The 113410-nt window shown below is 64.2% G+C and carries 107 protein-coding genes, 1 tRNA gene and 3 pseudogenes (1 of these 111 cut by a window edge); 47 read left to right on the forward strand and 64 right to left on the reverse strand.

Annotated elements, in window-relative coordinates; genetic code table 11:
- The first annotated feature begins 123 nt into the window (after window positions 1–123).
- Window positions 124–672 (forward strand): hypothetical protein, encoded by a 549-nt coding sequence (locus tag ASE11_RS21270; RefSeq protein ID WP_056276498.1) that lies wholly within the window; start codon window positions 124–126, stop codon window positions 670–672.
- Window positions 673–745: 73 nt separating this feature from the next.
- Here ASE11_RS21270 and ASE11_RS26020 read toward each other — a convergent pair whose 3' ends face one another.
- The gene (locus tag ASE11_RS26020; RefSeq protein ID WP_156406446.1) at window positions 746–910 is read right to left on the reverse strand and encodes a hypothetical protein; all 165 of its coding nucleotides are present in this window, start codon (window positions 908–910) and stop codon (window positions 746–748) included.
- Window positions 911–1375: 465 nt separating this feature from the next.
- Between ASE11_RS26020 and ASE11_RS21275 the strand changes: the two are divergent.
- Window positions 1376–1621: pseudogene (locus ASE11_RS21275) on the forward strand (ParB/Srx family N-terminal domain-containing protein); the annotation flags it as partial.
- Window positions 1622–1772: 151 nt separating this feature from the next.
- On the opposite strand, the pseudogene ASE11_RS26785 reads toward ASE11_RS21275, so the two are convergent.
- A pseudogene (locus ASE11_RS26785) lies at window positions 1773–2044 on the reverse strand (hypothetical protein).
- On the opposite strand from ASE11_RS26785, the gene ASE11_RS26335 reads away from it, so the two are divergent.
- Window positions 1983–2126, forward strand: a complete 144-nt coding sequence (locus tag ASE11_RS26335; RefSeq protein ID WP_200959400.1) for a hypothetical protein — start codon at window positions 1983–1985, stop codon at window positions 2124–2126. The pseudogene ASE11_RS26785 and the gene ASE11_RS26335 sit on opposite strands and share 62 nt — an antisense overlap.
- A 153-nt stretch (window positions 2127–2279) precedes the next feature.
- Here the strand turns inward: ASE11_RS26335 and ASE11_RS21280 are convergent, their stop codons facing one another.
- Window positions 2280–3251: a relaxase/mobilization nuclease domain-containing protein gene (locus tag ASE11_RS21280; RefSeq protein ID WP_056276502.1), complete on the reverse strand. Its 972-nt coding sequence runs from the start codon at window positions 3249–3251 to the stop codon at window positions 2280–2282.
- 16 nt (window positions 3252–3267) lie between these two features.
- Window positions 3268–3843, reverse strand: coding sequence for a hypothetical protein (locus tag ASE11_RS21285; RefSeq protein ID WP_056276506.1), 576 nt, complete (start codon window positions 3841–3843; stop codon window positions 3268–3270).
- 338 nt (window positions 3844–4181) lie between these two features.
- Here ASE11_RS21285 and ASE11_RS21290 point away from each other — a divergent pair, with 338 nt between their 5' ends.
- On the forward strand, window positions 4182–5036 hold the full coding sequence (locus ASE11_RS21290) for a hypothetical protein (RefSeq protein WP_056276508.1): 855 nt from the start codon (window positions 4182–4184) through the stop codon (window positions 5034–5036).
- Here ASE11_RS21290 and ASE11_RS21295 read toward each other — a convergent pair.
- From ASE11_RS21295 to radC, 5 genes are all read right to left on the reverse strand, one after another.
- Complete coding sequence (locus tag ASE11_RS21295) at window positions 4996–5967, reverse strand: ParB/RepB/Spo0J family partition protein (protein WP_056276511.1); 972 nt, start codon at window positions 5965–5967, stop codon at window positions 4996–4998. The genes ASE11_RS21290 and ASE11_RS21295 overlap by 41 nt on opposite strands.
- Window positions 5948–6949 (reverse strand): ParA family protein, encoded by a 1002-nt coding sequence (locus ASE11_RS21300; protein WP_235501401.1) that lies wholly within the window; start codon window positions 6947–6949, stop codon window positions 5948–5950. Before ASE11_RS21300 ends, ASE11_RS21295 begins: the two co-directional genes overlap by 20 nt.
- Window positions 6950–7020: 71 nt before the next feature.
- A complete protein-coding gene (locus ASE11_RS21305; RefSeq protein ID WP_056276520.1) occupies window positions 7021–7881 on the reverse strand; it encodes a DUF932 domain-containing protein in 861 nt (286 codons plus the stop codon).
- 80 nt (window positions 7882–7961) lie between these two features.
- Complete coding sequence (locus ASE11_RS21310; protein WP_056276524.1) at window positions 7962–8357, reverse strand: single-stranded DNA-binding protein; 396 nt, start codon at window positions 8355–8357, stop codon at window positions 7962–7964.
- Between the two features lie 436 nt (window positions 8358–8793).
- On the reverse strand, window positions 8794–9330 hold the full coding sequence (gene radC, locus ASE11_RS21315) for a RadC family protein (RefSeq protein WP_056276527.1): 537 nt from the start codon (window positions 9328–9330) through the stop codon (window positions 8794–8796).
- 966 nt (window positions 9331–10296) lie between these two features.
- Here radC and ASE11_RS26175 point away from each other — a divergent pair.
- The 3 genes from ASE11_RS26175 (at window position 10297) to ASE11_RS21320 (ending at window position 12916) form a co-directional block, all read left to right on the forward strand.
- The gene (locus ASE11_RS26175) at window positions 10297–10539 is read left to right on the forward strand and encodes a hypothetical protein (RefSeq protein WP_162258080.1); all 243 of its coding nucleotides are present in this window, start codon (window positions 10297–10299) and stop codon (window positions 10537–10539) included.
- A gap of 83 nt (window positions 10540–10622) precedes the next feature.
- Window positions 10623–11111, forward strand: a complete 489-nt coding sequence (locus tag ASE11_RS26030) for a hypothetical protein (protein ID WP_156406449.1) — start codon at window positions 10623–10625, stop codon at window positions 11109–11111.
- A complete protein-coding gene (locus ASE11_RS21320; protein ID WP_056276530.1) occupies window positions 11087–12916 on the forward strand; it encodes an N-acetylglutaminylglutamine amidotransferase in 1830 nt (609 codons plus the stop codon). Before ASE11_RS26030 ends, ASE11_RS21320 begins: the two co-directional genes overlap by 25 nt.
- 189 nt (window positions 12917–13105) lie before the next feature.
- Here ASE11_RS21320 and ASE11_RS27160 read toward each other — a convergent pair.
- The 11 genes and pseudogenes from ASE11_RS27160 to gnd all read right to left on the reverse strand — a co-directional run.
- Window positions 13106–13357: pseudogene (locus tag ASE11_RS27160) on the reverse strand (phosphatase PAP2 family protein); the annotation flags it as partial.
- 18 nt (window positions 13358–13375) lie between these two features.
- Window positions 13376–13843, reverse strand: coding sequence for a hypothetical protein (locus ASE11_RS21325; protein WP_056276534.1), 468 nt, complete (start codon window positions 13841–13843; stop codon window positions 13376–13378).
- 6 nt (window positions 13844–13849) lie between these two features.
- Window positions 13850–16762: a cation-translocating P-type ATPase gene (locus ASE11_RS21330; RefSeq protein ID WP_082585924.1), complete on the reverse strand. Its 2913-nt coding sequence runs from the start codon at window positions 16760–16762 to the stop codon at window positions 13850–13852.
- Window positions 16759–17859, reverse strand: a complete 1101-nt coding sequence (locus tag ASE11_RS21335) for an acetate/propionate family kinase (RefSeq protein WP_056277287.1) — start codon at window positions 17857–17859, stop codon at window positions 16759–16761. Before ASE11_RS21335 ends, ASE11_RS21330 begins: the two co-directional genes overlap by 4 nt.
- The gene (locus ASE11_RS21340; RefSeq protein WP_056276535.1) at window positions 17856–20237 is read right to left on the reverse strand and encodes a phosphoketolase; all 2382 of its coding nucleotides are present in this window, start codon (window positions 20235–20237) and stop codon (window positions 17856–17858) included. Before ASE11_RS21340 ends, ASE11_RS21335 begins: the two co-directional genes overlap by 4 nt.
- Window positions 20230–21939: a phosphoglucomutase (alpha-D-glucose-1,6-bisphosphate-dependent) gene (gene pgm / locus ASE11_RS21345; protein ID WP_056276538.1), complete on the reverse strand. Its 1710-nt coding sequence runs from the start codon at window positions 21937–21939 to the stop codon at window positions 20230–20232. The genes ASE11_RS21340 and pgm overlap by 8 nt, the downstream gene beginning before the upstream one ends.
- A gap of 7 nt (window positions 21940–21946) precedes the next feature.
- Window positions 21947–24079, reverse strand: a complete 2133-nt coding sequence (tkt, locus tag ASE11_RS21350) for a transketolase (RefSeq protein ID WP_056277294.1) — start codon at window positions 24077–24079, stop codon at window positions 21947–21949.
- Window positions 24072–25019, reverse strand: a complete 948-nt coding sequence (locus ASE11_RS21355) for a 2-deoxy-5-keto-D-gluconate 6-phosphate aldolase domain-containing protein (protein ID WP_056276540.1) — start codon at window positions 25017–25019, stop codon at window positions 24072–24074. Before ASE11_RS21355 ends, tkt begins: the two co-directional genes overlap by 8 nt.
- On the reverse strand, window positions 25016–26122 hold the full coding sequence (gene tal, locus ASE11_RS21360) for a transaldolase (RefSeq protein WP_056276543.1): 1107 nt from the start codon (window positions 26120–26122) through the stop codon (window positions 25016–25018). Before tal ends, ASE11_RS21355 begins: the two co-directional genes overlap by 4 nt.
- The gene (locus tag ASE11_RS21365) at window positions 26119–26838 is read right to left on the reverse strand and encodes an HAD family hydrolase (protein WP_056276546.1); all 720 of its coding nucleotides are present in this window, start codon (window positions 26836–26838) and stop codon (window positions 26119–26121) included. The genes tal and ASE11_RS21365 overlap by 4 nt, the downstream gene beginning before the upstream one ends.
- Window positions 26835–27851: a phosphogluconate dehydrogenase (NAD(+)-dependent, decarboxylating) gene (gnd, locus tag ASE11_RS21370; protein WP_082585928.1), complete on the reverse strand. Its 1017-nt coding sequence runs from the start codon at window positions 27849–27851 to the stop codon at window positions 26835–26837. Before gnd ends, ASE11_RS21365 begins: the two co-directional genes overlap by 4 nt.
- Before the next feature lie 395 nt (window positions 27852–28246).
- On the opposite strand from gnd, the gene ASE11_RS21375 reads away from it, so the two are divergent.
- From ASE11_RS21375 to ASE11_RS21390, 4 genes are read left to right on the forward strand one after another with little or no spacing between them, the layout of a single operon-like run.
- Entirely contained in the window at window positions 28247–29638 is a 1392-nt protein-coding gene (locus ASE11_RS21375) for a glucoamylase family protein (RefSeq protein WP_082585929.1), read from the forward strand.
- Complete coding sequence (locus ASE11_RS21380; protein WP_056276552.1) at window positions 29635–30036, forward strand: hypothetical protein; 402 nt, start codon at window positions 29635–29637, stop codon at window positions 30034–30036. The genes ASE11_RS21375 and ASE11_RS21380 overlap by 4 nt, the downstream gene beginning before the upstream one ends.
- Window positions 30037–30050: 14 nt before the next feature.
- Window positions 30051–30407 (forward strand): heavy-metal-associated domain-containing protein, encoded by a 357-nt coding sequence (locus ASE11_RS25575; protein WP_082585930.1) that lies wholly within the window; start codon window positions 30051–30053, stop codon window positions 30405–30407.
- Window positions 30404–33160, forward strand: coding sequence for a heavy metal translocating P-type ATPase (locus tag ASE11_RS21390; protein WP_082585931.1), 2757 nt, complete (start codon window positions 30404–30406; stop codon window positions 33158–33160). The genes ASE11_RS25575 and ASE11_RS21390 overlap by 4 nt, the downstream gene beginning before the upstream one ends.
- A 493-nt stretch (window positions 33161–33653) precedes the next feature.
- Here ASE11_RS21390 and ASE11_RS21395 read toward each other — a convergent pair whose 3' ends face one another.
- From ASE11_RS21395 to ASE11_RS21410, 4 genes are all read right to left on the reverse strand, one after another.
- Complete coding sequence (locus ASE11_RS21395; RefSeq protein ID WP_056276555.1) at window positions 33654–36806, reverse strand: efflux RND transporter permease subunit; 3153 nt, start codon at window positions 36804–36806, stop codon at window positions 33654–33656.
- Window positions 36803–38416, reverse strand: a complete 1614-nt coding sequence (locus tag ASE11_RS21400; RefSeq protein WP_056276558.1) for an efflux RND transporter periplasmic adaptor subunit — start codon at window positions 38414–38416, stop codon at window positions 36803–36805. The genes ASE11_RS21395 and ASE11_RS21400 overlap by 4 nt, the downstream gene beginning before the upstream one ends.
- Complete coding sequence (locus ASE11_RS21405; protein ID WP_056276560.1) at window positions 38413–39678, reverse strand: TolC family protein; 1266 nt, start codon at window positions 39676–39678, stop codon at window positions 38413–38415. Before ASE11_RS21405 ends, ASE11_RS21400 begins: the two co-directional genes overlap by 4 nt.
- Window positions 39679–39770: 92 nt before the next feature.
- Window positions 39771–40133 carry a hypothetical protein gene (locus tag ASE11_RS21410; protein WP_056276562.1) on the reverse strand — a complete coding sequence of 121 codons (363 nt, stop codon included), beginning with the start codon at window positions 40131–40133 and terminating at the stop codon, window positions 39771–39773.
- 110 nt (window positions 40134–40243) lie between these two features.
- On the opposite strand from ASE11_RS21410, the gene ASE11_RS21415 reads away from it, so the two are divergent.
- On the forward strand, window positions 40244–40780 hold the full coding sequence (locus ASE11_RS21415) for a hypothetical protein (RefSeq protein ID WP_200959401.1): 537 nt from the start codon (window positions 40244–40246) through the stop codon (window positions 40778–40780).
- Here ASE11_RS21415 and ASE11_RS21420 read toward each other — a convergent pair.
- Window positions 40717–42150 carry a heavy metal sensor histidine kinase gene (locus ASE11_RS21420; RefSeq protein ID WP_321166272.1) on the reverse strand — a complete coding sequence of 478 codons (1434 nt, stop codon included), beginning with the start codon at window positions 42148–42150 and terminating at the stop codon, window positions 40717–40719. The genes ASE11_RS21415 and ASE11_RS21420 overlap by 64 nt on opposite strands.
- 11 nt (window positions 42151–42161) lie before the next feature.
- Window positions 42162–42845 (reverse strand): heavy metal response regulator transcription factor, encoded by a 684-nt coding sequence (locus ASE11_RS21425; RefSeq protein WP_056277296.1) that lies wholly within the window; start codon window positions 42843–42845, stop codon window positions 42162–42164.
- Between the two features lie 206 nt (window positions 42846–43051).
- On the opposite strand from ASE11_RS21425, the gene ASE11_RS21430 reads away from it, so the two are divergent.
- The 5 genes from ASE11_RS21430 to ASE11_RS21450 all read left to right on the forward strand — a co-directional run bounded on the left by ASE11_RS21430 (window position 43052) and on the right by ASE11_RS21450 (window position 47099).
- The gene (locus ASE11_RS21430; protein WP_056276572.1) at window positions 43052–44095 is read left to right on the forward strand and encodes a TolC family protein; all 1044 of its coding nucleotides are present in this window, start codon (window positions 43052–43054) and stop codon (window positions 44093–44095) included.
- An 18-nt stretch (window positions 44096–44113) separates the two neighbouring features.
- Window positions 44114–45502, forward strand: a complete 1389-nt coding sequence (locus tag ASE11_RS21435; protein WP_235501402.1) for a multicopper oxidase family protein — start codon at window positions 44114–44116, stop codon at window positions 45500–45502.
- A 63-nt stretch (window positions 45503–45565) separates the two neighbouring features.
- Complete coding sequence (locus ASE11_RS21440; RefSeq protein WP_056276575.1) at window positions 45566–46057, forward strand: plastocyanin/azurin family copper-binding protein; 492 nt, start codon at window positions 45566–45568, stop codon at window positions 46055–46057.
- A gap of 56 nt (window positions 46058–46113) precedes the next feature.
- A complete protein-coding gene (locus ASE11_RS21445; RefSeq protein ID WP_056276578.1) occupies window positions 46114–46476 on the forward strand; it encodes a copper-binding protein in 363 nt (120 codons plus the stop codon).
- A 212-nt stretch (window positions 46477–46688) separates the two neighbouring features.
- Window positions 46689–47099, forward strand: a complete 411-nt coding sequence (locus tag ASE11_RS21450; protein ID WP_235501403.1) for a DUF305 domain-containing protein — start codon at window positions 46689–46691, stop codon at window positions 47097–47099.
- Between the two features lie 120 nt (window positions 47100–47219).
- On the opposite strand, the gene ASE11_RS21455 is transcribed toward ASE11_RS21450, so the two are convergent.
- Window positions 47220–49055, reverse strand: a complete 1836-nt coding sequence (locus tag ASE11_RS21455) for a hypothetical protein (protein WP_235501404.1) — start codon at window positions 49053–49055, stop codon at window positions 47220–47222.
- 365 nt (window positions 49056–49420) lie between these two features.
- Here ASE11_RS21455 and ASE11_RS21460 point away from each other — a divergent pair, with 365 nt between their 5' ends.
- The 16 genes from ASE11_RS21460 (at window position 49421) to ASE11_RS21535 (ending at window position 63968) form a co-directional block, all read left to right on the forward strand.
- On the forward strand, window positions 49421–49864 hold the full coding sequence (locus tag ASE11_RS21460; RefSeq protein ID WP_056276580.1) for a hypothetical protein: 444 nt from the start codon (window positions 49421–49423) through the stop codon (window positions 49862–49864).
- Window positions 49865–50160: 296 nt separating this feature from the next.
- Window positions 50161–50436 (forward strand): DUF2933 domain-containing protein, encoded by a 276-nt coding sequence (locus tag ASE11_RS21465; protein ID WP_056276583.1) that lies wholly within the window; start codon window positions 50161–50163, stop codon window positions 50434–50436.
- On the forward strand, window positions 50433–51089 hold the full coding sequence (locus ASE11_RS21470; RefSeq protein ID WP_056276586.1) for a methyltransferase family protein: 657 nt from the start codon (window positions 50433–50435) through the stop codon (window positions 51087–51089). The genes ASE11_RS21465 and ASE11_RS21470 overlap by 4 nt, the downstream gene beginning before the upstream one ends.
- 26 nt (window positions 51090–51115) lie before the next feature.
- Window positions 51116–53578 carry a heavy metal translocating P-type ATPase gene (locus tag ASE11_RS21475; protein WP_056276589.1) on the forward strand — a complete coding sequence of 821 codons (2463 nt, stop codon included), beginning with the start codon at window positions 51116–51118 and terminating at the stop codon, window positions 53576–53578.
- Window positions 53575–54096 carry a hypothetical protein gene (locus ASE11_RS21480; RefSeq protein ID WP_235501405.1) on the forward strand — a complete coding sequence of 174 codons (522 nt, stop codon included), beginning with the start codon at window positions 53575–53577 and terminating at the stop codon, window positions 54094–54096. Before ASE11_RS21475 ends, ASE11_RS21480 begins: the two co-directional genes overlap by 4 nt.
- Complete coding sequence (locus tag ASE11_RS21485; RefSeq protein WP_235501406.1) at window positions 54097–54789, forward strand: DUF6629 family protein; 693 nt, start codon at window positions 54097–54099, stop codon at window positions 54787–54789.
- Window positions 54790–54921: 132 nt separating this feature from the next.
- Window positions 54922–55299, forward strand: coding sequence for a polyketide cyclase (locus ASE11_RS21490; RefSeq protein WP_156406450.1), 378 nt, complete (start codon window positions 54922–54924; stop codon window positions 55297–55299).
- A 19-nt stretch (window positions 55300–55318) separates the two neighbouring features.
- Window positions 55319–55963, forward strand: coding sequence for a LemA family protein (locus tag ASE11_RS21495; protein ID WP_056276595.1), 645 nt, complete (start codon window positions 55319–55321; stop codon window positions 55961–55963).
- An 86-nt stretch (window positions 55964–56049) separates the two neighbouring features.
- Entirely contained in the window at window positions 56050–56832 is a 783-nt protein-coding gene (locus tag ASE11_RS21500; RefSeq protein ID WP_082585933.1) for a TPM domain-containing protein, read from the forward strand.
- Window positions 56833–56834: 2 nt separating this feature from the next.
- Window positions 56835–57332, forward strand: coding sequence for a TPM domain-containing protein (locus ASE11_RS21505; protein WP_056276598.1), 498 nt, complete (start codon window positions 56835–56837; stop codon window positions 57330–57332).
- A gap of 73 nt (window positions 57333–57405) precedes the next feature.
- Complete coding sequence (locus ASE11_RS21510) at window positions 57406–58671, forward strand: MFS transporter (protein ID WP_156406451.1); 1266 nt, start codon at window positions 57406–57408, stop codon at window positions 58669–58671.
- A 55-nt stretch (window positions 58672–58726) separates the two neighbouring features.
- Window positions 58727–60193 carry an arginine-ornithine antiporter gene (gene arcD, locus ASE11_RS21515; RefSeq protein WP_056276604.1) on the forward strand — a complete coding sequence of 489 codons (1467 nt, stop codon included), beginning with the start codon at window positions 58727–58729 and terminating at the stop codon, window positions 60191–60193.
- 5 nt (window positions 60194–60198) lie between these two features.
- Window positions 60199–61449, forward strand: coding sequence for an arginine deiminase (locus ASE11_RS21520; protein ID WP_235501408.1), 1251 nt, complete (start codon window positions 60199–60201; stop codon window positions 61447–61449).
- 33 nt (window positions 61450–61482) lie between these two features.
- On the forward strand, window positions 61483–62481 hold the full coding sequence (gene argF / locus ASE11_RS21525; RefSeq protein ID WP_056276607.1) for an ornithine carbamoyltransferase: 999 nt from the start codon (window positions 61483–61485) through the stop codon (window positions 62479–62481).
- A gap of 10 nt (window positions 62482–62491) precedes the next feature.
- Window positions 62492–63451 carry a carbamate kinase gene (arcC, locus tag ASE11_RS21530; protein ID WP_056276609.1) on the forward strand — a complete coding sequence of 320 codons (960 nt, stop codon included), beginning with the start codon at window positions 62492–62494 and terminating at the stop codon, window positions 63449–63451.
- 232 nt (window positions 63452–63683) lie between these two features.
- Entirely contained in the window at window positions 63684–63968 is a 285-nt protein-coding gene (locus tag ASE11_RS21535; RefSeq protein WP_056276611.1) for a CopK family periplasmic copper-binding protein, read from the forward strand.
- A 218-nt stretch (window positions 63969–64186) separates the two neighbouring features.
- On the opposite strand, the gene ASE11_RS21540 is transcribed toward ASE11_RS21535, so the two are convergent.
- The 11 genes from ASE11_RS21540 to ASE11_RS21585 form a co-directional block, all read right to left on the reverse strand.
- On the reverse strand, window positions 64187–65473 hold the full coding sequence (locus ASE11_RS21540; protein ID WP_056276613.1) for an MgtC/SapB family protein: 1287 nt from the start codon (window positions 65471–65473) through the stop codon (window positions 64187–64189).
- A gap of 130 nt (window positions 65474–65603) precedes the next feature.
- Entirely contained in the window at window positions 65604–66731 is a 1128-nt protein-coding gene (locus ASE11_RS21545) for a cytochrome D1 domain-containing protein (protein WP_235501421.1), read from the reverse strand.
- Complete coding sequence (locus tag ASE11_RS21550; RefSeq protein ID WP_056276621.1) at window positions 66700–69030, reverse strand: heavy metal translocating P-type ATPase; 2331 nt, start codon at window positions 69028–69030, stop codon at window positions 66700–66702. Before ASE11_RS21550 ends, ASE11_RS21545 begins: the two co-directional genes overlap by 32 nt.
- Window positions 69031–69040: 10 nt before the next feature.
- Window positions 69041–69289 (reverse strand): DUF2933 domain-containing protein, encoded by a 249-nt coding sequence (locus tag ASE11_RS21555; RefSeq protein ID WP_056276622.1) that lies wholly within the window; start codon window positions 69287–69289, stop codon window positions 69041–69043.
- A 12-nt stretch (window positions 69290–69301) separates the two neighbouring features.
- Complete coding sequence (locus ASE11_RS21560; protein ID WP_056277309.1) at window positions 69302–69751, reverse strand: hypothetical protein; 450 nt, start codon at window positions 69749–69751, stop codon at window positions 69302–69304.
- Window positions 69752–69789: 38 nt separating this feature from the next.
- On the reverse strand, window positions 69790–70083 hold the full coding sequence (locus ASE11_RS25585; RefSeq protein WP_082585934.1) for a heavy-metal-associated domain-containing protein: 294 nt from the start codon (window positions 70081–70083) through the stop codon (window positions 69790–69792).
- A gap of 16 nt (window positions 70084–70099) precedes the next feature.
- The gene (locus tag ASE11_RS21565; RefSeq protein ID WP_056276625.1) at window positions 70100–71767 is read right to left on the reverse strand and encodes a multicopper oxidase family protein; all 1668 of its coding nucleotides are present in this window, start codon (window positions 71765–71767) and stop codon (window positions 70100–70102) included.
- Window positions 71768–71833: 66 nt separating this feature from the next.
- On the reverse strand, window positions 71834–72268 hold the full coding sequence (locus ASE11_RS21570; protein WP_056276627.1) for a hypothetical protein: 435 nt from the start codon (window positions 72266–72268) through the stop codon (window positions 71834–71836).
- A 129-nt stretch (window positions 72269–72397) separates the two neighbouring features.
- The gene (locus ASE11_RS21575; protein WP_056276629.1) at window positions 72398–72805 is read right to left on the reverse strand and encodes a hypothetical protein; all 408 of its coding nucleotides are present in this window, start codon (window positions 72803–72805) and stop codon (window positions 72398–72400) included.
- Window positions 72806–72990: 185 nt separating this feature from the next.
- Window positions 72991–73533 carry a Cu(I)-responsive transcriptional regulator gene (gene cueR / locus ASE11_RS21580; RefSeq protein ID WP_321166273.1) on the reverse strand — a complete coding sequence of 181 codons (543 nt, stop codon included), beginning with the start codon at window positions 73531–73533 and terminating at the stop codon, window positions 72991–72993.
- Between the two features lie 100 nt (window positions 73534–73633).
- On the reverse strand, window positions 73634–73825 hold the full coding sequence (locus ASE11_RS21585) for a heavy-metal-associated domain-containing protein (protein WP_056276632.1): 192 nt from the start codon (window positions 73823–73825) through the stop codon (window positions 73634–73636).
- Between the two features lie 138 nt (window positions 73826–73963).
- Here ASE11_RS21585 and ASE11_RS21590 point away from each other — a divergent pair, with 138 nt between their 5' ends.
- Entirely contained in the window at window positions 73964–76159 is a 2196-nt protein-coding gene (locus ASE11_RS21590) for a heavy metal translocating P-type ATPase (protein WP_082585935.1), read from the forward strand.
- Window positions 76160–76346: 187 nt separating this feature from the next.
- Here ASE11_RS21590 and ASE11_RS21595 read toward each other — a convergent pair.
- The 11 genes from ASE11_RS21595 to ASE11_RS21645 form a co-directional block, all read right to left on the reverse strand.
- Window positions 76347–76421 (reverse strand) — tRNA-Val (locus tag ASE11_RS21595).
- Between the two features lie 71 nt (window positions 76422–76492).
- Entirely contained in the window at window positions 76493–77200 is a 708-nt protein-coding gene (dnaQ, locus tag ASE11_RS21600; protein WP_200959402.1) for a DNA polymerase III subunit epsilon, read from the reverse strand.
- Window positions 77200–77538 (reverse strand): ISC system 2Fe-2S type ferredoxin, encoded by a 339-nt coding sequence (fdx, locus tag ASE11_RS21605; protein WP_056276635.1) that lies wholly within the window; start codon window positions 77536–77538, stop codon window positions 77200–77202. Before fdx ends, dnaQ begins: the two co-directional genes overlap by 1 nt.
- Before the next feature lie 5 nt (window positions 77539–77543).
- Window positions 77544–79415, reverse strand: a complete 1872-nt coding sequence (hscA, locus tag ASE11_RS21610; RefSeq protein ID WP_056276637.1) for a Fe-S protein assembly chaperone HscA — start codon at window positions 79413–79415, stop codon at window positions 77544–77546.
- A 31-nt stretch (window positions 79416–79446) separates the two neighbouring features.
- Window positions 79447–79965 carry a Fe-S protein assembly co-chaperone HscB gene (gene hscB, locus ASE11_RS21615; protein ID WP_056277314.1) on the reverse strand — a complete coding sequence of 173 codons (519 nt, stop codon included), beginning with the start codon at window positions 79963–79965 and terminating at the stop codon, window positions 79447–79449.
- A gap of 70 nt (window positions 79966–80035) precedes the next feature.
- A complete protein-coding gene (gene iscA / locus ASE11_RS21620; RefSeq protein WP_056276639.1) occupies window positions 80036–80359 on the reverse strand; it encodes an iron-sulfur cluster assembly protein IscA in 324 nt (107 codons plus the stop codon).
- A 12-nt stretch (window positions 80360–80371) separates the two neighbouring features.
- Window positions 80372–80758, reverse strand: a complete 387-nt coding sequence (gene iscU, locus ASE11_RS21625; RefSeq protein ID WP_056276642.1) for a Fe-S cluster assembly scaffold IscU — start codon at window positions 80756–80758, stop codon at window positions 80372–80374.
- A 12-nt stretch (window positions 80759–80770) separates the two neighbouring features.
- A complete protein-coding gene (locus ASE11_RS21630) occupies window positions 80771–81988 on the reverse strand; it encodes an IscS subfamily cysteine desulfurase (RefSeq protein ID WP_056276645.1) in 1218 nt (405 codons plus the stop codon).
- A gap of 109 nt (window positions 81989–82097) precedes the next feature.
- A complete protein-coding gene (gene iscR / locus ASE11_RS21635) occupies window positions 82098–82634 on the reverse strand; it encodes a Fe-S cluster assembly transcriptional regulator IscR (protein WP_056276648.1) in 537 nt (178 codons plus the stop codon).
- 365 nt (window positions 82635–82999) lie between these two features.
- Complete coding sequence (uvrB, locus tag ASE11_RS21640) at window positions 83000–85120, reverse strand: excinuclease ABC subunit UvrB (protein WP_082585936.1); 2121 nt, start codon at window positions 85118–85120, stop codon at window positions 83000–83002.
- A complete protein-coding gene (locus ASE11_RS21645; protein WP_056276651.1) occupies window positions 85074–85439 on the reverse strand; it encodes a DUF6172 family protein in 366 nt (121 codons plus the stop codon). The genes uvrB and ASE11_RS21645 overlap by 47 nt, the downstream gene beginning before the upstream one ends.
- Window positions 85440–85514: 75 nt before the next feature.
- Here ASE11_RS21645 and ASE11_RS21650 point away from each other — a divergent pair, with 75 nt between their 5' ends.
- The 5 genes from ASE11_RS21650 to ASE11_RS21670 all read left to right on the forward strand — a co-directional run bounded on the left by ASE11_RS21650 (window position 85515) and on the right by ASE11_RS21670 (window position 92584).
- Window positions 85515–86159, forward strand: a complete 645-nt coding sequence (locus tag ASE11_RS21650; protein ID WP_056276653.1) for a 3'-5' exonuclease — start codon at window positions 85515–85517, stop codon at window positions 86157–86159.
- 285 nt (window positions 86160–86444) lie between these two features.
- On the forward strand, window positions 86445–87788 hold the full coding sequence (locus ASE11_RS21655; RefSeq protein WP_056276656.1) for a VCBS domain-containing protein: 1344 nt from the start codon (window positions 86445–86447) through the stop codon (window positions 87786–87788).
- Window positions 87709–89787, forward strand: a complete 2079-nt coding sequence (locus ASE11_RS21660; RefSeq protein WP_235501424.1) for a type I secretion system permease/ATPase — start codon at window positions 87709–87711, stop codon at window positions 89785–89787. Before ASE11_RS21655 ends, ASE11_RS21660 begins: the two co-directional genes overlap by 80 nt.
- Window positions 89788–89789: 2 nt before the next feature.
- Complete coding sequence (locus ASE11_RS21665) at window positions 89790–91259, forward strand: HlyD family type I secretion periplasmic adaptor subunit (RefSeq protein WP_056276662.1); 1470 nt, start codon at window positions 89790–89792, stop codon at window positions 91257–91259.
- The gene (locus ASE11_RS21670; protein WP_056276665.1) at window positions 91259–92584 is read left to right on the forward strand and encodes a TolC family protein; all 1326 of its coding nucleotides are present in this window, start codon (window positions 91259–91261) and stop codon (window positions 92582–92584) included. The genes ASE11_RS21665 and ASE11_RS21670 overlap by 1 nt, the downstream gene beginning before the upstream one ends.
- A 9-nt stretch (window positions 92585–92593) precedes the next feature.
- Here the strand turns inward: ASE11_RS21670 and ASE11_RS21675 are convergent, their stop codons facing one another.
- Window positions 92594–92806 carry a DUF3820 family protein gene (locus ASE11_RS21675; RefSeq protein WP_056276668.1) on the reverse strand — a complete coding sequence of 71 codons (213 nt, stop codon included), beginning with the start codon at window positions 92804–92806 and terminating at the stop codon, window positions 92594–92596.
- 57 nt (window positions 92807–92863) lie between these two features.
- Between ASE11_RS21675 and ASE11_RS21680 the strand changes: the two genes are divergently transcribed.
- Window positions 92864–93457 carry a lysophospholipid acyltransferase family protein gene (locus ASE11_RS21680; protein WP_156406463.1) on the forward strand — a complete coding sequence of 198 codons (594 nt, stop codon included), beginning with the start codon at window positions 92864–92866 and terminating at the stop codon, window positions 93455–93457.
- Between the two features lies 1 nt (window position 93458).
- Here the strand turns inward: ASE11_RS21680 and ASE11_RS21685 are convergent, their stop codons facing one another.
- Window positions 93459–94649 (reverse strand): PLP-dependent aminotransferase family protein, encoded by a 1191-nt coding sequence (locus tag ASE11_RS21685; RefSeq protein ID WP_414842477.1) that lies wholly within the window; start codon window positions 94647–94649, stop codon window positions 93459–93461.
- A gap of 147 nt (window positions 94650–94796) precedes the next feature.
- Here ASE11_RS21685 and ASE11_RS21690 point away from each other — a divergent pair, with 147 nt between their 5' ends.
- The gene (locus ASE11_RS21690; protein ID WP_056276677.1) at window positions 94797–95819 is read left to right on the forward strand and encodes a hypothetical protein; all 1023 of its coding nucleotides are present in this window, start codon (window positions 94797–94799) and stop codon (window positions 95817–95819) included.
- A 40-nt stretch (window positions 95820–95859) separates the two neighbouring features.
- Window positions 95860–96078, forward strand: a complete 219-nt coding sequence (locus ASE11_RS21695; RefSeq protein ID WP_056276681.1) for a hypothetical protein — start codon at window positions 95860–95862, stop codon at window positions 96076–96078.
- Window positions 96079–96099: 21 nt separating this feature from the next.
- On the opposite strand, the gene ASE11_RS21700 is transcribed toward ASE11_RS21695, so the two are convergent.
- Complete coding sequence (locus ASE11_RS21700; RefSeq protein ID WP_056276685.1) at window positions 96100–96426, reverse strand: DUF2917 domain-containing protein; 327 nt, start codon at window positions 96424–96426, stop codon at window positions 96100–96102.
- A gap of 98 nt (window positions 96427–96524) precedes the next feature.
- Between ASE11_RS21700 and ASE11_RS21705 the strand changes: the two genes are divergently transcribed.
- Complete coding sequence (locus ASE11_RS21705) at window positions 96525–97451, forward strand: LysR substrate-binding domain-containing protein (protein ID WP_235501409.1); 927 nt, start codon at window positions 96525–96527, stop codon at window positions 97449–97451.
- Between the two features lie 30 nt (window positions 97452–97481).
- Entirely contained in the window at window positions 97482–98123 is a 642-nt protein-coding gene (nth, locus tag ASE11_RS21710; RefSeq protein WP_056276690.1) for an endonuclease III, read from the forward strand.
- Window positions 98124–98142: 19 nt separating this feature from the next.
- Here the strand turns inward: nth and ASE11_RS21715 are convergent, their stop codons facing one another.
- Together ASE11_RS21715 and ASE11_RS21720 are read right to left on the reverse strand one after the other, a co-directional pair.
- Window positions 98143–98502: a group I truncated hemoglobin gene (locus ASE11_RS21715; protein ID WP_056276693.1), complete on the reverse strand. Its 360-nt coding sequence runs from the start codon at window positions 98500–98502 to the stop codon at window positions 98143–98145.
- Between the two features lie 15 nt (window positions 98503–98517).
- On the reverse strand, window positions 98518–98721 hold the full coding sequence (locus ASE11_RS21720) for a hypothetical protein (RefSeq protein ID WP_156406452.1): 204 nt from the start codon (window positions 98719–98721) through the stop codon (window positions 98518–98520).
- Between the two features lie 132 nt (window positions 98722–98853).
- Between ASE11_RS21720 and ASE11_RS21725 the strand changes: the two genes are divergently transcribed.
- The 3 genes from ASE11_RS21725 to map all read left to right on the forward strand — a co-directional run bounded on the left by ASE11_RS21725 (window position 98854) and on the right by map (window position 103268).
- Window positions 98854–102051 (forward strand): AAA family ATPase, encoded by a 3198-nt coding sequence (locus ASE11_RS21725; protein ID WP_056276699.1) that lies wholly within the window; start codon window positions 98854–98856, stop codon window positions 102049–102051.
- Window positions 102052–102222: 171 nt separating this feature from the next.
- Entirely contained in the window at window positions 102223–102477 is a 255-nt protein-coding gene (locus tag ASE11_RS21730) for a ParD-like family protein (protein ID WP_056276702.1), read from the forward strand.
- Window positions 102477–103268, forward strand: a complete 792-nt coding sequence (gene map, locus ASE11_RS21735) for a type I methionyl aminopeptidase (RefSeq protein ID WP_082585939.1) — start codon at window positions 102477–102479, stop codon at window positions 103266–103268. Before ASE11_RS21730 ends, map begins: the two co-directional genes overlap by 1 nt.
- A gap of 13 nt (window positions 103269–103281) precedes the next feature.
- Here map and ASE11_RS21740 read toward each other — a convergent pair whose 3' ends face one another.
- The 10 genes in view from ASE11_RS21740 to bioB are tightly spaced (at most 10 nt apart) and all read right to left on the reverse strand, a layout consistent with a single transcriptional unit that may run on beyond the window.
- Window positions 103282–103836: a histidine phosphatase family protein gene (locus ASE11_RS21740; RefSeq protein ID WP_056276705.1), complete on the reverse strand. Its 555-nt coding sequence runs from the start codon at window positions 103834–103836 to the stop codon at window positions 103282–103284.
- Window positions 103833–104636, reverse strand: coding sequence for an adenosylcobinamide-GDP ribazoletransferase (locus ASE11_RS21745; RefSeq protein WP_056276708.1), 804 nt, complete (start codon window positions 104634–104636; stop codon window positions 103833–103835). Before ASE11_RS21745 ends, ASE11_RS21740 begins: the two co-directional genes overlap by 4 nt.
- 4 nt (window positions 104637–104640) lie before the next feature.
- Window positions 104641–105789 (reverse strand): nicotinate-nucleotide--dimethylbenzimidazole phosphoribosyltransferase, encoded by a 1149-nt coding sequence (cobT, locus tag ASE11_RS21750; protein ID WP_082585941.1) that lies wholly within the window; start codon window positions 105787–105789, stop codon window positions 104641–104643.
- Window positions 105786–107237 carry a cobyric acid synthase gene (locus ASE11_RS21755; RefSeq protein ID WP_056276711.1) on the reverse strand — a complete coding sequence of 484 codons (1452 nt, stop codon included), beginning with the start codon at window positions 107235–107237 and terminating at the stop codon, window positions 105786–105788. Before ASE11_RS21755 ends, cobT begins: the two co-directional genes overlap by 4 nt.
- Window positions 107234–108208 (reverse strand): aminotransferase class I/II-fold pyridoxal phosphate-dependent enzyme, encoded by a 975-nt coding sequence (locus ASE11_RS21760; protein WP_056276713.1) that lies wholly within the window; start codon window positions 108206–108208, stop codon window positions 107234–107236. Before ASE11_RS21760 ends, ASE11_RS21755 begins: the two co-directional genes overlap by 4 nt.
- Window positions 108205–109188, reverse strand: coding sequence for an adenosylcobinamide-phosphate synthase CbiB (gene cbiB, locus ASE11_RS21765; RefSeq protein ID WP_082585942.1), 984 nt, complete (start codon window positions 109186–109188; stop codon window positions 108205–108207). Before cbiB ends, ASE11_RS21760 begins: the two co-directional genes overlap by 4 nt.
- Complete coding sequence (locus ASE11_RS21770) at window positions 109185–110438, reverse strand: aminotransferase class I/II-fold pyridoxal phosphate-dependent enzyme (protein WP_056276719.1); 1254 nt, start codon at window positions 110436–110438, stop codon at window positions 109185–109187. Before ASE11_RS21770 ends, cbiB begins: the two co-directional genes overlap by 4 nt.
- Window positions 110439–110442: 4 nt before the next feature.
- The gene (gene bioD, locus ASE11_RS21775) at window positions 110443–111123 is read right to left on the reverse strand and encodes a dethiobiotin synthase (protein WP_056276721.1); all 681 of its coding nucleotides are present in this window, start codon (window positions 111121–111123) and stop codon (window positions 110443–110445) included.
- On the reverse strand, window positions 111113–112489 hold the full coding sequence (gene bioA / locus ASE11_RS21780) for an adenosylmethionine--8-amino-7-oxononanoate transaminase (protein ID WP_056276724.1): 1377 nt from the start codon (window positions 112487–112489) through the stop codon (window positions 111113–111115). Before bioA ends, bioD begins: the two co-directional genes overlap by 11 nt.
- A gap of 10 nt (window positions 112490–112499) precedes the next feature.
- On the reverse strand, window positions 112500–113410 hold the 3' portion of the coding sequence (gene bioB, locus ASE11_RS21785; protein ID WP_414842478.1) for a biotin synthase BioB. 85 nt of this gene lie beyond the right edge of the window; only the last 911 of its 996 coding nucleotides appear in the window; the start codon falls outside the window, past its right edge; the stop codon is at window positions 112500–112502.

The following is a 113410-nucleotide window of genomic DNA, read 5'->3' on the forward strand; positions in this document are numbered from 1 at the left end:
GCACGCATCGCCATCACACCCGAGTCGTCATAATCCGACCGTCCTGCCTGGGGGAATTTGGGGTGGCCAAGGGTGGGGGAATTTGACCTGGCCATCGGGGCATCCACCAAGTGGCGCTGAGCGATGAGCACGACTGCGGAATGGGCGTGGGCCATCGACTTGAAGCCCGAGGAGGCTAAGTTGTTTGGACTATTGCGATTCGATCCGTCTCGCGACCATGATGCGCTGTGTAAGTCCTGCGAGGCGGCGGGTGAGTTGGCGCGATCGCTGCTGGCACGAAAGGCCCTCCCCGCAATCCGGTTGCGCTACTTCACTGATCCGGAGCTCAACATCGGCTCCAGAAAATCCCGCAAAGAGGTCTTCGAGTTCAACGGGACTCGCGGCTATGACATCCTGAGCCACGGCAACTTCCTGCCGTACCTGCGCTACTTTGTCGAAGGCCCTGCCCTGCCTCACCAAGTAGCCGACGCGTTTCGCGCCCAGGTTCAGTCAATGGGATACGTCTCTGGAAGCGACATCGACACGCTCAAGCGCTTCGCACGCGATGCGGTTCGATCTCATCGTTTGTCAGCCGGGTCCGCCGCAGAAGAGTTCTTCAAGCTTGCGATTGAATGTGATATCGAGGTCTACATAGCCAGAATGGTCCGCGATGCAGTTCGAGGCGTGCGATAGCCGAACCCTATTGGCCTCGGCTATAAAGGATGATACGAATACATCTTCGGGGACAGGAGAATATGTGGGCAAATCACATGAAGCTAGCGCGTCGGCGACTGGCTATCTCTTTCAATGCCGCTATGCCTTGCTGGCCAGACTTCGCGCGACTTTCGACGCTCCACAGCTCGAAATCTAGATCGAGAAGTTTGATGACATCGCGTTCGAAGCTGATGGCAATGCAATCGAGCTGATTCAAACCAAACACCACATAGCCAAGCGCGGCAATCTGACCGACAGCAGCACCGACCTATGGAAAACTTTGCTGATCTGGTCGAAGCTGGTAGCAAAGAACCCCGACGCCTCCTTTCGAACCCGATATGTGCTGCTCACAACCAGTCAGGCCCCGGAGGGATCGGCAGCATCGTTTTTGCGGGTGCGTGATCGTGATGAGGCCGAAGCCGACAAGCGCCTCCTTCATACAGTTGCGTCGTCGAAGAGTAAGCATAACGCTGAGGCCTATGCTGCCTACAAAGCTCTGCCCAACGAACTCCGGCTGAGTCTTCTACGCGCAATCTACGTCCTTGACGGATCCCCAATATCATCGACGTGCGCGAAGAGATTGCGCGCGAACTTTATCGTGCAGCAGTACGGGACCAGATCGACAATTTTGTCGAACGCCTTGAAGGATGGTGGTTCGGGACGGTCATACGTGCCCTGAACGGCACGCAAGATGCTCAAGAGCGGCGGAACGTCGATTCCCGAACTGGCCGCGAGCATTGCCTGCGTCGGTTTGCTGCAAAACATCAACGTCGTGCGTGTCCCCGATGGCGAGCACGACGAAGTCGTGGCCGGTCCCCGTCGCCTTGCCGCGCTCAAGCTGCTGGTCAAGTGGCGCAAGCTCGTCAAGGACTTCGCGGAGCTCTGCTTGCTGGCGCCGGACGCGGCTGCGCGCACCGTGAGCTTGATGTAGAACTTGCAGCGCGAAGCCATGCACCCGGCCCAGAATGTATTGATGAGCTTCTTGGAGCTCGCCCGATTGGCTTAGCGGGTCTCTTACTTACGCAGATAAAGAGCCGCCGATTCGGGCGCTCAGTCTACGGCCGAGCGCCCGAGAGACCTTAAAGGGAGGCGTCCTTGATCTTCTTCAGGGGGCGAACCTTCACGCGCACGGTGGCGGGTTTGGCTGCGAATTCGCGCTCGACCTTGGTGAAGGGGTCGATGCCGCGGCGTTTCTTCTTGGCGGGGATCGCCTGCGCGGTGATCTTGAGCAGACCTGGCAGCGTGAACTCGCCCAGGCCATCTCAGCCAGGTGAACCTGGAGCGTGGTCTTGTTGAAGGCCGTCTTGATCGGCTTCAAGGGCGCCACGCTTGCAGTTGGCTTCTTGGCCACAGCGGCCTTGGGGGCTGCGGATGCCTTCTTCGCAGCGATGGTTTTCTTTGCAATTGCCATTGGTTTATCTACTTTCGATTGATGAAAATGCGCGAAGCGCGCGACACGATTGTAGAAACCTTGTATGTGCACGCGAAGTTCAACAGCCGCAGAGTCTGATCGCTGGATAGCCCTGAACTTCCCCTGCGCCACCAGCAACCATCTGCTACGCAGACGTGCGCACGTTGGAAGGACGCTAGCGGCGAATCTGCGGACTCGCCAAGGGTATCGAACGCTGCGAGTCCTCGCCAATTTCTTGCTTGCCTTTCTGAGGATTCCAAGACGAAGTCGCCTCCTGAATGAACAAGGCAATCGAACCAGCCAGCCTCACGTCCCTGGCATCGGATGACCCCGCAAGGGCTTGCTCGATGTGTAGCCAGCCCTTCAATGCGTCCGCCCTGCTGGTGCGCGTCTTGTCCCCTGAACTGGAAGTGGGTCGAGCTTTTCTCAATCGCCCATGCTCCTGGGCTTTCAGCCGCCAGAGGTCCGGGTGGCTCACGTTCCGGCCGCGGGTGGCCTGCCGCGTGGCTTCGGCCTCAACACCATAGCCGCGCAGCTTCTCGGCAAAGGTCTCGCGCCACCGCTGCAGATCGGCCTTGCGCGGGTTGAGTCGTCGGCCGTATTGAGACTCAGCCCGCACACTGACGTGCACATGCGGGTTGGCCTGGTGGTCGTGCAGCACCATCACGTACTTGTGGTCAGACAGCTCGGTCTGCGCGAACTCGCGAGCAGCCATCTGCACGATCAGCGGGTCGGTGCCGCGCGGCATGGACAGCATGATGTTGAAGGCCTCGCGCCGGTACCCGACGTCGTCGATCAGGCTGCCCCCGAACCGCCAGTCGTCGGCCAGTTCGTGCACCGCGCTTTTGCCACGGACGGTCTCGCCCTGCTCGTTCTCGATGTCGAGCCGACCGTTCTTGCTGATGTAGCGGAAGTGGGCCGCAATGGCCTGCATGCCCCGCCCTCCCCCCGTGACCTTGACCATGACCTGCGGCGCCCGGCGCACCACCGTGGCTTCGATGCGTTGGCGGATGGCGGCCGCCCGCTGTCGCATGGAACAAGTGTCCAGCCTAGGCTGGGGTTGGACCTTGACTATCCGGTTGCCCGGATAGAACAGGCGGTCGCCCCACTGAACGAGCACGCCATCGATGCTGGACGTCTGGGCCATTGTGTTCTCCTCGTAGTCAGCGGGTGGAACGGTGCTGGGTTTCGGCGGTGTGCCTGCGCGGGCGCAGATCGGCCAGCAAACCCGCGACCTGGGCGAGATGTCGCCGGACATCGACATCGAGCGCGTCGAGCATGTCGCGGTACACCATCGCCTGCGGCACGTTGCCCAAAGTCAGGAAGCGCGTAAGAACGTGTACGTTGCGGCTGAGGCTGGACAGGTGGGCGTTGGACGCTGTGAGAACGGCGAGCTGATCGGTTCGGCTGGTACCGGATGTCAGCGCGGGAATGCCAGCGACGAGACCGGCCAGGTAGGCGCCGCGTGAAAGACCCGATGAACGAGCGCCAGCAGCCAGCTGCTCTGCTTCAGAAGTTGTCAATCTGATTGACAACTTGACGATGAGTCCTCCAGGTGTTGAGCCGTTCCCAGAGGAAAAGAACTGCGGTGGGGACAACTCATCCAGCCCCAGGTCGCGGGCCACGGCCCGCCGGACCAGCACCGACACACTCACCCGTTGGGCCGTCGCACGAGCGACCAGCGCGGCTTTCAAACCGCGCATATCGACCGTCACGAAGTCCGGGTTTTGTGCGTTCATGTGCCTACCGAAGGTTGAAGACGTGAGCAAAGCGAGGCGTTTGTGAAACTGGCGGCCGGCCGCCTATCCTGCACTCATCTATGAACTTATGGTCGTTGAGGATCGGTAGATACGAGTCGCTGGATTCGGTCGAAAATCCAGCAAAACGCATGCGGCGCTGATGGCGGCCAGGTTGTCAATCAGATTGACATCCGACCAGGCGAAGAGCGTCTGCATGCAACTTGATCCACACGGGAGGAACCCAGTTGAACAACGAATCACGGCCTCGCGGATTGGACCGGACTCCAGAGAGAGACGAGGTACTGCGCCGAATCGGTCGAAATGTCGTGAATTTCCAGATGGTTGAAGCCATGCTCAAGCACATGAATGCCAATGCTTCGGTGCACGGGCCAGCAAGCCAGCTGGAAGAGCGCATGGAAGCGCAGAGAACTGCGGTACACCGGAAAACCATGGGTGAACTGGCCGGAAAGATGGTGACCCACGTACTGCAAGCGCCACCGGAACACCAGACGCCCGATGAGATCACGGAGCCCTGGATTGGCTTTCACTTCACCGTTGAGACCGATACGCAGTTCATAGACCAGCACGACCAAGAGATGCGCGTCTTGGTCGATGCTCGCAACGATCTGATCCATCACTTTCTGCCACGCTGGCACTCTGCGGTAGACGGTGACGCGGAAACGGCGCTGGCGTACTTGGATGCCCAGCGGGACGAGACCTTTCGCATGATGGACAGGCTCAAGGGCTGGGTGAAGGCGCTTGACGAAGGCCGGCGACAGATAGCTACCTTCTGGGCCTCCCCCGAGAGCGTGCGGCAGATGGAACTGGGTTTTCTGCAGAGCAGTCACCTTGTGGCGATGCTCGGTGAAATTGCCCTGAAAACCGCACGGCCACACGGCTGGGCATATCTCACCACAGCGCTGAACCTGATCCGTCGCGAGGCACCCGACGAACTCATCGACCTGCAGAAACGGTATGGGCACCAGAACCTCAAGGGTATTCTGTTGGCGGCCGAGTACTTCGACGTGCTGGAGGAGGCACTACCCAATGGGGGCATTCGAACGGTTTTCAGGATCAACGATCGGTACACGCTGCACCTTGGCCAGGATGTCGCAAGCGAGCCGAAATCGGTTGCGAAGGCCTTGCCCTCTGTCAATCAGATTGACAACTCACGTCCCGTACCAGGCCAATGAGAGTGAGGCGGCTGGTCTCCACCGTTTCCTTCTGACCGCCATTCAACGGGGTCACATAGAGCTGTCCGGCTTGCGGCGGAGCTAGCAAGGTGTTCACGACCACTTCGACACCACCCATGCTGGCCAGTAGCCTCAGCGGTGCTTGACGGGGAGCGCGAGTGACAGGTTCCGCAGGTGGAGCAAAGACTTCCAGAATCTTCTCGGTCTGATCCTGGGCTACGCCCTCACCCAGGCTGACTTCCATGGATTCGATCAGTGTCGAGGTGCCGCGCCGCACACTGCCAGACCCCTCCGCCAGATCGGCTCGGAGCGTCATCACGCGATCTCGGGTGATGACGCTGCGATCAGACGCCCAGGCCTCGACGTATTGAGGGTGTTCGTTGGCCAGTTTGCGCAGCTCGTAGAGTTCATTCAGTCCCCGGCAGCGTCCCTCCCGGTACGCCGACATCAACCAGTCGGGTGGATCGATCAATGCGGTCGCCAGGGTCACGTACTGTCGGCTCTTACAAATAGTCCTCGCAATGTCGGCCTGCGACTCGCCCCGGTTGAGCGCCCGCTGCACGAACAGCGCGATCTCAAGCGGAGTCAGCCCTTTGCGTTGTTCGTTCTCGATGAACTGGTCCACGCTGTTGGCCGTGTTGTCCAAGAAGGCCGGGATCTCAGGTATCCCTGCGAGCTTGGACGCCCGAAGGCGCCGCGCCCCGAAGTTGAGCATCCATCGGCCGGGCTGTGTGGGGTGCGTGCGCACGGACACTGGCTGGCGCACGCCGCGCGCCTTGATGGTCTCGGCGAGTTCGGCAAGGGACTCGTCGTTGAACTCCTGCCGGGGTTGGTCCGGATCTTCATCAATGGCACCGAGCGGGATCTGCATCGGAGTGCCGCTCTCCCGTGCCGCTGGCAGCAGATCCAGGTCATCCAGCGACAGGGCCATGGTCCGCTCCGTTGATGGTTGTGGCAATGGCTGTCGCATCCGCCGGACTCAGCGACAGCACCGTATTGGCGATGAAGGTCAGTCCAGGCTCGATCTCGCGCCAGGCGTCGCGGGCTGCGGTTTTCTTCATCTCCCACAGGGCGAGCCCTTCGGCCTGCGCTTCGGCCACTGCTGAACGGCGCGGCATTGACGCGATGTCGCCTGGCTTCGGTCCAAAGAAAATCAGCAGGGGATTGAATTGCTGGATCAGCTGCATGAAGTTCTCTTTCTGCAGCGGCGTGGCCTCCACCATCGTTGGGTACAAACCGATCAGGTGCAGCTTCGGATTGAGCACCGCCTTGATCTTGCGCACGCCGACCCGCGGGTGGTTGAGCAGCGCGGACACGCCGCTGATGGCTTCCTGATTGAGCTGGATCGGCGAAAGCACGAAGTCAGCCGAGACCAGCGCTGCGATGACGCGGATGTCGGGGTTGGGATTGGTGTCCACGATGCAGACGTCGAAGCGAGTATCCATGGCCGCCAGACAGACACGGAAGTTGCTGGCAAAGGTGTTGTGTAGCGTGGGCTGGCGTTCCAGATCCGAGAGGTCCCGATCAGCAGCCGCCAGCACAAAGTCGCCACTCGGTATCGCTGGGTTGCTATGCGCAAGCAAACAGCTGGCCGGGACTTCGGCCACAGCGGTGCGCTGGCACTTTCGCAGGGGATTGGAGAAGTTGCCCTGGTGGTCCAGGTCGATGGCCAGCACGCGCAGGCCGAGTCTTCGGTAGTGGTGAGCCAGCAAGGTGGCAACGGCGGATTTGCCGACGCCTCCCTTCTGGTTGGCGAGCACAAGGGTCTTCATGAGGAGTCCTCCGGCACGATCAACAAGGAAGGTCCGAGGCGGAGGAAGGTTCCCGGGCGCCGCACTCGATGCGCCAGCGGCCGGGATCGCGCGAGCCGGCGCCAGCCGACGAGCGCGTTTCAGAAAGTCGCGCGCACGCACCGCCCGATGATGGGAGCGGTGCGATACATGGCAGGCGCTGGATTCGGCTGGGAATCCAGCGCATTGATCGTTCAGGCCTTGAGCTTGCGCATCTCCTCGGCCAGCACCCACAGCGCGCGGTTCAGGCTCACGCTGCGGTCGATGCTGGCCACCGGGCGCGTGTGCAGACGGCGGCCCTTGGCTCCCCTGCCCAGCTGGCCGCCTCTCAATGCGTTCTCCTGCACGCGCTGGAAGGTGGTCCACAAGCTGGCGCCGAAGTCTTCGGGGCGGCGGGCCTCGATCAGTTGGTCCGCGGTCACCGGTGCCGGTGGTTCGCCCTCCCCTCGCTCGCCGTAGCGCAGCGCCAGTGCGGCAGTGGCGTAAGCCCGCTGTTCCTCGGGTTGAAGGGTCAGGCACTTCATGCTTTCGGTGGAAGCGTCCACGGCCTCGAAATCCTCCAGCACCCGGAACGCGCCTTCAATCACCTCGTCCTCGATGTTGCCCTTGTGGGGGATGCGGATGTCGTTGGACACGTTGCCGACCACCAGACCATTGCAGCAGACAAAGCGGAAGACCCCAGCAAGCATCTGGTAACTGCTGGCGCCGTCGTGGCTGTTGATCAGGATGATCTCGTTGACCTCGGGCCGCGAGTTCACCTGCCCCGCGTGGCGCATGCGGATCATGTGCTTGGTGAACTCGGTCTTGCCTTCGATGCGGCTTTTGCTCTGGGCGACCATGAGGGGCTCGAACCCCTCGTTGCGCAGGCCGCGAAGTACCTCGATGGTGGGGATGTAGGTGTAGCGCTCGGAGCGGCTGCCGTGTTTGCCTTCGGCAAAGATGGACGGGGCGGCCCGACGCATCTCGTCTTCAGCCAGTGGCGTTTCGCTGCGAATCACGAAGGTGTTCTGGCCAAAGCGCGTGGCCAGACGGGGTGCGTTGGATGTTGAGAACATGGTGATGCTCCTGAATCGGTGAATGGTTGGGGAAACGGTGTGGGTGTATGCCGGACGGCCGAACCGCCCGGTGTGTGGCTTCAAGCGCTGGCTGCCTGTTGGGCGCTGTTGCTGCGGGTGCGGCGGGCCTCACTCTCGGCCTTGCTGTCGAGGTAGTCGATATCCTCAACGGTGAATTCCACGCCGTAGACCTCACGGCCCTCGCTGTCCAGGTACTGGTTGTTGTGCAGGCGCCCCACGAGGTTCACGTGCGAGCCTTTGCCCAGGTACTCGGCGGCGTGTTCGGCCTGCTTGCCCCAGAGCGTCCACTGGATGGCAACAGCCCGCTCTTCGCGGTCTTCACCACTGCCCCGGTACTGGTTGCTGATGGCGGTCAGCAGTGCTTTGGCGAGCTTGCTCTCGCGCCCGTTGACGAATTCGAACTTGACGGCACCGGCCAGGTGCGCGTGGCGCTGAATGACTAAAACGTTGGACATGTTGGACTCCTTGCATGAGCGAATCGGCCGGGCCCCGATCCGGGGTCCCTGAAAACCGATCCTCTCGCTCGGACTCCTCGCTCCCGCCCACGGGCGGGCGGGGGGTGGGCAAGGCCCCTTCCCTCGGGAAGGGGTGGGGGATGGGGAAAACATCGCAGCCGAAGCAGTGAGCCTGTTGCCTGGCCCACCGCTGAAAGATCCCCCCACAAGTCCCCCTCACAGGGGGACGGGGGCGCCGTGGGGGGATGACGGTGGGCCGACTGGCGCACGCGCTGCCCCCACCTCTTCGGGCGCCGCAGCACTGCGCAGGTGTCCGCAGTGCTTGAGCAGCGGCGGCTCTGCGGACGGCGTGACACCAAGCGCAGCGACTGGCGCGACGTTCGAGCCGCTGCGATCACTTGAGCTCAAAAGAAAAATGGGCCCGAAGGCCCATGGTTCACACTAGGCCCAGTTCAGCCATCGACTGAACCGAGCTGCCCGCCACGATGAAGTGATCCAGCACCCGCACGTCGACCAGCGCTGCCGCCTGCTTGAGCGTCTGCGTCAAATACTCGTCGGCCCGCGACGGGTCGGCCACCCCCGAGGGATGGTTGTGCACCAGCAGCAGCGCTGAGCTGCTGCGCAGGAGTGCATCGCGGACCACCTCGCGCGGGTAGACCGATGTCTGGCTCACCGTGCCCCGGAACATTTCCACGTAGTCGAGCACCCGGTTCTGCGCATCAAGGTGCACCACCGCAAACACCTCGTGCGGCAAGTTGCCTAGCCGGGCGCGCAGGAAGTCCTTGACCACGGCGGGCGAGGACATCACGTCGTTGCCTCGCACCTGCGCCGCCAGCAGTTGCTGTGCGACCAGCAGCACCTCGTCTGCCTCGGCCGGACGGTACTGGCCAGCGACATCGCGCACCAGCAAAGCGGAAGCGGCAACCGAGAGCGCCTGGAAGGAATCGAGGGAAGAAAACAGATCGTGCTGCATGACGGACTCCAGTGATCGGGCGGGATTGCCCGAGACCGGAACCGGCACGCCGCAGCGCAGCGGTCACAGGTTCGAAGACGGCCGAACGGCCGCCAGCGCACAAAGTGCGCGCAGACCTTGACGGCGAGAACGGTGTGCAAGGATGAAGGGAACAGCAAGCCAGCCCCACCACACAAGCAGGCGCGAAACAGGCAAGAGCAGCGCGCAGGCCGGGGGGCCCACCGACGGCCAGAGGCGTCAGGGATCGAAGCCGCATGGCCGCGACCCGGCACGGGGCGCGGGGCGCAGCCCGCAGAGCCCGACGGCGATAGCCGGGACGCACAAATCCTCACTGCGGCGAATATGGATCAATTTCGTGCATCAACGCGCAGGGTGTTACGTCGCGCCGGCAAGACGGTGTTGATCAGAGTCCACAGGCTCCAGCAGCACATGTCAGCTGTGGTCATTGAGTGCTCACGGTAAGGGGAATGGCCCGTCCAAGTGCGGATTCATCGTGCATCGGCACAGCATCCGAAACGCCCAACTTTTAAGCAGCCGCCCGCAAGTCAGGCTGGCTGTGGCCTGCGGGCGTTGTCCACCTGGTTATCCACAGGCTAGGACACAGTCTCTGTGGGTAACGGATCTGCAGTTCGCGTATTCGATCCTGTTAAAAGTGTAGCGACGCTCTCATCGGCGCTCGCCAGCCACTTACTTGACTCAGAGCGGCCGACGCATCAGGCGATACAAGGCCTGGTCGTACTGGTTTTTCCGGCGCAAGGTCAACGCAGACGGGTACCACGCATGAACGTCCATCTTTTTGTTGGCTGGCCATCAACACCGCACATCCCGAAGATCCGTTGCCACCCCTGTGGAATAGGCTGATCTGGATGGCCCGCATCTGGCCAGCAAGCATCGCCGTGCTGATGGCCGTGGCTATCTATGGTGCTGCGCTGGGAGCTCAAGACCTGAGGCACAGGGGAGCGCGACATGGGCGACGAGGGCTCCACAACGGACGAGGCTTTCTCGTTGGCACATTCAAGAATTCACAGAGAAGGCAAGATGGTCGCCCTGGCCAAGGGCGTGGCCTTGCCGCACGACCTGTGGCAAACCGCCGGCCTGATGCAGGAAGACCTGGGCCGGGTGCCGGAAGTGGATGACCCGTCGTTCATGGGCCTGGTGTCTTCGGAATCGCCAAAGCGTCGCCCAGCGAACAGACGGCCGAGGAAGTGAGAGATAACTTGATGGGATGAAATGGGCCTCCCGAATGGTGGATACGCCCTTCCCCTACCCTCTGGTCTCCACGAAGCACTGACTTGAACGCTGTCCTGCCACCAACGCTTCATGACGCGCCCCGCAGCGCTATCGATCTGTTCAACAGCGCTTGCTTCTGCTTCAGACTTGACCAGCGCAAGCTGACGCGTTCGCCAGATTCGGAGCGAGACCAGCCAGGGCTTTCACAGAGGGTTCGACAACGCTGGCCGTTTCTCCTTGCAGCACTGCCGGTGTGCGTCGCGACACCGCAATGCCATCGCATGGCGCAAGTGATGCGGGCGGTCGAATCGGATGTGCGCTTCAAGGATGGATCGCACAACTCCCTGGTCAACGAGACCTACAGCATGATGCGCTTCGACGCAATGGAGCGTGTCGATCCTGCGCCCGCACCCACCGCCGCGCAAACCTCTGCGGCGTCTCCTGAAGACCCCGCTTGTCCGAGCGTTGCTGAACGGACTCAAATGGTGGAGTTGCTGTTTGGCGCAACCGGATCACCCCCTTCACCATGTGCGGCATCTGCGGTGAACTGAGATTCGACGGCGCATCGCCCGATATGCGGGCGGTTGAACGCATGTCCGAGCACCTCGCGCGCCGCGGGCCGGACCACAGCGGCACGTTCGTCGACGGGCCTCTGGCCTTCGGTCACCGGCGCCTAGCCATCATCGACTTGTCGCCGAGCGCCGATCAGCCGATGGTGGACACCACGCTGCACCTGGCCCTGGTATTCAACGGCACGATCTACAACTACAGGGAATTGCGGGCTGAGCTGGTCGAGATGGGTTACACGTTCTTCTCGGAAGGCGACAGCGAAGTGATCCTGAAGGCGTATCACGCCTGGGGCGAGCAGTGCGTGCAGCGCTTCTACGGCATGTTCGCCTTTGCCATCTGGGACATGCAGGAAGCAGACGACAAGCACCGCGCCAGCCTGTTCCTGGCGCGCGATCGTTTCGGCATCAAGCCGCTGTACCTGACGCAGGACGCCGGGCGGCTGCGCTTCGCGTCGAGCCTGCCGGCGCTACTGGCCGGCGGCGGCGTGGACACGCAACTGGATCCGGTGGCCTTGCACCATCACTTCACGCTGCACACCGTGGTGCCGGCACCACGCACGGTGCTGCGCGGAGTGCGCAAGCTGCCGCCAGCAACGACGATGGCGGTGAGCCTGGACGGGCGGGTCACGCAGCGGGTGTACTGGACTCTGGATGTCACCCGGCCGGCGCAGCCACCGACCGAAGCCGAGTGGCTGGACGCAACGGCCAAGGTACTGAAGCGCGCGCTTGAGCGCCATCGCCTAGCGGCCGACGTGCCGGTGGGCGTTCTGCTGTCGGGCGGTCTGGATTCGAGCCTGCTGGTCGGCTTGTTGGCTGATCATGTGGACGATTTGCTGACGTTCTCGATCGGCTTCGAGGGCATCCCCGGCGTCAGTGTGGGCGCGGAGAAGGCAGACGAATTCGAGTTTTCGGACCTAATCTCGGAGCAGTACAAGACCCGTCACCACAAGCATCTGATTCCCGACAGCGAAGTGCTGGAACGCCTGCCCGAAGCCGTGGCAGCGATGACCGAACCCATGATGAGCCACGACGTGATCGCGTTCTACCTCCTCAGCGAACGGGTGTCGAAGGAGGTGAAGGTGGTCCTGGCAGGCCAAGGTGCCGACGAGGTTTTTGGCGGCTACTTCTGGTACCCGCTGATGGATGCTGAAACTGGCCCGGCGGTCGAGCGCTTCAGTCGGCACTATTTCGACCGTGACCATGCCGAGTACCTGGAGATGATTGCACCAGAGTGGCATGTTCCTGATGTGACGACAGAGATGGTTGCTCAAGAACTGGCCAAGCCGCAGGCCGACACGTTCCTCGACGAGGTCTGGCGCTTTGACGCCACCACCTTGATCGTCGACGATCCCGTCAAGCGTGTGGACAACATGCCGATGGCCTGGGGCCTGGAGGTTCGAGTGCCCTTCCTGGACCACGAACTGGTGGAGCTCGCAGCGCGGATGCCGCCGGAACTCAAGCTCAAGGAAGGTGGCAAGTACCCGCTCAAAGCGATCTCGCGCGGTGTGATCCCGGACGCAGTGATCGACCGGCCCAAAGGCTACTTCCCGGTGCCCGCCCTGAAGCACGTGCGCGGCCCGTTCCTCGAACTGATGCGCGGCATCCTGCAATCCGATGCCTGCAAAAGGCGTGGTCTGTACCAGCGCGCTTACGTCGACAAGCTGTTGGCCAACCCAGAGGCGCACTTCACGCGCATTCAGGGCAGCAAACTGTGGCACTTGGCGCTGCTGGAATGGTGGCTCCAGGTGCATGTGGACAGTGTGGCGAGTGGTGCAGGCGCGGTGTAAGCATGACCACGAATTCCCTGGCCCGCACCCCCGACTCCGAATTGAAGCGCACGGATTGGCAACGCTCGGACCGCATGCCGCCCGCCACCCAATAAAGGCTGATGGTTTGGAGCCCACCGGCCCGATGAACCAGCGCTCTAGCCGATCGGTCAACCGCGGCCGCTGCGGCTGATCGTCACGGCGCCAGGCCTATCGCGCAGTGGATGATTGCCAACGCAGCTCGTTCGTGACGCTGAACAGCAGGGGGATGAACACACCCAGGCAGATGGCAGCGAGCACATCCGAGGGCCAGTGAACACCGAGGACGAGACGGGAAACGGCGACCAGGCCTGTCCACAGCACAGCAAGCACCATCGCCAGGGTCCCGGCCTGGGGCCAGATACGCGCCACGCACAAAGCGACAGCGGTGGAGAACGCCGCGGTCGTGAGGGTGTGCCCACTGGGAAAGCTGGAACCCCATTACCACTGGGCATCCCACAATGCCGGGCGAGCCCGGCCGACAATGGCTTTCATGCCCCAGACGACGAGCGTTGCCGCGATCGGCGATGCACCCACAAGCAAAGCCTCGGAACGGCGCCGGGCGACGAGCAGTGCCACGGCAGCCACGACTGCAACGGGCACCAGAAACCGCGCTGACCCGCTGAACGTGAACGCGGCGAAGAAGTTGCTCAGCGCGGCGGGCACATGCTCTCGAACAAACCACAGGATGGCCTCGTCAACGGGCCCAGACTCTTTCGCGACCACATCCTCGATGAGCTTGACTCCACCCACGGCCACGGTCAGCAGTCCCAAGACGGACAACTGGCGCTTCGTCATAGGCTCGGTCCATTGCGGCCTTTGCCGCCGTGCATAGGCACCCAGCAACGCATAAGCGCAAGCGATGAAAAGGCTCAGCTTGGCGATGTCCGCCGCGATATTGAAGAGCATCCTTCATCAACTCCAGCGGCGCCTGAGCAGCTTCTGCCCTTCGCTGTAGATCAGCACTCCGCTGGCCATCGCAGCGCACACCAGCCACTGTCCCGGCGCCAGCGGCGCCGTGCCGAAGGCGATGTTCAGAAGCGGGACGTGGACGACGGCCAACTGCATGCTCAGCGACAGAGCGACGGCACCCCACAGCCACGGGTTGACAAACAGATGGCTGAAGGCGCTGGTGGTGTCCGAGCGCGCGGTGAAGCAGGTGAACAGGCTGGTGAACACCAGTGTCGTGAATCCTGCCGTGCGGGCCGTGGTCAGGTCGCCCGTACCCTCGATCAACCCGCCCGGCAAATAGAAGTCCATCGTCAGCAAGCTCACCAAGGCAATCACCACGCCGGTCTGAATCACGCTGGACCACATGCGCGCATCGATCAGGCGCGTGTTTACATGCCGCGGCTTGCGTGCCATCAGGTCGTCGGTGGCCGGGTCCACGCCCATCGCCAGCGCGGGCGCCGAATCCGTGACGAGGTTGATCCACAGTAACTGGGTAGCTAGCAGCGGCAGCACCACGGTGCCGCCCGCACCCGCCGCATCAACGGCGCCGGTGGACTTCAAGCCGATCACGCCAGCCCCCACCACGCCCAGAAACACCGTCAGCACCTCGCCCATGTTGGACGACAGCAGGTAGCGCAGGAACTTGCGGATATTGTCCAAGATGGCGCGCCCTTCGCGCACGGCATGCACGATGGTGGCGAAGTTGTCGTCGGCCAGAATCATCTTGGCCGCTTCCTTGGTCACTTCAGTGCCGGTGACGCCCATCGCGATGCCGATGTCGGCGGCTTTCAAGGCCGGCGCGTCATTCACGCCGTCACCGGTCATGGCCACGATGTTGCCGTCGGCCTGCAGGGCGTCGACGATGCGCAGCTTGTGGGCCGGTGCCACGCGGGCGTAGACGGATGTCTTGCGCACGGCGTCGGCGAAGGCTGCTTCGTCCAGCGCATCGATCTCGGCGCCTGTGAGCGCAGGCGCGCCCGCCTCGACGATGCCGAGGTCTGCCGCAATGCGCGCGGCCGTTTTCGGGTGGTCGCCGGTGATCATGACGACGCGAATACCAGCGCGGCGCGCTTCGGCAATCGCCACCGCTGCCTCTTCGCGCGGCGGGTCGATCATGCCGACGGTGCCGACGAAGATCAGGTCATGCTCCAGCGCTTCGCCAGCCGTGGCTTCTTCGCCCGGCGCCAACGGCCGGTACGCCACAGCCAGCGTGCGGAGCGCGGCGTCGGTCAGGGTGTCGACATCGGCCAGCAGCCGCGCCCGCAAGGCGTCGTCCAGTGGGGCGACTTCCAACCCCAGGCGCGCCTGCGTGCAATGGCTCAGCAGCACGTCGGGCGCCCCTTTGGTGATGGCCACGAGTGCACCGCCGTTTTCGAGGTCACGTTCGATCGTCGTCATCAGCTTGCGCTCTGACGTGAACGGAACTTCGCCGACACGCTCGAAGCGCCGCTCGCGCCGCTCGGTGACCGTGCCCTGGCCCAGCTTGCGTTCGGCGACCAGGAAGGCGGCTTCGGTGGGGTCGCCGTGAATCTCCCACGCGCCGCCTTCGGTTTTGCGCAAGTCGGCGTTACCGGCCAGGCTGCCACCGCTGAGCACGACAATGGCCTCGCTGCGCAGCGGCCCCTCGAGCAACTCAACCCGCTCGCCACCGCCCGGCTCGGCCTGGTGAACCTGTCCGTCAGGCGCATACCCCACCCCGCTGATGCGTGTGTCGCCGGAAGCGGTCATCACGCGTTCGATGGTCATCTCTGATTTCGTCAAGGTGCCGGTCTTGTCGGAGCAGATCACTGAGGCGGAGCCAAGCGTCTCCACCGACGACAGGTTCTTGACGATGGCCTGGTGCTTGGCCATGCGCTGCACACCCAACGCGAGCACCACCGCCAGAATGGCGGGCAGCCCCTCGGGCACCGCGGCCACGGCCAGCGAAACCCCCAGCAGCAACACGTGCACCACATCGGCTGTGCTGCGGATGTCGGAGATAAGCAGGATGGTGCCCACCACCACGATGGCGATGGCCACAACCGCCAGGCCCAGCGTGCGGCCGATTTGTGCCACCTCCTTTTCCAGCGGAGTCGGTTCCTCGGCGGTGGCCTCCAGAAGCGCCGCAACGTGGCCCATCTGGGTGGCCATGCCGGTGGCCGTCACCACAGCACGGCCAGTGCCCTGCGCCACCGCCGTACCCTTGAAAACCATGTCGAGCTTGTCACCGAGCGCCACCGGCTTGGGCAGCGTGGCGGTGGCCTTGAGAACGGCCTCGCTCTCGCCAGTCAACGCGGCCTCTTGGACACGCAGCGCCGTGGCTTGAAGCAGGCGCGCGTCGGCGCCGATGGCATCGCCTTCAGCCAGCACCAGCACGTCGCCGCGCACCAGCTCGGCGCTGGGCACACGTTGCGGCTTGCCGTCGCGCAGCACGGTTGCAGTGGCAGCCGTCATCTTCGCCAGGGCTGCCACCGCGTTCTGCGCCTTCGCCTCCTGCACGTGGCCGATCACCGCGTTCAACAGAATGACGGCAGCAATGACGATCGCGTCCACCGGCCAGCCCCTTCCTTCATTACCTGCGCCTTCGACCCACCAGGCGACCAGAGCCACGGCCACCGCCGCCAGCAACAGGTAGATCAGCGGGTCCTGGAACTGCGCCAGCGCACGCCGCCAGGCCGGGACCGGCGGTGCCGCACGCAGCTCATTGGGGCTGCCATGGGCAAGCCGGCTCGCAGCTTCCTGCGCGCTCAGGCCGGTCTCGACATTCACCCCAAGCGCCACCGCCACGGCATCAGCGTCGATGATTGACGCGTCGGCGATGCTGCCGATATCCCCTATGTCGCCGCTTTCACCGTTGTCGCCAGGTTCGCTGGGCTGGCCGGCTGCTACCTGCGTCATGCGAGCAACGCCCAAGTGTGGCGGGCGATCTGCTCGTCCTCTTGCGAGGCCAGTACCAGCACCTGGAAGCGCGACGTGCGGTCGCTGCCGGGATTGGCTGCAGCGCGGTTACACGATTCGTCGCGGCTGACACCGATCCATCCGAGCCCCTCACAGATCTCGCTGCGCACCAGCGCGTCGTTCTCACCGATGCCGCCGGTGAAGACGAGCATGTCCAGGCCACAGAGTGCGGCGCTCATCGCGGCCACCTGCTTTCGCACGGAATAGCAGAACATCTCTATGGCCAGGCGCGCATCACGGTTCGACGCAGCAGCTTCATGCAGGCGCCGCATGTCGCCGCTGACTCCCGATATGCCCAGCAGGCCGGAGTTTTGATCGATCAATGCTGCGAGCTTGGCGGCATCGAGCTTCTTCTCGCGCATCAGGTAGACGAGCACACCAGGGTCGAGATCGCCGCTGCGTGTGCCCATGATGACCCCACCGCTGGGCGTCAAGCCCATGCTCGTGTCGATCGACTGACCGTCCTTCAACGCGGTGATGCTGGCGCCGTTGCCGAGGTGGGCGATCACCAGACGCTTCGGCACGACGTCGCCGAGCTGCCGCACGATCGATTCCAGAGAGAGGCCGTGAAACCCGTAGCGATGCAGGCCCTCCGACAACAGCTCCCGGGCAATCGGCAGCACGCGGGCCACTTCGGGCAAGCTGGCATGAAACTGGGTGTCGAAACACGCCACCTGCGCAATGCCGGGAAAGTGGGCCTGCGTGGCCCGAATGAGCGCCAGCTCGGCGGGTGTGTGCAGCGGCGCGAAGGCCGCCGCAGCTTGCAGTTGCCGCATCACCGCGTCGTCGATACGGCAATGTTGGCGCAGCGCCGGCCCGCCGTGAACGATGCGGTGTCCGATGGCGTCGGGTGGCGGCATCCCAGCTGTTGCGAGAACGCTGGCGACACGGGTCAGCGCGTCCCTATGGTCGGCCGTGCCGGCTGTGGAGACAGTCTCGCTGAGCAGTTCCTCGGCACCTGCCGAATCGACGCGGTACAAACCGAACTTCAGCGATGACGAGCCGCTGTTCAGCGCCAGGATGTTCAGCGTGCTCACGAATCGGTCTTCGCCGGCGACCAACGCCAGTCCAGAATCTCGGGCATATCGTCGCCGTGTTCGGCGATATGGCGCTTGTGGCGCTGCAGGGTGGCCTCAAAGCGCGCAACTTCGGCCTCGACCTGGCCCGCAAGTCTGGGGATACGCCGGATCGCGTCCAGCGCCAGTTGATAGCGGTCCAGGTTGTTCAGCACCACCATGTCGAACGGCGTCGTCGTGGTGCCCTCTTCCTTGTAGCCGCGCACATGGATGTTGGCGTGGTTGCGCCGCCGGTAGGTCAGCTTGTGAATGATTGCGGGGTAACCGTGGAAGGCGAAGATCACCGGCTTGTCAATGCTGAACAAAGCATCGAACTCATGGTCGGCCAGCCCGTGCGGATGTTCCGAGGGCGGTTGCAACACCATCAAATCGACGACGTTGACGAAGCGGATGCAGATGTCGGGCACGTAGCTGCGCAGCAGCGTCACGGCGGCCAGCGCTTCCAGCGTCGGCACGTCACCGGCGCAGACCATCACGACGTCGGGGTCCCGGGCATCGTTGCTGGCCCACTCCCACACGCCTGCGCCCGCGGCGCAGTGGCGCACGGCCGCGTCCATGTCCAGCCACTGCGGCGCCGGCTGCTTGCCGGCAATGATCAGGTTCACGTAGTTGCGGCTGCGCAGGCAATGGTCGGCCACCGACAGCAGCGTGTTGGCGTCGGGCGGCAGGTAGATCCGCACCACGTCGGCCTTCTTGCTCGCAACGTGGTCGATGAAGCCGGGGTCCTGGTGCGAAAAGCCGTTGTGGTCCTGCCGCCAGACATGTGAGGTGAGCAGGTAGTTCAACGACGCGATCGGCTTTCGCCAGGGAATGCCGTTGCACACCTTGAGCCATTTGGCGTGCTGGTTGAACATCGAGTCGATGATGTGGATAAACGCCTCGTAGCACGAGAACAGGCCGTGGCGTCCCGTCAGCAGGTAGCCTTCGAGCCAGCCTTCGCACAGGTGCTCGCTCAACACTTCCATCACCCGGCCATCGGCGCTGAGGTGGTTATCTCGCTCTTCCTGCACATCGTCCAGCCACACCTTGCCGGTAACTTCGAACACGGCATCCAGCCGATTCGACGCAGTTTCATCCGGGCCGAAGAGTCTGAAGTTGGCAGCTTTCAAGTTGAGTCTCATCACGTCGCGCAGGAAAGTGCCAAGGACGCGTGTGGCCTCGCCCTCCACCACCCCTGGCTCGGTCACCGCAACGGCGTAGTCACGGAAGGAAGGCATGTTCAGCGGCTTCAGGAGCGCGCCCCCGTTGGCGTGCGGATTGCAGCCCATCCGGCGTTGACCTGTTGGTGCCAGCGCAGCCAACCCCTCACGGAACTGACCATCCAGGTCGAACAGCTCCTCGGGTCGGTAGCTCTTGAGCCAGCTTTCAAGTTGCTGCACGTGCCCAGCGGTCTTGAACTCGGCAATGGGCACCTGGTGCGAGCGCCAGCTGCCTTCCACCTGTTTGCCGTCAACGTGACTCGGCCCGGTCCAGCCTTTAGGCGTGCACAAGACGATCATTGGCCAGCGTGGGCGATTCACAGGCTGCTCGGGGCCCAGCGCTCGAGCCTGCTGTTGGAAGGCGCGTATCTGCACCAGCACCGCATCCAGCGTGGCGGCCAAAGCCTGGTGCACCAACACGGGGTCGTCGCCTTCGACGAAATGCGGCTCGTGACCATAGCCACGCATCAGATCGGTCAGCTCTTCCCGGCTGATGCGTGCCAACACCGTGGGGTTGGCGATCTTGTAGCCATTGAGGTGCAGGATCGGCAGCACCGCACCGTCGCGCGCGGGGTTCAGGAACTTGTTGGAGTGCCAACTCGCCGCCAGTGCGCCGGTCTCTGCCTCACCGTCGCCAACGACGCAGGCAACGATGAGATCGGGGTTGTCGAATGCCGCGCCGTAGGCGTGCGCCAGCGAGTACCCCAACTCACCGCCCTCATGGATCGAGCCCGGAAGTTCGGGCGATACATGGCTGGGCACGCCCTGCGGCCACGAGAATTGCCGAAACAGCCGCTGCAGGCCGTTGCGGTTGCGTTCGATGGCCGGGTAGTGTTCGGTGTACGACCCCTCCAGATAGCTGTTCGCCACGATGCCCGGCCCGCCGTGGCCAGGACCCATGACGTAGATCATGTTCACGTCATGCTCTTTGATCAGCCGGTTCAGATGGACATACAGAAGGTTCAAACCTGGCGTCGTGCCCCAATGACCCAACAGGCGCGGCTTGATGTCTGCGAGCGTGAGCGGGCGCTCCAGCAACGGGTTGTCTCGCAGGTAGATCTGCCCGACCGACAAGTAGTTCGCCGCACGCCAGTAGGCATCGATCTTCTGCAGAATGTCAGGCGTCAAGGAATCAGACATGGAGGCCTTTCGGGGTCATTGAGTTGTGCGGTGGAGGCGCAGACGAAATCGCCGTGTCGACGATGGCCTGCGCTTCTTTCAAGATGCGCTGCAGGTGTTCTGCGCCCACAAAGCTCTCGGCGTAGATCTTGTAGATGTTTTCGGTGCCGGAGGGCCGCGCAGCGAACCAGCCGCTGGCGGTATTGACCTTGATGCCACCGACAGGCTCACCGTTGCCGGGTGCATGGCTGAGGATGCTTTCGATGCGCTCCCCGGCCAGTTCGGTCGCTGTGAGGTGCTCTCGGGTGAGCGCCGCGAGTTGCGCCTTCTGCCGCACCGTCGCAGAGGCCTGCACCCGGCTTGCCACCGGGCTGCCGAACTCTTGCGCCAAAGCCGCATAGCGTTCGCCAGGGTCGAAGCCGGTGCGCGCAGTGATTTCGCCAGACAGCAGCGCAGCGGCGATGCCGTCCTTGTCGATCGTCCAGGCCGACCCATCGCGGCGCAGGAACGTGGCGCCTGCACTCTCTTCGCCCGCAAAGCCGAGCGCGCCGCTCTCCAAGCCACTGGCAAACCACTTGAAACCGACCGGCATCTCAACCAGTTGGCGACCCAGCCTGGCCGCGAGCCGATCGATCAGCCGGCTGCTGACGACGGTCTTGCCAACTGAAGCCTGTTTGCCCCAGCTCGGCCGGTGTTGGAACAGGTAGTCGATGGCCACCGCCAGGTAGTGATCGGGCGACAGCAAGCCAGCCCCTGGAACGACGATGCCGTGGCGGTCGTGGTCGGTGTCACAGGCGAAAGCGATGTCGAAGCGGTCCTTCAAGTCCACCAACCGCTGCATGGCGTGCGGCGACGAGGGGTCCATGCGGATCTGTCCGTCCCAGTCCAGCGGCATGAAAGCGAAGGTCGGGTCGACGATCTCGCTGATGACGGTGAGGTCCAGGCGGTAGCGCTCCGCAATGGCCGCCCAGTAGTGCACTCCAGCGCCCCCCAGGGGATCCACGCCCATGCGTACCTTCGCCTCGCGGATCACGTCCATGTCGATCACGTTGCCGAGATCGGCCACGTAGGCGTTCAGAAAATCGTGGCGGTGCGTCGTTGCGGCCCGCAGCGCCTGGGCGTGCGGGATGCGCTTCACGCCTTCAAGGCGCGCTTGGAGAAGCCGATTGGACTCGGCCTCGACCCAGTTCGTGATCTCCCGGCCGGCCGGACCTCCGTGCGGCGGGTTGTACTTGAAGCCGCCGTCGCGCGGCGGGTTGTGTGAGGGTGTCATGACGATGCCGTCGGCGACGCCTGCGTCTTCCGAATGCAGGCGCCCCCGGTTGTAGCCCAGGATCGCGTGCGAGACTGCCGGCGTCGGCGTGTACTCGTCGTTTGTCGCCAGCATCACATCGACGCCGTTGGCGGCCAGTACTTCGAGCGCACTGGCGCACGCGGGCTGCGAGAGCGCGTGCGTGTCGATGCCCAGGAACAACGGCCCGTCGATGTTGTGGGCTCTGCGGTAGTGGCAAATCGCCTGCGTGATCGCCAGCACATGCCATTCGTTGAACGACACGTCGATGGCCGAGCCGCGGTGGCCCGAGGTGCCGAATGCAACGCGCTGCGCCAAGACCGTGGGGTCGGGCACGTTCGCGAAGTAGGCGGCAACGAGCGCGGACACGTCGACGAGCGACGATGGCGGCGCCGGGTGGCCGGCCAATGGGCTGATGCCGCTGCCTGCCATCTTGCGCCTACGCCTTCTGCGCGTGCCGCGCGATCTGTTCCCTGGCAGCAACCACGACGTGGGCGACATCGAAGCCGAAATGGACTTGCGCAACCTGGCCTGGCGCCGAGATGCCGAACGAGCGCATGCCGATGATCGTCCCGCCCCGGCCGACATAACGCTCCCAACCGAGCGGCGACGCGGCCTCGACCGAAACGCGCGCCTCCACGTCAGGCGGCAGCACGCTGTCGCGGTATTCGGCACTCTGGCCTTCAAACAGGTCCCACGACGGCATGCTGATTACGCGGGCAAGAATGCCTTCGCCCTTCAGTTGCTCGTAGGCGGAGATGCACAGCGCCACTTCGCTTCCGGTGGCCAGCAGCAGCACATCGGGCTTGCCGCCCTGCGCATCGGCCAGCACGTAGGCCCCCCGCGCCACACCGCTGGCGCTGGCGTACCGGCTGCGGTCCAGCGTAGGCAGCGCCTGGCGCGACAGCACCAGGCTGGCCGGCCTGTCGGTCAGCTGCATCACCACGCGCCAGGCCTCAACCACCTCGTTGGCGTCAGCCGGGCGCAGCACCACCATGCCGGGCATCGCGCGGAACGACGCCAACTGCTCCACCGGCTGGTGCGTCGGCCCGTCTTCGCCCATGCTGATCGAATCGTGGGTCCAGATGTAGATGACCGGCAAACCCATCATCGCGCTGAGGCGGATCGCGCCGCGGCAGTAGTCGGTGAAGATGAAGAAACTCGCTGCGAAAGGACGCAACTTCGACAGCGCCAAGCCGTTGGCGATGGCGCACATGGCATGTTCGCGAACGCCGAAATGGAGGTTGCGGCCGGCGTAATCGTCGATCGCGCCGACTTCGTCGCTACCAGTGGGCGGCTCGAATTCGCCAGCGATGGTCAACGCCGTCTTGGTCGAAGGCGCCAGGTCTGCCGCCCCGCCCAGCAGCCAGGGCATCTGCTGCGCGATCGCGCTCAACACCTGGCCCGATGCCTCCCGCGTGGCCAGGCCCTTGGCATCGGCTGCAAAGCTTGGAAGCGCACGGTCCCAACCCGGCGGCAATTGGCGTTGCTGCTGGGCATCAATCTGCGCCGCGAGTTCGGGGTACAGCGCCCGGTAGGCTGTGAAGCGTGCGTTCCATGCTTGGTGCGCGCTGGCTCCGCGCTGGCCGAACCCGGCGCTGAAATGCGCCTGCACACCAGCGGGCACAGCGAAGGTCGCATCGGGGTCGAAGCCATAGAACTGCTTCGTCAGCCGCACTTCATCGGCGCCCAGCGCCTCGCCATGTGCTTGCTTGCTGTCCTGCTTGTTCGGCGACCCGTAGCCGATGTGGCTTTGCACAATCACCAGCGTCGGCCGGTCCAGCGCCTCCATGAAGACCTGCATGCCGCGCGTGAGTGCGTCCAGGTCGTTGGCGTCGGCCACACGAACGACGCGCCAGCCATAGGCCTCGAAGCGCGCCCCGACATCTTCAGTGAAGGTGATGGTCGTCGAGCCTTCGATGCTGATGCGGTTGGCGTCATAGACCCAGCACAGCCGCGACAGCTTCAGATGGCCGGCCAGCGACGCCGCTTCGGCGCTCACGCCCTCCATCATGTCGCCGTCGCTGCACAACGCGAACACGCGGTGGGTGAATATGTCGTGGCCAGGGCGGTTGTAAGTAGCTGCCAGCCAGGCCTGTGCCATCGCCATGCCCACGCTGGTGGCAACGCCCTGCCCGAGCGGGCCGGTGGTGGTCTCCACACCCGAGGTCCAGCCGTATTCCGGGTGACCGGTGCAGCGGCTGCCCGCCTGGCGGAAGGTCTTCAAGTCTTGCAGCGCCACCGCCAGCGAGCCCGGCTGGGGGTAGCTTGCGCCGGTGCCCAACACGCCGCACAAGTACAGCAGGCTGTAAAGCAGCGCCGATGCGTGGCCGGCCGAGAGCACAAAGCGATCCCTGTCAGCCCATTCGGGATCGTTCGGGTCATAGCACAGGAAGCGCTGCCACAAGCAATAGGCGATCGGCGCGGCACCCATCGGCGTGCCGGGGTGGCCCGAGTTCGCCTGCTGCACGGCATCGATGGACAGCGTGCGCAGCGTGTCGATGCACAGTTGGTCGAGTCGCCCGGCCTCGCAGGAGGGGGCATCGGCTGGCTGGTTCAACCGGTCATTCATGGCCGGCTCTGGTCGGGGCATCGGCACTGGCGAGGCGCGCCGTCTCAAAGGTACCGACCCACTCAAGCAACCGCGTGGCGACTTGTTGCACCGCCTCGGAGCGTGATTTTTTCTGTGCTTGCCAGCCGAGGACTGCATCCCAGAAGGTCGTGCGGCCGACCGCAAAGCCGATGAAACCGGGGACAGCCGCCGCAGTGGCCAACCAGTGTCGCACCTGCGTTGCATCGGCACCGCGGCCGAGCACGATGCACCCCACTGTGCCGCGCCCGTCGCAGCGCGCTGCAGCGACGACGCGCTCGCAGTCGCCACGTTGCGCCAGGCCCTCGACCTTCCACACGTCGGGCTCGACGCCGGCATCTTGCAGTTGGCGAATCGCCTCTTGCATCAGCATGGGGCGCAGGTCGCGGTCGTAGGCGTCCTTGTCGCCACCCAGGCGCTGCAGTTGCGCCTTGGTGGCTGGTACCAGCAACTCGAACATAAAGCGCCGCCGGGCGCGCCGGCAGTGCTCGGAAAGCTGCTTCAGGCGGCCGGACTGGCGCTGATTCAGGGCTGCGTCACCCTCAACGTTGTAGCGCACCAGCGCTTTGGCGAATGTCGGGTCGAAGCTCTCGATGTGGTGCATGAAGTCGGCGCCGTACTCGAACTCGAACTCCTCCGAGCCACTTTGTTCGGTGGGCAGAGCGGTGACGAAGCCTCGCCTGCGCGCGTCGCGCAGGATGTCAGCACCGAATTCCTCATCTACAAGAATGCCGCCCGCTGGAAGAGGCACACCTTTTTCGATGGCGGCCACGAAGCCCTCATAAATCAGCTGTTTGCTGTCGCAGACGCGCACAGCCTGCTGGGCCGACAGCGGTGGCGCGAAATTGAACAGGCTTTTCACATAGGAGTGCCGATGATCGAACGGCAGCAGATACAGCGGCTTGTCGTATCCGAGATTCATTGCGGTTGCTCCGTGGCAGTGGCCGCTCCCGCCACCACACTCTTTTCCCTGATTTGCGCCAACAAGCCACTCCATGACTTTGCAAAGGCCTGCACACCCTCGCGCTGCAACTGTGCGGCCAGTGCTTCGTCATCGACACCTTCGCGCCTGAATTCTTCCAATACCGCTTCGGCCAGGCCGCCATCGGCCGGCAGCGCGGCACCGGGATGGCCATGGTCCGAAAAGGCCAGCAAGGTCTTCTCGGGGATGGTGTTGATCGTCTCGGGTGCTACCAAAGCCTCCACATAGAGCGTGTCGCGCGCGGCTGGGTCTTTGGTCGCGGTACTGGCCCACAGCAGGCGCTGTGGCCTTGCCCCTGCTGCCGCCAGCTTGCGCCAGCGTGCGGAAGCCAGCAGCTCGCAATGCGCCTTGTAGCAGCGCATGGCCACCGCGATGCCCAAGCGGTTGTGGAACGGCGGCGAAATCTCCTGCTTCACCGCAGCGTCCCAGCGGCTGACGAAGAGCGATGCCACCGACTGAACCCTGGGCGACAGACCGGCCTCAACGCGGCGCTCGATGCCGCGCAGGTAAGCCTCGGCCGCCGCCAGGTAGTGCTCGCGCGAAAACAGCAGCGTCACATTGATCGGCACGCCGTCGAAGATCGACTGTTCGATGGCCGGCAGGCCTTGCGGTGTGCCGGGAATCTTGATGAACAGGCTGGGCCGCGCGGCCCGCGCGTGCAGTTGCACTGCGGCGCTGATGGTCCCGGCCGTGTCACCCGCCAGCAGCGGCGAGACTTCGAGTGAAACCCACCCATCGACGCCGTCGCTGGCGTCGAAGACGGGCCTGAACAGGTCGGCGGCGCGCGTCAGGTCGGCCAGCGCCAGCTCAAAGAAGATACCCTCCTCCGACAAACCGCGCGCGGCGAGCTTCTGGATCGCATCGTCATAGCTTGCGCCACTGCCGATGGCTTTCTCGAAAATCGTCGGGTTGGAGGTCAACCCGGTCACCGACAGATCGGCGATGTAGTGCGCGAGGGTGCCGCTGTCCAGCAAATCACGTGTGATGTTGTCGAGCCACAGGCGTTGGCCCAGGTCGTGCAGCTTTCGGGTGTTGGCAATCATGGTGTTTCCTGAGGTGCGCGGTTGTCGCGAAGGTCGCGAAGATCGATGTCGAGCAATTCGCCAATGCGCTCGATGGCGATGTCGGCGGGCGGGTAAGCCGCCAAGGCGGCCGCATCCAACGCGTACTCCAACGCGTAGTGGCCCTGGCGCGGGAAGACGGTGGTCAGACGGCCTTGCATGACGCCCTTCATGGCCGCCAGGATGCGCATCTTGTCGTCGACCATGACGTAGTGGCGGGCCGGAAAATGCCGCTGCACCGCCCCCAGCATCTGCTCTTTGTGGATGTAGATCAGCACCCGGCCGGCCACCGCATCCCACAGACCGGAACGCTGAATCTTGCGCGGCTGGAACACCACGTCGCCATCGGTCAGGATCACCGTCGGCCCGCTTGCGTTCAGGCGCCGGACAACATCCAGAGCCTGCGGGTACAGGCGATCGGCGAAGGGGTAGTCGATCAGAAACTCCGACATCTTCAGCAGAGGCATCTCGTCGCCCGGCAGAGGCTCGGCATCAAGCCGCCAGCGCTGCAATGCGCCCAGGTAATCGGCGTAGCCAAGTTCGCTGCGCAAGGCTTCGAAGTGGGCCCAGTAGCGGCCTGCGGGGACGACGCCGAATTCATGCTTCAAGTGCGCGTGCAGGTCAGCGACGACGCGGTCGTTGTCGAGCAGCGTGTTGTCCACGTCGAGCAGGAACACGGTGTCGTGCCGGGCGGTCATGCTGCGCCCTTCTCAGCGTGGCCACCAAACTCTTCCCGCATCGCCGACAAAATCCGATTGGCAAAGTCGCCGCCACCGCGCGACGAAAAGCGCTCGAACAATGCCGCACTGAGCACCGGCACGGGAACGCCCTCCTCGATGGCCGCCTGAAGGGTCCAGCGCCCCTCGCCGGAATCGGATACGCGACCGGCGTAGCACCCCAGTTCTGGGTCTTTCAGGAGCGCCTGCGCCGTCAGATCGAGCAGCCACGAACCGATCACGCTGCCGCGGCGCCAGACTTCGGCAATCTCGGGCAGGTTCATCTCGAACTGATAGAACTCAGGGTTGCGCAGCGGTGTGGTTTCGGCGTCGCTCGCGAGGTCGGCCTTGCCGACGTTGGCATTGCGCAGTATGTTCAGACCCTCGGCATACGCGGCCATCAAGCCGTATTCGATGCCGTTGTGAACCATCTTCACGAAGTGGCCGGCGCCATGCGGACCGCAGTGCAGATAGCCTTCTGAAGCGCTGCTGGAACCGACCCCTCGACCGGGTGTGGCCGTGGCCGCTGCAACGCCGGGTGCCAGCGCCGAGAAGATCGGCCGCAGATGCTCGAAGGGCACCGCTTCACCGCCGATCATCAGGCAGTAGCCGCGATCGAGCCCGGCGATGCCACCGCTCGTGCCGACGTCCAGGTGCTGAACGTCAGCCGCATGCAGCTCAGCTGCGCGCCGAATGTCGTCGCGGTAGTTCGAGTTGCCGCCATCCACGACGATGTCGCCTGCTTCAAGCAGCGGTGCAAGCTCGCTCAACAACAGATCAACCCCGGCAGCCGGCACCATGAGCCAAATCACACGTGGCCGGCTCAGCCGTGCCACCAATTCCTGCAGTGACGCCACACCCATCGCGCCTTCCTTGACCGAACGGCCCAGCGCTGACGGCTGCTTGTCAAACGCCACGCAAGCGTGACCGGCGCGCAGCAGGCGCCTGACCATGCCGTCGCCCATCCGACCCAATCCAACCAAGCCAATTTGCAAAGCTTTGCTCCGTCGCGGCGCACGGGCGCTCTGCGCCACTTGAATGTGCGCAATGCTGGAAGCGTGCCGGAATCTGAGCGTGCGCTTTTTCGGCAACCCTTGTCCGTGCGCTTCCGAACCCAGCGGGTGAAGCAATGAAGCGCGATTCCGGGAACAGGGCGAAGCTGCGTCTTGCAACGCACAGACGGCCTTGAAAGGCACGCGTACCTTGTACCCCTGCAGTGAACAGTCCAAGCCCTTGCTCATCGCTGGGCCGCAAGGCTGAACGTGGGACGGCCTGAAATGGTCAGACAGGCTCTCCGCCACAGCTGCCGCACCGGTGCCGGTGCCGGTGCCGGTGCCGGTGCCAGTGCCAGTGCCAGTGACCACACCCTGCACAACATTAGGGACCATGCATGACCGCTCTGGTTTCAGCTACCTCAGACCGAAATAGACGCAGCGTCGATGCCGAACTGCATGAGCTGCAGCGCCAGACCTACGGCTATTTCCAGCATGAAACGAATCCCGACAACGGCTTGGTCATCGACAAGACAGCCCCCGGTTGGCCGGCCAGCATTGCAGCAACCGGGATGGCGCTGGCGTGCTACCCGGTGAGCGTGGAACGCGGCTTCATGTCGCGCACGGCAGCCGTTCAACGCACGCTGGGCACGCTGCGATTTTTCTGGAACAGCCCACAGGGCACCGAATCCGACGCCACCGGCTACCAGGGCTTTTATTACCACTTCCTCGACATGCAGACCGGACGGCGCGCCTGGGAGTGCGAGCTGTCCACAGTGGATACCACCTTCCTGCTCGCCGGCGCACTGATGGCGGCCATGTACTTCGACGCCGACAGCACCGACGAAGCTGAGATCCGCACACTGGGCGTCGCGCTCTATCGGCGCGCCAATTGGCAATGGGCCCAAAACGGCGGGGCCACCGTGACGCATGGCTGGAAGCCCGAGACCGGATTTCTTCCCTACCGGTGGGAAGGCTACGACGAGGCGCTGCTGCTGTATGTGTTGGGTTTGGGGTCGCCGACTTTTCCGCTGCCGCAGGAAAGCTACGCAGCGTGGACGTCGACCTACCAGTGGAAGCATTGTTTTGGGCAGGATTACCTGTATGCCGGCTCGCTGTTCACACATCAGCTGTCGCATGTGTGGATCGACTTTCGCGATATTCAGGACGCCTTCATGCGCGGCAAGGGCATCGACTACTTCGAGAACAGCCGCCGTGCGACGTTGGCGCAGCAAAAGTACGCCATCGAGAACCCGCTCGGCTTCAAGAGCTATGGAAGCCATTGCTGGGGCATCACCGCCAGCGAAGGACCGGGCCCTGGCCGCCTGAAGGTTGATGGCGTTGAGCACGAATTATTCGACTATGTGGCACGCGGCGTGCCTTACGGTCCCGACGATGGAACCCTTGCGCCGTGGGCGGTGGTGGCGTCGCTGCCGTTCGCGCCTGAGGTCGTGATGCCCACCATCGACTACTGCATCTACCAGGCCAAGTTGACGCAATTCAACTCTTACGGATTCAAGGCCTCGTTCAATCCGTCGCACCCGGGTGAACCTGGCAACCCCTACGGCTGGTGGGTATCACCATGGCACTTCGGGCTCAACCAGGGACCGATCGTTCTGATGATCGAGAACCACCGCTCTGGTTTGCCGTGGCGCCTGATGCGGGCTTGTCCGCCCATCGCCGCCGGGCTGCAGCGAGCCGGGTTCACCGGGGGATGGCTTCAAGACAACGTGGCAACCGACCCAGCCACAGCCAATGGGTTGCTTTCGACGAGCAGGAGAACAGCATGACCAACATGACAACAGCCAGTGTTTCAAGATCCACCCCCTACGGGCTGCCGCCCGCGCTCAAGACCGCACAGGCGGCGATGCAACTGCCTGAAGTGCAGGACATGTTGCGCCGGCTGTCTGAGTTTCGGCTCGGCATCTTCATGCCGCACCAGCATGACGACGGCACAGGTGAATTCCAGCCGCTGCCCGACGATGTGATGCAGGTCGAGTCCGGTCGGACGGTGTCGTTTGAGCGCCAGGACGAGATAGCCCAGCGAGCTGCGTCGTTTCTGCCCGTGGCTTGGCTCTGGCGCGCCGGCGCACCCAATGTGGCGGCCGTCTGCGAAATGGCTGATCAGGAAGGGCCCGAAGACGAAGAACATCCCGTCAAGCACAAGCATCCCGAAAACATCCGTTGACCCAAGGAGTTGCGATGAAAACCAGTGTGATGGAAGTGCGCGACATGTTGTCGGTGTTGAGCGTGCAGGGCGTGGAAAAGCGCATCGGTGAGGTACCGGGCGTTGAAAGCGTCACCGTGAACTTCGCGGCGGGCAGCGCCACGGTGCGCTTCGACGAAACCCGGCTCAGCCTGGCCGATATCCGGTCTGACGTGCGCCAGATCGGTTCCAAAGACGACGCAGCAGACGACGGGGGCAAGGAACCGGAAGAGCCGGACGCGCCGTCCGCAGTCACCCAGCCCGTGGCCGTGAAGGCACCGCCTTCAGCAGCCAGCGCGGACGCCAGTTCGCCCGACAAGGATGCGATGAAGGGCATGAAGGGCACGCCATGAAAACGAGCGTGATTGACGTACACGACATGCTTTCGGTCTTGAGCGTGCCCGGGGTCGAAAAGCGGATCGGCGAGGTGCCCGGGGTCGAAAGCGTGACCGTCAATCACGCTGCGGGCAGCGCGACGGTGCGCTACGACGAGACCCGTCTTCACGTGTCCGACATCAAGTCGGATGTCCGCCAACGTGGATACGACGCAGCGGATGAGTCGTCGCCGACGCACCCGGGAGAACACAAGACAACAAAAGAAGGCGGCGATCAATCACCGCCGCAGGCTGCCGTTGTGTCGGCAACGCCGGGCGCTGACGATGGCACCGCGGAGCCTGACGCTGAGATGGCACGTCCCGCAGCCGACACTTCGAAGGAGCAGGCGCCAGAGCCGACCGCCATCACAGCCCCTGCGGAGACTCATGCAGCTGCACCAGCAAACACGCCAGCCGACAAGGACCCCGACACCCAGGGGCCAGGTCTTGTCGAGAAGGCCACCGCCTGGGTGAAAGAAACTCTGTCCCGTGACGACGAGGGCAAGGCCGAAGCCGAGGCGCCACCCACTGCGCCTGCGGCCGCCGTAAGCACCCCCACCGACGCCCACGCCGGGCACGCAGGTCACAAACCAGCTGCCGGCGCAGCGCCCGCGAAGGTGGCCGACATGGCCCACGAAATGGGTCACAGCGGCAGCGACATGGGCGCAATGGTTCGCGACATGCGCAACCGCTTCTGGATCTGCCTGGTCTTCACGCTACCGATCCTTGTCTATGCCCCGATGGGCGGCATGTGGCCGGCACCAGCGCCGCCGTTTGGTCTGGACTTGAACGTCTGGCTTTTCTTCTTCGCCAGCGCGGCCATCCTGTATCCGAGCTGGCCGTTCTTCGTTTCCGCATGGCATGCGCTTGAGGATGGGACAGTGGGCATGGCGGCGCTCATTGTGCTGAGCGTGGGCACCGGCTATCTGTTCAGCGTCGCAACCACATTCTTCATCAAGGGCGAGGGGCAGTTCTTCGAGGCCGTCGCCGTGTTGCTGGTGTTCATCCTGCTGGGACATTGGCTGGAAATGCGCGCGCGTTCTGGTGCGTCTTCGGCCATCAAGGCGCTGATGAATCTGACGCCTTCCATGGCCAATATCATCCGCAACGGCGCCGAAGTCGAAGTGCCGACGGCCGAGGTTCTGGCAGGCGAGATCGTTGTCATTCGGCCAGGTAACAAGATTCCGGTGGACGGCACCATCGAAACCGGTGAATCGCTGGTAGACGAATCGATGCTGACCGGGGAATCGATGCCCGTGAAGAAAGGGCCCGGCGCCACCGTGGTGGGTGCCAGCATGAACAAGAGCGGCAGCTTTCGCTACACGGCAACGAAGGTCGGTGCCGACTCCGCGCTGGCGCAAATCGTCAAGCTGGTTCAAGAGGCACAGAACTCCAAGGCGCCAGCGCAACTGCTGGCCGACAGGGCGGCTCAATGGTTAACCTTTGCCGCCATCGCTATCGGTCTGACAACCTTCTCGGTGTGGTTCTGGGTCATTGGCGAGCCACTGCTGTTTGCAGTGACACTCACCATCACTGTCTTCGTGATTGCTTGCCCGGATGCATTGGGCCTGGCGACCCCGATGGCCGTGATGGTCAGCACGGGCCTCGGCGCTGCCAACGGCATCCTCTTCAAGAACGCCTCAGCGCTGGAAGACGCAACCAAGCTCGACGTCATCATCTTCGACAAGACCGGTACGCTCACGGTGGGGCAGCCCGAGGTGGTGGAGACCGTGCTGGCAGACGGCGTCACCGAGGACGTACTGCTGACCGCCGCGGCCGCCGTCGAGCAGGGTTCGGACCATCCCTTGGCGCAGGCTATCGTGCGCCGAGCGGCCAAGCTCACCATCGTGGCGCCCACCGGCTTCGAGAGTCTGGACGGCATGGGCGCGCGCGCTGAAACCGCCAGTGGCACGGTGTACCTCGGCAACCGGCGTCTGATGGACACGCAGAAGCTCGTGCTCGGCGTGCTGGAGGCCGAAGCCAAGCGCTTGCAAAACGACGGGCGCACGGTGGTGCATGTAGCACAGGCCGGCCGTGTGATTGGCCTCATCGCCATTGCCGATGCGATCCGGCCCACGTCCAAGGCGGCAGTGGCCAAGTTGCGCGAGCGCAAGATAGAAGTGGTGATGCTGACCGGCGACAACCTGGCCACGGCCACGCGCATTGCTGCTGATCTGGGCATCGCGCAAGTGTTGGCCGACGTACTGCCTGGCCAGAAGGCCGAGAAGGTGAAGGCACTGCAAGCCACCGGCAGACGAGTCGGCATGGTGGGCGATGGCGTCAATGACGCCCCTGCGCTGACGCAGGCCAACGTTGGCTTCGCAATCGGCGCTGGCACCGATGTGGCGATGGAAAGCGCCGATGTGGTGCTGATGAAGAGCGACCCCTACGACATCGTCGGTGCAATCGAGTTGTCGCGCGCCACGGTGCGCAAGATGCACCAAAACCTGTGGTGGGCGGTGGGCTACAACACTATCGCATTTCCGCTTGCTGCGGGTGTGTTGTACCCGTTCGTGTTGAGCCCGGAGGTCGCCGCGATCTCCATGTCGGGCAGCACGCTGATCGTGGCGATCAATGCGCTACTGCTGAAGCGCACCAAGCTGGCTGGTATCCGTCAACCGGGCAAGGCCGGAGCATCCGGCACGCCAGACTACGCGCCGGCAGCGTCGCCTTTCAGGAAGACACTTGCCAAGGACGCAGACCCGCAGCCCAAACAAGGGAAGGCCGCGTGACATACGAGAGCCTCTCCATGAACCTGGAGCGTCTTCGTTGGGTGACATCCACGTCGGTCTCAGGCTGGGCGGGTTTGATGCCACGTCAGTGCCTATTGACGCCTTAGTCAGCGCCAATCCGATCCAGCTTGCCTTGAGAGTCGCGCAGAACTGACGGGCGAGAAAGGCGCAATCGTTCCCTGTTCCGTGGGCAGTCGTCGCGCTAGCTGTTCTATCGCGCATGATCTCAGCGGATGTCCACGGAGCGTCGCCCCTGGAGGTAGTGGCAGTCCCGACCCGCCCCACGCCGGACCCGATCTCCCTCGCTCCGCCCATGCCAGTTAGATCAGAAGACCCGAGCGCACAGGCACTGCAGCATGATTTTCTCTGGCGCACCACGCGCAACGTGCCAGAGCGCGGGCGCATCGACATCATCACCCAGGCTGGCGCCCTGCGGAATATCGGCGAAATGTTACCTTTTGACGCGAAACGCGATGTTCCTTCCCGCACCAGGTCACCGATGACGAGAAAGGGTGCTCTTTGCGGCTAGACGCGGCCGTCGCATCAACCGGTAAACCACCGGCACCACCAACAAGGAGAGCAACGGCGCGCTGATCATCCCGCCGATCATGGGTGCTGCGATGCGCTGCATCACCTCGCTGCCCGTGCCCATGCCCCAGAACAGCGGCAGCAACCCGGCCACGATGGTGGCCACCGTCATGGCCTTGGGCCGCACCCGCAACACCGCGCCTTCGCGGATCGCCTCCAGCAGCGAAGGCTCATCGGTGCGCCCGGCGTCCAGCCGCTCCTGCCAGGCCTGCTTGAGGTAGATCAGCATGATCACGCCGAACTCGGCCGCCACACCGGCCAGCGCAATGAAGCCCACCACACTGGCCACCGACAGGTTGTGCCCGAGCAGCCAGAGGAACCACACCCCACCCACCAGCGCGAACGGCAGCGTGGCCATGATAAGCAAGGCTTCGTCGAAGCGGCGGAAGATCAAATAGAGGAGCACGAAGATGATCAGCAGCGTGACTGGCACCACCAGCTTCAGCTTGGCCGTGGCGCGCTCCAGAAACTCGAACTGCCCCGACCACGACACCGAGTACCCGGCGGGCAACACCACGCGCTCGGTCACCGCGCGCTGCATGTCCAGCACTGCGCCGCGCAGGTCGCGCCCGCGGATGTCCACGTACACAAAGCCGGCCAGGCGTGCGTTTTCGCTGCGCAGCATGGGTGGGCCCCCAGAAATGCGCAGGTCGGCCACGTCGGAGAGCACCAGCCGCTGTCCCCCCGGCGCCACGATGGGCAGCGCGCGCAACTCGGGCAGCGAGTCACGCAGCTCGCGTGGGTAGCGCAGGTTGATGGGGAAACGCTGCAGGCCCTCCACCGTCTCGCCGATGTTCATGCCACCCACGCCGCCGGCCACGATGTCCTGCACATCGGCAATGTTCAGGCCGTAGCGCGCGGCATCTGCGCGGCGGATGTCCACGTCGATGTAGCGCCCGCCCGTGAGCCTCTCGGCCAGCGCGCTGCTGACACCGGGCACCGTCTTCACCGCCTTCTCTATCTCACCGGTGAGGCGGTCGATGGTGGCCAGATCGGGCCCGGCCACCTTCACGCCCACGGGGCTCTTGATGCCGGTGGCGAGCATGTCGATGCGGTTGCGGATCGGCGGCACCCAGATGTTGGACAGACCCGGCACGCGCACGGTGCGGTCGAGCTCTTCAATGAGCGCTTCGGGCGTGAGGCCTGCACGCCACTCGTCACGCGGTTTGAACTGGATCGTGGTCTCGAACATCTCCAGCGGCGCCGGGTCGGTGGCGGTCTCGGCGCGCCCGGCCTTGCCGTACACGCTCTGCACCTCGGGGATGGTCTTGATCAGGCGGTCGGTTTGCTGCAGAAGCTCGGCCGCCTTGGCGGCAGACAAGCCGGGCAGCGCGGTGGGCATGTAGAGCAGGTCACCTTCGTCCAGCGGCGGCATGAACTCGCTGCCCAGCTGGCGCAGCGGCCAGATGCTGACCACCAGCACCAGCGCCGCCACCACCAGCGTGAGCTTCGGCGCCTTCAGCACCGCATCGAGCACAGGGCGGTACAGCGCGATCAGCGCGCGGTTCAGCGGGTTGGCGGTCTCGGCCGGGATGCGCCCGCGAATCAAATAGCCCATGAGCACCGGGATCAGCGTCACAGCCAAACCCGCAGAAGCCGCCATGGCGTAGGTCTTGGTGAAGGCCAGCGGTGCGAACAGCCGGCCTTCTTGCGCCTCCAGCGTGAACACCGGGATGAAGCTCAGCGTGATGATGAGCAGCGAGAAGAACAGCGCCGGACCGACCTCGGCGGCGGCGTCGCCGATCACCCGCCAGCGCGGCTCGCCCTGCAGCGTTTCGCCGGGGTGGTGGTGGGCCCAGCGCTCCAGGTGCTTGTGGGCGTTTTCGATCATCACGATGGCCGCATCCACCATGGCGCCGATGGCAATGGCGATGCCACCGAGCGACATCACGTTGGCGTTGATCCCCTGCTGCTGCATCACGATGAAGGCCATCAGCACGCCCAGCGGCAGCGAGATGCTGGCCACCAGCGCACTGCGCAGGTGGAACAGGAAGGCCAGGCACACCAGCGCCACCACGATGAACTCCTCGAGCAGCTTCTCGCCCAGGTTCTTCACCGCGCGCTCGATCAGGCCCGAGCGGTCGTACACCGGCACGATCTCCACGCCCGCCGGCAGGCTGCGCTGCAGCTCGGCCAGCCGCGTCTTCACCGCCTCAATGGTCTGCAACGCGTTCTTGCCCGAGCGCATCACCACCACACCGCCCACGGCCTCGCCCTCGCCGTTGAGTTCGCCGATGCCGCGCCGCATTTCGGGCCCGGTCTGCACCCGCGCCACATCGCCCAGGCGCACCGACACACCGGTGCCACTGGTGATGAGCGGGATGGCGCGGAAGTCGTCCAGCGTCTTGAGGTAGCCACTGGCGCGCACCGCGTACTCGGCCTCGCCCAGCTCCAGCACCGAGCCCCCAGCCTCCTGGTTGCCGCGCGCCACCGCCACGGCCACCATGGCCTGCGTCACGCGGTAGGCGGCCATCTTGTCGGGGTCGAGCACGATCTGGTATTGCTTGACCATGCCACCCACGCTGGCGACCTCGGCCACATCGGCCACGGTCTTGAGCTCGAAGCGCACGAACCAGTCCTGCAAGGCGCGCAGCTGGGCAATGTCCTGCCCGCCGGTGCGGTCGATCAGGGCGTACTGGTAGATCCAGCCCACGCCCGTTGCGTCGGGACCGATGCTGGACGAGGCGCCGCGCGGCAGCCGCGCCTGCACCTGGTTGAGGTACTCCAGCACACGCGAGCGCGCCCAGTACGGGTCCACCGCGTCTTCAAACAGCACATAGACGAAGCTGTCGCCGAACATCGAGAAGCCGCGCACCGCGCGCGCGCCCGGCACCGAGAGCATGGTGGTGGTCAGCGGGTAGGTGACCTGGTTCTCCACGATCTGAGGCGCCTGCCCGGGCCAGGTGGTGCGGATGATGACCTGCGTGTCGGACAGGTCGGGCAGCGCGTCCAGCGGCGTGCGCTGCAGGGCCACCACGCCCCAGGCACTCAGCAGCGCGGTGGCCAGCAGCACCAGGAAGCGGTTGGCGATGCTCCAGCGAATCAGGCCGGCGATCATTTGCCAGGCTCCGGTGCCACGCGCTGCAGGCTGGTGATGCGCGGCACCTCGCCGTCGCGCATTTCAAACTCGATCTGCAGCCGGTCGCCGGCCTCCAGATCGCGTGGCTGCTGTGCTCTCGGTGGCAGTTGGAAGTCCATCTGCATCTGTGGCCACTTCAGCGCCGGGATCGGGGGGTGCGTGAGCGTGACTGTGTCACCGCTGAGTGCATCGATCACGGCATCGGTGGTGTAGCGCTGTTGGGTGAGTGGAGGTGCGGGCTCCTGGTTGAGACGTGCTTCCAGCCCGCGCAGGCTGGCTTCGGAGTCGATCAGGAACTGGCCCGAGAGCACCACGCGCTGGCCCATTGCCAAGCCGGCGCTGATCTCGGTCTGGCCACCCACCTCCAGGCCCGCGGTCACCTCCACCGGGCGGAAGCGCCCGCCCTCTTCGGCCACCATCACCACGCTGCGCCGCCCGGTGTGGATCACCGCATCGCTGGGCACCAGCAAGGTCGCTGCGGCCTTCGGGCGGTCCAGCCGCATGCTCACCTGCATGCCGGGCACCAGCCGCCCCTGTGGGTTGGCCAGTTCGACCCGCGCGCGGATGGTGCGGGTGACCGCGTCCACTTCGGGCAGCAGGGCCTGCACCTGGCCCTCGAAGGTCTGGCCCGGCGCGCCGGGGCTGGTGGTGCGCACTCGCGCGCCCGGCTTCAACAGCGCCGCCTGGCTCTCGGGCACGGCCCCCTCGGCCCACACGGTGCGTGTGCCCTGCAAGCGCATCAGCGTCATGCCCGGCATCGCGGTGGCGCCCTCGCGCACCATGAGCTCGCTCACGATGCCGGCGATGGGCGCGGTCAGCGTGAAGCGCGGCTGCACCATGCCCGAGCTCACCACGCGCTGGATGTGCGCAGGGCTCATGCCGGCCTGGCGCATGCGCTGGCGTGCTGCGTCCTGCAGTGCGTCGGTGCCGTCTCCACTCAAACGCGTCAGCGCCAGGTATTCCTCCTGCGCGGCCACCCAGTCGGGCACGTACAGCTCGGCCAGCGGCGCGCCGGCAGCCACGCGGTCCAGCGCGGCTTTCACATGCAGCTTTTCCACGAAGCCCATGGCGCGCGAACTCAGCACCACCTGCTCGCGCTCGTTCCAGGCCACGTTTCCCACCGCCGTCACCTCCGACACCAGCGAGCCTTCGACCACCGGTGCGGTGCGCAGCCCCAGGTTCTGCTGAATGCGCGGGCTCACGGTGACGCTGCTGGCGTCTGCCGCATCACCACCGGCGTAGCGCGGCACCAGCATCATGTCCATGAAGGGCGACTTGGCGGGTGCTTCGAAGTTCTTGCCCGGCACCATCGGGTCGTGGTAGTTCAGGATGCGCCGACCCGTGACCGGGTCCACGTCGCCCGCCTTCAGCGATTCGCGGATGTGCCGGCGCGTGGCTTCTTCGCCTTGCGGGATGGTCCACAGCGAGGGGTCGTCACTGGCCGCTGTGCTGGTGCCGGGCACAGTCTGCACAGCGGCTGGTGTGGTGTGGCCCATGCCCTGCTGCATGCCCATCCACCAGGCGCCACCGCCCACGGCAACGAGCGCGGCCAAGGCCGCCAGGACGAAGAAGGATGTTCTTTTGTTCATGGCTTCACTCCAGCGGTGGTGTCGGCGAACAGGTATTCGAGTTGCGCCCACAGGCCAGCGGTTTCACGTTCCAGCACCAGGCGCTCCAGCGCCAGGTTCAGCGCATCGCGGCGCGCCTGCAGTACCGGGCCCAGGCCTTCGCGCCCACCCCGGTAAGCGGCCAGCGCAGCGTCCACGCGCTGCGCGGCCAGCGGCTGGCGTTGGGCGTCCAGCAACGCGAGGCGGTCCAGCCCGGCCTGCCACTCCCGCTGCCAGCGCTGAACCTGCAGCACCCGCTCACGCGTCTGCTCCTCCCGCTCGGCCTCCAGCTCATTCACGCGGGCCAGGCGTGCAGCGAGCTCGCGTTGCTGGCGCTGCGGCCGGTCCCATTGCAGCGGCACCGACACGCCGATCGACACCATGTTGGAGAACTGCGGGCCGCGCTGGCTGAACATGATCTCCGCGCTCCAGTCGGGCTTGAGCTCCTGTCGGGCCACCTCGGCTTCGGCACGGGCCACGGCTTCGCGGGCCTGCAGGGCTTTGAGGTCTGGCAGCTCGTCTGCGGTGTTGACTGGTGCGGGGTTGAACGGCATCGGCGGCGGATCGGCCAGGGGCTGGTCGGGCGGCCCACCGGTGAAGCGCGCCAGCGTGAGGCGGGCGTTGGCGCGCTCTGCCTGCGCACCGATCAGGCCTTGCTCCAGCTGGGCCAGTGCTTCGCGCGCGCTCAACGCATCGGCCGTGGAGCCCCGTCCACCGCGAAGAGCTGCCTCGGTGGTCTGCACCAGCACACGCGCCTCGGTGATCTGCGCCTGCAGCAACGCCCATCGCTGCTCCTGCATGCGGCGCTCCAGCCAGGCCTGCGCTACCTCGGTCTGCAGTAGGGCCACCCGCTGCGCTCGTTCGCTCAGCGCTGCCTCGGCCTCCCGCTCGAATCGCTCACCCCGGGCGCGGCGCTTGTCCGCGTTCGGCAGGGTCTGCATGAGACCGATGGAACGCATGGTCATGAAATCGCGCGTGGTGCTGAAGCGCTCAGGCCCATTCACCGGCAGGTTGTCCAGCGACAGGCGCAGCACCGGGTCGGGTCGCTGCGCAGCCGCCACTGCCATCTCGCGCGCGCCTTGCGCGGCGGCGGTTGATGCGTCGAGACTGCGCGATCGCGCCAGGGCGGTGCTCACCGCAGCGCCCAGGCTCAGGGGTTCATCGGCGGCAGCGGGTGTGATCAGCGCGAGCAGGCCAGCGAGGGCCAGCACGGCGCGTGCAAGAAAAAGCGAAGGGTGTTCCATGTCTGAGCTCCGGAGCAGGCACGCCCGGGGCAAAAACCCTGACAGCGTGCGACAGCAGCACCACCCACGGGTGGCCTGCACTGTGCGGGGAATCAGACGGAAGTGGGCGGACGCCAGAAGCGCGAAGTCGCGCCCGGAGGAAGGCTGCGCCAGGCCGGCGCTTGAGGGTCCTGAGTGACCGGGGTCTGGGCCACGAGGGATGGGAAAGACGGCAGGCCTGCAGCGGGAACGACGCAACTCTGAATACTCTTGCAGGGCTGGCCCGTGCGCTCAAAAGTGGCCATGTCGTTGCAGCAATCGTCCATGGCCTCGGCCAGGGACTCTGCCATCCCGTCGACTTCATCCGCCATGGCCATCATGCCCTGCATGGGGCATGGTGACGCAGGCACCTGCCACGCCGCAAACCCCTGCAAGGGCAGCAGCAGACACAGGACGAGGACGAGCAAGCGGCGCATGGCTGGATTCTATGGCGCGCAGACTGACTGCGCTTGCCTGATTGGAAAGCCTGCCCGAACAAGGCACCATAGACTGTTCAGAGCGAGCCAATCTGTACTTGGAGGCCAACGTGGACATTGCTGCACATGCGCTGTGGGCGGGAGCGGGCGTCGTCCTGCTGTTACGCCACCGGCCAATACCCGTTGCAACTGGTCTTGCCACTGCCGCAATGGCGGCGTTGCCGGATCTGATGCACATGTTGCCTGTGGCGGCGTGGGCTCTCTTCAACGGGCTGCCGGCCGAGTTCATGACCTATGTCCGAGCGCTGCCGGAAAGGGTGCAGCCTTTACCCGAGAGCGTGGAACTGTGGTCGCACCATCTCCACTGCATCTTTCACAGCGGGGTGATCGCCATGGCAGTGACGCTGGTCGCTTGGCGATGGTCTCGTGTCTTCTGGCTGCCGTTGGCCGGATGGTGGTCGCACATCCTCATTGATGTATTCACCCACTCGGACGACTTCTTTCCGTCTCCAGTCCTCTACCCGCTCACCTACCGAGGATTTGATGGCGTTGCCTGGAACACGCCTTGGTTTGTCGTCGCCAACTACTCGGCGCTCGCGCTCGTCTGGGTTTGGCTGTTGGCGACGCGAAGAGAACGAGACCCATGAGAGCCCGGAAACTGCAGGTAGAACCGGGTTGTTCCCGCTGACGACGTGACCGACGCGCTCCCGCCGTGAGCGAGCATGATGGCCTTGGTAATGGCCAGACCCAGGCCAGCACCATCGGATGAGGGATGCGCGCGCGCCTTGTCCACGCGATAGAAGCGATCAAACAGGCGCGGTAGGTCTGCTGCATCGATCGGATCGCCCGTGTTCGTGACACACAAGCTGATGCCATTCATCTGGGTCTCGACAGTCAGCGCAACATCGGTACGGGGGTGGGCGTGCCGAAGCGCATTGGACAGCAAGTTGCTAATGGCTCGCCGAATCATCAGTCGATCACCCACCACGCTACCCGCTCCCACCACCCGAAGGCGAAGTTCTTTGTCCTCGGCGACCGCATCGTAGAAATCCAGAAGGCTCTTCGCCTCGTCTTCGAGTGCGACGTCTTCGCGATTCGGCAGCTGGATGCCGTGGTCCGTCTTGGCCAGAAACAGCATGTCGGACACCATGCGCGCCAAGCGCTGGAACTCCTCGGCATTGGAGGCGAGGATATCTCTGTAAGTTTCCGGATCACGGCGTTGCGAGAGGGATACCTGGGTCTGTGTCAGCAGGTTGCTGATGGGCGTGCGCAGTTCGTGGGCAATGTCGCTTGAGAACTCCATGAGCTTTGAAAAATCCTGCTGCAGACGCTCCAGCATGGTGTTGAGGCTGCGAGCCAGCTCCGCCATCTCCACGGGCACAGCGTCGATTGGCATGCGCTCGTCGAGCTTGTGGGCCGTGACCTTGAGCGCGCGCTCTCTCATGGTCCTCAGCGGGGCCAGACCGCTGCGGGCTGCCCACCACCCCAGGAGGCCGCTGAGCAGGGTGGCCAAGAGGACATAGACCGCCAACTGTTGGCGCAGCATCTGCATGAAATGGGTGTGGTGCTGCGTGTCCAGCGCGAGCGTCAGGCGCATGCTCTGACCTGGACTGCTCAATCCGCCGGGCATCTGCGCTGTGGAGAGCTCTGTGCTCATGCCTCGCAGTTGCCGCTCACCATCGGTCCAGTCCATGGGCTGATCTGCGGCGCTTCGTGCAGCGAGTTCTGCTGGAAATGTGATGCCGCCTTTTCCAAACAGCTGTTCGTCACCGCGCGTAATTGAGATGAAAAGGCCTTGATGGCTGTTAAGCGATTCATCCAGCTTGGCCGCGAGTTCGGCTGGCTCTGGCGTTTCATCGACGATCTTCTCGATGAGCTGCACCTTGTCCAGCAGGTAGTCGCGGTCAAGGTCGATGAAGTGCAAATGGGTGGACCACGCCACCAAGACGCCAAGGCCAAGAAGCACCACAGCCGATACCAGGGTGTACAGAAAGGTGAGTCGTGCGGTGAGGGTCAAGCGCCGGATCATCAGGAGTGCTCCGGCACTTCCAGCACGTAACCCATGCCTCGAACCGTCTGCAACAGGCGGCACTCAAACCCGTCGTCCACCTTGACACGAAGCCTGCGCATGGCCACCTCGATGACGTTGGTGTCGCTGTCGAAGTTAACGTCCCACACCTGGGAGGCGATCAGCGAGCGTGGCAACACCTCACCCTTGCGGCGCATCAGCAATTCGAGCAATCCGAACTCCTTGGCGGTCAGGTCGATGCGCTTGCCCGCGCGGGTGACCCGACGGCGCAGCAGGTCCAGCTCCAGATCCGCGACCTGCAGGGTGGTTGGCTCCATACCCGAGCGCCCACGGCGCAAGATGGTGCGCACCCTGGCCAACAGCTCAGAGAACGAAAACGGCTTGACCAGATAGTCGTCCGCTCCGAGCTCCAGACCCTTGACGCGGTCGTCCACATGATCTTTGGCGGTCAGGAAGAGCACCGGCATCTCTCGACCCTGGGCACGCAGACCTCTGAGCACCTGCCAGCCGTCCATGCCGGGCAGCATGACGTCCAGAATGATGAGGTCGTGGTCGCCCTCCAGCGCCTGGTGCAATCCGTCCACGCCGTTGTTGAGCAGCTCTACCGCGTAGCCCGCCTCGCGCAGTCCCATGCACAGGTACTCACCCGTTTTGCGTTCGTCTTCAACAATCAAGATTTTCACGTTCACTCCTGCGGCGATTTTCACTGCCAGCGGCCATCTGCAACCGAACCTGACAACTTTGTAATGAAACCGACAGGTTCGTGACGGGTGGCCTTTTGCACACTGCCCTCAGCTTGAAACAGTTGAACAGGAGCAAATCAGTGATTCATCGACATTACCCTTCCTTTGCACTGCGGGCCATTGTCCTGGGCGTGTTGGCACTCCCCATGGTCGTTTCCGCCCAGATCGCACCGGCCCCTGCCGAGAAGAACTGGCGCGAAGCCAACGACGCCGTGGGACAGTTCAAACGCGGCCATGCCGACATCCTCAAGTGGGAAAAAGAGAATGTTCCCGCTGCAGCAGGTGAGGAGTTGGCGTCTCCCAGCCTGAGCCTTATGACGGCTGAAGACGCCGTTCGCCAGGCCTGGCGGGCCCACCTGGATTTGGTCAAACCCATGAACAGGATCGGTACGGCCAACGTGGATTTGATTGCCAAAGGCCAATGGGCCGAGCTTGATCCCATCCATCAGCGCAAGGTAGACGACATGGACGAGCTGCTGGAAGTCGCCGCTCAAGGTCGCAAGGCGTGGTTTCAGGCAGTGGCTGCGCGACAGGTTCTCAAACAGCACCGTGATGCGCTGGACGCCGCCGAGGCCGGCAACGAGCTGGGTCGCCGCATGGTGAGTGTGGGCAATTGGAGCAAGCTCCAGCAGGCCCAAGTTCAACTGGCTCAGTCATCCGCCAAGATGAACGTGCGACGCGCACAGAACGCCGCCACGCAGGCCGAAGCCTCACTCATCAAAACGTTGGGCCTCACCGGCATGCACAGCGCTGTTGCGCTGCCTGACCGTTTGCCCGATGTGCCGGTCCAAGCCTTGTCGCAACAAGTGCTGGACGAGCGCGCTGCGGCCATTGCTGCACAACTGCCGCGCGCCGAGGGCATGCGCAATGGCGCCAACGCCCGCCTCGCTCGCCAGGCCTACCTCTCCAGCCACGCACTGGCTGTGAGTGCGCGTGAGGAGGTGTTGAAGGTTCGCGAGTTCATCACCGAAGAAACCGTTCTTCACTACAACGGCATGCTCAAAAGCGTGTGGGACCTGCTCGGAGAGGTCTCCAGCCAGTCGCAGGCAGTGGCCGGTGCCATCGAAGCGCAGCGGGACTTCTGGATTGCGGAAACGGATCTGCAATGGGTGCTGCAAGGCGGTGCCCCGGACAGTTTCGTATCCCTGGGTGGTGGCGGCGGTGAGCCCGCAGCAGCCGCCGGTCATTGAAAGCACAGAAAGAAGAACATGAGCCTCATCAATTCACGTCGACAGTTTTTTGCGGGCGCCGCTGCCTCAGTGGCTGGCTTGGCCGTCGCTCGGTCTGCCATGGCCGCCCTGCCTGAGCCGGTGTACCAAACCTCGGTGGACACAGCGCCTCCATTGGTGCCCACCACCGGTCGCCCTTACAACCCGGTGGTCACGCTCAACGGCTGGACCCTGCCCTGGAAGATGAACAACGGTGTCAAGGAATTCCACCTGGTGGCAGAACCCGTGGTGCGCGAGGTCTCGCCGGGCTTCAAGGTCAACATGTGGGGCTACAACGGCCAGAGTCCTGGCCCAACCATCGAGGTGGTCGAAGGCGACCGCGTGCGCATCTTTGTCACCAACAAGCTGCCCGAGCACACCACCATCCACTGGCACGGCCAGCGCCTGCCCAGCGGCATGGACGGTGTGGGTGGCCTCAACCAGCCCGCCATCCCCGTGGGCAAGACCTTCGTCTACGAATTTGAAGCGCGCCGTCCGGGTACCTTCATGTACCACCCGCACGCGGACGAAATGGTCCAGATGGCCATGGGCATGATGGGCATGTGGGTCACCCACCCCAAGGGCAAGCATCCCCACATCAGCGAGGTGGATCGCGACTTCTGCTTCCTGCTCAACGCGTTCGACATCGAGCCGGGCAGCAAGACGCCCAAGATCAACACGATGCTGGACTTCAACATCTGGTGCTGGAACAGCCGTGTCTTCCCCGCCATCGACACGCTCAACGTGCGCTTGAACGACCGTGTGCGCATTCGTGTGGGAAACCTCACCATGACCAACCACCCGATCCACCTGCACGGGCACGAGTTTCTGGTGACCGGCACCGACGGCGGCCCAACGCCGCCGAGCACGCGCTGGTACGAGGTGACCACCGATGTTGCCGTGGGGCAGATGCGCCAGATCGAACTGATCGCCGACGAGGAAGGCGACTGGGCCATGCACTGCCACAAGAGCCACCACACCATGAACGCCATGGGCCACGACGTGCCCACCATGATCGGTGTGGACCACCGCGGCCTGGTCAACAAGATCCAGAAGGTGGTGCCCGACTACATGCTGATGGGCGAGCGCGGCATGGCCGACATGGGCGAAATGCAGATGCCCATTCCGGACAACACTGCGCCTATGATGACCGGCACGGGCCAGTTCGGCCCGTTGGAGATGGGCGGCATGTTCACCGTGTTCAAGGTGCGCAAGGACCAGAAGCCGGGCGACTACAAGGACCCTGGCCCGTACAAGTTCCCCGAAGGCACTGTTGCGCACGAATGGACCGGTGCGCCCTTGCCCGCCGTCAGGCCCAAGGCCAGTGCAGACACAACCCCGGCGATGGGCACAGCGGTCAAGCCCATGGGCAAAGGCATGCAGCACTGAACCAAGCCGTCTTTACACATTTCTCCCACTTGCTTTCTCAACCCACCAATCCAGAGAGTTCACATGATCTTCACCCAAGCCCCACTTTCCAAGCGTTCCAGCCTTTTGTTCGTTGCCGCCCTTCTAGCCACGTCAGCCGCCACAGCGGCGGGCACGCACGGCGGCGGCCACAACGAATCGCCCATCGGTGAGCCCGGCGTCGCCAGTAAAGCTTCCCGCACCATTCAGGTCGACGCTGCCGACAGCATGCGGTTCACGCCAGCACTGGTGGACGTCAAGAAGGGGGAAACCGTCCGTTTCGTCGTCACCAACTCCGGCAAGGTGCCGCATGAGTTCAGCCTGGGCACGGAGAAGGAGCTGAAGGAGCACTACGAAGTGATGAAAAAATTTCCAGGCATGGAACACGATGAGGCCAACAAGATTTCCCTGAAGCCTGGGCAAAAGGGTGAGGTCATCTGGCGTTTCACCAAAGGCGGCGTCGTTGATTTCGCCTGCCTTCACCCCGGACACTACGACGCGGGCATGAAGGGTCAGATCAAAGTGACCACCAAATAAGTTGACAAACCACCATTCTTGCAACCCACAGACACACCTGATTGAAGGAACATTTCATGAAAACACTGAACCTGAGTCTGGCCGCATCAGCGGTCGCCCTTTCTTTTGCCTTCGCTGGACCCGCGCTGGCTCAAATGACCATGGACCAAGGAAAGATGGGAATGGATCAGGGCAAGATGGGCATGGCGGCGACACCCGGCATGACCGACGGCGAAATTCGCAAGATCGACAAGGAGAACGGCAAGGTCACGATCAAGCATGGCGAGATCAAGCACATGGACATGCCTCCGATGTCCATGGTGTTCAACGTCAAGGACAAGGCCATGCTGGACAAAGTCCAGGTGGGCGAGAAGATCCAGTTCATCGTCATTCAGGACGCCGGCAAGATGGTGGTCACCGATATCAAAGCGATGAAGTGATTTAACCAATCCGACCCTATGGGTCGGTTGTGGTCAAGGGATCGGTTGTGATGACCGATCCCTTTTTTGTATGGGTGACGTCCTCCCTGCTATGTGAAACCGGTCCGACACAGTCTCGAAACCAATGGGCAGGCGTACGTTGGCGCACAGTCAATCCGAGCATCGTTGTCGATGATGATGAACCCGCCTTCGGGTAGCTTCAAGGAAGTCACATGAATCATCAATCCACCACAAAACGCTTCACCACTGTCCCTGTCAAGGCTCTGTGCGCCGTTTCGCTGACTGTGCTCATGTCGATGTCGGCGCATGCTCAGTCCACGCCAGCCACAGGCCCAGCGACGATGCCCATGTCCGATATGCACAAAGGCGCCACAGGTGCACACGACATGAAAGGTTCCATGATGATGGGCATGGAGGAAATGCAAAAGATGCCCATGTCGGGCAATACCGACAAGGACTTCGCGATGATGATGAAAATTCATCACCAGCAAGCTTTGAACATGGCCGAGATGCAGCTCAAGACCGGCAAGTCACCCGAGATGAAGGTCATGGCAAAGCAGATCATCGTGGCGCAAAAGAAAGAGATCGCTCAGTTCGACAAGTGGCTCGCCAAGCAGAAGTGATCTGCTGCAATGACTCTGGAATTCTCGCCGGCCAAGCTTGCTTCCAGTGTCAGCACCAGCATCTTTATTGGCGCTGGTGCTGTATCGAGAGTTCCCATTCATCGGTCACCGACAGGCCGATTACCTGGTGCTGGCTGACGCGTCTGAGCAAGTCGACACACTAGTGCCGGGTGGCACCGCTGAGACTGGCAGATCTGAAGAACTGGCTCCGCCAAACAGCAAAGCTTGCATTCGAGCTCGTTCCTCAGCCGTTGGCCATGCAGGATTCTCAGCACGATCCACTGGCGTTATTAGCGCTGGAGAGGCTCGGGTTGGTTTCGCTCGCCCTTGTTCGTCAAAAAGCACCAAGCTGTAGGTCTCGTTGACGACTGTTTCGGGCGCCCCCCCATTCAAGCGGACGTACCAATCAGCGACGCGCAAGGTCCGTCCCGCCATAGCTTCAATCGTTGCCTCACCGCGAGCAAGTGCAACATACAAGCCGTGAGGGACCGGGTGGACTTCATCGCTGGAGTCCAGCAAGAAAACAAATGAGGCATACGCCGAGTCCTTGTCTTGATCGACAAGGTCGCCATCACAGGAATCGACGACACGTCCCCATGATTCAGCAGTGCTGTACACCGGAGCAAAGCCTCCACCTGGCGTACGAAAGTTGGTGGTCTGCCCTTGATATAGCCGTGCCGCCACCCATTGAACATCCCCGCCGTAGGCATAGGCGCGAAGGTCAAACTTCATGGCCTTGGGGGCTTTCGGGTCGCTTGGCATCACGTCCATCGTCGGTGCGTCAGCGTTGTCGATCAATCGCTCGCCCGGTGAGACGATGGCCTGGGCCACATACTCGCCGGCCAGAATTTCTTGCCACACCCGTTTTGTCAGCTTGTCGCCCCGATAAGCCGCGCGGCTACCGAAGCCAGCGACAGGCTTGAAGAACAGGTTTCGTCGCGCATCCCACAAGCGCTGGGCATCGGCCGCCTTCACCAACTCGGTTGAGGGAACGTGCTCAAGAAGAATTCGCTGCACAGCTTGCGGAACACCCAGGGCCTGCATCTTTTCAGCGTCACTGAACAGTGCCAAGCGGCGCTTGTCTGCATACAGAGCATGGGCCTGTGGATGCGGTGTCAGCACGACAGCTTCCTGCACGTACGCTTCGCGCAGTGCAGCGCTGCTGGGCTCCTCCAGGTAGAAATCGGTCAAGCGGTTGTAGACCAGATCGATGGCCTGCTCGCCATGCCAAAGGGCCCCGTTTCGCCATTCAAGTGCACCCGGATCAGCGATGACCGTGCGAATGCCGTGTCGTTCAAACAGTTGCTGAAACAACAGAAATTCGGGATAAAGGTACTGCTCTTCCGGAGAACCGTCGACGATGGCAATCGACGTCAGGGGACGCGGGTGCCCGAGGGTTCCAGACAACCCAGAAAGGCCCCATTCGCGACGAAACATCTCCACGATGCGCTCCTCGAACGTGACCACGTTGTCAAGCGATGGGATCAGTGAATCAATTGCCGTGCAACAGGCACGCTGAGCGCGGGCCAGCAGCGCATTGAGCATGGCGCCACCCGCATTCGTGTTCACCTCGATCAACCCCAGTCGGCCTTGGTTGAGGTGAAAGTCATAACCAAAGAAGACGCTCAGCGGGCCGTGAGTGCCCAAACGCGCGATGGGGGGTGCGGTTGCCAGCACTTGTTCCCTATAGGCTGAAAGCGCCACCACCGATTCAACCGCTTGCACGACCTCAGCCATCTTCTGCAACTGTGGTGCTGCCACGAAGACAGGCACTGCCGAGAACAGGAAAGGGCAGCGCTGTTGAATCAGCGCTGAAAGACCAGGCGTCCCAACTTCCTGATCAAGGGCCTGCGCCATTGCCTGCTTGTCAAGACTCAAGCAAAAGCAAGCGCTGTTCAGCGCATCGCTTGATCCTAGCGGTGCTCGGCGTTGTGGCGGTGGGGACAAAGTATTCACGGGTTGTTGATAGTCATGACCTGGAGGAAAGCACACGAAGATAGGCACGCTGCTGCACGCTGTGAGGGTATCAGTCGCATGAGCTACTGTCTGCTGCCTGGACACAGTGCTGCCGATTCAGTCACAACCGCCGAACCTCTTCAATGCCCAACAAGCAATCAGTTGGCTTTGCGTACGGTGGGGTACATACAACTTCGCGAGTGTGGTGCACCGTGAAGGTGTTCTTGTGCCCCCAATCCTTTGCCCTAGCTCACCGTTCACCGTTGTGAAACCCCCGTTGCGTACACGCGCACTTCACTTGATGTAGATCAATCCACTCATCTACGAAGGATCCTACGATCGACCGACAGCAGCACGCATACACCATGAAGTTCTTCACCGAAACTCGCACCAAACGCAACACCGCATTTGTGGTCTTGCTGGTGATGCTGTTCGCGTTGGCTTCAGGGGTCGCGAATGCTTGCTTGCTTAACTGGTCTAGTCCTCATTCCACGGAATCAAACGTTTGGAGGATCCCGACGAGCCAGACGACCGTCGAGTCGGTTGCACGTCTTGGCAGCCTCACAGGCCACGAGGATGACTCGGATGTCAGTGAGGATTCGTGCCTGAGGGTCTGCGATGAGGGGGCGAACGCTTTGACCAAGGTCCATTCGGGCGGTGAAAACACCGACCCGGGTCTGGCGCCATGGTTTGCGACCTTGTGGACTGGGTCGCAACAACTGGTCTCGGCATCTCGCCGAGTTGTCGAAGCCGCGACACCCATCGCCGATCTTCCCCTAAGGGTTCGCTACTCGCGACTTGCGCTGTAGCGGGCCTGGCGACGAACCCACAGCCTTTGTGCTGAGTGGGTCAGCGTCTGTGGTGGCAAGGCCGTTGTATTTGCTCGAACGCAAGACCGCCTGAACTGAAGCAATGCCAGCGCCTCGCTGCGCAAAGCCCACCAATGGCGCACTCCTCTGAAGCTGCCTACCTGACCTGATGAGCGCGGTGTATCCAAGACGCACCTGCAACCCAGATGGCGCCAACACGTTCTTCAATTTCCGTGCTTGGACAAGAAGGCTGCTCAACACAACCCGCGCAAACAGTTTGACCCAAGGGCATCGAAATGAACTCCAACCACATACACCATCAACAACCCATTGAAGGCCCGTCCCAAACGTTCTGGCGATCCCGCTATGGAATCGGCTTGCTCGTGTTCGGCGCGGTTGCAGCCTACTTTTTACTGGCCGAACACCGCGCCCACCTTTTTGGCGCTTGGCCGTTCCTGCTGTTGCTTGCTTGTCCGTTGGTGCATATGTTCATGCACGGCAGTCATGGGAGTCACCAAGGTGGCACGGTAGACGCGGGAACACCCGAAATCCAGGTGAAGGAGAAACCATGACGCACGCTTCCTCGGCGTACGGCTTGTGGACGTTGGTCGTCTTCAACTCGGCCCTCTTCTTGATGTTCGCCTTCAGCTTCTTCAAGCCGCAGACTGGGCGGGACTGGCGCACTTTTGGCGCTTTCGCGGCCTTCATCGTGGCGCTGTTTGTGGAGATGTATGGTTTTCCTCTCAGCATCTACCTGATGTCGGGATGGCTTCAAACGAAGTATCCCAATCTGGACCTGCTGTCCCACGACTCGGGACATCTGTGGTCCACGCTGCTCGGAGAGACAGGGGATCCCCACTTAGGCGTGCTGCACATCGCGAGCTACCTGTTTCTCGGCTACGGCTTCTACCTGCTGTCCACCTCGTGGAAGGTGCTGTACCACGCGCAACGCCGCAACGAGCTGGCACGAACCGGACCCTATTCGCGCGTTCGCCATCCGCAGTACGTGGCGTTCGTCCTCATCTTGCTCGGCTTCTTGCTGCAGTGGCCGACATTGCTCACGCTCGTGATGTTCCCGGTGCTGCTGGTGATGTATGCGCGCTTGTCCATCACCGAGGAGGCTGAGATGCAGAAGCGCTTCGGCTCTGAGTTTGAAGCCTATGCCGCCAGTACGCCACGCTTCCTGCCTTCCTGGCGAATGGATACGAAGCGCACGAGGACCTGATTGGCTCTCTGACTCAAGGAACCCTCATGAAAACAAGCACCATCGAAGTCGGCGAGCTGGTCTCCACACTGAGTGCAACGGGAGTACAGCGAGAGCTGTCAACGCTGCCCGGTGTTCATCACGTCGACGTGAACTACGTGGCCGGTAGTGCGACCGTGCATTACGACGAAGCAATGGTCACGATAGAGGCCATCCGTCAACGTGTGGTGGATTGCGGTTACCACTGCCGTGGTGAACTGGCTCCGGCGCATGTCTGCGCGCCGGCAAACCACAGAACCGACAGCGCCACCCACGCGGGACCCTCAACCGGGAAGGGATCGAGAGGGGTGGGACACGGTGTCAATCCAAGTGCCCCGGAGACGAAAACCCACGACGGCCACGCGACCCACGGGCCATCGGATGCATCGTCCAAAGCTCAGAAGGCGGACATGATGCATGACATGGGCCATTCGCCGGGTATGTCCATGCAGGACATGGCCAACGACATGCGCAACAGGTTTCTGGTCGCCTTGGTGTTTGCTGTACCGGTCTTTTTGTACTCCCCGATGGGCGAGATGTTCGGCAACTTTCCCTCGCCGTTCGGTCTGGACCGCAAGCTGTTTCTGTTCTTCATGGCCACGGGCGCCATCGCCTATCCGGTCTGGCCCTTCCTGGTGGCTGCGGTAAGGGCCGCACGCAACAAGGTTGCCAACATGGCCACACTCATAGTGCTCTCAGTCGGCACGGGATACCTGTTCAGCGTGGGGGCCACGTTCTTTTACGAGAGCGAGGTGTTCTTTGAAGCGTCCGCCGTGCTGCTCGTCTTCATTCTGCTGGGCCACTGGCTGGAGATGCGGGCGCGCGCCGGCGCGTCGGACGCCATCCGTGCACTGATGGATCTGGCCCCACCGATGGCCAATGTCGTTCGCGGAGGAGTCGAGACGCAGGTGCCGACGTCGCAGGTCCTCGCCGGCGAAACCATCGTCATCAAGCCAGGCGACAAGATCCCGGTCGATGGCGAGGTGACGGAGGGTAGCTCTCAGGTCGACGAGTCGATGCTCACCGGGGAATCGATGCCGGTGAAGAAGGTGGTGGGGAACCCTGTGATCGGCGCCACCATCAACAAAGGTGGCAGTTTCCGCTACAAGGCTACCAAGGTGGGTGCGGACACCGCGTTGGCGCAGATTGTCAAGTTGGTGCAGGAAGCGCAGAACTCCAAAGCACCAGGCCAACTGCTCGCTGATCAGGCTTCGCAGTGGTTGGTGTTGGCGGCCATTGCCATCGGACTGCTCACCTTCGGCGTGTGGTTCTGGGTCATCGGCGAACCCTTGCTGTTCGCGCTGACGCTGACCATCACCGTGTTCGTGATCGCCTGCCCCGACGCACTCGGGTTGGCCACGCCGATGGCCATCATGGTGGGCACCGGTCTGGGCGCGATGAACGGCATTCTTTTCAAGAACGCCTCGGCGCTGGAGACCGCGACCAAACTGACCGTTATCGTCTTTGACAAAACAGGCACGCTCACCATTGGTCAACCCGATGTGGTGGAAATGGTAACGGCGACCGATGTCAGCGAGGCACAGTTGCTCGCCGTAGCAGCTGGGGTCGAGAAGTTCTCCGAACACCCATTGGCGCAGGCAGTTCTCAAGCGTGCTGGATCTGCTCAGGTCGAGGTGGCCAGGGACTTCGCCAACATCGATGGACAGGGCGCCCGAGCCACCATCGGCACTGATGCCGTGCTGCTGGGCAACCGCAAGCTGATGCAAGCAGAAGGCGTGAGTGGGACGTCGATGGCAGCCCTGGCGGCCAAGGCCGCGCAGCTTGAAGGGGGCGGACGGACTGTCGTCTACGTTGCTCGAGGAGGCGAACTCATCGGCTTGATCGCGATTGCCGATGCGGTGCGCCCCACATCGAAGGCGACCATCGCCAAGCTGCAGGAGCGCGGCGTCAAGGTTGCGATGATGACCGGGGACAACCAGGCCACCGCCGAGCGTATCGGCAAGGAGCTGGGCATCGACATCGTGCTGGCCGAAGTGCTGCCCGGACAGAAGGCCGCAAAGATCAAGGAACTGCAGGACCAAGGCAACAAGGTTGGTATGGTCGGCGACGGCATCAACGATGCCCCGGCGTTGACACAGGCCGACGTGGGATTCGCCATTGGCGCGGGCACCGACGTGGCCATGGAAAGTGCCCAGGTCGTGCTGATGAAGAGCGATCCCTACGACGTGGTCGGTGCCATCGAACTGTCGCGCGCCACTTTGCGCAAGATGCATCAAAACCTGTGGTGGGCGGTGGGCTACAACGTGGTCGCCTTCCCGGTGGCGGCGGGCGTTTTCTATCCCTTCACGCTGTCGCCGGAGATCGCAGCGCTGTCCATGTCGGGCAGCTCGGCGGTGGTGGCCATCAACGCATTGCTGCTCAAGCGCACCAAGCTTGCAGGCATCAAACAGGCAGGAGGATCTGGCACGCAGTCGACCGTTGCGAAGCTTGCCGCTGGAGCGTCGGCATGAACACTCCAAAGCGCCCTGCGGACTTGATGGCAGGAACAGTGCCACTGAATGCCGTCAAGAGCATTCAAGTGTCGAAGTGGATGTTCTCAGCCTGCGGTGTTTGGCTGATGGCCTTAGGCGTCTATTTCATTTTTGTGCGGCCACCCCTGTTGCCTGAAGACCCGCGCTTCATGGGTGCCACCCTCGAACAGATTCGTGCTTCGGTGCCCGGCCTCGAAAGTTGGTTGCGCAAGGTGTTTACTGTCATGGGGGGATTCATGGCAGGTGCCGGGGTACTCACGGTGTTCGTTGCCACTGTCGCCATACCGCTGCAATCGAGGAACACGTCCTGGGTACTGGCCATCTCCGGCGCACTGACTGTTGTGCTGATGAGCGCGACCAACTTTGCACTCCATTCCGATTTCAGATGGCTGCTCCTGCTACCCGCTTTGGTCTGGTTCGCGGGCCTGGTCGTCTTGGTCGCGAGCCGTAAAGCATCCTCTGTCGATCTCGACCGAAGCAACGGAGGAGTGAACTGAATGTGCTTCTCGGCCACTGCAAGCTTTTCCGCGGGTGCGTTTCTCCTCGGAGTTGGAACGCTCACTGTCAGGACGGCCCTGGATACGGGCCAGCGTCGGGATCTTCCATTCGCGGCGATCCCGATGTTGTTCGCGATCCAGCAATTGATCGAGGGCGTGATCTGGCTGACTTTCAGTGAAGACGCTCCACGGCTGAACGCGGTGATGACTCAGGTGTACTCCTTCTTCTCGCATGTGCTGTGGCCGGTCTACATACCCGTGGCTGTTCTGCTGATGGAGCCTCTGGGATGGCGCCACCGAGCGTTGAATGTCTTCGTTGCAGCCGGCGCCACGGTCGGGGCGTATTTGATGTACGCACTGGTGGCATTTCCAGTCGTATCAAAGCCCACCGGTCAGCACATCGAGTACGACTCGCCACACTTTTTTGCAGCAGTGACGATGACGCTGTACCTGCTGTCGACGGTGATCAGCCCGCTGCTGTCCACACACCGCATGGTGCAGGTCTTCGGCGCTCTTGCTCTGCTGTCGTTTGGCGCGGCTTACGCCTTTTATGCGACCTGGTTCATCTCGGTGTGGTGCTTCTTCGCTGCACTACTGAGTGCTGTGATCTGTCTCCACTTTTGCGGGTATGGGCGCGAGCGCAGGCCATCAAACGCCATCAGTCTTCCAACGCACCGTTCACGGGAGAGATGAATGCTGCCCCGTCGATACGAATGCAACAGCTTTGTCCAGGCTCTGCCGGGTCGGGTTTTTGCGCAAATGGACGTTCACACACGACTGTCATCACACATGGGCGAACCCTCCTGGAGGACGGGATGGGGACGGATGAAAACCGAACTCGACGAAGGGCAAGGGCAAAAGGTCGGGTCTCGGATGCGTTTGTCGGGGCGAGTCTTTGGTGTCGAACTCTCGGTCGAGGAGATGGTGACGGAGCGCATCCCTCCCCGTCGCAAGGTCTGGGAATCCACCGGGGCACCAAAGCTGCTCGTTATAGGCCACTACCGGATGGGCTTCGAGCTGTCACCCCATGGGAACGGTTCGATGCTCCGCGTCTTCATCGAGTATGAGTTGCCGGAAAGCGGGCTCGCACTTTGGCTCGGACGATTGTTCGGCCAGCGCTACGCGCGATGGTGCACCCGGCAGATGGTTGACGACACAGTCAAGAACTTCGAGGCGAGTCCCACAACACAACGATCGATCTGATCATTCTGAGGAACTGAACATGAGCAAACAGATTCGAGCCACAACGGCTGCCCTGGCAACAAGCTTGGCCCTGAGCCTGAGCGGCTGCGGCTACAACACTTTTCAAAGTGCCGACGAGCAGATCAAGGCGGGTTGGGCCGAGGTCATCAACGAGTACCAACGCCGTGCGGACTTGATACCCAACCTCGTCAGCACAGTCAAAGGCGAAGCGAAATTCGAGCAGGACACATTGACGCGGGTCATTGAAGCGCGCTCGAGGGCTACATCCATCCAGGCCACACCGGAGTTGATCAACGACCCTGCGGCATTCCAGAAGTTTCAGCAAGCACAGGGCGAGCTTACTGGTGCATTGTCCAGGCTGATGGTGGTGTCGGAACAGTACCCGAGCCTGAGAGCCAACCAGGGATTTCGGGACCTCTCTGCGCAATTGGAGGGTACCGAGAACCGCATTTCAGTAGCGCGCAATCGATACATCCAATCGGTTCAGACCTACAACGTCACTGTGCGGTCGTTCCCCTCGAACCTCACCGCCATGGTGATGGGATACAAGGAAAAGGCGACCTTTGCCGTTGAGAACGAAAAGGAAATTGCCAAGCCTCCCCGTGTCGAATTCGAAGCTGCCCCGGCCACATCCACAAGCCCAGCGTCGGGAGCCCTCAAGTGATTGCGATCAACCCAGTCGGCAGGTGCGGCAGCGCGCTGCTGCTTGCAAGCTTGCTGGCGGGCTCTTTGAGCTGGGCTTTGCCTTCCATGGCGCAGACGCCCGTTCCAGCGTTGACGGGGCATGTGGTCGACCAGACTGGAACGCTGACTTCGCAACAGACGTCTGCACTGGAACAAACGCTGACCGATTTTGAGACCAGGAAAGGCAGCCAGTTGGCCGTGCTTCTGGTCCCCTCGTCAGCGCCGGAAGCCATAGAGCCCTACGCCTTGCGCGTGGCCGAACAGTGGAAGCTGGGGCGCAAGAAGATCGATGACGGGGCGATCCTGGTCGTCGCCAAAGACGACCGCGCAGTTCGCATCGAGGTGGGCTACGGCCTGGAGGGTGCCCTCAATGACCTCACCAGCAAACGCATCATCAACGAGGCCATCCTGCCGCGCTTCAAGGTCCAGGACTTCCATGGCGGCATTGCCGCAGGGGTTGGGCAGATGATGCGCGTCGTGGACGGTGAACCCTTGCCCGCACCCAGTACACGGTCCAGTCAGGGCTCGGTGGGACTCCAGCAGTACGCACCGATGTTGTTCATTCTTGCGCTCACCGTGGGTGGTGTGCTGCGCTCCATGCTGGGCAAAGTGCCAGGCTCATTGGTTGCCGGCGGTGTCGTCGCGGTGATTGCCTGGTTGGTTGCAGGCGTCATCTCGATGGCGCTCGTGGCGGGCGTGGTCGCATTGCTGGTGACCTTGTCCGGGGGAGGTCTGCTTGGCCACGGCATGGGTGGCCACCACAGGGGCGGTGGTCGAGGTGGCGGTGGGGGAGGTTTCAGCGGCGGCGGGGGCGGTTTTGGCGGCGGTGGCGCGTCGGGGAGGTGGTAGTCATGAACATCCAACGCATCGTGCGGCATTTGCTGGTGACGGATGGGCAGGTCAAAAGGGCTTTTCCTCCCAGCACATTGAGCCGGATCGAACAGGCCATCAAGGCAAGCGAGGCCAGCCATGTCGGTGAAGTCAGATTCGCGGTCGAAGGGGGGTTGGACGGCGTGCCGTTGTTCAAGGGGCTCTCGCCTCGAGACCGAGCAATCGAGCTCTTCTCCCAATTGCGTGTTTGGGACACGCAGCACAACACCGGTGTGTTGATTTACTTGCTGCTTGCAGACCGGGCCGTGGAAATCGTTGCCGACCGCGGGATCCACGCGAAAGTCGAGTCGCAGGAATGGTTCCGGGTCTGCCGACAAATGGAGGAAGCCTTCCGCCGGTCGGACTTCGAGGGTGGTGTCGTGCGGGGCGTGGAGACGGTGACGGGATACCTCGTGCAGCACTTTCCATCCAATGGCGATGACTCCAACGAGCTGGCTGATGAGCCCGTGCTGTTGTGAGCCATACCGAAGACCAGTCTGGAGGGGACGTATGACGCCAACGCGAGCAGCCGGACCAGGCGAGGCCACAGGAATGGCGCGCAGGACTGACGGACTGCGACCTGTTCAAGTGGCATGGCTGGCGGGCGCTGTCTTCAGTGTTTCGGCTGGATATGGAGCGCTGTTGCCGGTGCTGCCAGGATGGCTGGCGACGCTGATGCCGGGGGTCGACGTCGTCGATGTCGGGCGCCACGTCGGCTTTCTCAGTGGTGTGTACGCAGCTGGGGTGCTGTTCGGAGCGCCTTTGTGGGGCGCCGTGTCAGATCGTCTGGGACGGCGGCGCGTCTTGATTGCGGGGTTGGTCGGTTACGTCACCAGTCTGTTGCTGTTGTTGGTCCCTGCCGCCACAGGGCTCTGGGGTCTCTATGCGCTGCGCGGTGCAACTGGATTTTTTGTCGCAGCGGTAATCCCTGTGGTCGCTGCCCTGGTGGCAGAACACACACCAAAGAGACTGCGCGCTCGGCGATTTGCGTGGTTGGGTGCCATGTCCTTGGTGGGATTCTTGTTTGGCCCGGCGTTGAGTGCGGTCGGCGTTTGGCTCGGACCGTGGGTTGCCGGCGCCCCGCTGTCACCTACGTTGTCAGCAAAGGTGGTGCTGCTGCTGTCTGCGTCACTCGGCGCCGTGATGATGCTCGGGCTGGCCCGCACCTTGCCCACTCTGCGTGGTGACGCTGTCGTTGCCAAAGAGGATCTAGCCACTTCAACAGGTGTCGGAACTGATCAGGCCTCAGCCTTGCCCTTGTATTGGTTGAGCGGGGTGGTGATGTTTGTACTGGCAGGCTTTGAGCTGGGCATCGTTTTGCAGGAACAGCACTCCTCCGAAGTGACATCTTCCCAGTCCGCGATCATGCTGGCTGAGTGCAGCTTGGTCATGCTGGGGGTCAATGCACTGCTCTTCATCACATCGCTGTTGGAGAAGATGCCTGCGCGAACGCTGATCGGAACAGGGCTTTTGCTGGCAACAGCAGGGCTGATCGTTTTGGCCACAGATCCAACCGACGCGTGGATGTACTTTGGCGTCAGCCTGACCTCCGCCGGGACCGGCCTGGTGCTGCCAGTCATCGCCTATCTGGCCGCTGCCACTTCGCCGCCCAGGTTGGGTGCCGTGATGGGCGGTCTTGCCGCAGCGTCCGGCCTCGGTCAGACGCTCGGCTCGGCGGCGGGCGGCGAGCTTTTCGGCGCATTGCAACACCTCACCTTCGCCTGGTTGGCCGCGCCCTTGATCGCAATGACAGGGCTCATGTTGGTGCGCCATCAATTGTGGTCTGGCACCGCCTCCACTGTCATTCATCCGCGCTAGTTGCCTTCCCACGCTGGAAGTACGTCCCATTTGACAACACCCACTGGAGAAATTCATGGCCTACACGAAGACTTTAGACACGGAAAATTCTGTGCCCGCTGAGACAGGCAACGCGCGCCAAAGGAAGCTGCCACTCAGTTTGCTGGTGGCCTTGGTGGTCGGATCCATACTGGGCAGCGGCATCTTTGGGCTGCCGCAGAACATGGCAGCCGGTGCCGGGGCAGGCGCGGTTCTCATTGGTTGGTTGATCACTGGTGTCGGAATGCTGGCGTTGGCGCTCGTGTACCAGTCGCTCGCCCTGCGAAAGCCTGACCTCAACAACGGCGTCTATGCCTACGCCCGGGCAACAGCCGGCGAGTACGTTGGCTTCAACGCCGCCTGGGGTTACTGGGTCAGCGCCTGGATAGGCAATGTGGGCTACTTGGTAGCCGCATTCGGCGCGCTGGGCTACTTCTTTCCGGTCTTTGGTGACGGCAACACGATTGCAGCAGTCGCTGGTGCGTCTGTGGTTCTCTGGGTCGTACATGCGATGGTGCTGCGCGGCATCCAGGGTGCGGTGATGCTCAATGCCGTGGTCACGCTGGCCAAGGTTGTTCCGCTCTTGCTTTTCATCGTGCTGGTCGCTCTGGCCTTTCAGGTGCAGACCTTCACGTTCGATTTCTGGGGTTCCACAGCCCTGGGACCGCTGCTGGACCAGGTGCGCAGCACCATGCTGGTGACCGTGTGGGTCTTCATCGGCATTGAAGGTGCCAGCGTTTACTCGGCCCGCGCGCGGCGTCGCGAGGATGTGGGCCGTGCCACCGTGATCGGGTTCGCCATCACATTGGCGCTGCTGATGAGCGTGTCGTTACTGTCGCTGGGTGTGCTGCAGCAACCGCAGCTCGCGCAGCTGAAGAACCCCTCAATGGCCGGTGTACTGGAAAGTGCGGTCGGCACCTGGGGCGCGGTGTTGATCTACATCGGCTTGATCGTGTCGGTGGGGGGTGGCTTTCTCGCCTGGATGCTGCTGGCGGCTGAGTCGCTGTTCACGCCTGCTGGAGGTGGCGTGATGCCTGAGTGGCTGGGGCGCCAGAACCGCCAAGGTGTGCCCGCCCACGCGCTGTGGCTGACCAACGGCATGGTGCAGTTGTTCCTGATCGTGACGCTGTTTTCCAAGGCCTCATACCTTGCACTAATCTCGTTGTCCACGGCGATGATCCTGCTGCCCTACCTGTTCAGCGCAATATACGGATTGTTGCTTTCATTGCGTGGCGAGGGCGCTTCCGGTACACGGCGCACGGCGGACTTGCCCGTGGCGGGATTGGCAACGGTGTATTGCCTGTGGCTGCTGTACGCAGCTGGTCCGAAGTACCTGCTGCTCGGCTCATTGCTCTATGCCCCAGGCGCGGCGGTGTATCTGTGGGCCCGAAAGCAACGTGCCGAGCGTGCATTCAAGACCTATGAAGTCGCAATTCTGATTGCGATGCTGTTGATGGCGGCAGTGGCGGCCTATTTGTTGTCCACGGGCGGGCTCAGCCTGTGAACGCCATGAACAACCTTACCCAAAGTCCCAAGCATGATGTGGCGTTTGGCGTGCATTCAGAAGTGGGGCGTCTGCGCAAAGTGATGGTGTGCCGTCCCGGTCTGGCGCAAATGCGATTGACGCCTGGCAACTGCCGAGAGCTGTTGTTCGACGACGTGCTCTGGGTTACCCAGGCGAAAAATGATCACTACTCTTTCGTCAACGCGATGGTCGAACGGGGCGTTGAGGTGCTGGAAATGCACGAGCTACTGGAAACTGTCGTGGCCAACACCACTGCGCGCGACTGGATACTCGATCGCAAGCTCACCGCCAGCTTCTTCGATCAGGAAGATGTGTGGGCACTGCGCCAATGGCTCGAGTCACTGCCTGCAGCGCAACTGGCCGAACGCCTGATTGGTGGTGTGGTGCGCGGCGAGTTGCCATTTGAGCCCACGGGCCTGACAGCGCGCTGCGCTTCACCATCTGACTTTCTGCTGCAACCCCTGCCCAACACACTGTTCACGCGCGACACAAGTTGCTGGATCGGCGACGGCGTGGTGTTGAGTCCGATGTTTTGGCCTGCACGTCGTCAGGAAACCCTGCTGGCCACCGCGATCTACCGATTCCATCCGGACTTTGCAGGTCAGGTTGTCGAGTGGTGGGGCGACCCCGATGTGGATCACGGCCTGGCTTCGTTGGAAGGTGGTGACGTCATGCCACTGGGTGGCGGCGTTGTGCTCGTGGGCATGGGCGAGCGCACTTCCCCGCAGGCGGTAAGTCAACTCGCTCGTGTGCTGTTCGCCCGCGGTGCTGCGACCCGTGTGCTTGCCGCGCAGATGCCCAAGTCACGCGGTGCCATGCATCTGGACACCGTGTTCACCTTTTGCGATGTCGACCTCGTCACGATCTTCCCAGAGGTCGTGAACGAGATTCGAACCTACAGTCTGTGGCCAGGCGAGAGAGAGGGTTCGCTTGAAGTGCGGCCCGAGGGTCTGCCGTTCATTGAAGTGGTGGCTCAAGCCTTGGGTTTGCCGCGCCTGCGCACCGTGTTGACCGGAGGTGACGCCTACGAGGCCGAGCGAGAGCAGTGGGATGACGGGAACAACCTGCTCGCCCTCGCCCCGGGTGTCGTGATGGCCTACAACCGCAACACCTATACCAACACGCTGCTGCGCAAGTCGGGCATCGAGGTCATCACGATCCCCAGCGGTGAACTCGGTCGCGGTCGCGGCGGGAGCCATTGCATGTCGTGCCCGATCTCGCGTGACGCCCCCTGATCCACCGCACAGCCACCCAAGGAGACCGACACCATGAGTTTCAACCTTCGCAACCGCAGCCTGCTGGACCTGAAGGATTTTGTGCCGCGAGACATTCGCTTCCTGCTTGATCTGGCCAACGAACTGAAACGTTCCAAATATGCGGGCAACGAGCATCCGCGGTTGAAGGGCAAAAACATCGCGCTGGTTTTCGAGAAGGCTTCGACACGGACACGGTGCGCATTCGAAGTGGCGGTGCACGACCAAGGGGGGCACGTCACTTACATCGATCCAGTGAGCTCGCAGTTGGGCCACAAGGAGTCGCTCAAGGACACGGCGCGTGTGCTGGGTCGGCTCTACGACGGCATCGAGTACCGCGGCTTCCACCAGAGTGTGGTCGAGGAGCTGGCGCGCTTTTCGCATGTGCCGGTGTGGAACGGACTTACCGATGAAGCGCATCCGACCCAGATCCTCGCCGATCTGTTGACGATGGAGGAGTTTGGTGAAAGGCCCTTGCACGAGCTCTCGTTCTGCTACCTCGGCGACGCACGCTTCAACATGGGCTGCTCGCTGTTGATTGGTGGCACACAGATGGGCATGGATGTGCGTATCGCAGCGCCGGCTGGCCTCCAGCCGCCCGCCGAACTGGTGGAAGAGATGCGCACACTGGCGCAGACCACAGGAGCACGCATCAGCATCGAGATCGACCCCCTGAAAGCTGTCATTGGAGCCGACTTCATTTACACCGACGTCTGGGTCTCTATGGGCGAGCCGGACGACGTGTGGAAACAGCGCATCGACCAGCTCCTGCCCTACCAGGTGAATAAAGCGCTGATGCAAGCAACCGGCAAGGCGCGCACCCGCTTCATGCATTGCCTACCCGCCTTTCACAATCTGGACACCGAGGTCGGGCGCCATGTACACGAACGATTTGGACTGAGCGAGATCGAGGTCACCGACGAGGTGTTCGAGTCCGACGCGTCCATCGTCTTCACGCAGGCCGAGAACCGCATGCACACGATCAAGGCCGTGCTGGTGGCCACGCTGGCATGAGGGCATCCACATGAGACTGGTCATTGCCCTGGGCGGCAACGCGCTGTTGCGCCGTGGTCAGGCGCTGAGTGCAGACAACCAACTCGACAACGTGCGCATCGCCGCTGCACAGCTGGCGCGTGTGGCGCTGAAACATGAAGTTGTGCTCACCCACGGCAATGGTCCACAGGTCGGTTTGTTGGCCCTTCAATCGGCGGCATACACCGTGGTGCAAGGCTATCCACTGGACGTACTGGGTGCGCAGACCGACGGCATGATCGGATATCTGCTCGAACAGGAGCTAAGCAATCTACTTCCGCCCGACAAGGTGGTTGTCACGCTATTGACCCGCGTGGAAGTGGATCTTGCGGACCCGGCTTTTGCAAAGCCGAGCAAGCCGATCGGTCCGATCTATCGCAGCGAGGAGGCTGAAAAGATCGGTGCTGAGAAAGGCTGGGTCATGGCAGCTGACGGTGCGGGGTTCCGGCGTGTCGTTGCTTCGCCGCACCCACAGCGGGTTCTGGGACTGGATCCCATTCGCTGGATGCTGGCCCATCAGGCGCTGGTGATCGCAGCTGGTGGTGGTGGCATCCCTGTCGCGGTGGGTGATGACGGGCGCAGCCGGCACGGTGTCGAGGCCGTCATCGACAAAGACCTGTGCAGCGGCCTGCTGGCCCGCGAGCTGAAATCGGATTGCCTGATCATTGCCACTGACGTGGATGCTGTTTATCTTGATTGGGGACTACCCGGGCAACGCGCCCTGCGACTGGTGTCCCCGGTTGAACTGGCGCGCCATGCGTTCCCTCCTGGCTCGATGGGACCCAAAGTGGAGGCGGCATCCCGTTTTGCCACGGACACCGGCAACCGGGCTTTGATCGGTTCGCTCGAAAACATCGAGGCAATGCTGGAAGGTCGAGCTGGAACGGAGGTTCGGCGTGATGTGGCCGCCCCGCTCGACAGTTCTTCGCACGGTTTCCACTTGGTCGGGTAAGGCAAACGTTTCCTTGTGAGCTGCGTAAGCGCACCGACTCGTTTTATGCCGACGTCGCCGCCGGTTCAGGAGGGAGGGCAGTCGGGTTGCGGCAATCCATCCTGACTTTGCGCTGACCGAGATGTAATGCATTCGCAAGCTGCCGGTCATGGGTGCCTTACTACATTGGACTCGTACGCTGTACCGCATTGATTCATTCGAACAATGTGATTTGTTCTTACAGGAGACATCCATGATTCGCAACCTCAACATTCTCGTCCTCTCAATGGCCGCACTGGCTCCAGCTTTCGCAATGGACGCAGCACAGTCAGAGGCCAAGCAGGTCATCGCGTTGCAGAACGGGGAGAAGCTTTACGTTTTCAAAGACGGATTGATGGCGAAGGAAAGCAAGTTCGGAAGCGTGAAGCACCTCACCAAGGGTGAAGTGGTCCAGACGGCCGATGGAAAAAGCATCACGACGATGGGCAACGAAGTCGCGCGTTTGAGTTCCCTGTTGAACAGAGGTCACGGCAACTGATCCTTGCCGAGGCCTTCGAAAGGCGGCGTCCGAACCGAACCGAACTGCACACCCTCGCTCCGTGACTGGTGAGAGGGTGTGTAGTTCGGGACAGAGTGAACTGCGCAAGTTGCTCAGTCTCACCCTTTCCAGGGGCGCAGCGCCACGCGGCCCCAAGTCGTTGCCTGTGACCGAGGTCGAACCATTGGGCGTCGGCAAGCAACACAAGATGTGGCTGATCAAGCCTCACTAAGCATCAAACTCGTGGCCAACACGATCGCTCCAAACGCCACTGCGGCAAGATAGCCAAAGAACACGGGCTTACCGAACTGCGAACCACCCGTCGTCCACGCGATGCCGACCTTGGCCACCATGTTCGCCAACGTTGCGAGACCGAGCGCCACGACGGTGGCGACTGTTGACAACCCCCCTGCGCTATGCAACCGAGCAAGCGAGATCAAGATCGCATCTACGTCGGCCAGGCCAGAAACCGCCGACAGTACGTAAAGACCGCTGGTGTCCAGCCACTGTTTGGCTGCGGGCACCAGGACACTGATGACAGCGAGAAGCGCACCAAAGCCAAGAGCAGTCCCGAGATCAAAGGGCGCCATCGCGCCGACAGCACCCTCCTTCACAGATGTGTCGGCCTTCTTGCTCCACCGCCAGAGTGCCATACACAGCAGTACCACGCCCGTGACAACAAGGCTGCTGCCTAAGGTGGATAGCAGCGACGGCTGTATCGCAGCCAGCAGAACGACCATGCGAAAGAACATGACGCCACACGCGGCCAGTGAGCCGGCTGCTGCCGCATCAGCCAGGTGTGGCTGCTGGCGTGCGTATCGAGCCAAAGCCAATGTGGTGGCCGTGGAAGAGGCAAGCCCGCCCAGAATCCCGGTCCACAGAACGCCCCTTTGTGCACCTGTCATCCGCATCGCGAAGTGGCCCGTCATCGACAGGCCTGCGATCAGGATGACCGCCCACCACAGCTGGTACGGATTGAGTGCGGCGTAGGGCCCCAGACCCGCATTCGGCAAGTAGGGCAGGATGACCACGGACAACACCAGCAACTGAAGTGAAGCCGTCAACTCGCGATGGTCGATCACACGCAGCCAACCATGCAAAGTCGGCTTGAGGTCCAGCAACACTGCGCCAACCACGGCGGCCGACAAAGCCAATGTGATATTGCCGTGTGCCGCAAAGGCGCCCAGGCCCAGTGTCAACAGCATCGCCACGGGTGTTGTGGCGCTGAGATCGCCCGACACTCGAGCATGACGGGCGTAGGACACCGTCAGCAGCAGGGAGAGTCCAAGCAGCGCACCCAGCAAAGGCCAGGCGCCGAAATCAGGCTGCAAATGCCCAAGCACACCGCCGAACAATCCTGTCAGCGCGAACGTGCGCAAGCCTGCAACACGTCCCCCCTCCGGCAGCTCGCGTTCGTGCCAGCCGCGTTCCAGGCCAATCACCAGACCCACAGCAAGCGCTGCGATAAGACCCTCGGCGCCAGATGGAAGTTCGTAGTCGCTCATCGGTCCTCTCCGTTGAAGGCCTGCGCAGCGGCCTGCAGCATCTTGCGAACGCACCGGTCGGCGTAAAAGTGACCAAAGAGCCAGCCCACCCGTGCCGGATGGGCACAGGCTGAGGACCACCCTCGATGCGTCAAGGCGTGATGCTGATGCCGTTGGGGGACTTGCCCACTGGGACGGTCTTCGTGACCCTGCGTTCTGTCACGTCAATCACGGAGACCGAATTGGCGTAGATGTTGGTCACATACGCAAACCGGCCGTCGCGATCGACGACCACGCCATGGGCACCGGCGCCGGTCACGACTGTCTTGGAGACTTTGAAACTCTGCAGGTCAATCAGGCTGACGGTCTTGCCAGGCTTCTTGCGCGTGCCCTGGTTGGCCACCAGCAGCGTGCGCGAATCGGGGGTGGTATACAGCTGAATAGGCCCTGCTCCGACTCCGATCTTGCGAACCACCTTGCGTGTGGCAGGGTCGATCACGGCGACAGCGTTTTCCTGCGACAGCGAAACAAAGGCAAAACGACCATCTGGCGTGAAGCCGGTCTGGGCTGGTCCTTTGCCAGCGGGCACTTGCACCACCTCCTTCTGGCTGGCGGTGTCGATGACCGACACCGTGCCACCCTTGAGATTGGCGACGTACACCTCCTTGCCGTTCGGGCTGATTCGAAGGCCGTGTGGAAACTGGCCGACCGAAATGGTCGCCACGAGACTCCGCGACGATGTGTCGATCACACTGACCGTGTTGTCGCCGCCGTTGGTGACGTAGGCGAAGCGGCCGTCTGGCGACACCACCACATGGGCCGGGTGCATCCCCACCGCCACCTGCGCTACGACTGCGTTGGTGCTGGTGTCGATGACCCAGACAGCCCCGGGCTGTGCCATCGCCTCGTGGGCGCCTTGGGCCATGCCCTTGTGCACGGAAGCGTCGGTGGCCTGATCAGGCTCGCCATTGTTGGTCACCCACGCGAATTTGCCGTCCGGTGATACCTGCACGTTGTGCGGCATCTTCCCCACGCGCACGCTCGCCAGCGTCTTGAACGATGTCGTGTCAATCACGCTGACCGTGTCTGCGCCCTCATTGGCCACATACACCTTGTCGGCGGAGAAGCTGGCGCCAGACCAAGCCAGCAGGCCCACCTGCACCGCAGTCAAAAGCCAGTTGTTCTTTCTTGTCATCGCGAGCCATCCTTGCTGGTAAAAATCAGGTGAAATCCGCCGAACTTCGTTGTCATGCTTTGCCGCGCCGCAAACGCAGCGCATTGCCAATCACCGACACCGAGCTCAAGCTCATGGCCAGCGCGGCAATCAACGGCGACAGCAGCCAGCCCGTCAGTGGATACAGCACGCCGGCCGCAATCGGAATGCCCAGCGCGTTGTACAAAAAAGCAAACACCAGGTTTTGCTTCATGTTGCCCACAGTCGCTTCGGACAGCGCGCGCGCAATCGCAATCCCGCGCAGATCGCCCTTGACCAGCGTGATCTGCGCGCTGTTCATCGCCACGTCGGTCCCGGTACCCATGGCCACCCCCACATCGGCCTTGGCCAGTGCCGGTGCATCGTTGATGCCGTCACCTGCCATGGCCACCACGCGACCTTCCTTTTGTAGTCTCTCCACCAGAAGCAGCTTGTCGGCCGGCTTGACCTCGCCGTGCACCTCGTCGATGCCCAAGCGGGCTGCAACAGCCTTGGCCGTGGTCAGTCCGTCACCCGTCGCCATCACGATGCGCAGACCGGAGGCCTTGAGCGTCGCCAGGGCCTCCGGCGTGCTGGCCTTGACCGGATCGGACACTGCCAACAAGCCCATCAGCTGTCCATCAACGGCCAGGTGCATCACGCTGGCGCCTTCTGCGCGCAAGGCCTCGGCCTGCGACACCAGAGCACTGACCGACACACCGATCTGCTCCATCAGCGTGGTGTTGCCCAGTGCCAGCTGACGCTCTCCCACCTTCCCCCGCACGCCAATGCCCGAACCGGATTCGAAGTCCTCGGGTTTTTCCAAGGCCATGTTGCGCTCGCGAGCGGCGCGCACGATGGTCTCGGCCAATGGGTGTTCGCTGCCCTGGTCCAGGCTGGCGGCCAGGCGCAGCACCTCATCGGCGTCAAAGCCTGGCGCGGGAACGGCGCGCTCAAACGTGGGACGGCCTTCGGTAAGCGTTCCGGTCTTGTCGATGATGAGGGTGTCGATCTTGCGCATGTTCTCGATGGCCGCTGCGTCCCGGAACAACACGCCGTGTGTGGCGCCGCGACCGGTGGCGACCATGATGGACATGGGTGTGGCCAGGCCCAACGCGCAGGGACAGGCAATGATCAGCACGGCCACCGCGTTGATCAGGCCGAACACCCAGCTTGGCTCGGGACCGAACAGACCCCAGCCGAAGAAGGTCAACAAGGCAATGCCCACCACAGCGAGGACGAAGTAACCCGCCACCACATCGGCCATGCGCTGCATCGGCGCTTTGGAACGCTGGGCCTGGGCCACCATCTGCACGATCTGCGACAGCATGGTGGACGCACCGACGCGCTCCGACCGCATCACCAGCGCGCCGCTGGTATTGAGCGTGGCACCGATCACTTTGTCGCCCACGCGTTTGGTGACTGGCATCGGCTCGCCAGTGAGCATGGATTCATCGATTGAACTGCCCCCCTCCGTCACCTCGCCGTCCACCGGTACTTTTTCGCCTGGGCGCACGCGCAGCAAGTCGCCTACATGCACATGGGTCAGTGGCACATCCTCTTCGGTGCCGTCTTCCCGGATGCGCCGGGCGGTTTTTGGCGCCAGACGAAGCAGCGACTTGATGGCCGCCGAGGTCTGAGAACGGGCCTTGAGTTCGAGCACCTGTCCCAGCAGCGTCAGCGAGATGATCACGGCGGCGGCTTCAAAGTAAACGGCGACGCGGCCCATGGAGATGAACGAGTCCGGGAACACCTGCGGCGTGATCGTGGCAACCACGCTGTAGAGAAAAGCTGCACCCGTGCCCAGGCCAATCAAGGTCCACATGTTGGGACTGCGGTTCACAACGGACTGCCAGCCTCGCGAAAAGAAGGGCCAACCCGCCCACAGAACAATCGGGACCGACAGCACCAGTTCGATCCAGGTCTGGGTCGTGGATTCAAACCACTGCAGCCGATGACCAAACATGGCCAAGACCGTGACCACCACGGACAGCGGAAGCGTCCACCAGAAGCGGCGCTGGAAATCGCGCAACTCGGGGTTGTCATCGTCGTCGAGGTCAGGCAGCAAGGGCTCGAGCGTCATGCCGCACTTGGGACAGTTGCCCGGATGGTCCTGGCGAATCTCAGGGTGCATCGGACAGGTGTAGATCGCGCCGGCCACCGCTGAAGTGGTCTCTGCGGGTGGCTCGGGCGCGAGGTATTGAAGCGGGTTCGCAGCGAACTTGCCTTGGCACTTGGCACTGCAGAAATAGAAGGTGCGGCCCTCGTGGGTCAACATGTGACCAGACTGCGCAGTGACGGTCATGCCACACACGGGGTCCTTCAGGTCCTTTGGTGAGGCCGATTCGGACAGCGCACTGCTGCCGTGATGTTGGTGTGCATTCATGTTGATCCGCCTATTTCCTGTCGTTGTGGGTACGCCCGGAGTCCTGCGAATGGCTGACGTGCCCCCCGTGGCCGCCCCTGTGCATCAAGTGCATCAGCGGACAAGCGAGCAGCAGCAGATAGGGCCAGTAACCCAGGACATGACCCCAGTGTTCTCGCAGCAGATAAAAACCGGCGATCAAGGCGGCCGTTGCCAGCGCCATGCCTGCCGGGCGGCGCCAGAACGATGGCGCGGGGGAGTCGTTGTCAGGTTGGTTCATCGAATCACTCTTTCAGAGTTGCCAGCGAAAGGTTCGGGAAGCGGATTCGCCCGGCCGGTCGATCCGGAGTTCGATCGCACCGGGGCGCGGCGCCGGCACATCGAAGACCAGCACGCCTTCGCGGTGGTGGCCTCCCGGTGGCGCGCCCAGCCAGCCCGTGGGCTTGAACGTCCGCCCGTCGTCGGTCGTCAAGTTGGCGCTTTGAGCCAGGTCATCACTCAGGTCGGCACTGTGCGTGTCCAGCACGACATCGAATTCCCACTGGCGGCCCGGCAATCCGATCGACTTCGCGGTCACCTTGACCGTCACCCCCCGCTCGTTGGACGACTGTGCGGCAGTGGTGGCAGGGCTTGTTTGGGCCCATGCGACCCAAGGCGCCGCGACCATCAACAGTCCGGCCAATCCCATGGACGCCACCAACCACAAGCGCCGGCCCGTCGCGTCGACTTTTTCATGAACCATGGTGCGCTCCTTGAGCAAAAGATCATTTTTCATGTCAGTCAGCGGCAACCGCACCCCCCCGTACCGCCGCTGTGACAGCCCGCGTTTTTAGGCTGCGATGCAGCACTGGAAATGGACGGATCTGTGACCAGCTTCGCGGGGTATCCCGCACCTGCCAGGGCCGCAACCAGCGAATCTCCGCCTTGCACCAACTCACCGCTTACCTTGACACGGCCAGATGGGAGATCGACCTCCACCGCGCTGACACCTGGAAGCGGCTGCAACGCCTGTGTGACGCGTTTGACGCATGAGCCACAGCTCATGCCCTCGACTTGCAGATCTATCGTGCTCATACATCACTCTCCTGAATCAGGCCTTCACCGTGTAACGCAGCATCATTCCCGCTTCGGCGTGTTCAAGCGTGTGACAGTGATAGACATAGTCCTGATCGCCCGCGTGTGGGTGGGCGAAGTCGATGGCGACCCGCACCGATTCGCCAGGCCACACGTGCACGGTGTCGAGGACGCCCTGGTCCTGCGGCAGCAGGCCCCTCGCGCCGGCCAGCTCGCGCACCAGCGTTGGGCTGCCCAGGCGCTCGATCACCCGGAACGAAAAGCCGTGAAGGTGCATGGGATGGGGCATGCTGCGCTCGGCGTTTTCGATCAGCCAGGTTTCGCGGGCACCGCGCTGCACACTCAGCGCCGCCACTTTCGGATCAAAGACCCCGCCGTTGATCGTCCAGTTGCCCTTGCCGTTGTGCCCGAGCTGCATGCGCCGCGGCGGATTCGCAGGCGCGGTGGCAGCGGACAGGCTGGACAGCACCGTGGGCATGCGGCGCTCGTACTTGGCTGAAGGTTTCAGGTCGATGCGCATCAGCGCGCGCGCGTCCCCCTCCATGGCCATCGGGGTGGACAGTTCTGCCGCGGGCGTCGCGCCGCGTTGTCCGTGATCCATGCCGGCCATAGGTGGCGCAGCAGGGCTCGCGTGGCCCATGTCATGGCCCCCCTCAGCGTGCATCGGGTCGAAGGAGAGCGAGGCCAGCGTTACAGGCATACCAGGATCGGCCTCACGCAGGTCCACCAGCACGTCCAGCCGCTGGCCTGGGGATATGAAGGTCTGATCGATGCGCAGCGGCTGAGCCAGCAATCCACCATCGGTACCCGTCAGAAAGAAACCCAGGCGGCGCCCGCCCTGGACGAAGGCCAGCCGGTAGCTTCGCGCGTTGCTGCCGTTGAGGATGCGGAAGCGGATGATGCGGCGCCCGGCCTGGATGAATGGTCGCTCCGTCAGGTTGACCAGCAATCGATCACCCACCCAGCCACCAAAAGATTGGGCTGCGGTGGGTGCGTACCGCAACCTCCCCTGTGCGTCGAACTCTCGGTCCTGCAGCACCAGGGGGATTTCGGTGTCGCCCAGGGCCAGGTCCAGCTCCTTGCGCAGCGCCAGCTCGTCGTCATCCTCCACAAACAACAGGCTGGCCAGACCGTGGTAGGCCTGCTGAGGTATGTAACCGTGCGCATGGGGGTGGTACCAGTACATGGACGAGCGGTCGCGCAGGGTGAAGGCGTAATCCATGCTGCGCCCGGGTGGCACCACGGTGAGCCCGTTGCCGTCGTTGCGCGAATCCACGCTCAAGCCGTGCCAGTGGATGACCGTCGGTTGATCAATGCGGTTGATCAGTCGCACGCGCATCTCGTCGCCGCGGCGGGCCAGGAGCGCCGGGTTCAGGAACTTCTTGCCACCCGACTCAACGGCATAGGCCAGGATGGGTGTTCGCCGACCGGGGAGCACCTCGATTTCGCTGCGCACCACATGCACCTCCCGGAACTCGGACACCGGGAGCACGCCGAAGAGGCCGCTGCTGCCCGGCAACCGAAGAGGGTTGGCGAAGCCAGTCGCCTCTTTTTCAATCCCGGTGATCTCTTCGGTCATGGCGCCAGACGCGCCGGGGGTTGCAGCCAGAACGCCCGGAACAGAACCGGCCGCGCTCAACGCGCCCATGCTGCCGAGGAAGTGCCGTCGCGTGAACTTGGACATCTCAGAACTCCTGTTGTTGGTTGGAAAGTGGACTCAACCGCAAACACCGCGAGCTGCGATGGCCTGTCACTTGCCGGCGGGAGGCATGGCGGCACCCGGCACGCGCTGCATCATCATTTCCATCATGGTCTGCATCATGTCCATTCGCATCTCCATCATCTGCTGCTGCTTGGCCGGGTCCATGGGCATGTTCTTCATTCCCGCCATTCCCGGCATTTCGTGCATACCCCCCATGCCCTTCATGCCGCTCATCATCGCCATGCCCTGGTGCATGACCTTCATGTGCTCGTCCATCAGTGCCTGCCGCTCCGCGGGAGTCTTGGCGCTCATCATCTTGTCGCGCATGGCCTGCATGCGATCGTGCATGGCAGAAGGTGCCGCAGCGACACGCTCGTCGGCGCTTGCCGCCGACATGGGGCTCGTGCTCGGTGTTTTCGGATTCGCGCATGCCGTCAGGAGGACAGCGGTGGAAAGCGCAAGGATGGCGTTGATTGTTTTCATGGTGATGTCCTGTGGATGAATTTGGGAGTCGCCGGGGCGGCAACAAGATGGCCGAGGCCTGGAAGGGGTGCGGGCCACTGGGGCCGGCCAGAGCGCAGGTGCGCTGATCGCGGTGGCCCGCGATGCGTCCTAAAGCGTCAAGCGATGGGGTCGCACAGCGATGGGCAAGGCCACGTGCGCGGGTCGGTGGGCGAGCACCGGGAGTCGAACGACGGTTGGCGTGGCCACGGAAGGCGCCCATGCCCGATGCAGCATGCCCACCGGGCTGCCATCGGCGATAGGCTGATCCACCTTGGTGATGGCCAGCGAGGCTTCATCGCAAAACTTCAAGCATCCGGCATCGCTGGAGTCGGTTTGTTCGCCGTGATGGGTTTGGGCGACGGGTACGTCCTGTGGCATCGCCGTGAACGAAGAGTGACTGCCTTCGTTCGGTTCGTTCAGAAGGCACGCATTGGCCACCCCTGCGCCCAACGCAAACAACCACACCGCCAGGATCATCCAGGTGGCATGGCGCAGCGAGCGGCGATACAGGTGCATATCAGTTAGATGAACAGTGGCAACGGTCCAAGGCTAACCCTGGGCGCTTGAACAGCCTTGATGCAGATCAAGAAAGCAGGTCAAGATACGATCCCTAATCGAAACAGTGTGCGACTGGGCTCTACGTCGGTCGGTTCGTCACCGAACAGACCAGCTCGCTGCCATGGCGGTGACGGCATGTCCCCTCAGTGAGCGTCATGGTGAACGTGAACGCCGCGCATCCAGGCCATGAGGTCGATGGGGCTGGAGGTGCCGGCGCTGGTTGCCTCTGCCTGAGCACGGGACTTCTTGAGCTGCGGCTTTTGATGTGGTTGGTGTTGGGTCAGGCTGCCGCGCGATAGCTTGTCCAGGATCGCGCAGTGAGGCTGCTCGTTGCCGTGGCAGGCCTTCACCAAGACCGAGAGCCCGTCCATCATCTGTTCGATTTCACGCCGCTTATCTTCCAGGTCCGCCAGGTGACGTTGCGCCACGGCCTTCACCTCGCGGCTCGTGCGCTGTGAATCGCTCCACAGGCCGATGAGCTCGGCGATCTGGGCCACCGAAAACCCCAGATGGCGCGACTGCCGGACGAATCGCAATACCGAGACTTCACGATCACCATACAGACGGTAGCCCGCATCGCTGCGCTCTGCCTCAGGCAGCAGGCCGATCTGTTCATAGTGGCGAATCATCTTGGCGGAGACGCCTGCGGCGGCAGCCGCCTCGCCAATGTTCATCAGAGTGGTCATGGTGCGCTCCGGAGTTTGAATGACTCCAACGGTCGAAGGATGTAGCTTGTCATGGTGGGAAGGTCAAGGCCCTCACCGGGAGGGCCCTGAGGAGCGGGGTTCAAAGGGTTGGATAGCCAGCCTCAGCCAGCGCTTCGACCAGAACATCGCGGTCTTCACCGCTTTTCACCGTGATCAGACGTCGCGGAAGATCGACCTGTATCTCGCATGCGGGATCAACCAGTTTCAGGGTGACGTTCACCTTGGAAGCGCAGTGGCCGCAGGTCATGGCGGGGAGGTGGAATTCGTGCATGGATGACTCCGTAAAAGGGTTGAGGGAACCCGCACTGTGGGTATTGCCACGGTGGCAGTGTCAAGTCGTATCTGCCGTTGCGCTTGCCACCGTGGCAAGGCCAACCATTCGCTCCACCCACAACCCCTGGAGTGCCTCATGAACACCGCCACCTTGTCGCTCATCGAGCATCAGTTTCCCATCGAAGGCATGACCTGCGCCTCTTGTGTGGGCCGCGTCGAAAAGGCCTTGAAAGCCGTTGCCGGCGTAAAGGAAGTCAGCGTCAACCTGGCCACCGAACGGGCCACGGTGAACGCCGCTGCTTCCACTCTGCCTGCCAGCCTGGTGGCTGCGGTGCAAAAGGCAGGCTACAGCGTGGGCAAGGAACCCAGCGTGGATCAGGGAGCACAGCCCACAAGAAGCAAAGGCGAGCCCTGGTGGCCTGTCGCGCTCGCCGCTTTGCTGTCGCTGCCCTTGGTGCTGCCCATGATTGCCATGCTGTTCGGCTCTGACTGGACGATCAATGGCTGGTTGCAGCTCGCGCTGGCCACGCCCGTTCAGTTCTGGCTGGGCGCGCGCTTCTACCGCGCGGGCTGGAAGGCCCTGCGTGCAGGTGCCGGCAACATGGACCTGTTGGTGGCCCTGGGCACCAGCGCCGGATATGGACTGAGTGTGTATCTGCTGTTCAAGCACGCCGAACACGGCATGCCGCACCTGTACTTTGAAGCATCGGCAGTGATCATCACGCTGGTGCTGCTGGGCAAATGGCTGGAGTCACGCGCCAAACGCCAGACCACGGCCGCCATCGCCGCCCTCAATGCGCTCAAGCCCGAGGTGGCGCGCGTGCGCATGCCCTATGGCGATGTGGACGTCGCCATTGCACAGGTAAAGGTGGGTGACACCGTGGTCATTCGCCCGGGTGAGCGCATTCCGGTGGATGGTGTGGTCACCATAGGCTCCAGCCAGGTGGACGAATCGCTGATCACGGGCGAGAGCCTTCCGGTGGCCAAACACGCGGGCGACAAAGTCACCGGCGGCGCCGTCAATGCCGAGGGACTGCTGCTGGTGGAGACCACTGCGGTGGGTGCCGAGTCCACGCTCTCGCGTATCGTGCGCATGGTCGAATCGGCCCAGGCGAAGAAAGCCCCGATCCAGCGAATCGTGGACCGGGTGAGCGCCATCTTTGTGCCGGTGGTCCTGCTGATCGCCGCACTCACCCTGCTGGGCTGGGGCCTGACCACCGGAAACTGGGAGCAGGCCATTTTGAACGCGGTGGCGGTGCTGGTGATCGCCTGTCCTTGTGCACTGGGCCTGGCGACACCGACCGCCATCATGGCGGGCACCGGGGTGGCCGCTCGCCAGGGCATCCTGATCAAGGATGCCGAAGCGCTGGAGGTCGCGCATCGCATCGACACCGTCGCGTTCGACAAGACGGGCACGCTCACCGAAGGCAAGCCCACGCTGGTCGCGGCGGTGGCGGCCCCCGGCCACGACGATGAGTTGCTGTCCTGGAGTGCCGCGATCCAGGCGGGTAGCGAGCACCCGCTGGCACGCGCCGTGATGAACGCCGCTGAAGAGGCCGGCCTCGCCTTGCTCTCCGCCGCCAAGGTGAGCGCCGTGCCGGGGCGCGGCATGTCGGCGGAGGTGCAGGGCCGTGCATTGCGTCTGGGCAGTCCACGCTACATGCAGGAGTTGGGCGTGGACACCTCGGCGCTGGCCGAACCCGCCCGCCGGCTTGAAGACGAGGGGCGCACGGTGTCCTGGCTTGCCGACGTGACGAAAGCACCAGCGCTGGTGGGCATGCTGGCCTTTGGCGATGCCCCCAAGGCCAGCGCCATCACAGCCATTCAGAGCCTGCAGGCTTTGGGCATTCGCACCGTGATGGTCACTGGCGACAACCGGGGCAGCGCGCGCTCGGTGGGGCGTGTGCTGGGCATCGACCACATCGAAGCAGAGGTGTTGCCCGCAGACAAGGCGGCCATCGTGAACCGGCTCAAGGAAGGTGGCCGCTCGGTGGCGATGGTGGGCGACGGGATCAACGACGCCCCGGCGCTGGCCTCGGCCGACGTGGGCATCGCCATGTCCACTGGCACCGACGTGGCCATGCACGCCGCCGGCATCACCCTGATGCGGGGCGACCCTGCGTTGGTGGCCGACGCGATCGACATCTCGCGCCGAACCTACCGCAAGATCCGCCAGAACCTGTTTTGGGCCTTTGCCTACAACGTGATCGGCATTCCGCTGGCAGTGGCAGGTTTGCTGAACCCGGTGGTGGCCGGTGCGGCCATGGCGTTGAGCAGCGTGAGCGTGGTGAGCAATGCGCTGCTGCTGGGGGGTTGGCGGTCGAAAAGATAGATTGACGTACAAATCAATCGGCTGATGGGCCTTCGCGCACGCGGTTCGTTTGTGAGCCGAACCTCGTCTCGACACTGTTGTGCGAGGTATACATACATTGCTACGGGTCCAATGGCCCACTTTTGGCCCACCGGAAACGACTACGCCACCCGAAGGTGGCGTAAAGCGTTGTCATGTATGACAAATTTGGTGGGCGGTGCAGGGTTCGAACCTGCGACCCCTGCCGTGTGAAGGCAGTGCTCTACCACTGAGCTAACCGCCCGATCGAATCAATGATGCAACAAGGCATCGATCGATCGGAAGCCTCAGATTATAGCCAGGTTTTCAGTGCTTTCAGGCGACTGCGAGCGAACGCCACACGGTTTTTCCTTTGCTGGCCTTGTCCAGGTCGGCCAGCACGCCGTCGTGGGCTTGCGTCTCGTGCTCGTTCGCACGCAGCACCGGCAGCTCGAATCGGCTCAAGTCCAACGTCTCGGTCAGACCGTTCTCATCGGGTGCGTCACCCAGGTCCATGAGCAAGGCATCCTGGCCCCGCGTCATGTTGATGTAGACGTCAGCGAGCAGCTCGGCGTCGAGCAGCGCGCCGTGCAGCGTGCGGCCCGAGTTGTCCACGCCCAGGCGATCGCACAGGGCGTCCAGGCCATTGCGTTTGCCCGGGAACATTTCCTTGGCCATCACCAGGCTGTCGGTCACCTGGCCAATCACGGTCTTGATGGGCGGGCGGCCCAGCCGGTCGAGCTCCTTGTTGAGGAAGCTGATGTCGAACGGCGCGTTGTGGATGATCAGCTCGGCGTCGCGCAGGTACTCCAGCAGTTCGTCGGCGATGGCTGCGAACTTGGGTTTGTCACGCAGGAACTCGTTGCTGATGCCGTGCACCTTGAGCGCGTCCTCGTGGCTGTCGCGCTCGGGGTTCACGTAGAAATGCAGGTTGTTGCCGGTGAGCTTGCGGTTGAGCAGTTCCACACAGCCGATCTCGATGATCCGGTCGCCGTTGTCGGCGGACAGGCCGGTGGTTTCGGTGTCGAGGACGATCTGGCGCATCAGTGGAGTTCCTTCGCGTGGTTGATCGAGTACTTGGGAATTTCCACGGTCACATCGTTCTGCGCCAGGATGGCTTGACACGAGAGGCGAGAATTTGGCTCCAGACCCCAGGCACGATCGAGCAGGTCTTCTTCGGTCTCGTCGAGTTCGTTCAAGCTGTTGAAACCCTCACGCACGATCACGTGGCAGGTGGTGCAGGCAGCGCTCATGTCGCAGGCGTGCTCGATGTTGATCTTGTTGTCCAGCAGAGCCTCACAGATCGAGGTGCCGGCGGGCGCCGAGATGCTGGCGCCCTGGGGGCAGTATTCGGGGTGGGGCAGGATTTTGATGATGGGCATGGGGTTCAGACTTCTTCGAGTTTCTTGCCGGACAGGGCTTGCCGGATGCCGCGGTTCATGCGCAGGGCCGCGAACGCTTCCGTGCCCTTGGCCAAGGCCGTGGTCGCGGCCTCGATGGTGGCGGCCTCGGTGCTGCCCAAGGACTGTGTCAATGATTCGATGAGGGCGTCGATGCGCTGGCGTTCGTCGGCTTCCAGCAGATCTGCGTCGGCGGCCAGCGCGGTTCGGGTGGCAGCAATCATGCGGTCCGCGTCCACCCGGGCTTCGACCAACGCACGCGCCTGGATGTCCTGCTGGGCCGTGGCAAAGCTGTCCTGCAGCATGGCGGCAATCTGTTCGTCGCTCAGGCCATAGGCAGGTTTCACGTCCACCCGAGCCTCCACGCCACTGCCCTGCTCTTTTGCGCTCACCGACAGCAGCCCATCGGCGTCCACCGTGAAGGTCACGCGGATGCGTGCCGCACCGGCCACCATGGGCGGAATACCGCGCAGCTCGAAGCGCGCGAGGCTGCGGCAGTCGGCCACGAGGTCGCGTTCTCCTTGCACCACATGCAGCGCCAGCGCGGTCTGGCCATCCTGGTAGGTGGTGAAGTCCTGTGCGAGCGCGGTGGGGATCGAGCTGTTGCGTGGCACGATGCGCTCGACGAGGCCACCCATGGTCTCGATACCCAGCGAGAGCGGGATCACGTCGAGCAGCAGCAAGTCGCCGTCCTTGCTGTTGCCAGCCAGCGCATTGGCCTGGATGGAAGCGCCCAGCGCCACCACCTCGTCGGGGTTGAGGTTGGTCAGCGGCTCCTGACCAAAAAATTCACCCACCGTGCGACGCACCACCGGCATGCGGGTCGAGCCGCCGACCATCACCACACCCTTCACCGCGTCCTTGGCGATACCGGCATCACGCAGCACCTTGCGCACGGCGGTCATGGTGCGAGCGGTGAGTGTTGTGGTGCAGGCCTCGAAGTCGGCCGGGGTGACGGGCTGCTCGATGGTCTGACCGGCCACACTGGCGCGGAAGGTTTCGCTGCTGGAAGAAGACAGAGCCTCTTTCACTCGGCGCGCCTCGGCATGCACAGCGGCGCGTTCCGAGGCATTCAGCGCGGAGCCCACATCGGCTTGAGCCAGCACCCAGGCGGCCAGCGCCTGATCGTAGTCGTCGCCGCCCAGGGCCGAGTCACCACCGGTGGCCATCACCTCGAACACGCCCTGCGTGAGACGCAGGATGGAAATGTCAAAGGTCCCACCGCCCAGGTCGTAGATGGCGTAGACGCCTTCCGAACCGTTGTCCAGGCCATAGGCAATGGCAGCGGCCGTGGGCTCGTTGATCAGGCGCAGCACATTGATGCCGGCGAGTTGGGCCGCGTCCTTGGTGGCCTGGCGCTGTGCATCGTCGAAGTACGCGGGCACGGTGATGACCGCACCATAGAGCTCATCATCAAAGCTGTCCTCGGCCCGGAAACGCAACGTAGCCAGGATCTCGGCGCTCACCTCCATCGGCGTCTTGCGCCCGGCCACGGTTTCCACCACCGCCATGCCGTCCTGCTCGACCACGTTGTACGAGAGCTTGTCTACATCGGCCACCTGGGCGCGGCTGCGGCCCATGAGGCGCTTGACCGAACTCACTGTGTTGGCCGGGTCCTGCACCTGTGCAGCCAAGGCCTCGAAGCCGATTTGACGGCCCGAGCCATCTTGCGCCGGGTCGAGGTAGCGCACGACGCTGGGCAAGATCATGCGGCCGTCGGCGGCGGGCAGGCACTCGGCGATGCCGTGGCGCACCGCGGCCACCAGCGAATGCGTGGTGCCCAGGTCAATGCCCACCGCCACACGGCGTTGGTGTGGGTCGAGGGATTGGCCAGGTTCGGAAATCTGCAGAAGCGCCATGGGTCACGATCGGTTCAAAGAGGACAGCTGTCTATTGTCCCAGCAGATCGATGCGGCTTTCCACATCGCGCGCAAAGCGCTCAACGAACATAAGGGCTCTGACCTGGCGGGCCAGCGCGGGCCAGTCGTGCAGCTCGTCGGCCGTCGTCTGCAGAGCTTGCAACATGTCGCGGCGCGCAGCAGCCACGTCATCGGCCATGCGCTCCAGGTCCGCCACTGCGCTGGCCTCATCCAGGTCCTCGCGCCACTGCATCTGCTGCATCAGGAAAGCCGCCGGCATGGCGGTGTTGTTCTCGGCCTGGATCGGCGCGCCGTGCAGCTCGCACAGGTAGGCCGCGCGTTTGAGCGGGTTCTTCAGACGCTGGTAGGCCTCGTTGATCCGCACCGACCACTGCATGGCCTGGCGCTGCGTTTGAGCATCGGCGGTGGCAAAACGGTCGGGGTGAGCCTCGCGTTGCAGGTCTTTCCAGCGCGCATCGAGCGCAGCGCGGTCCACGGCGAACCGGGGGCTCAGGTCGAAGATTTCGAAGTCGGTCGATTGCAGGTTCAGGTTCATGCGCATGGCAAAACAAAGCCGCCGGCGCTGAACAGCACGGGCGGCTCGGTGGATGAACGCGTCATCAGATCCTGAAGCTCTCGCCGCAGCCGCACCGGTCGCGCTCGTTCGGATTGTTGAAACGGAAGCCCTCATTGAGGCCTTCGCGCACGAAGTCGAGCTGCGTGCCATCGATGTAGGCCAGGCTCTTGGGATCGACCAGCACCTTCACGCCGTTGTCTTCAAACACCACGTCCTCGGGAGCGATGTCGTCGGCGTACTCCAGCTTGTAGGCCAGACCCGAACAACCAGTGGTCTTCACACCCAGGCGCACGCCCACACCCTTGCCGCGTTTGGCAATGTAGCGATTGACGTGCCGCGCAGCGGCTTCAGAAATGGAAATGGACATGGCGCCTGCAGCTCAGTGGCTGTGCTTCTTGCGGTAGTCGTCCACCGCGGCCTTGATCGCGTCTTCGGCCAGGATGGAGCAGTGGATCTTCACCGGCGGCAAGGCCAGCTCTTCGGCGATCTGGCTGTTCTTGAGCGCGGCGGCCTGGTCGAGCGTCTTGCCCTTCACCCACTCGGTCACCAGCGAAGACGAAGCAATGGCCGAGCCGCAGCCGTAGGTCTTGAAGCGCGCGTCTTCAATCACGCCCGTGGTCGGGTTGACCTTGATCTGCAGCTTCATCACGTCGCCGCAAGCAGGCGCGCCCACCATGCCGGTGCCGACGCTGTCGTCGCCCTTTTCGAACGAGCCCACGTTGCGGGGGTTTTCGTAGTGGTCAACCACTTTTTCCGAGTAAGCCATGATCTTTCTCCTTCAGTGTGCTGCCCACTGGATGGTGGACAGGTCAATACCGTCTTTGAACATTTCCCACAGCGGAGAGAGTTCGCGAAGCTTTGCAACATTTTCCTTGATCGTCGCAATCGCGTAGTCGATCTCTTCCTCGGTCGTCCAGCGACCGATGGTCATGCGCAGGCTGCTGTGCGCCAGTTCATCGCTGCGGCCCAGGGCGCGCAACACATAGCTGGGCTCCAGGCTGGCCGAGGTGCAGGCCGAGCCCGACGACACCGCCAGACCCTTGATGCCCATGATCAGCGACTCGCCTTCAACATAGTTGAAGCTCATGTTGAGGTTGTGCGGCACGCGCTGCGTCTCGTGGCCATTGATGAACACTTCTTCCACATCTTTCAGGCCTGCGACCATGCGGTCGTGCAGGGCCTTGATGCGCTGGTTCTCCTCGTGCATCTCGGCCTTGGCAATGCGGTAGGCCTCGCCCATGCCCACGCACTGGTGGGTGGGCAGCGTGCCAGAGCGCATGCCACGCTCGTGGCCACCGCCGTGCATCTGCGCCTCGATGCGGATACGCGGCTTGCGGCGCACATACAGGGCACCGATGCCCTTGGGGCCGTAGGTCTTGTGCGAGGTCAGGCTCATCAGGTCGACCGGCAGTGTCTGCAAGTCGATGTCGACGCGGCCGGTGGCTTGCGCCGCGTCCACGTGGAAGATCACGCCCTTCTCACGGCAAATCGCGCCGATGGCGGCGATGTCCTGGATCACACCGATCTCGTTGTTCACGAACATGACCGAGGCCATGATGGTGTCCGGGCGGATCGCGGCCTTGAAGGCATCCAGGTCGAGCAAACCATCGGCCTGTACGTCCATATAGGTCACCTCAAACCCTTGGCGCTCCAGTTCGCGGCAGGTGTCGAGCACAGCCTTGTGCTCGGTCTTGACAGTGATGAGGTGCTTGCCCTTGGTCTTGTAGAAATGCGCCGCGCCCTTGAGCGCGAGGTTGTTCGACTCGGTCGCGCCGCTGGTCCAGACGATTTCACGCGGGTCCGCGTTGATCAATGCGGCCACCTGCTCGCGTGCGGTTTCCACGGCCTTTTCGGCTTCCCAACCCCAGGCGTGGCTGCGCGATGCCGGGTTGCCGAAGTGCTCGCGCAACCAGGGAATCATGGCGTCCACCACCCGCGGATCGCAGGGGTTGGTGGCGCTGTAGTCCATGTAGATGGGGAAGTGAGGAGTGCTCATGGCGGGCTGTCTTTGTGCGGATCTGTGGGTGGTCGAATGAGAAATGTTGCCGGGACTGGCTGACGCTGGCCTTGGACCTGCCCGGAGCAGCGCTCCGGGCAGGTCAGGCTCATTTGGAAAACGCCGCTCCACCCAGTGCGAACACCGAGTTGGGCGCGTTCACTCGAATGGGCTTGACCACCGGCGCGCTGGAAATGGCTCGTTTGATCATGGGCGCGTTCTCCACGACCACGCCTTTGGCAAGCTGCTCGTCCACAAGCGATTGCAGGGACACGGAGTCGAGGAAGTCCACCATCTTGGTGTTCAGCGCAGCCCACAGTTCGTGGGTCATGCAGCGGTGCCCTTCGCCCATACAGTTTTCCTTGCCGCCGCATTGTGTGGCGTCGATCGGCTCGTCCACCGACACGATGATGTCGGCCACGGTGATCTCGGATGCCTTGCGGCCCAAGGTATAGCCACCGCCCGGCCCACGGGTCGATTCGACCAGTTCGTGGCGACGCAGCTTGCCGAACAACTGCTCAAGGTAAGACAACGAGATCTGCTGCCGTTGGCTGATGGCCGCGAGCGTGACAGGTCCGTTGTTCTGGCGCAGAGCCAGATCGATCATGGCTGTGACCGCAAAGCGGCCTTTGGTCGTGAGGCGCATTTTCAAGCTCCTTTAAATGTTGGCTTGACCGTCGTTGACTGGCTCAACAGGTGTTACCCCTGAACCCCTTCTCCGCCCACCCTGACCACTGCTGGTCGCTTCATCGAAGGCTTTCCCGACTGTTTTCGTCGAGTATAGCGTAAAAGCCTAGTGATTTGCTCGGCATCTTAAATCAGGAAGCCATTTTGTCTAAGACAAATCGATTGTCGACCGAAAAGATCAAAAAAAGACTGCTCGGTCTCTTTCGAGCTCGGACGCGCTTGATCAGACTGGTGTTTCGACCAAATCGTTCAGACAAAACGATAAAAAAACAGCAGGCCATGCGAGCAGCACAGCCCATTCCACCTTTTTTTTTGGCCCAGCTGTCAGGCGATGTTGTCCATGCCGGGCGCCCCGAACACCGAGGCCTTGAGCCGGCCCAACTGGTCGCGCACGCTGGCCGCTTTCTCGAATTCGAGGTTGCGCGCGTGTTCCAGCATGAGCTTTTCCAGCCGCTTGATTTCACGCGCCACGTCCTTTTCGCTCATCTCGTCGATGCTGGCGCGGTGTGCGCTATCGGCGGCCAGGCGGTCGGCTTCCTTGCCCGCCTTCTCGCTGTAGACGCCGTCGATCAGGTCCTTGATGCGCTTGTTGATGCTGCGCGGCTCAATGCCCATGGCGAGGTTGTGGGCCACCTGCTTGGTGCGGCGTCGATTCGTCTCGTCGATCGCCTTCCTCATTGACTCGGTGACGCGGTCGGCGTACAGGATGGCGCGACCATTGAGGTTGCGCGCAGCGCGCCCGATGGTCTGGATCAGGCTGCGCTCGGAGCGCAGGAAGCCTTCCTTGTCGGCGTCCAGGATCGCCACCAGCGAGACTTCGGGAATGTCCAGGCCCTCGCGCAGCAGGTTGATGCCCACCAGCACGTCGAAAGCGCCCAGGCGCAGGTCGCGCAGGATCTCCACCCGCTCCACCGTGTCCACGTCGCTGTGCAGGTAGCGCACCTTCACGCCGTTCTCGGTCAGGTAGTCGGTGAGCTGCTCGGCCATGCGCTTGGTCAAGGTGGTGATCAGCACGCGCTCGTTTTTCTCGACGCGGATGCGGATTTCCTGCAGCACGTCGTCCACCTGGTGGGTGGCCGGGCGCACCTCCAGCTCGGGGTCCACCAGTCCCGTGGGGCGCACCAGTTGTTCGACCACCTGGCCGGAATGGGTTTTTTCATAGTCGGCCGGGGTGGCCGAGACGAACACCACCTGGCGCATGCGCTGTTCGAACTCGTCGAGCTTGAGCGGGCGGTTGTCCAGCGCGCTGGGCAGGCGAAAGCCGTACTCCACCAGCGTGGTCTTGCGCGCCCGGTCGCCGTTGTACATGCCGCCGAACTGGCCCATGAGCACGTGGCTCTCGTCCAGGAACATCATCGCGTCCTTGGGCAGGTAGTCGGTGAGCGTGGATGGCGGCTCGCCCGGCAGGCTGCCCGAGAGGTGACGCGAGTAGTTTTCGATGCCCTTGCAGTGGCCGACCTCGCTGAGCATTTCCAGGTCGAAGCGCGTGCGCTGCTCCAGCCGCTGTGCCTCGACCAGCTTGCCCATGCCCACCAGCTGCTTGAGCCGTTCGGCCAGCTCGAGCTTGATCGCCTCGACCGCGCTGAGCACCTGCTCGCGCGGCGTCACGTAGTGGCTGCTGGGGTAGACGGTGAAGCGTGGAATCTTCTGCCGCACCTTGCCGGTGAGCGGGTCGAACAGCTGCAGGGTCTCGACCACGTCGTCGAACAGCTCGATGCGGATCGCCATCTCGGAGTGTTCCGCCGGAAACACATCGATGGTGTCGCCGCGCACGCGGAACTTGCCGCGCGAAAAATCTTGCTCGTTGCGCGCGTATTGCATGCGCACCAGTTGCGCGATGAGGTCGCGCTGGCCCACCTTGTCGCCCACGCGCAGCAGCATCACCATCTGGTGGTAGCTCTCGGGCTTGCCAATGCCGTAGATGGCCGACACCGTGGCCACGATCACCACGTCGCGCCGCTCCAGGATGCTCTTGGTGCAACTCAGCCGCATCTGTTCGATGTGCTCGTTGATCGCGCTGTCCTTTTCAATGAACAGGTCGCGCTGCGGCACATAGGCCTCGGGCTGGTAGTAGTCGTAGTAACTGACGAAGTACTCGACCGCGTTCTTCGGGAAGAACTCGCGAAATTCGCTGTAGAGCTGAGCGGCCAGCGTCTTGTTGGGCGCGAACACGATCGCCGGGCGGCCCAGCCGCGCGATCACGTTGGCCATGGTGAAGGTCTTGCCCGAGCCGGTCACGCCCAGCAGGGTCTGGAACACCTCGCCGTCGTTCACACCCTCCACCAGCTGGCGAATCGCCTCGGGCTGGTCGCCAGCGGGAGGGTACGGCAGGAACAGCTCGAACGGCGAGCCGGGAAATTTGAGGAACTCGCCCTCGGGGGGCGCTTCGCTCAGCCCTTCAATCAGCGGGGTTTTCGGCGTCGGGGGCAGTGTCGTCTGGGGCATCGGACGATTGTGCCGGATGGTCGCGGTCAGCATCGGTCCTCGGTCTGCGCACGCCGGGCTTGGCCAGGATTTCCACATAGGCCTGCTCGCCGCCCTCTTTCGCGATCGCGTCGAGCTGGCCCATCAGGGCCGCGAGATGCACCACCTCGGCGGTCTCCCTGGTCGCACCGACGCGGCAATCGAAGTCCAGGAAATCGGCACCTTCGGGCAGGTCGCGGCGGCGTTCGCGCTTGAGGTACTTGCGGATTTCATGTTTGACGGCTTCGAGCACGCGGTCGCGGTGACGGCCCTCTTGGGTCAAGGCAAAGATTTTTCTCATGGCGGTCGAGCGCGTGCGGCGCGTGTCAGGGAACGAAGGGCGCGATTATGCGCGCCGGGGTATCCTGAGCCGCACATGACACCGCGCGAACAACACCCCACCCCCAGCAAGGACGAGATCGCTCTTCTCGAACCCTTCGAACGCCTCGGGCTGGACCGCATCTCGCTTGTGAACACCGCGGCGCAGGCGCGAGAAGCTTGCGCCGAGTTGATCGACAACGCGGTCTGGGGTTTCGACACCGAGTCCAAACCCACTTTTTTCAAGGATCAGGTCTCAGACGGGCCGCACATCGTGCAGCTCGCCACCCTGCAGCGCGCCTGGGTGTTCCAGTTGCACGACCCGGCATGCCGCGATCAAGTGGCGGCCTTGCTGGCAGATGCCAGGTACACCAAGGCTGGCTTCGGCCTGGGCGACGACACAAAACGCATCGTCTCCAAACTCAAGGTGGAGCCGGCAGCCGTGCTGGAGCTCAACGCCCTCTTTCGCCAACGCGGCTACCGCAAGGACATGGGCGTCAAGGGCGCGGTGGCGGTGTTGTTCGACCGGCGTTTTCTCAAGTCCAAGAAAGCCGCCACGTCCAATTGGGCCAATGTGCACCTGAGTGAGGCGCAGCTGGTGTATGCGGCCAACGACGCATGGGCCGCTGGGCGTGTTCACCAAAAAATCTCCGAACTCTGGGGAAGCTCCATCCAGAAAATCGATGACTCATCATCGAATTAGTACAAATAAAGTATTCCCCCAGTTTGTCCTACTCATGACACTTTGTCCGTGAGTTGAAGCGCCCCGCCCCGTCAAGGCGGCGCGCCACAGCTCCAAAGACCGTCGGATGTTCGCTTCTTCAAGCGGCGATCCGCGCGTCGGCAAGCGTCATGTTCAGGGGGAACGCGGGCAACAGAAGACCGGTACAAAAGCCGTCGCTTTGCCCATTCCGCAGCGCCTGATCTCCTTTTGTTCGGACAACCAGCCGGTTTTGGTTTGTCCAGATTCATTACAAAAGGATTCAACATGGCCATCGATCTCAACGGCTCTTCCGTCGCCGGACAAAACTACATCACCAGCTACCGCGAGGACGATCCAGCGATCGGGATCGTGTCTTCCGATGTCCGCGTGGGCAGCGGCAGTTCGTCGGTGAATACCGACAACATCCGGCACATCCGCGTCAGCCTCACCCAGGCCCACGGGGAAGACGAGTGGGTGATCGGAACCATGCCAGCCGGCATCTTGGTCAGCCTGATGCAAAACGGGCCTGCGATCACCGTGCCTTTCACGCTGAACGCCCTCACAGCCCCATCGTTTTATCTGCGCACGGACGGACGGCCCATGCCGGATGCCGATTGGCAAACCGCCCTGAAAGCAATCGGCTTTTTTGCCGATGAAACCATCGCACCGTCCCGTGAAATCGTCATCCAGGCCCAGAACAGCGCAGGGACATGGCAAGCCCCCGTCGCCACCCAGATCAACATCACAGCCAACAACGACGCGCCCAACACCACCGCGGACGCTGGGGAGGCCATTGAAGCGGGCGGCGTGAACAACACCACCCCCGGCTCCAACGCAATGGGCAACGTGCTGACGAACGACTGGGACATGGACAGCCCCATGCAGGACACGATCGTCTCGCTGGTGTCCTTTGGCGGTTCAAGCACCGACCCGGGCAACAGCATCAGCGGAGCTTTCGGCACCTTGACCTTGCAAGCCGACGGGTCCTACACCTATGTCGTCGACAACAACAACGCCACCGTGCAGAGCCTGCGCAACGATAGCGTCCAGATCACCGACACCTTCTCCTACATGGCAACGGATGCAGGCGGCGCCAGCAGCTCAAACACGCTGACCATCACCATCAAGGGCAAGGACGACACGCCGTTTGGCATCGCAGTGGGCCAGCATTTCGACGGCACGGCTGCTTCTGTGGTGGCCGGCCCGACCCTTCCGGGCGTGAGCCGTGACTTCGCCTTCGAACTGCGCGTCTCGCCCACGAACGGCGTCGTGCTCCACGCAGCGAGTCTCACTGGCGCGGCGGGCACCAGCGGGCAGGAGTTCGCGGTTACACCACTGCACGGCCAGACAGCGTGGGGCAGCACCGAACATGTGGGTGTGGGGCTGTCGGTGGGCACCAACGGCATCTCGGTGTACCAGCACACAGGGAACCTGTTGTCTTCACTGCTCACATGGAGCGGAACGGTCAGACGCCGGGCCCGGCGCAGCCAACACGGCCATCAGCCTGCCGGAATGCCTCGCCTTGTGCGCGGCCCTGGCCGGCCGGCCCGTGTCGGCGGCGTCCCTGTGTGCGGGTTTGTCCATGGACGAGGGCGAACTCACACCCCAAGGCTCGTCGCAAGCCGCTGAGCGCGCGGGGCTGGTGCTGGAGGCTTTGGCCGCCTCACAGGTTGAACAGGTGTTGGCGGCGGGCGATCACATCATCGTCAAGACAGGCCGCTCGCATTCGCTCATCCACTTCACGTCGCAGCGCATACAGCACCTGTCGCCACAAGCGGAAGGCCCTGTGTTGCGTGAAGACATGGCACGCCCGGACGTGCTCTATCTGGTGCAGCAAGCCACCCAGGCATGGCGCATCGGTACGCGCGAGCTGGCTCACGCGCCCGACACCGAACTGGAAGACAAGCCCGACCGCTACGCCTGGCTGCGCCGCAGCGTGCTGGCCCAGTGGCGCACCTACGTCTGGGTGGGTGTGTCGTCGCTGGTGGCCAACGGACTGGTGATCCTCACCTCGTTCTACAGCATGCAGGTGTACGACCGGGTGATCCCGAACAACGCGTTCGCCACCCTGTGGGCGCTGTCGATCGGGGTGGGTCTCATCTACTTTTTCGATCTGATCATGCGGGTGCTGCGCGCCTACATGATCGACCACGCAGGCAAGAAACTCGACTTCGAAATCTCCTCACGCCTGTTCGGGCAGGTGCTGGGTTTGCGACTGGCCAACCGCCCGGCCTCGGCTGGTGTGTTTGCCAACCACCTCAACGATTTCGAATCCATCCGCGATTTCTTCACCTCGCTCACGCTCACGGCGGTGATCGATTTCCCGTTCGTGTTCCTGTACCTGGCGGCCATCGCCTTCATGGGTGGGCACCTGGTGTGGGTGCCGCTGCTGATCATGCCGCTGATGCTGGGCCTGGCCCTGGCTTTGCAGGGGCCGATCGATCGCGCTGTGCGCACCTCCATGCAGGCCTCGGCGCAGAAACACGGCATGCTGATCGAGGTGCTGGCGGGCATTGAAACGGTGAAGCTCACTGCGAGCGAAGGCGTGTTTCAAGGCGCCTGGGAGCGCGCGGTGCGCAGCATTGCGCAGGCCTCCATGAAGTCCAAGCTGATCTCCACCACCGGCCTGTCGGTGGTCAATTTCATGCAGTCGATCTCGTCGGTGGTGTTGATGATCGTGGGGGTGTACCTCATCAGCCAGCAGCAACTCAGCATGGGCGGGCTGATCGCCTGTTCCATCCTCACGTCGCGCGCACTGGCGCCCTGCAGCCAGTTGGCTTCGCTGCTGTCGCGCTGGAAGCAGACGCGCATCTCCATGGACACGGTGGCGCAGATCTTTCAGCGCCCGGTGGAGCGGCCCGCCGGCAAGAGCTTTCTGGTGCGCGATGCGATCGAGGGCAGCGTTGAGCTGCGTGAGGTGAGCTTTGCCCACGCCGGCAGCGCGCTGCCCGCGCTGAACAACGTGTCGCTGCGCATCCAGGCGGGCGAGCGGGTGGCCATCATCGGGCGCTCGGGCTCGGGCAAATCGACCCTGGCCAAGCTGGTGGCCGGGTTGTACGAGCCTTCCAGCGGCGCGGTGCTGGTGGGTGGGGCCGACACGCGCCAGCTCGATCCGCAGCAGTTGCGGCGCTCCATCGGCTGTGTGCCGCAAGACCCGTTTCTCTTCAACGGCACCGTGCGCGAGAACATCGCCTACGGCAGCGAGGCCGCCGACGACGCCGCGCTGCTGGAGGCCGCCCGGCAGTCGGGGGTGGACGAGTTCGTGAAGGTGCACCCGCAGGGCTACGACATGCCGGTGGGTGAGCGGGGTTGCCGCCTCTCGGGTGGGCAGCGCCAGGCGGTGGTGCTGGCGCGTGCGCTGGTGAGCTCCCACAGCCTTCTGCTGCTGGACGAGCCGTCCAGCTCGCTGGACCACGTGGCCGAGCAGTTCTTGCGCGAGCGGCTGAAAGCCAGAACCCCTGGCGAGACCTTGATGCTGATCACCCACCGCCTGGGCATGCTCGATCTGGTGGACCGGGTGATCGTGATGCATGGCGGTCAGGTCGTGATCGACGGCCCTCGGGACGCCGTGCTGCAACAACTCAACGGCGCACCCGCCGCGCCAACGCGGCAAGCCGCAGCAGGATGACCATGAACGCCTCGACCGTCAACCAACCCATGCCCTTGCCTCCCCTGCCACCGGTGCCGCAGGTGGCGCCCGCAGCGGTGAACACCCCGGCCGCCAACGACGCAGGCCCCGCGCCCGCCATCCCCTGGTGGCGTCGCGGCTGGCATGCCACGCGCCAGCTGTGCGCGCGCCTGCTCGACGACCTGACGCACATCGACACGAAGGGCGACGCCGCACTGCATGGCCCCCGCATGACCATGATGGCCGTGACGGCGCTGCTGGTGGTCTTTCTGGCCTGGGCCGCGCTCTTCACCATCGACGAACTGGTGCGGGGCGAAGGCAAGCTGATCCCACCGCAACGCGTGCAGTCGGTGCAAAACCTGGAGGGCGGCATCGTCTCTGCCGTGCTGGTTCACGAAGGCGACACGGTGCGCCAGGGTCAGGCCCTGGTGGTGCTGGACCGCACCACGGCGCAGGCCGATCTGGCCGAATCGCAAGGCCCCTACCTCAGCAGCCTGGCCGCACTGGCCCGGCTGCAGGCCGAGCTGGAGGGACGCCCCGTGCGCTTCCCGGCCGAGCTCGACGACCACGCCGCGATCCGCCAGAACGAACTCAAGGCCACCGAGGCCAACCGCCAGGAAATCGGCAACACACTGGCCGCACTGGACCAGCAAGCCGAGCAGCGCAGACAGGCACTGGAGCGCGCGCGCAGCGAGCTCGCCACCAAGCGGCGCGACGAGCAAATGATCAGCGAAGAGATGGCCATCCTGCGCCCGCTGGTGCCTTCGGTGGTGCCGCGTTCGGAGTGGCTGACCAAGGAGCGCGAATGGCTGGCGGTGCGCGGCGCCATCGAGAGCCTGCAGCACCAGGCGGCGGAGCAGATGGGTGCCCTGCGCCAGGTGCAGGCCGAGCGCGAACGCTCGCTGGCCACGCACCGCTCGCGCCTGATCAAGGAAGCGGGCGAACACCAGACGCAGGTGACGGTGCGGGCAGCGCGCTCGGCAGCGCGGCAGGCGCAGATTTCTCGCACCGAGGTGGTGGCGCCAGCCGATGGGGTGGTCAAGCAGATCCACGCCCGCACGGTGGGTCAGGTGGTGTCGCCAGCCGGGGTGTTGCTCGACCTGGTGCCCCAGAGCGACCAGCTCACGGTGGAAGCGCGCATCACGCCGGCCGACGTCGGTTTTTTGCAGGTGGGCCAGGCGGTGAAGGTCAAGGTGGCCACCTACGACTTCGCGGTGTACGGCGCCATGGACGGCGTGGTCGAGTCGATCAGCGCCGACACCCTGCATGACCGCGACAACCCCCAGGCGCCACCCTACTACCGCGTGAACGTGGCGGTGCAGGCAGCACTGCAGGGCCAGGACGGCCAGGCCCTGCCGCTCACACCGGGCATGACGGTGTCAGTGGACATCGTCACCGGGCGCAAGACCGTGTTGACCTACCTGTTCAAACCACTGGTGCGTGGCATGAACCAGGCGATGGGAGAGAAGTGATGACAGATCTCAAGATGAACAAGGCAGGCTGGATCATCGGTGCGCTCGTCGCCCTTGCCCTGCCGGCCCTGGCCCAGGCGCCCGCGACCGAGGCCGACTGGGTGCGACTGGCGCTGGAACGCGATGCGACTCTGGCCGCACAACGTGATGACACCCGCGCCGCCGGCCAGGCGGTGGCTGTCTCGCGCGCGGGCCTGTGGCCCACGGTGCAGCTGAGCGCCGAAGACGGCCGCAGGGAGCGGCGCGACCGGCCCGAGTCGATCTTCCAGCCCCACACCGGGTCAAGGCCCTCCGACCAACAGTCGCTCACGGTCACCCAGCTGCTGTACGACGGCCAGCGCACGCGCAACGAAATCCAGTCGGCCGAACACCGCGTTTCCCAGCAGCAGGTGCGCCTGCTCAAGGTGGCCAACGAGCGTGCCGCGGCGGTGCTGCTGGCCTGGCACCAGTGGCGCGCGGCGCAAGCCGCCTGGCAGGCACACCGCGTGGCCGAAGGTGAGTTGCGCCAGTTGGTGGATGTGGTGTCCCAGCGCCTGCAGGCGGGGCGCGCCGCCGAGGTCGACCTGCGGCGCGCCGAGTCGCGCTGGCTGGATGGACAGCGCACCGTGGCGGAATCGCAGGCACGCTGGCGCGAGGCTGGCGTGGCGCTGACCTCACTCTCCGGCGTTGACCCGATCCAACTGGTCGACACACCGCCGCCGATGTTCAACCCGCTCGAGCCCAGCACGGCCAACACGCTGCGCGAACGTTGCCGCACCGAATGCCCCAGCGTGCAGGAGAGCGAGCTTCAGCTGGAGCGAGGCCGCGCCGAGCTGGCAGCAGCGCGCGCGGGGCACCATCCACGCATCACCCTGGAAGCGGCCCAGGCCCATGCCCGCAACCCCACCGGCACGGCCGAGCGCTACCTGAGCCGCAGCCTGATGCTCAAGGCCAGCTGGACGCTGTTTGAAGGCGGTGGCCGCTCGGCACAGGTGGCACAGGTGGCCTACAGCGTGGAGGGACTCACCCACCAGGTAGACGAAGCGCGCCGCGAGTCGTTGATGCAGTTCGACCAGGCGCTGGTGCGCTACGACGACGCGATCGCGCAGCACGCGCTGGCCACGCGAAATGCCAGCGTGTCGCGTGAAGCCTTGCGGCTCGCACGCCTGGCTTTCGAGGCGGGCCGCCGCCAGGCGATTGAAGTGGCCGATGTGATCGCCGAGGCGGCACGAGCCGCGGACGAAGCGGCCCGACGCGACGCCCAGCGCTGGATCGAGCGCGACCGCCTGCTGGCCACGGCGGGTGTGCTTCTCGATCAGCTCGGTGTGGTGCTCGCGCCGGCCTGAGGCTCCCGATCAGCGCCGCCGCAATGGCGTGAGCAGATCGCTCAGGCCGTTGTGGTCGATCTCATGCATGAGCTGCAGCAATCGACCCACCTCGCTTTTCGGAAACCCTTCGCGGGCGAACCAGTTGAGGTAATTGCCCGGCAGGTCTGCGATCACGCGGCCCTTGTGTTTGCCGAACGGCATTTCCACGGTGAGCAGGCGTTCAAGGTCTTCAGGCTTCATGCGGTGGCATCGTAACGCCGCGCGGGCACCGGGTCACCGATACTCGATGGCATGCATCTGCAGCGCACGATTTTCACCACGCCCGTCGTCAACTCGGTGCTGCGCGCATTCTCGATCGGCTTTCTCAGGCTCACCGGTTGGCGTGTGGAAGGTGCCCTGCCCGCGCATGCGCTCAGAAGCGTGCTGATCGCAGCACCCCACACCAGCAACTGGGATCTGCCCTACACCTTGATGGTCGCATTCGCCCTGCGGCTCAACATCCGCTGGATGGGAAAACACGGCATCTTTCGCGCGCCGTTTGGCGGTGTGATGCGATGGCTGGGCGGCATCGAGGTCAACCGAGAGCAGTCCAACAACCTGGTGGCTGCCTCGGCCAAAGCGATCCGCGAGTCCGACGGCCCGTTGCAGCTGATCGTGCCGCCCGAAGGCACACGCAGCAAAGCACGTTATTGGAAAACCGGCTTCTACTACATCGCTCGCGAAGCGCAGGTGCCCATCGTGATGGCCTACATGGACTACGCGCGCAAGCGCAGCGGTCTGGGGCCGCTGTTCGAGCCCACCGGCAACGTGGACGCCGACATGGCAACCATCAAGGCGTTCTACGCGCCGTTCAAGGGCAAGAACGCGATGCAGTTCGAATCGACCGACTGAATCAGAAGGCCTGGGCCAGGCGGCCCGCGCCTTCTTCGATCTTCTCCAGGCCCACGGTGGCAAAGCTCAGCCGCAGCGTGGCGGCGTCGGGGTTGCTTGCATAGAACGGCGCGCCGGGCACAAAGGCCACGCCTTTTTCGATCGCGCGTTTGGCCAGTTCGCCACCATCCTTCACCTTGCCACCGGCGCCAGTGAGGCGGGCCCAGACGAACAGCCCGCCCTGCGGCTGCACGAACTCGATCGCGTCGCCCAGTTCGCGGCGCAAGGCATTGCCCATGGTCGTGGCGCGCTCGGCATACACCTGGCGCACCTTGGCCAGGGTGGCGGGCATGCGCCCTGCCTTGAGGTATTGGGCTGCCGTGGCTTGCGCGAAGGTGCTGGTGTGCGCATCGCTGAATTGCTTGCACATGGTGGCCTTGGCCAACAGATCGGCAGGGCCCACCATCCAGCCCACGCGCAGACCCGGGCTCAGCACCTTGCTCAGGGAGCCGCAGTGCACCAGCCTCTCACGGCTGCCGGGGACCTGGGCGCTCAGCGCCAGCAGACTGGGCGGGGGCGCCTCGCCGAAGTACAGGTCGCCATACGGGTCGTCTTCCACGATCAAGGTGTCGTGTTTCACGGCCATCTGCAACACCGCCTTGCGCCGTTCCAGGCTCATGAGCGCGCCGCTGGGGTTGCCGAAGGTGGGGATGAGGTAGACAAACTTGGGCTTGTGCTGCTGGATGAGCTGCTCCAGCGCGTCGGTCTTGGTGCCATCGCCATCCACCGGCACGGTGATGAGCTCGGCACCGTACAGGCGGAAACACTGGATGGTGGCCAGAAACGTGGGGCCTTCGACGATCACCTTGTCGCCGGGCGAGATCAGCGTCTTGCCCAGCAGGTCCAGCGCCTGCTGGCTGCCGGTGGTGACGATGAGGTCGTTCGCCCCCACCCCGCTGTTGCCCTTGCTGGCCATGAAGGCGGCAAGCTGCTCACGCAGCGGCTGGTAACCCTCGGTGGCGCCGTACTGCAGCGCGCCGCCAGCCTCTTCGGTCAGCGCGGCGTTCACCGCCTCGCGGATGCCCTCCACGTCGAACAGTGCGCTGTCTGGGAAGCCACCGGCAAAACTGATGATGCCGGGCTTGCCCAGCAGTTTGAAGAGTTCGCGGATGGCGGAGGTCTCGACGTTGTTGAGGCGGTCGGCAAAGGGGATGGTGAACGGCATGGTGGGGGCTGATGTGGTTGGCAAGGGCGCGAACACCCGATGGTAGCGAAAGGAGTCGATGGGCTGTTGACGCGATTCCCGCGCAGGTGGTGGATTTCTAAAGTTGTTTGCATCGCAATCAATGGAAAAACCCACATGACTTGTTCAATTCGACGCCTCTCGTTCCTGGTTCTGCTGGTCGCCACCTTGGCCGGCTGTGGTGGGCGGGGTGGTCCCGATGCCGCGCCAGACGCAACGCCCGACGCCCCGGTCAACCCCGCGTCTCCCGCCTGGCTCGACGCTGAACGACTCGACCTCGGCGACAGCGGGTCCGCGCGAAACGCGCGGCTCGCGATGAACCGCCAGGGAGCGGGCATGGTGGCGTGGGAACAGGTGGACGGATCGACCGTTCAAGAAGTGCACGCGCGCACCGTGTCGATCAACGGCGGCCACGGAGCAAGCCTTTCGCTCGGTACCGGCATCGCGGCGTTGCCGGACGTGGCCATCAATGAACAAGGCCGTGCACTCGTGGTCTGGGTCCAGGGCGCAAGTCCGCTCAACCAGATCTGGGCCCGGAGCTACGACCCCGACACTGGCTGGGGCACCGCGGAGAGGATGTCCCGCCTGGAAGACATCCTCGTGGCACAACCGCGCGCCGCCATCAATGAAGCAGGCGAGATGGCCGTGGTCTGGATGCAGACCGTGGACGTGACCTACCAGGTGCACGCCCGGCGCTTCAGGCCGACGCAGGGTTGGAGCCCAGCGGTGCGGCTCGACAGCGCACCATACGATGCTCGGACCCCCCAGGTCAGCCTGGATGCCGAGGGCCGCCTGCTCTCCACCTGGTACCAGTCCGACGCGGACGGTAGATCGAATTTGTGGGCCAATCACATCAATCCCGACGGCATATCCGTAGCGGCCGTGCAGATCGACCAGAGCACCGGCTATTCGGACCAACCAGTGCTGGCCCTGCTGGGCGACGACAGCACCCTGGCGGTATGGCGGCAGACGAACGAAGTGTTGCTCCAACTCATCGGCCTGAACCGCTTCCTGCCTGGCTCGGGTTGGGTCACAACCACCAGCACATCGGGCGGCAACATCTCCCTGGCACGCAGCCCTGCCCTCGCGGCGTGGGGCGCGGCCCACGCCGTACGACGGCCAGACACTGGCACAGGATGATCCATGCATCGGCGCGGACAACCTCGGCAATGTGATCGGCATGTGGACGCTGCGAGACGGCGATGCACGCACCCTGTGGACAACACAGTGGCCCGCCAGCGGCGCACCGGGCATCGCACAAAGGCTGGACAACAGCGCATCCGCCTCTGTCTCCGAATCGGCTCTGGGGGTGGACGCGCAAGGCCAGGCCCTGGCGGTATGGATCCACATGGAAGGCGACCGCGCACGCTTGTGGGCCAGACCCTACCGCGCGCCCTGAAGCCCGCGAAGGGCCACCAGCTCAGGCCGAAACCCAGGCGCCGCCAGCGTGCTTGCCGCCCTGGCGCAAGCGCTGTGGCCACCAGCGCCAGCGCGGCGCGGCGGCGCGCCGGGTACACACCACCGGCTCCAGCCGCAGCACCGAGGTTTCCAGCGCATAGGCGATTGCCCGCTGCTGGGGCCGCATGGTGAAGACCTCGCCGGGGTTGAGCACCACATCGCGCTGATCGTGGTCCAGCGTGATCCAGACACTGCCCTCGCGGCAGACCAGGCGCAGCGCGCCCTGGGGAATGACCTGCAGCGCCTTGTGGGGCATGTTGAGGTCGACGGTCAAGGTATCGGTTTTCATGGAACAGTCCTTTCACATCAGGGATGTGCATGACTGTACGGAGCCGCCCTATACTGCACAAACGATGTTTTTGAATGCTTCACATGCCATTTAAGAATGTGAAAACCCCGCCCCCGCCGATCCCGCGCTCGCAGATGCTGCGGCTGGACCTGCTGCCCTGCTTCGACGCCGCCGCGCGCACGCTGAGCTTCACGCTGGCCGCGCAGGAACTCAACCTCACGCAATCGGCCGTGAGCCGGCAGATCCAGTTGCTCGAAGAGAGCCTGGGCGCGGCGCTGTTCGAGCGCGGACACCGCTCGCTCACGCTGACCGAAGCCGGCGAGGTGATGCAGCGCGCCACGCGCGATGCGCTGGAGCGCCTGCTCGACGCCTCGGCGCGCGTGCGCCCCGGTCCGCGCCTGCGCCAGGTGGCCATGACCTGCACGCAAGGCTTCGCGTCGCTGTGGCTCATCCCCCGGCTCGCACGCTTTGCGGCCAACCACCCACAGGTGGACGTGCGCATCTCCGCCACCATGGACATCATGGATCTGGAACGCCACCGGCTCGACGTGGCGGTGCGCTTCGTGCCGTCCAGCGTCGGGCGCGGGCAGGCGCTGTTCGAGGAAACCGTGCAGCCGCTGTGCGCCCCCGCGCTGCTGCGCGACAAGGCCGCCCCGTTGCGCCAGCCCGCCGACCTCGCCCACCACACGCTGCTGACCGTGGAGAAACCCGCGGGTTATGCGCTCACCTCGGACTGGGACCCCTGGTTCCAGGTGATGGGACTGCAGGACATGCGCATGAAGAACACCATGCACTTCACCCAGTACGCCGACGCGGTGGCCGCTGCCGTGGCCGGGCAAGGCGTGGTGATCGGCCGTCTGCCGCTGCTGCAGTCGCTGGTGAACGAGAAGAAGCTGGTCGCACCGTTTCGCAGCGGCGCGGCGACACGCCGGGGCTACTACGTGGAGGTGGCGGACCACGCCCATGGCAACGCCGACGCGCTGGACTTCGCGAACTGGCTGCGTGTCGAGGCCGAAAGCGCGTGAGCGCGTGAGCGCGTGGGACAATCCGCGCCCATGACGCCCGCCCAGATCGAATCTTTTTTCGCCACGCTCAAAGCCACCAACCCCAACCCGCAGACCGAGCTCGAATACACCAGCGTGTTCGAGTTGCTGGCCGCCGTGCTGCTCTCGGCCCAGGCCACCGACGTGGGCGTGAACAAGGCCACGCGCAAACTCTTCCCGGTGGCGAACACGCCGCAGAAGATCCTCGATCTGGGTCTTGACGGGCTGGAGTCGTACATCAAAACCATCGGCCTGTACCGCAGCAAAGCCCGCCATCTCATGCAGGCCTGCCGCATGCTGGTGGAGTTGCATGGCGGTGAGGTGCCGCGCACCCGCGAAGCGCTCGAGGCCTTGCCCGGCGTGGGCAGCAAGACCGCCAACGTGGTGCTCAACGTGGCCTTCGGCCAGCCCACCATGGCGGTGGACACGCACATCTTTCGCGTGAGCAACCGCACTGGCCTGGCGCCGGGCAAAACGCCGTTGGCGGTGGAGCAGCAGCTGATGAAGCGCGTGCCACCGGCTTACGCGGTGGACTCACACCACTGGCTGATCCTGCACGGGCGCTACGTGTGCCAGGCGCGCAAGCCGCTGTGCCCGAAGTGTGCGGTGGCTGCGTATTGCGACTTCCCTGAGAAAACAACGACCGTGCGGTAGTTCGGCCCCGCCACGCCGCTCAGATGCGCAGCACTTCGCCCTTCAACGAGTAAAGGATCGCCACTACCTCATTGATCTCGGTGGTGCCGACCCCTTGGCTCTGCATCGCGGCAACGAAGTCGTCGATGGTCGCGATCAGTTCCTGCTCGCTGATGTTCATCCCGGCGTGTGCGTTGCGCAGATCGCGGCCCTCGTAACGCTGGGGCCCGCCTGCGCCCATGCAGAAGAATTGCGCCCCCATCCGTTTCGCGTGGGCGAGGTCCTTGCCGCTGAAGCGGGGACCCAGCAGTGGATTGACCGCGTGGCGATCAACCGCGTCGTCAACAATGGCGTTGATCCCAGCGGTCTCCCCGAGTCTTTCGTAGAGCGATTGCGTCATGGTGGTCTCCTGACTTCATTGCAAATGGATCAACCATGAGTCGAACTCAATGGATCCGGGGTCTGGGGCGGCGTCTGCGGGCTCTGGCTGCGGCTGCGCGAGTGCGCGGTCGATTGCCGAGTCGAGGCGGGCGAACGCGTCGGGCGTCAACATGTCTGGCAGCGTCAGCGTCGCTGTGCCGTAGGGGGGAATCAGGAAGGAAATCAGTTGCGTGGCCATGGTGTACTCCTGTTGAATGGTGCGGGTCCTGGGCAACCCGCGACCAGAGCATCGCCATCCGGTGTTCCTGAAACGTTCCTGGCCGCTGTGGGCATTGCGCATCGGGGTCGAGAAACGCACACTTGATCCGCCATGACCTATTCCCACGCCATCGAACAGTCCGGCCCCGGCAATCGCCTCGGGGTCCGTCTGTTGGGCGGCTTCTCGGTGTCGATCGACGACACCGAGGTGGCCGCCGAGAGCTGGCCCGGCCTGCGCTCGGCCCAACTGGTGCAGCTGTTAAGCCTGGCGCCGCAGCGGCGCCTGACCCGCGACCGAATCGTCGACACGCTGTGGCCGCAACTCGATCCCGACGCCGGCGCGGCAAACCTGCGCAAGGCCGTGCACCACGTCCGGCAGGCACTGGGCCGACACGACATCGTGGTGTTTCATGGCGGTGAGGTGGTGCTGTGGATGCACGGTCGCGTTGCCGTCGATGTCGACCACTTCGAGCAACTCGCGCAGGCCGCGCTCGCCAGCGGCGAGCGCGAGGCTTGCGCACATGCAGTCGACGCTTACGCTGGCGACCTGCTGCCGGGCTCGGCCTACGAAGCCTGGGCTGAACCGGCACGCGAACGGCTGCACGCACGTTTCGTTGCGCTGCTTCGGGCCAGCGCACAGTGGGAACGACTGGTCAGGGTGGAGCCCACCGATGAGCCCGCCCATCGAGAACTCATGGCGCTGGAGTTCGCGGCCGGCAACCGTGCGGCCACCGTGCGCTGGTACGCGCACCTGCGCGAGGCACTTCAACGGGAGCTCGGCATCTCACCCGATAGCGACACCGAGGCCTTGTACGAGCAATGCGTCGCGGGCTTGCAGCCAGCGGGTCCCGCCACCATCGGGCGTGCGTTGGTACGAGCCCAGGCCGCGGCCTGGCTGGGCATGGCCCCCACCGAACGGCCCGGCGGCATCGTGCTGCGCGGCCCCGCGGGCATCGGCAAGACCGCTTTCTGCCGTGAACTCAGTGCGCTGGCCCGGGAGCGCGGCTTGATGGTTTTTTCCGTGGACGCCGCACTGCCCGGACGCGCCTATGCGGTGATCGCAGCTCTGATCGAACGACTCGTCATGACCGACCGCGCCATGCTCGACCGCATCGGCGCGCCGGCCCAGTCGGTGCTGGCCCAGCTTAGCCCGCTCGCGGCACCAGCCGCTGCCCTGGCCGGCCCGTTGGGGCGGCACCAGGTGATCGGCGCGCTCCGACGGCTGTTGCTGGCGGCCTCAGGCGGTGGCCCCGTCATGGTGCTGGTGGACGACGCACATCTGATCGACGATGCCGACGTGGACGTGTTGATGCACCTGGCCTGCGCCGGTCCACCGGTGGGCGTGATGCTCGCAACGCGCATGCCCACGCTGGGGTCGGCGCTCGCCCGTGGTGTGTCGCGCCTGGTCGGCAGCGGCGTCATGCTGGCGCTCGATCTTGAGCCACTGGACGACGACGAGACACGTCGGCTGGTGGCCCAGGCAGCGCCCTGTCCATTGTCCGAAAAGAACGTGTCGCACATCGTTCGTGTTGCCGAGGGCAACCCGTTTGCGGCGATCGAACTGGCGCGCTGTGCAGAACCCTCGGACACGCGGCTGCCGCGCAGCGTCGCCGAAGCCATCCTCGCCCGCCTGTGCGACGTACCCGACGCAGCGCTGGCGTCGCTGAAGTGGATGGCCCTGGCCGGCGACGTCTTCGACGCCACGACGGCCGCCTCACTCACCCCGGACGCCGAGGCGCACGCATTTGCGGCGCTGGACCTTGCGCTGGCGGCGGGCGTGCTGGTGCTGGCCGGAACGGGCTACCGGTTTCGGCACGACCTGGTGAGACAGGTCTTGATCGAACAGATCCCGCCGCATCAGCGATTGAAGATGCATCGCCAGGCCGCCCAGCGCCTGAGCGAACTCGACGCCGCGCCGGCCCTTGTCGCACGCCACTGGCTCGACGGCGGAAACCCGCGCGATGCCGTGCCTTGCCTTCTTGCCGCGGCGCGCGACGCAGTGCGCCTGGCCGCCTTCAGTGACGCGCTGCGTCATCTGGAGCCCGTGCTGGCCTTCGAGGCCGGCCATGCCGAGGCGCTGCAATTGCGCGCGGAGGCGCTGGATGCCATGGGCGATCCGGCGGCGGTGGCTGCGTACCGGACGGCCGCCCTGGCAGCCGACGAGCCGATGTCACACAACCTGCGCGCGAAGTGCGCCTTGGCGCTGATCAAGCAGGGCGATCCCAAGGGCGCGCTCGAAGAGCTGGTGGGCGTGCGGCCGAACAGTGTGGACGGACGGCTGAGCGAGGCGCTGACCTACAGCGGCGCCGCGGCCCTGGGCGCGGCCGACCCGGCCATGGGCACGCGCAAGGCGGCCGAGGCACGGCGACTGGCATTGCAGGCCGGTGATGTCTCGGCCATCGTGACAGCCTCGTGGGCCCAGGCGGCGGCGGCGCACGCCCGCGGGGAGCTGCACCAGAGCGTCTGGGCCGACCTGCAGGACACCAGCCAGCTGCCGCACCTGGCCGTGCGCGTGTTCGACGGGCAGCTCTGCATCCTGCAGCGATTCCTCTACGGGGCGCGGCCCTATGCCGAGGTCATTGCCTTTGCAGAAGGGCTGGCTGCCGAAGCCGCTCGGATCGGCGCAGCACGTGGGCACGCTTTTGGCGTCACGTTGCGGGGCGAGGCGGAGCTGCTGGCCGGCGATCTGTCTGCGGCCGAAGAGCATTTGACGCTGGGTGTGCGCCTGCACAACGCCATCGGCGGCGCGACCGGCGAGGCCTTTTCGATGCAGCGGCTGGCCGAGGTCGCGATGTACCGCGGGCGACTCGACGATGCCCGTGCCCTGATCGACGAGGCACTGGACCTCGCGCGGCAGACCGACATCGGCTTTCACCTGATGGACCGGATCTACGGGACACGCATCCGTCTTGCCCGCAACCCGACCGCGGCGCTGCATGCGCTGGAGGAGGCCCGCGAGGCTGTGCGCGGCCCGCTGGAGACCTGCCCCGGCTGCCGCATCACGTTCGCGGTGCCGGCGGCGATCGCCGCGGCGCGTGCGAGGCGCCTCGATCTGGCCGAGGAATACGCCGGCCAGAGTGCCTATCTGGCGGATGTCGTGATGCGCTTGCCGGCCTGGCATGCGGCACACGACGAGGTGCTCGGCCACATGGCTGTCGCTCGCGGCGAGGGCGCACATGTGGCCACCTCGCGCTTTGCAGAGGCGGCTGCGCGCTTCCGTGGCGCCGGCCACCCGATCGATGCGTTGCGCTGCGAGCGGCTCGCGGCGGTTTCCGAGTCAGGCGAAGCGGAAGGATTTGGCGCGATTTGAGCGTTCGAGGGTTTCGCCGGCTCTGAGTTGCATTGATCCGCGCCCATCCTTGCTGGAGCTCCTGGGCGTCCGCTGCCGGCGCCCGCGACGAGCAGCGGCTTCTGGACTATTGGAGGCATTGCGCCATACGAAACGTATATACTTTGCATACGTTTCATATAAAGGTAACTGATGGGTATCGTCAAAATTTCGGACTTGATGCACGAGAACCTGCGCGTGGCAGGAACCGCGCTCAGCAGGTCCATCAATGCGCAGGCCGAGCACTGGATGCGGGTCGGCATGCTGACCGAGATGCACCCGGAGCTGGATCACCGGGAAATCTGCCAGATGCTGGTGAGGGCCGAACTCGCGGGGGGTCTGGACATTGCCATGTCGGTCACAGCGCCCCCTGGCAAACCCCGCGCCTCGTCGACGGGCAAACACTAGTGGGTCGCGGTGTTTCCATCAAGTCCGCCGAAGACATCGAGATGGCACGGCGGGCCGGCAGTCTGGCCGCGGAGGTTCTCAACATGATCGGGCCGCACGTCGTGCCGGGTGTGAGCACGGAGTCGCTGGACCGGATCTGCCATGACCACATCGTCAATATTCAGGGCGCCATTCCGGCCAACGTGGGGTACCACGGTTATCCGAAAACCATCCTCACCTCGGTCAATCAGGTCGTGTGCCACGGCATCCCCTCGCCCGACAAGATTCTGAAGAAGGGCGACATCGTCAACATCGATGTTGCTGTCATCAAGGATGGCTGGTTCGGCGACACCAGTCGCATGTACTTCGTGGGTACCCCGACCACTTTGGCGCGGCGGCTGGTGGAGACGACATACGAAGCCATGCTGGCCGGCATCCGGCAGGTCAAGCCTGGAGCGACGCTGGGCGATGTGGGCCATGCCATCCAGTCGGTCGCTCACCGGGAGCGTTTCAGCGTCGTGCGCGAGTACTGCGGGCATGGCATTGGACAGGTCTACCACGAGGAACCGCAGGTGCTGCACTACGGGCGTCGCGGAGAAGGCATCAAGTTGGAGTCAGGGATGGTGTTCACCATCGAGCCGATGCTCAACGCAGGCAAGCGCGAAACCCGGCAACTGCCCGACGGCTGGACGGTGGTGACAAAGGACCGGTCTTTGTCCGCCCAGTGGGAACACATGGTGGCGGTCACACCCCAGGGCTACGAGGTGCTGACGTCCTGGCCGGATGGCACAGGGACCTATGCGCCGGTTTGACGCTCGCCTTGTTTTACAGCGATACCAACGTCCACCCACCCGGCTCGGGCGCGTCCTTCGGCCACTCGGCCGCATCCTTGATGTGCACGCCACCACTGGCCACGATGTGCTGCACCGCGCGGATCACGCCCGCGTGCGTGACCCACACCACGTCAGTCGTCTTCGCAGGTCGCAGATCAGCGAGCGCGGCAGCCACGCGGTAGAGCAGCATCTGCGTGCTTTCGGCGCCACCGAAACGGTGGTGCGCGAAATCGGCCATCCAATCGTCGAAGGCGCCGCGTGGCATGCCGTCCCAGCGCTGCAGTTCCCAGTGGCCAAAGTCCATTTCGTTCAGGCGCATGTCCATGCGCGCAGCGCCCAGGTCGGGCCGCACGGCCTGCAGCGCGCTCACCATTTGCTGCGCTCGCAAGAGGCCTGAGACCCACACCGGGGTGCCGGGAGGCGGCAGCGGCGCGAAGGCCTGCGCGGCTTTCCGTGTGAGCGTGGCATCGGCCGGCACGTCGCTCGCGCCATAGCACAGACCTGCGGGCTGCAACACGGGCGCGTGGCGCAACAGCCAGAGTTTCATGGCAGCGACAGGGCCAGGCCCAGGTAGAACAGCACCTCACACACCTGCTGCGTCGCGCCCAGCCCATCGCCGGTGAAGCCCTGCAGGCGACGCTGCAGCAGGCGCCACATCCAGGCCAGGCCGATCAACGCGCCCAGCACAGCCTGCGCCCACGGCACCGCGGGCAGCAACCACACCGCCAGCGCCATGGCCAGCGCCCACCACAGCAGGCCCGCGGCCAGGCCGGCGTTGCCGATGCTCTCGGCCAGTGGTTTGCTTTTGGATTGCGGGGTGTCGCCCACATGCGCCAGCGTGCGGATCACGAACAGCGGCACCGTGCGCGAAGTGACATGCGCCGCGAACAGCGCCACCACCGCGAGCCACGCATCCGCTTGCGCCACCAGGGCCAGAAGCGCCACTTTGCTCAGCAACGCGAGCACCAGCGCGATCGCGCCATAGCTGCCGATGCGCGAGTCCTTCATGATCTCCAGCGCACGCGCGCGCTCCGCGCTGCCGCCCAGGCCGTCGGCCAGATCGGCCAGCCCGTCTTCGTGAAAGGCGCCGGTGAGCAGCACGCCGAACACAGTGCTCGCGATGGCCGCCACCCAGGGCGCGGCGGGCACCGGCGGCAGGAGCACCAACAGGCCCCACAACACCGCCGCCGTGAGCCCGCCCACGATCCAGCCCACGCCCGGAAAATGCGCCGCGCTCGCGCGCAGCATGGCCGGGCTGAAGCCCACCCAGTCGGCCAGCCGCCCCGTCACCGGGATGCGGGTGAAGAACTGCAGGGCCAGCAGGAAGTGGCGGATGGAATCCTTCACGGACTCATCCCTCCGTTCGGGCTGAGCCCACCACCGCCGTTCGCCCTGAGCCTGTCGAAGGGCTCGCATGGGCTTCGACAGGCTCAGCCCGAACGGAGTTGGTGTGCTCCGCTCCAACGGAGATTTCCTCGCTCCTGGACACACCCGCCGCCTCGAAGCTCGCCATCTCGCGCAGCAGCGCACACGCGCTCACCAGCAGCGGCCATGCCAGCGCCGCGCCTGAGCCTTCACCCAGGCGCAGGCCCAGGTCCAGCAACGGCTCGGCCTTGAGGTGCGCCAGCATGAGCGCGTGGCCGCGCTCGCCCGAGCGGTGGGCGAACACGCAGCGCTGCAGCACGTGCGGCTGCAGGTGCGCCGCCACCATCACGGCCGAGGTGGCGATGAAGCCGTCGACCACGATCACGCGCCGCTCAACGGCTGCCTGCAGCACCGCACCCACCAGCGTGGCGATCTCGAATCCGCCAAAGGCCGCGAGCGCGTCCAGCGGGGTGCTTGCATCGGCGTGGCGCGCGAGCACCTCGCGCAGGATGCCGATCTTGCGTTGCACCGCTGCGGCGTCGAGCCCGGTGCCCGCGCCGGTGACCTCGGCCACGTCCAGTCTAGCCAGGCGCGCCAGCAGCATCGAGGCCGCCGAGGTGTTGCCAATGCCCATTTCACCGAGCAGCAGCGCGTTGCCCTGCAGGCCCTTCAACACCTCGCGACCGTTGGCAATGGCCTGCGCGCACTGCGACGCGCTCATGGCCGGGCCTTCGAGCGCGTCGGCCGTGCCGTGCGCCACCTTGCGAATCAACAAGCCCGGCTGTTCGGCGAAGTCGTGCTTCACGCCGCAGTCCACCACCGTGAGGCCGATGCCGTGCTGGCGCGCCAGCACGCTCACCGCCGCACCACCGGCCAGGAAGTTCTCCACCATCTGCCAGGTCACGTCGCTCGGGTAGGCCGAGACGCCACGCGCGGCCAGGCCGTGGTCGCCCGCGCACACCAGCATCTGCGGCGACTTCAGCACCGGCTGCGCCGTGCCGAGGATGAGGCCGATGCGCTGCGCCAGCGCCTCGATGCGGCCGAGCGAGCCCAGCGGCTTGGTCTTGTTGTCCAGCGCGCGCTGCAGGGTCTGGGCGAGCTCGGGCTGGGTGATGTCTGGGATGTTCGTATTCATGGTGCGATGAGTTGTTCGAGCACGCCGGGCTCGACATGTTTTTCGATGAAATCGGCCAGACCGTCGAACACGGTCTCCAGCGTGGGCGCGGTGGCGCCGAACAGCGCATGCATCACGCGCGGGTCTTCAAACAGGCCATGCAGGTAGACGCCGAGCACGTTGCCCGCGGCGTTCTGCCAGCCCAGGCCTGCGGGCAACACCTCGCGTGCCACATCGCCACCCGCCGCCATGGCCGGGTGCTGCGCGGTCTGGCCATGGTGGATCTCGTAGCCGGCGGCGGCCACGCCCGAGAGCGCGGCCCACGCGCCGTGCAGGGCACCAAAAACGGTGTGCGTGTGTCGCACGGTTTTTTGCAGATCGAACTGCGTCACCAGTGGCAACAGGCCCAGGCCGGGTGCATTCCCGTCGATGCCGTGCGTGTCGATCAGCGCCTCACCCAGCATCTGCAGCCCGCCACACACACCCAGCACCGCCCCGCCCTGCGCGGCGTGCGCAGCGATCGCGCGGTCCAGCCCCTGCGTGCGCAGCCAGGCCAGGTCGGCGGCGGTGGCCTTGCTGCCGGGCAGCACGACCCAGTCGGCACCGGCGCAATCGGCGGGGGTGCGGGCCCAAATCAGGCGCACGCCGGGCACGTTCTTGAGTGGCTGGAATTCGTCGAGGTTGCTGATGCGCGGGTAGGCAATGACGGCGATGGTCTTGTTCACCGCGCCGGAGGCGCGCGAGCGGTCGTCAAAGACACCGTCCTCCTCGGGCAGGCCGTGTTGCCACCACATCGGCAGCGTGGCCACCGTGGGCACGCCGGTCAAATCCTGCAGCATCTGCGGCGCGGGCGCGAGCAGGCTGGCGTCGCCGCGGAACTTGTTGAGCACGAAGCCGTGAATGAGCGCACGTTCTTCAGCAGGCAGCAGCGCCCAGGTGCCATACAGATGGGCGAATGCGCCGCCGCGGTCGATGTCGGTCACCAGCAGGCAGCGCGCCCGCGCGTGCAGCGCCACGCGCATGTTCACGATGTCGCTGGCGTGCAGGTTGATCTCGGCCGGCGAGCCCGCGCCCTCGATCACCACCACATCGTTCTCCGCCATCAGCGCGTCCAGCGCGGCGGCGATCTGCGGCCACACGTGCAGACTTCGGCCGCGCCAAGGCATGCTGGACAAGGCCTCGCTCACCTGTCCCATCAGCACCACCTGGCTGCGCGTGTCGGCCTCGGGCTTGAGCAGCAGCGGGTTCATGCGGACGTCGGGCTCCGCTTGTGCCGCGAGCGATTGAAAGTACTGGGCCGAGCCAATTTCGCCGCCGGCCACCACCCTTGCGTTGTTGCTCATGTTCTGCGCCTTGAAGGGTGCCACCTTCAGGCCCATGCGCGCGTAATGCCGGCACAGCGCTGTGGTGAGCCAGCTCTTGCCCGCGCCGCTGGTCGTGCCCAGCACCATCACGCAACGCACGGTCATCGGCACACCTCCGTGCGGTGCAATGCCGTACGCAACGCGGCCTGCGCCTCGGGTGGCAACACACCCAGGCGCCAGTGGCCCGGCAGGCCAAAGGACGTGGTGTCACGCAGCTTGATGCCGGCCGCGCGCAAGGTCATCGCATCCAGCGGGTTCGGGGGTTCGCCGCAGACGTAGTTGGCCTCGCTGGGCAACACGCGCCAGCCCAGGTCGTTCAGCAAGCCCAGTTGTTCGTGCTTCCATTCGCGCAACGTCTCCAGACTCCGCGCCAGCCAGTCCTGGGCGGCCGGCGACACCCAGGCATCGAGCATGGCCACGGCGTGCGCGCCCAGCGGCCACGAGGGCGCCAGTTGATCGAGCGCGCGCGCCTCGACCACGGCGCGCTCGGGGGCGATGGCGTAGGCGCCGCGCACGCCGGTCAGCCCCATCGCCTTGTTGGGTGTCCAGAGTTGCCAGATGCGTTGCAGCGCGACGGGGTCGAGGCTGCAGGCGCCATTCAATCGCAGCGGCTCGTAGGCGCGGTCCAGCACCACCTGCGCTCCCGATGCGACCACGCGCCGTGCGAACGGCTCGATCTCGCCCGTCGGGCTCGACGGCTCGCAGACCCAGGCGAGGTGGGCACGTGCCGGGTCGTGCATGGGCTCCAACCGCCAGGTTTGAGCGGCACGCGCACAGTCGCCATAGGCCAGCACCGGCAGCCAGACACGCTGGCCACCCTCGCGCGCCACCCAGGCGGTGAAACGGTGGATGAACTCGCTCGCGCTGCCGGCCAGCACGATGCGCGCGGCGTCCACCGAGTGGAAGGCCGCGAGCGATTCACGCAGGGCCGCGTACGAAGGCTCGGGGTAGTGGCGCGCATCGGCCTGCTGCACCGCCGCCAGCGCCATGGGGCAAGGGCCACAGGCGTTGGCGTTGGTGGAGAAGTCCCAGCGGGGCACGCCCAGTGTGTCGGGGCCGCCGTGCGTGATGTTCATGGTGTGAAGCTCCAGATCAGCGCCGCCCACAGCAGCGCGGTGGTGGCGAGCAAGGCGACCACGCGGCCGGCCAGTTGCAGCGCGTGCGCGGTGTCGGCGGCCTGCGGGCAGCGGCCCGCGCCGTGCAATTCGTACACGCCGGGCTTGCCCAGGCGCACATCGAGCGCCAGCGCCATCGCAGCCATGGGCCAGCCGCTGTTGGGCGACGGTGTGCGCCGCGCCTGCGCCGGCAGTGTGCTCAGGCCGCGCGCCGATCCGAGCAAGCCCAGCAAAGCGGCGGTGATGCGCGCGGGCAACCACGACAGCACGTCGTCGGCCCGCGCGGCCCATTTGCCGGGCCAGGTCCAGTCGCGGCCGCCGCGCTCACCGCGGTAGCCCCACATGGCGTCTGCCGTGTTGGCGAAGCGGTAGAGCGCGGCACCGGGCAGCCCCGCCACGGCGAACCAGAACAGCGGCGCGACCACCGAGTCGTTGAGGTTTTCGGCGAGCGATTCGATGGCACTCTCGCGCACCTGCGCGGCGTCGAGCGCGGCCACGTTGCGGCTCACCAGCCAGGACAGGCGCTCGCGCCCCGCCGCCAGCGACTCGCCCAGCGCCGTCTCCACCGCCCGCACCTCGTCGCGCAACATGCGCCAGGCCAGCAGCGGCTTGAGCAGCACGCCCAGGGCCAGCGCCTGCAACCACGCCGGCCCCTGCCCCACGGCCCAGGCCGCCGCGAGGGCGATCAACAGCACCACGGCGGCCCCGGTGATCCATGCCAGCGCGCCGGCCAAGAACAACCGGGCAGCGGCGGGCGCGGGCTCGCCCATGGCGGGCGCCATGCGCCGGCCCATGGCGTCGAGGCCCTGCCCCATCCACACCACCGGGTGCCAGCGCGGCGGCGGCTCGCCCCACCAGCGGTCGATCAGCAGGGCCACCACCACCGCGATGGGCATGACCGCCCAGGACGACAGTGGGAAAAGCCCGCTCATGGCATTCATGCGGTGGCCAGCGGGGCGCGCGCCGTCTGGCCCTGCGCGCCGATGGCGCGGGCCGCGATGCGCAGCGCCCGCAGCAGCGTGTCCACGTCGGCGGGCTCGTGTGCGGCCGACAGCGCGATGCGCAGCCGGGCGGTGCCCACCGGCACGGTGGGTGGACGGATCGCGGGCACCCACAGGCCCTGTTCGCGCAACACGGCCATCACGGCCAGGGCGGCGGCGTTGTCGCCGATCACCAGAGGCTGGATCGCGGTGCTTGACGCCATCAGGGTCCAGCCGGCGGCATCGACCGCCGCGTCGGCACCGGGAGCCAGGCCATCGCGCAACTGCATGATCCGCGCCTGCAGTTGTTGTCGGCGGTGTTCGCCATCGGCCCCCAGCACACAGCGCAGGCTGGCGCGCACGGCCTCGGCCAGCAGGGCCGGTGCCGCGGTGGCGTAGGTGTAGCTGCGGGTCTTCTGCAGCAGCCACTCCACCAGGCGCTCGGGCCCGGCCACGAAAGCGCCCGCCACGCCCAGGGCCTTGCCCAGCGTGGCCATGTAGAGCACCCGCGGCGAGGCCTCGGCGCCCGTGAAGCCGGCAGCGGCCAGTGCGCCCCGGCCCTGCGGCCCGAGCACGCCAAAGCCGTGCGCGTCGTCCAGCAGCAGCAGCGCGTCGTGTCGCTCGCACAGCGCGTGCAGACCGGCGATGTCGGCGACGTCGCCGTCCATGCTGAACACCGCATCGCTGATCACCAGCTTGCGGCGCGCCGGGCTGGCCGCCAGCAGCGCGTCGAGCTGCTGCAGATCGGCATGGCGGTAGCGGTGCACCGTGGCTTTGGACAGCCGGGCACCATCGATCAGGCAGGCGTGGTTCAGCGCGTCGGAAAACAGCGCATCGCCCTCGCCCACCAAGGCGGGCACGGCACTGGCATTGGTGGCATAGCCGGCATAGAAGTACAGCGCGCGCGGCAAGCCCACGGCCTCGGCCAGCTCACGTTCCAACGCGGCGTTGGCCACGCTGTGGCCACTGACCATGGGCGAGGCGCCCGAGCCGACACCGTAGCGCTCCACCGCGGCGTGCACCGCCTCGCGCAGCGCCGGGGCCTGGGACAGGCCCAGGTAGTCGTTGCTGCAGAAGGCCAGCAGGGACTCGCCGTCCACGTTGAGCCGGGCGTTCTGCTCCGGCACCACCTCGCGGCGGCGACGGCGCAGCGCCTGGACATCCAGCGCACTCAGGCGCTCATCGAATTCGTTCAACCAGCTCACGGTCATTCCTTCATTGCCATGCAGAGGGCAGTTGCAGCGCGATGTGGCGCGCATCGGGCGTATCGGGGTGCCACGGCACGGTGCCCAGCAGGGGTGCGGGCAGGCGCTGGCGCAATGTGTCGATGTTGTCCTCGCGGCAAAGCATGGTGGGGTCGACCGCATTGGCCACCCAGCCAGCCAGCTGCAGGCCGTCGGCGCGGATCGCCTCGGCCGTGAGCAGCGCGTGGTTCAGGCAGCCCAGGCGCACGCCCACCACCAGCACCACGGGCGCGCCGATGGCGCGCGCCAGGTCGGCCAGTGTCTCGTGCTCGTTGATCGGCACGCGCCAGCCACCCGCACCTTCCACCACCACCACATCGACCAGCGCCCGCAGCGACCGGTGTGCGGCCAACAGGTCGGCCACGCTCACGGCCTGCCCCGCGCGCCGGGCCGCGATGTGTGGCGCGATGGCATCGGGCAAGGCCACCGGGTTGTCAAGTGCGGGGGGCACGGCCAGGGTGGAGGCCGCGCGCAGCGCGAGCACGTCTTCGCTGACCCACTGGCCCGCGTGGGCCACCAGGCCGGCGGCCACCGGCTTCATGCCGACCACGCGCCGGTGCTGGCGCGACAGCGCATGCAGCAGGGCTGCGCTCACCAGCGTCTTGCCCACACCGGTGTCGGTGCCGGTGACGAAGCAGCCGTCAAACGCCATCGCGCACCCCTTCCAGAGCGAGCGCGCTGGAGGGCTCTTCTTCGGCCAGCGTGGCCTGCAATGCGACGAGCGCGCCAGCGGCCAGGTGCGCTCCTTCAGCTTCGTCGATCACATACGGCGGCATGGCGTAGAGCGTGTGGCCGATGGGCCGCAGCAGCAACCCCTGGTCGAGCGCATGGCGGGCGTAGCGGCGAGCGAAGTCGGGCAGGCTGCTGCTCACGTCCCACGCGAAGATCATTCCTTGCCGGCGCGCGTGGCGCACGCGCGGGTGGGCAGACAGCGGCGCGAACTGCGCGGTCAGGCGCTCGCCAGTGGTCAGGTTGCGGCGCAGCGCGTCGGTCTGGTCGAACAGGTCCAGCGTGGCCAGGGCGGCGCGGCAGGCCAGCGGGTTGCCGGTGTAGCTGTGCGAGTGCAGGAAGCCGCGCGCGACCTGGTCGTCGTAGAAGGCGGCATAGACCTCGTCGGTGGTGAGCACCACCGACAGCGGCAGCGTGCCACCGGTCAGTCCCTTGGAGAGGCACAGGAAGTCGGGCCGGATGCCGGCCTGCTGGTGCGCGAACAGCGTGCCGGTGCGACCGAAGCCCACGGCAATCTCGTCGAGCACCAGATGCACCTGGTAGCGGTCGCACAGTTCGCGCACGCGCTTGAGGTACAGCGGATCGTGCATGGCCATGCCGGCGGCGCACTGCACCAGCGGCTCGACGATCAGCGCCGCCGTGTCTTCGTGGTGTTCGGCCAGCCAGTCGGCCAGGGCGCCCGCGGCCCGCTCGGCCACATCGGCGGCCGATTCACCCGGCGCGGCCGCGCGGGCATCGGGGCTGGGCACGGTGGCGCCCAGGCGCACCAGCGGCGCATAGGCCTCGCGGAAGAGCGCAATGTCGGTCACGGCCAACGCACCCACGGTCTCGCCGTGGTAGCCACCGGCCACCCCGACGAATCGGTTCTTGCGCGCTCGCCCGGCGTTGCGCCAGTGGTGCGCGCTCATCTTCAGCGCGATCTCGGTGGCGCTGGCGCCATCGCTGCCGTAGAAGGCGTGACCCAGGCCGGTCGCGGCCGACAGCCGCTCGGACAGCTCCACCACCGGCGCGTGGGTGAAACCGGCCAGCATCACGTGGTCCAGCGTGTTCAGTTGATCGATGAGCGCGGCGCGGATGGCGGGGTGGTTGTGCCCGAACAGGTTCACCCACCAGGAACTGATCGCGTCCAGGTAGCGCCGGCCTTCATGGTCGTGCAGCCACACGCCCTCGGCGCGGGCCACGGGAATCAGCGGCAAGGCCGCGCCATCGCTCGCGTGCAGCTTCATCTGCGTGCACGGGTGCCAGACTGCCGCGAGGCTGCGCTGGCGCCAGGCTTCGTTGCCGGACATGGCTGTGAACTCAGGCGCGGCGCGCCTGCATGCCCAGCCGGGCCAGCATGTCCATGTCGGCGGCCACGTCGGGGTTGCCGGTGGTGAGCAGCTTCTCGCCATAAAAGATCGAGTTGGCACCACCCAGGAAACACAGGGCCTGCACCGCTTCGCTCATCTGCTGGCGCCCGGCAGAGAGGCGCACTCGGGCACGCGGCATGGTGATGCGCGCCACCGCGATGGTGCGCACGAACTCCAGCGGGTCCAGGTCGGGCTGGTCGGCCAGCGGCGTGCCCTGCACCTTCACCAGGTTGTTGATCGGCACCGACTCGGGGTAGTCGGGTGCGAGGTTGGCGAGCTGGGCCACGAGCGCGGCGCGCTGGCGACGCGACTCGCCCATGCCCACGATGCCGCCGCAGCAGACCTTGACGCCCGCGCCACGCACGCGCTCCAGCGTGTCCAGACGGTCCTGGTAGTCGCGCGTGGTGATCACCTCGCCGTAGAAGTCGGGCGCGCTGTCCAGGTTGTGGTTGTAGTAATCCAGGCCCGCGTCGCGCAGGGTTTCGGCGTGGCCTTCGTTGAGCATGCCCAAGGTGGCGCAGGCCTCCAGACCTTCTTCTTTCACGGCGCGCACGAGTTCGGCCACGGCATCCACGTCGCGGTCTTTCGGCGCGCGCCAGGCAGCGCCCATGCAGAAGCGCGTGGCGCCCGCCTGCTTCGCGCGCTGCGCGGCTTCGCGCACGGCGGCCACGCCCATGAGCTTGCCGGCTTCCAGGCCGGTGTCGAAATGCACCGACTGCGGGCAGTAGCCACAGTCTTCAGGACAGCCGCCGGTCTTCACCGACAGCAGCGTGGCCAGCTCCACTTCGGTCGGGTCGAAGTGTTCACGGTGCACCGTTTGCGCGCGGAACAGCAGTTCGGAAAACGGCAGGTCGAACAGCG

This window comes from Hydrogenophaga sp. Root209, assembly GCF_001428625.1.
In the GTDB taxonomy this organism is placed as follows: domain Bacteria; phylum Pseudomonadota; class Gammaproteobacteria; order Burkholderiales; family Burkholderiaceae_C; genus Hydrogenophaga.

Excerpts from the sequence above, each read along its gene's own strand:
- ASE11_RS21270 (WP_056276498.1), top strand. The coding sequence starts at position 124 with ATGAGCACGACTGCGGAATGGGCGTGGGCCATCGACTTGAAGCCCGAG.
- ASE11_RS21280 (WP_056276502.1), bottom strand. The coding sequence starts at position 3,251 with ATGGCCCAGACGTCCAGCATCGATGGCGTGCTCGTTCAGTGGGGCGAC.
- ASE11_RS21285 (WP_056276506.1), bottom strand. The coding sequence starts at position 3,843 with ATGAACGCACAAAACCCGGACTTCGTGACGGTCGATATGCGCGGTTTG.
- ASE11_RS21290 (WP_056276508.1), top strand. The coding sequence starts at position 4,182 with ATGGTTGAAGCCATGCTCAAGCACATGAATGCCAATGCTTCGGTGCAC.
- ASE11_RS21295 (WP_056276511.1), bottom strand. The coding sequence starts at position 5,967 with ATGGCCCTGTCGCTGGATGACCTGGATCTGCTGCCAGCGGCACGGGAG.
- ASE11_RS21305 (WP_056276520.1), bottom strand. The coding sequence starts at position 7,881 with ATGTTCTCAACATCCAACGCACCCCGTCTGGCCACGCGCTTTGGCCAG.
- ASE11_RS21310 (WP_056276524.1), bottom strand. The coding sequence starts at position 8,357 with ATGTCCAACGTTTTAGTCATTCAGCGCCACGCGCACCTGGCCGGTGCC.
- radC (WP_056276527.1), bottom strand. The coding sequence starts at position 9,330 with ATGCAGCACGATCTGTTTTCTTCCCTCGATTCCTTCCAGGCGCTCTCG.
- ASE11_RS26175 (WP_162258080.1), top strand. The coding sequence starts at position 10,297 with ATGGGCGACGAGGGCTCCACAACGGACGAGGCTTTCTCGTTGGCACAT.
- ASE11_RS21320 (WP_056276530.1), top strand. The coding sequence starts at position 11,087 with ATGTGCGGCATCTGCGGTGAACTGAGATTCGACGGCGCATCGCCCGAT.
- ASE11_RS21325 (WP_056276534.1), bottom strand. The coding sequence starts at position 13,843 with ATGCTCTTCAATATCGCGGCGGACATCGCCAAGCTGAGCCTTTTCATC.
- ASE11_RS21330 (WP_082585924.1), bottom strand. The coding sequence starts at position 16,762 with ATGACGCAGGTAGCAGCCGGCCAGCCCAGCGAACCTGGCGACAACGGT.
- ASE11_RS21340 (WP_056276535.1), bottom strand. The coding sequence starts at position 20,237 with ATGTCTGATTCCTTGACGCCTGACATTCTGCAGAAGATCGATGCCTAC.
- pgm (WP_056276538.1), bottom strand. The coding sequence starts at position 21,939 with ATGGCAGGCAGCGGCATCAGCCCATTGGCCGGCCACCCGGCGCCGCCA.
- tkt (WP_056277294.1), bottom strand. The coding sequence starts at position 24,079 with ATGAATGACCGGTTGAACCAGCCAGCCGATGCCCCCTCCTGCGAGGCC.
- ASE11_RS21355 (WP_056276540.1), bottom strand. The coding sequence starts at position 25,019 with ATGAATCTCGGATACGACAAGCCGCTGTATCTGCTGCCGTTCGATCAT.
- tal (WP_056276543.1), bottom strand. The coding sequence starts at position 26,122 with ATGATTGCCAACACCCGAAAGCTGCACGACCTGGGCCAACGCCTGTGG.
- ASE11_RS21365 (WP_056276546.1), bottom strand. The coding sequence starts at position 26,838 with ATGACCGCCCGGCACGACACCGTGTTCCTGCTCGACGTGGACAACACG.
- ASE11_RS21375 (WP_082585929.1), top strand. The coding sequence starts at position 28,247 with ATGACCGCTCTGGTTTCAGCTACCTCAGACCGAAATAGACGCAGCGTC.
- ASE11_RS21380 (WP_056276552.1), top strand. The coding sequence starts at position 29,635 with ATGACCAACATGACAACAGCCAGTGTTTCAAGATCCACCCCCTACGGG.
- ASE11_RS25575 (WP_082585930.1), top strand. The coding sequence starts at position 30,051 with ATGAAAACCAGTGTGATGGAAGTGCGCGACATGTTGTCGGTGTTGAGC.
- ASE11_RS21390 (WP_082585931.1), top strand. The coding sequence starts at position 30,404 with ATGAAAACGAGCGTGATTGACGTACACGACATGCTTTCGGTCTTGAGC.
- ASE11_RS21395 (WP_056276555.1), bottom strand. The coding sequence starts at position 36,806 with ATGATCGCCGGCCTGATTCGCTGGAGCATCGCCAACCGCTTCCTGGTG.
- ASE11_RS21400 (WP_056276558.1), bottom strand. The coding sequence starts at position 38,416 with ATGAACAAAAGAACATCCTTCTTCGTCCTGGCGGCCTTGGCCGCGCTC.
- ASE11_RS21405 (WP_056276560.1), bottom strand. The coding sequence starts at position 39,678 with ATGGAACACCCTTCGCTTTTTCTTGCACGCGCCGTGCTGGCCCTCGCT.
- ASE11_RS21410 (WP_056276562.1), bottom strand. The coding sequence starts at position 40,133 with ATGCGCCGCTTGCTCGTCCTCGTCCTGTGTCTGCTGCTGCCCTTGCAG.
- ASE11_RS21430 (WP_056276572.1), top strand. The coding sequence starts at position 43,052 with ATGGTCGTTTCCGCCCAGATCGCACCGGCCCCTGCCGAGAAGAACTGG.
- ASE11_RS21435 (WP_235501402.1), top strand. The coding sequence starts at position 44,114 with ATGAGCCTCATCAATTCACGTCGACAGTTTTTTGCGGGCGCCGCTGCC.
- ASE11_RS21440 (WP_056276575.1), top strand. The coding sequence starts at position 45,566 with ATGATCTTCACCCAAGCCCCACTTTCCAAGCGTTCCAGCCTTTTGTTC.
- ASE11_RS21445 (WP_056276578.1), top strand. The coding sequence starts at position 46,114 with ATGAAAACACTGAACCTGAGTCTGGCCGCATCAGCGGTCGCCCTTTCT.
- ASE11_RS21450 (WP_235501403.1), top strand. The coding sequence starts at position 46,689 with ATGAATCATCAATCCACCACAAAACGCTTCACCACTGTCCCTGTCAAG.
- ASE11_RS21460 (WP_056276580.1), top strand. The coding sequence starts at position 49,421 with ATGAAGTTCTTCACCGAAACTCGCACCAAACGCAACACCGCATTTGTG.
- ASE11_RS21465 (WP_056276583.1), top strand. The coding sequence starts at position 50,161 with ATGAACTCCAACCACATACACCATCAACAACCCATTGAAGGCCCGTCC.
- ASE11_RS21470 (WP_056276586.1), top strand. The coding sequence starts at position 50,433 with ATGACGCACGCTTCCTCGGCGTACGGCTTGTGGACGTTGGTCGTCTTC.
- ASE11_RS21475 (WP_056276589.1), top strand. The coding sequence starts at position 51,116 with ATGAAAACAAGCACCATCGAAGTCGGCGAGCTGGTCTCCACACTGAGT.
- ASE11_RS21480 (WP_235501405.1), top strand. The coding sequence starts at position 53,575 with ATGAACACTCCAAAGCGCCCTGCGGACTTGATGGCAGGAACAGTGCCA.
- ASE11_RS21485 (WP_235501406.1), top strand. The coding sequence starts at position 54,097 with ATGTGCTTCTCGGCCACTGCAAGCTTTTCCGCGGGTGCGTTTCTCCTC.
- ASE11_RS21490 (WP_156406450.1), top strand. The coding sequence starts at position 54,922 with ATGAAAACCGAACTCGACGAAGGGCAAGGGCAAAAGGTCGGGTCTCGG.
- ASE11_RS21495 (WP_056276595.1), top strand. The coding sequence starts at position 55,319 with ATGAGCAAACAGATTCGAGCCACAACGGCTGCCCTGGCAACAAGCTTG.
- ASE11_RS21500 (WP_082585933.1), top strand. The coding sequence starts at position 56,050 with ATGGCGCAGACGCCCGTTCCAGCGTTGACGGGGCATGTGGTCGACCAG.
- ASE11_RS21505 (WP_056276598.1), top strand. The coding sequence starts at position 56,835 with ATGAACATCCAACGCATCGTGCGGCATTTGCTGGTGACGGATGGGCAG.
- ASE11_RS21510 (WP_156406451.1), top strand. The coding sequence starts at position 57,406 with ATGGCGCGCAGGACTGACGGACTGCGACCTGTTCAAGTGGCATGGCTG.
- arcD (WP_056276604.1), top strand. The coding sequence starts at position 58,727 with ATGGCCTACACGAAGACTTTAGACACGGAAAATTCTGTGCCCGCTGAG.
- ASE11_RS21520 (WP_235501408.1), top strand. The coding sequence starts at position 60,199 with ATGAACAACCTTACCCAAAGTCCCAAGCATGATGTGGCGTTTGGCGTG.
- argF (WP_056276607.1), top strand. The coding sequence starts at position 61,483 with ATGAGTTTCAACCTTCGCAACCGCAGCCTGCTGGACCTGAAGGATTTT.
- arcC (WP_056276609.1), top strand. The coding sequence starts at position 62,492 with ATGAGACTGGTCATTGCCCTGGGCGGCAACGCGCTGTTGCGCCGTGGT.
- ASE11_RS21535 (WP_056276611.1), top strand. The coding sequence starts at position 63,684 with ATGATTCGCAACCTCAACATTCTCGTCCTCTCAATGGCCGCACTGGCT.
- ASE11_RS21540 (WP_056276613.1), bottom strand. The coding sequence starts at position 65,473 with ATGAGCGACTACGAACTTCCATCTGGCGCCGAGGGTCTTATCGCAGCG.
- ASE11_RS21545 (WP_235501421.1), bottom strand. The coding sequence starts at position 66,731 with ATGCGCTGCGTTTGCGGCGCGGCAAAGCATGACAACGAAGTTCGGCGG.
- ASE11_RS21550 (WP_056276621.1), bottom strand. The coding sequence starts at position 69,030 with ATGAATGCACACCAACATCACGGCAGCAGTGCGCTGTCCGAATCGGCC.
- ASE11_RS21555 (WP_056276622.1), bottom strand. The coding sequence starts at position 69,289 with ATGAACCAACCTGACAACGACTCCCCCGCGCCATCGTTCTGGCGCCGC.
- ASE11_RS21560 (WP_056277309.1), bottom strand. The coding sequence starts at position 69,751 with ATGGTTCATGAAAAAGTCGACGCGACGGGCCGGCGCTTGTGGTTGGTG.
- ASE11_RS25585 (WP_082585934.1), bottom strand. The coding sequence starts at position 70,083 with ATGAGCACGATAGATCTGCAAGTCGAGGGCATGAGCTGTGGCTCATGC.
- ASE11_RS21565 (WP_056276625.1), bottom strand. The coding sequence starts at position 71,767 with ATGTCCAAGTTCACGCGACGGCACTTCCTCGGCAGCATGGGCGCGTTG.
- ASE11_RS21570 (WP_056276627.1), bottom strand. The coding sequence starts at position 72,268 with ATGAAAACAATCAACGCCATCCTTGCGCTTTCCACCGCTGTCCTCCTG.
- ASE11_RS21575 (WP_056276629.1), bottom strand. The coding sequence starts at position 72,805 with ATGCACCTGTATCGCCGCTCGCTGCGCCATGCCACCTGGATGATCCTG.
- cueR (WP_321166273.1), bottom strand. The coding sequence starts at position 73,533 with ATGACCACTCTGATGAACATTGGCGAGGCGGCTGCCGCCGCAGGCGTC.
- ASE11_RS21585 (WP_056276632.1), bottom strand. The coding sequence starts at position 73,825 with ATGCACGAATTCCACCTCCCCGCCATGACCTGCGGCCACTGCGCTTCC.
- ASE11_RS21590 (WP_082585935.1), top strand. The coding sequence starts at position 73,964 with ATGAACACCGCCACCTTGTCGCTCATCGAGCATCAGTTTCCCATCGAA.
- dnaQ (WP_200959402.1), bottom strand. The coding sequence starts at position 77,200 with ATGCGCCAGATCGTCCTCGACACCGAAACCACCGGCCTGTCCGCCGAC.
- fdx (WP_056276635.1), bottom strand. The coding sequence starts at position 77,538 with ATGCCCATCATCAAAATCCTGCCCCACCCCGAATACTGCCCCCAGGGC.
- hscA (WP_056276637.1), bottom strand. The coding sequence starts at position 79,415 with ATGGCGCTTCTGCAGATTTCCGAACCTGGCCAATCCCTCGACCCACAC.
- iscA (WP_056276639.1), bottom strand. The coding sequence starts at position 80,359 with ATGTCCATTTCCATTTCTGAAGCCGCTGCGCGGCACGTCAATCGCTAC.
- iscU (WP_056276642.1), bottom strand. The coding sequence starts at position 80,758 with ATGGCTTACTCGGAAAAAGTGGTTGACCACTACGAAAACCCCCGCAAC.
- ASE11_RS21630 (WP_056276645.1), bottom strand. The coding sequence starts at position 81,988 with ATGAGCACTCCTCACTTCCCCATCTACATGGACTACAGCGCCACCAAC.
- iscR (WP_056276648.1), bottom strand. The coding sequence starts at position 82,634 with ATGCGCCTCACGACCAAAGGCCGCTTTGCGGTCACAGCCATGATCGAT.
- uvrB (WP_082585936.1), bottom strand. The coding sequence starts at position 85,120 with ATGCCCCAGACGACACTGCCCCCGACGCCGAAAACCCCGCTGATTGAA.
- ASE11_RS21645 (WP_056276651.1), bottom strand. The coding sequence starts at position 85,439 with ATGAGAAAAATCTTTGCCTTGACCCAAGAGGGCCGTCACCGCGACCGC.
- ASE11_RS21650 (WP_056276653.1), top strand. The coding sequence starts at position 85,515 with ATGACACCGCGCGAACAACACCCCACCCCCAGCAAGGACGAGATCGCT.
- ASE11_RS21655 (WP_056276656.1), top strand. The coding sequence starts at position 86,445 with ATGGCCATCGATCTCAACGGCTCTTCCGTCGCCGGACAAAACTACATC.
- ASE11_RS21665 (WP_056276662.1), top strand. The coding sequence starts at position 89,790 with ATGAACGCCTCGACCGTCAACCAACCCATGCCCTTGCCTCCCCTGCCA.
- ASE11_RS21670 (WP_056276665.1), top strand. The coding sequence starts at position 91,259 with ATGACAGATCTCAAGATGAACAAGGCAGGCTGGATCATCGGTGCGCTC.
- ASE11_RS21675 (WP_056276668.1), bottom strand. The coding sequence starts at position 92,806 with ATGAAGCCTGAAGACCTTGAACGCCTGCTCACCGTGGAAATGCCGTTC.
- ASE11_RS21690 (WP_056276677.1), top strand. The coding sequence starts at position 94,797 with ATGACTTGTTCAATTCGACGCCTCTCGTTCCTGGTTCTGCTGGTCGCC.
- ASE11_RS21695 (WP_056276681.1), top strand. The coding sequence starts at position 95,860 with ATGTGGACGCTGCGAGACGGCGATGCACGCACCCTGTGGACAACACAG.
- ASE11_RS21700 (WP_056276685.1), bottom strand. The coding sequence starts at position 96,426 with ATGAAAACCGATACCTTGACCGTCGACCTCAACATGCCCCACAAGGCG.
- nth (WP_056276690.1), top strand. The coding sequence starts at position 97,482 with ATGACGCCCGCCCAGATCGAATCTTTTTTCGCCACGCTCAAAGCCACC.
- ASE11_RS21715 (WP_056276693.1), bottom strand. The coding sequence starts at position 98,502 with ATGACGCAATCGCTCTACGAAAGACTCGGGGAGACCGCTGGGATCAAC.
- ASE11_RS21720 (WP_156406452.1), bottom strand. The coding sequence starts at position 98,721 with ATGGCCACGCAACTGATTTCCTTCCTGATTCCCCCCTACGGCACAGCG.
- ASE11_RS21725 (WP_056276699.1), top strand. The coding sequence starts at position 98,854 with ATGACCTATTCCCACGCCATCGAACAGTCCGGCCCCGGCAATCGCCTC.
- ASE11_RS21730 (WP_056276702.1), top strand. The coding sequence starts at position 102,223 with ATGGGTATCGTCAAAATTTCGGACTTGATGCACGAGAACCTGCGCGTG.
- ASE11_RS21740 (WP_056276705.1), bottom strand. The coding sequence starts at position 103,836 with ATGAAACTCTGGCTGTTGCGCCACGCGCCCGTGTTGCAGCCCGCAGGT.
- cobT (WP_082585941.1), bottom strand. The coding sequence starts at position 105,789 with ATGAATACGAACATCCCAGACATCACCCAGCCCGAGCTCGCCCAGACC.
- ASE11_RS21755 (WP_056276711.1), bottom strand. The coding sequence starts at position 107,237 with ATGACCGTGCGTTGCGTGATGGTGCTGGGCACGACCAGCGGCGCGGGC.
- ASE11_RS21760 (WP_056276713.1), bottom strand. The coding sequence starts at position 108,208 with ATGAACATCACGCACGGCGGCCCCGACACACTGGGCGTGCCCCGCTGG.
- cbiB (WP_082585942.1), bottom strand. The coding sequence starts at position 109,188 with ATGAATGCCATGAGCGGGCTTTTCCCACTGTCGTCCTGGGCGGTCATG.
- ASE11_RS21770 (WP_056276719.1), bottom strand. The coding sequence starts at position 110,438 with ATGACCGTGAGCTGGTTGAACGAATTCGATGAGCGCCTGAGTGCGCTG.
- bioD (WP_056276721.1), bottom strand. The coding sequence starts at position 111,123 with ATGGCGTTTGACGGCTGCTTCGTCACCGGCACCGACACCGGTGTGGGC.
- bioA (WP_056276724.1), bottom strand. The coding sequence starts at position 112,489 with ATGTCCGGCAACGAAGCCTGGCGCCAGCGCAGCCTCGCGGCAGTCTGG.